The following is a 100615-nucleotide window of genomic DNA, read 5'->3' on the forward strand; positions in this document are numbered from 1 at the left end:
GCTGGTTGCCCTGCTCCTGGTGGTGTGGGGAGCGGCGTCCCTTCCTAGGCGGGGCGGCACTGCAGGGCGGACTGGGTAACGTAGGCGGCATGGATCTTGATGCCGGTCAGACGGACGAGTTACTGGGCGAACTGCGGCGCTCGCATCCCCGGCTTGCCATTGCCACCGTTCTCCGGGGAGAGGCCACCACTGCGGTCACCGGAGTCCCGCCTGAGGCGGACTTCGAAATTGGCTCCCTTTCCAAGGCGATCACCGGGCTCCTGTACACGGATGCTTGTGGCCGCGGCGAAGTTCTGCCATCCACCACCTTGGCGGAGTTGCTGCCCCTGGGCGACTGCCCGGCCGGGCAACTCACCCTCGCATCCATCAGTACGCATTCATCAGGATTGCCTCGGCTGCCCCGCTACGCCGATATGTGGAAGCGTTCGTACGCCCTCTGGCGGCACGGCCGTAACCCTTACGGCGAAGACTTGGCGGAGTTGCTGGCCCAGGCGCGCACGGTTCGGCTGAAATCGCTCCGCCCGCGGTACTCAAACCTCGGATTTGAACTGCTCGGCCACGCCCTGGCCGCCGGGGCAGGGCTGACCTTCAAGGAGTTGGTTGCCGAACGCCTGAGCACTCCGCTGGGACTCACTGCCACGTATGTGCCCGCGACGGAAAGCGAGCTGGGTCCCCAGGCCCTCACCGGTACCAACCGGAAGGGCCGCCGCCAGGATCCCTGGTTGGGCGAAGCGCTCGGCCCGGCCGGTGGCATCCGCTCCACCATCACCGACATGGCTGCCCTCGCGCGGGCCCTGCTGGATGGATCCGCACCTGGCCTCGCGGCCCTGGAACCTGTGGCCACCTTTGCAGGGCCGGCGGCACGCATTGGTGCTGCCTGGATGACACTGGAAGCCAAAGGCAGGACGGTGACGTGGCATAACGGCGGCACCGGCGGTTTCAGCTCCTGGATCGGCCTGGATCGCGAAGCCGGCTCCGCAGTTGTGCTGCTCTCGGCCACCACCGGCTCGCTGGACCGCCACGGCTTCAGAATCCTGGCGCAACTCACGCAGCCGTAAGATCTCAGGGGCTGTGTGGTGCCCGGCAGGTTCCTAGAATGGGTGGATGATCACAGTCAGCGGCACCGCGGAAACCCGAGGCACAGCCCCAGCATCCCGGAAGGCCGGATCATGTCCAACCGCAATCCAGAGGTAGACACCTGGCTGGCGAACTATGCCAGTCCCCAACGCGATCTGGTGGCCAGGGTGCGTGAGTTCATCATGGACCTGTCGCCTGAGCTAAGCGAAGCCGTGAAGTGGCAGGCTCCGACCTTTATGTACAAGGGCAACATTGCTTCGTTTTTCCCCAAGGCGAGGAAGAACGTCACGCTGATGTTCCACCAGGGCGCAACCATCAATGACCCGTTGGGGCTTCTGGAAGGTGACGGGGAAACCTCCCGCGTGGCCCGCTTCCTTGATGCGGCCGACTTCGAAGCCAAGAAGCCGGCGCTGGAAGCTGTCATCGAGGCCTGGATCCGGGACCATTCCTAGGTCCCGGACACAGGTTCACTGACCGGCTGACCCGCGGCGGTGGTTGTTGGCGCCTGCGGACCGCTGGTGAAAAGGCAGTGACGACGGCGGCGCGGGCACCCGCTTAGGCGGCTTGCCGGTTCTGGGCCTTCCGCGACCGTGGCTGGGCGCCGCGCTTTGCCGGCACGGCACGGGGCCTGCGCCGCTCCGCCGCGACATGGCCGCCGTCGGGAACCCTGCTGTCAGCGTGCAGGCTTGAGCCGTGTTCGATGACGGCACCGGCTCCGATGCGCGAGTGGCTGCCGATGTGAACACGGTTGCCGATGACCGTTCCGTGGCCCACATGCACGGCGTCCCCGATGACGGTACGTTCGCCCACCTGTGCCTGGCGGTCGATCCAGCTCCCGTGGCCCACCCGTGAGCCGGACCCGATCCGTGCTCCTGGCTCGACGTACGTCATGGACCCCAGGCGCGCACTCTCGGCGACGTACGCCCCTGGGCCAACAAAGCCCCCTCCGTTGGCGTGCCGACGGTACCGGATGACCCTCCCGGCGTCGTCCTCAACTGATTCAATCTGCCTGCTCATGCCGTCCTTCTCCAAGGCTCGGGGATATTCTCCCGTGCATAGAGTTAACGGTGGGGAAACCCCGTGGATTCCCGCCGACGTAGAACTCCAGCTGCCAGCGCTGGGTGGCCTCCGCCGTCCGGTTCGTGGGCGCCGACCCTGGCGGGTAGACGCGCATGGCCCGCTTTCCGCCCACGAAGTCCGTGGACACCACGCCGCGGGCGATCAGCGCGTCCAGGGGAAAGGCGAAATGCCCGCAACCGTCTTCGCCGCTGACGCCGACCACAAACAGGTCAACTCCGTCGGAGGCGTCGAAAGGCCGGATGGGACCGCCGCCGTCGGGTCCGGTCCGCTGCCACAGCGTGACAAACTGGCCTGCCTTCTTCGGGGTTGTCCTGGCAGCACGGAAAGCTGCCAGGAGTCCGTCGACGTGGAACGTGTGCGCCTCATAGTCGCGGCCTTCGATGTCAGCCTGTGGCTCCGAGACGGCAAATCCAAGGGTTCGATAGTGGGAAATGATGGCCAGCAGATGCGGAGACAGAGGCATCCACGGAGCATACCTTTAGTGCGTCGATGCAGGTGAAAGGCTTGTGGGGTCTGGCAGGACCATGCCGTCGGCTATTCCGCACTACAGGCGCCGGGAGTAAGCTTCAATGACCGGAGGCGGTAGCCGGCTTGCAGCGTTGAGGCCGGCTTGGCTTGCATTGTGTTCAGGGGGGACATTGGTAGCCGCAAAGGTCTCAAACAACGAAGTTTTCACTGATGTTGCTCTGCACCTCCAGGATCTGGTTCTGGGAGATCCGTGCGTGGAGCAGGTGCTGGGGGACTTGGCCGCGTATGCGGCCGGCCGGCTCAGCACTCGGGGCGAGGAAGTATCCTGCGGGATTTGGCTGGTGCGGAGCAGGAAATCCAGCTCTTCTGCCGGGAGCGATCCGCCCGCGCTCCGGATGGTGCGGGTGGAGGGCGGTTGCGGGCAGGGTCCGGGGGTCTCGGCCAGTGACCACAAGGAAGCACTGTACGTTCCGGACCTGCGGCTGGAGGAGCGCTGGCCCCAGTACACCCGGGCGGTGGCGGGGCATGGCATCCTGTCGGCCCTGTCCGTGCCCCTGATGCTGGAGAGTCCCAGCCGGGGTGTGCTGAATCTCTACAGCCGCGTGCCCAAGGCGTTCGACGGACCGTCTATCGACAGGGCTGAAGCCTTCGCAGAACAGGCGTCGAAGGGCCTGAGGCTGGTGCTGAGGCTTGCGCGGCTGCAGGACACCCGTGACGAGCTGAAGGCCGCGATGGAGTCCAGGACGGTCATCGATCTTGCCACTGGAGCCATCATGGCCAAGCATAAATGCAGCCAACACGCAGCGTTCAAGGTCCTCCTGCGAGCCTCGAACACCCGCAACATCAAGCTCCACGATGTGGCATCCCAGGTGGTAGCGAAGCTCTCAGGAAACCCCGGAGCCGTCACCCATTTCAACGAATAGCTGCGTTCCCTGCACCAGCCCAACGGGTGCGCGGGACCTCGGTGCCCGTCGGAGACGGTCCGGCGCAGTTGGCCCGCGGGCCTGGCGGCGACGCCGGGCTTGAGGTCACACGGAATGCCCCGTGCTATACAGCGTAGCCAGCAGGTCAATGACCAGCTGCCGTTCCCGCGGGGCGTCACCCACGGACCACGCCAGGTAAACAGGGACTGGCGGCGCATCGCGCACGGCCCGGTACACCACACCCCGACGCCGGTACTGGTGTGCCGTTGATGCCGCGGTGATGCCGCGGGCCCTGCCACTGCCGATGACCGTCAGCCAGTCATCGACGTCGCGGATGGGCACGAACTTTTCCGGCTGGCTGTCGGCAGGCCACAACTCCCGGGTGGTGCTTCCGGTCCGCGCGTCCACCGCGAGCGCCGATTGCGCCACCTGCGCCAGTGTCACCGAACGCCTGCTGGCGAGCGGGTCATCCGAACTCATGGCGCAGTACCGCTTTTCCTCGCCTACTTGCGCGACGCGGACGTCAGCCGCTGCCGGGGCGCGCCGCAGGATGGCGAGGTCAACTGTCCCTTCGGTGAGGCCCGCCGTCGGGGTGTTGTTGCGCACCAACTCAAGCTCCGTTTCCGGAAACGCGGCAGCCCAGCGCCGCTGGAATTCCGTGGTGTGCTCGCCCAGCGCGGACCAGGCATAGCCGATGCGCAGTGTCCCCGCCTGGGACCCTGCTTCACGGACCAGCTCGTCCAGGGCTGAGAGCGCCCGACGAACGTGGATCATGGCACGCTCCCCGGCCTCTGTCAGGGCGACGCTGCGAGTGGTCCGATGCACCAGCCGGACGTCCAGAGCGCGTTCCAGCGCCGCAATGTTCCGCGACACGGCGGCTTGCGAGATACCCAGGTCGATAGCGGCATCCGTGAAAGTCCCGGCCCCGACCAGCGCCGCGAGGCACTGGAGCTGGCGCAGTTCTAGATCCATGCGGCCAGTCTATTCATGCGCTAGGCGTATAAATAGCTCCCGCCATGCATTGGGCGGATTGACGCGACGGGCGGAGACTTCACACATGACGGATGGAAATTCACCCAGGACTGCGGGCAGGGGCGGCCCGGCAACACTCGTGGCCAGCGCCTTGTCCAACCAACTGGGCGCGGCCAGCGGCTCACTCGCCTTCCCGGTGATGGGACCCGTGGGCGTGGTTGCCGTTCGCCAGCTCGTTGCCGCGGCCGTGTTGCTTCCCATCGTCAGGCCGCGGCTGTGGACCCTCACGCGGCAGCAGTGGTGGCCGGTCCTGCTGCTGGCGGTGGTCTTCGGGGCCATGAACCTGTCCCTCTACTCGTCCATCCAGCGCGTGGGGCTGGGGCTGGCCGTCACGCTTGAGTTCCTTGGACCCCTGGCGATTGCGCTGGCTGGCAGCCGGCACAAGTCCAGTGCCGTCTGCGCGGTCCTCGCCGGTGCCGGCGTTGTGGCCATCACCCAGCCGAAGCCCTCTACTGACTACTTCGGAATCGCCCTGGGCCTCATCGCTGCGTGCAGCTGGGCGGCCTACATCCTGCTTAACCGCACAGTGGGCCGGAGGATCCCTGGAGTGCAGGGCACCGCGGCGGCCACAGGCGTCTCCGCGATGCTGTTCCTGCCGGTTGCTTCGGTGATCTTCGTGAGCCGCCCGCCGGATCCCTTCACCGTGCTGTGTGCCGTCGGCGCCGGAGTGCTGGCCTCGGTAGTGCCCTACCTTGCCGACCTCATTGCCCTGCGCCGGGTCCCGGCCAACGTCTTTGGCGTCCTGATGAGCATCAATCCCGTCTTTGCGGCCCTCATTGGTGCGCTCGCGCTCCATGAGCACCTGGGGGCAGCGCAGTGGTGCGGGATTGGGCTCATTGTCATAGCCAACGCCGGCGCACTCCTGTTCCGCGGCCGCAGGTCATCCAGCCGCTTCGACTAGTTCCAGCCGGTGAAAAACCCCGAGCAACAGATGGTCCCGCGTCTACTGTTTCCCGTATTTCCGGTGGACCGCCTGCTTGCTCACGCCCAGGCACAGCGCGATTGCTTCCCAGGACAGTCCTGCCTGCCGTGCCTTGCGGACCAGGGATGCCTCGGTCCTTCCCACTTCCTTCTGCAGTTCGGCGACCGCATACAGCGCTTCCGCAGGTCCCTTTCCGTCCATTGACGCAACGAGTGTCTTCATTCGCTCCACCTCCATTTCGTCAACTTTAGTTGACGAAATGGAGGCACGTCAACATATGTTGACGTGCCGGTTGGGGCTTATCGGCTCTGGGTTACGAGATTTTCAGGGCCGCCCGGCACTGGCGCGGCCAGCCCGGACTCCGGAAGGTCCGCGGCCAGCTCGGCGGCCGTGGGCGGATTCGCGCCCGGTCGGCGCACTGTGATGGCCGCCGCCTTCGACGCCGTCTCCCCGATGGCGGTCAGGACGTCCCGTCCCAGGCCCTCAGTCCGGCGGAAGAGGAGCCCGTAGATCAGCGCTGCCATGTACGAGTCACCGGCGCCGATGGTGTCAGCCACTTTGGACCGGATGGCGGGGATGAAGAGCTGGTTTGCAGGGGTCGCCAGCAGGGAACCTTCCCCGCCGCGGGTCACCACCGCCAGCCCGGCACCCAACGTGAGGATCCGTCCGGCGGCGGCCTCGAGGCTGACTCCCGGGTAAAGCCAGGCGGCGTCCTCGTCGCTGAGCTTGACCACGTCTGTCAGGGGAACCAGGTCTTCGAAGATGTTCCGGGCTTCTGCCTGGCTGCCGAGCAGGGCGGGGCGGATGTTTGGATCGTAGGTGACCAGGCACTCACGGTGTGACTGTTCCAGGAGTGCCCGCACGGCCGACGCGCCCGGTGCCAGGAACGTGGCGATGGATCCGGTGTGGAGCACTTTGGGCAGGTGTGCGGGGGCAATGCGCGGCAGGTCCCAGCTGATGTCGAAGTCGTACTCGGCTGAGCCGTCCGCGGCAATGGTTGCCGTGGCGGACCCCGTGCGGGTGGCGTTGTATGAGCCCCGGAGGAGTTCGACGCCGGCGCGCTGCAGGTGCGCCGCGATCGCCTCGCCGCGGGCATCCTGGCCCAGTGACGTCAGCAAGGCCGTGGAAACTCCGAGGCGCCCCAGGCCATAGGCCACGTTCATCGGCGAGCCGCCCGGATGTTCGATGGGGCCAGTGGGGGAGGCGACTACGTCAACGAGTGCTTCGCCGATAACAATGACGTCAGGGGCCGCCGCGGGGGGAGTTGCTGACGCGGGGCTGGGGGATGTGCTGTGCACGGGGAGCCTTTCATGGGGCCGTCCGCGGGCCTGGTGCAGGCCCGCGGACGGAGGTGGAGATCCATCGGTTGGGGATGGGATGGGGTGATGCAGGGATTAGTGCTGGGTCACGCGGTGGCCGCACCGGTCATGATGGCCACCGCATCAGTCATGGTGTGGGACTGCGGGGTGATGGTGGCCGCGCATTTGCCCAGCCGCTGGATGTGGATCCGGTCCGCCACGTCGAACACGTGCGGCATGTTGTGGCTGATCAGGATGACGGGCAGCCCCCGGTCCCGGAGGTCCCTGACCAGTTGCAGGACCTGGTTGGACTCCCGGACGCCGAGCGCCGCCGTCGGCTCGTCCAGCACAACCACCTTGGAACCGAACGCTGCGGCCCGTGCCACCGCCACGGCCTGGCGCTGGCCGCCGGAGAGGTTCTCCACGGGTACCGTGACGTCCTGCAGCGTGGAGATGCCCAGCCGGGTCAGCTCCTCCTTCGCCTTGCGGCGCATGCCCTTGGTGTCCAGGACGCGGAAGATGCTGCCGAGCGGACCAGCCACGCGTTCCTCCCGGCCCAGAAACAGGTTGGAGGCAACATCGAGCGCCGGTGAGACAGCGAGGTTCTGGTAGACGGTTTCGATCCCATGGGCGCGGGCGTCCTGCGGGCGCTTAAAGTGGACCGGCTGGCCGGACACCATCAGCTCTCCCGAATCGGGAATCTCGGCTCCGGTGAGGCATTTGATCAGGGTGGACTTGCCGGCGCCGTTATCGCCGATGATCGCCAGGACCTCCCCCGGGTAGAGGTCCAGGCTGACGCCGTCGAGGCCTACCACCCGGCCGAAGGTCTTGACGAGGTTCCTGGCCTGCAGGATGGGCTGGCGGACCTCGGTGCCGGCGGATTCCAGCTGGGACGCGGTCATGACTTCACCTTTCGGATCCACTGGTCGATGGACACAGCGAGGATGATAAGAACGCCCACGGCGAGGGTCTGGTACAGCACGTCCAGGCCCGCAAGGGAGAGTCCGTTGCGGAACACGCCGACGATCAGCGCGCCCAGGAGGGTTCCCCACACCGAACCGCGCCCGCCGAAGAGGCTGGTTCCACCGATCACGACGGCGGTGATGGAGTCGAGGTTCAGGTCGACGCCGGCGTTGGGGCTGGCTGCGTTGGTGCGGCCGATCTGGATCCAGGCGCCGATGGCCAGCACTGCGCCGGCGGCAAGGTAGACGCTCATGAGGACTTTGTTCACGGCGATGCCGGCCAGGCGGGCGGCTTCTTTGTCATCGCCGACGGCGTAGACGTGCCGGCCCCAGGCGGTTTTGCCCAGGATGAACGCGATGGCGATGTAGAGAAGCAACATCACGACGACGCCGGTGGAGATCCGCACAGGGCCCACCGGGAAGGTGCTTCCTGTCCAGGTCAGCAGGTCCGGCATTGCGGAGCCGCGAACTGTCGCTCCGTTGGAGTAGAGCAGCGTCAGCGCGATGAAGATGTTGAGCGTGCCCAGGGTGACGATGAACGGGGGGAGGCGGAACCTGGTGACCAGGAACCCGTTCAGGGCGCCGGCGGCGAGTCCGACGACCAGGCCTGTGAGCAGTGCAACGGGTGCCGGCAGTCCGTTGTTGACAGCGAGTTGGGCCACGACCATGGAAGAGAGGATCATGACGGCTCCGACGGACAGATCGATGCCGGCGGTGAGGATGATGAGCGTCTGGGCGATGGCGAGGGTGCCAACGACGGAGACCTGCTGGGTAATCAGGGACAGGTTCTCAACCCGCAGGAACCTGTCATTGAGCAGTCCGAACACAACGACGGCGATGAGCAGGACGAGGGCGGGGCTGACGGCGGGGTAGCGGTGCAGGATGTTTCGTATCCGGCTGAGCGGCGTCCTCCGGTCGAGGAATTCTTCTGCCAGGTCCGTCTGCTTCCCTGCGGCGGGCGGACCGGCGGTCTGTTGCTGGGTCACGGTTTCTCCTGAGATCGTTCTGCCCTCTTACTTGCCCCAGCAGATGTCGCTGGCCTCGGTCGTGGTGATGCTCTTGACGCCGTCAGCGGGCTTGTCCGTAACCAGCTCAACGCCGGTGTTGAAGAAGTCCAGGCCCTCGGAGTTGGCAGGCTTCTTGCCGGTCTTGGCCAGTTCGACGATGGCTTTGACGCCCATTTCGGCCATCTTGACCGGGTACTGCTGTGCGGTGGCGCCGATGACGCCGGACTTCACGTTGTCCACCCCGGCACAGCCGCCGTCTACGGAGACAATCAGGACGTCCTTCTCCTTGCCGGCTGACTTCAGGGCTTCATACGCGCCCGCTGCGGCAGGCTCATTGATGGTGTAGACAACGTTGATGTTGGGGTTCTTGGACAGGAGGGTCTCCATGCCGGTACGGCCGCCGTCTTCGGCACCTTGGGATGCCTGGCTGCCAACGATCTCGTACTCGCCGCCCTTGCCGCCGGTGTACTTGCCGGTCTTGGCCTCGTCACCGTTCTTCTTGGCGTCCGCGGTGTCGATGCCGAGTCCGGTCAGGAAGCCCTGGTCGCGGTTGTAGTCAACGGAAACTACCTTGTCGTCGAACAGGTCCAGCAGGGCGATGGTGGCTTTCTTGCCGGCAAGCTGGGTTGCGGTCCACTTGCCGATCAGCTCTCCGGCAGCAAAGTTGTCGGTGGCAAAGGTGATGTCCGCGGCGTCGGCGGGGTCCGGCGGGGTATCCAGGGCGATGACAAAGAGTCCGGCGTCCTTGGCCTTCTTCAGGGCGTCCACCACGGACGGGCCGTTGGGGGTGATCAGGATTCCCTTGTCGCCTTTGGAGATAGCGTTTTCGATGGCCTGGATCTGGGTGTCTTCGTCGCCGTCGGCCTTGCCGGCGGCGAGCTTCAGGTCAACGCCGTCTGCCTCCGCTGCCTTCTTCGCGCCTTCCTGCATGGAAACGAAGAACGGGTTGGAAGTGGTCTTGACGATCAGCGACACGCCCACCTTTTCGCCGGAGTCGGTGCCAGAGGTGGTTGGGGAATTTCCGCCGCAGGCGGTGAGGCTCAGGGTGCCGAGGGTCAGGACCGCTCCCGCGGCAACCAGGCGGCGGGCGATGGTGCGCGGTGTCTTGGAAGTCAACATTGAATCTCCTGGGTTCGTGGCACATCCCGTGCCTGACAACGATGTCAGGCATCATGTAATCAGCGTCACACGGTAGAGTCAAGGTAAATTCGATGATGAAGGACGAAATCATGACAACGATGTCGAATCGTTATTCGGCAGACCCAGCCAAGAACCGGCCCACGATGCGCCATGTGGCCGCGCTGGCCGGAGTGGGCATCAAGACCGTCTCGCGGGTGATGAACGATGAGCCGGGCGTCTCCGAGGCAACCCGGCAGCGGGTTCTGGGCGCTTCGCAACAGCTGAACTACCAGTTGGACTTGACGGCGGGCAGCCTGCGGCGCGCCGGACGCCAGACACTTTCCATCGGGCTGCTGCTGCCCAGCGTGGCCAACCCGTTCAGCAGCGAGATCCACCGCGCCATGGAAGACACGCTGGCGGCTCGTGGCATCGCCGTGTTCGCGGCCAGCCTGGACGATGACCCTGAGCGGGAGAAGTCGCTGGTGGCGGCCTTCCTCGGCCGGCGCGTCGATGGCCTTGTACTGACCCCCATTGCCCGCAGCCAGGCCTATGCCATCCCGGAACACTCCAGGGACCTGCCCTTGGTCTTCATTGACCGCGAGCCCGTAGGCATCGAGGCCGACGCCGTGGTGACGGACAACGCCGTCGGCGCGGCGCGGGCGGCTGCGCACCTTATGGCCCACGGCCACGCGAAGCTGGCCTACCTGGGCGACCGTCCGGACATTCAGACCGCCCGGGAACGCCGGCGTGGCTTCCTCGAGGAACTGGGCCGGGCGGGGCTGCCCACCGCCGCTATGCCAGTCCGGGAAGGACTCCACAACGAGGAAACAGCCAGGCAGGCGGCCTTGGAGATCCTCACCGCCGAGAACCCTCCCACGGCGATCTTCTCCAGCCAGAACCTCGTGACGTTCGGCGTCATGCGCGCCCTGAAGGAACTTGGCGCCAGCCGCCGCGTGGCATTGGTGGGCTTTGACGACTTCGCCCTGGCGGACATGATGGAGCCAGGCATCACCGTCATTGCGCAGCACCCGGAGCGGATCGGCAGGCTCGCCGCCCAGCGGTTGCTGGCACGCATCGACGGCGACGAGCAGCCGCCCCAGACCTATGTTGTACCGTCCGAACTCATCCAGCGCGGCTCCGGCGAACTCCCGCCGCCCGCCGGCTGAACCCACCAGGCCCAATCATCAGCAGATCCAGAGAATCCAGAAATCCAGAGGGGACAACCATGACAAAGACGCTCTACGCCGAATTCACCGTCAAGCCCGGCAGCGAAAACCGCGTGGCGGAGATGATGCGCCAGCTGACTGCGGAAGTACGGCGGGAACCGGGGAACCAGCTGTTCCTGCCGTATACCCGGGAAACAAATCCACGTGAGTACTTCGTGTTCGAGGTCTACGAGGACGATGCCGCCTTCCAGGAACACATCAGCGCAGATTACGGCGCTCGGTTCAACGGCGAGCTCGCGGACCTGATCGAAGAGGACGGCTCCGTGCTGACTTGGCTCCAGCCGGTCCACTGACCACCCGCGCCACTTAATTCCCGCGCTATAGACGCCAAAACCCGGGCTTGTCCGCAACTCCGAACCGTTATGGCAAGGAACTGCGAACAAGCCCGGGACTGGAGAGCCGGGACGGCGCAGGCTACTGCTGGCGGTCCTTAACCGGCTTCGCCACAGTGCTGAACATCGACTGCGCCAGCGGCGTCACGGTGACCGATTTCAATTGCGCCGTGCCGCCGTCGGCAAAGAGCGCCACTTGGTTGGCGCCAGCCGCAGGGAACACCTGGTCCGTGATGGTCCGCTGGCCGCCCTGGGTGAAGACCTCCACCGAAGACCTGTCGAGGTACACCCGGAGTGTCACGGTGCCGTCAGCGTCAAGGGTTACGGGCGCAGAGTCCACCGACGTGAACAGCGGGTGGAAGCCGGTGTCTCCCGAATTCTGCCGGTCCACGTACACCTCGCCGGTGGTCCGGTCGTAGCCGATCACCGTGGCGGCGTTGCCGTTCCCCAGCACGGTGATTCCGGCACGGGACGCTGTGCCCGGCGCGAGGGTAACGTCGATCCTCTGGACCTGTCCCCAGGCGGCCGCGGGAAGCGTAGTGGTGCCCGGCGTGATGTCCCGGGCCCGCTTCTCGGCGTAGCTTGGCTTGGTGGCAAGGTCATCCACCTGCTTGACGGCCTTCTGGGTGAGGCGTGGCCCGTCCGCAGTCTGGGTCAGCGCCACTTCCCTGGGCAGTGACATGGCGCTGCGCCATGGTGACGTAGGGATGGCCTGCGCGTAATCCCAGTTGTTCATCCAGCCCAGCATGATGCGCTTGTCCTGGGGCATGTTGGCGAAGGAAACCGACGCGTAGTAGTCCCGGCCGTAGTCCAGCCAGTCGTACGTCTGGATCCGAGGGGTGGCTGCCTGCTCCGACGCCACGAACTCATCTGCCAGGATGTGGCCCCAGCCAAACCGGTTGTTGTCCACCACCCTGATGCTGGCCTGCCGGCCCTTGAATTCGGCGACGTTCCACGAGGCCCAATCCAGGACCTCGCTGTTTGCGCCTGTGGCTGTCCGGACCACCTGGCCGTCCACCACCAGGTTTACGGTGGTCTCGTCGGACCGCGGCACTGCGGCCTGGTCCGTGAGCATCACGTGGTCCAACGTCAGGTGGCCCCAGCCGCCCGTGGCCTGGTCCACGACCCGTAGCTGGGCCTCCTGTCCGGCGAACTCCGCAACATCCCAGCCCTTCCAGTTCAGGGCGCCGGAATCATCCCCGGCCAGGCTGCGCACCACGTTGCCGCCCACCAGCAGCTGGACCTCCAGTTGCTGGCCGGAGCCTGCGGCCCGGTGCCCGCCGCCCACCAGCATGCTCATGAAGTTCCGGGAGAGCGTGAACGACGGCGACGTCATGGTTCCCTGCCTGTCGTCACCGGGTGCGCCGCCGGTCTCAAACGTGTTGATCCGCTTGGCGCCTATAAAGAAGTCGCCGCCGGACGTGGCGGGTTGGAAAATCGGTGCCAGGTCGCCCGTACCGGACCACCCGGCGTCGGCCATTGATGTTCCGTCCGGAACCTCGAAGCCGTTGAACAGCAGGTCGCCGGCCGGCGGGGTGTTGTCCAGCTTGTCCGAGACGCGGGGGTGCTGGCCGCCGCCCACGAGGAAATTCAGGTAATCGCTGGCGACGGTGAACTGGGGCGATTCGGCGGTGCCGAGGGGCCAGTCGCCGTCGTTGAAGGAGTTGATCAGCCCCGCCCCGGCAAAGCCGCTCACCATGTTTTGTCCCGGCAGCGAGCCGGCCGCGGGTGCATCTCCGAACGGGCCGTTCTTCCAGTTGCCGGGCTCATTGGCTACCGTCCAGCCGTCGTAGGTGCCGTTGTTGAACCCTGCCAGCGGAGTCCCGGCGGGCAGCGTGTCGCTGCCCTTGGTGGTCTCGGAAGTGAAGGTGGTGCCGTCGAAATCACCCACAAAGTACTGCCCGGCCGATCCGCCAGCCACGCCTCCGGGATTGATGTTGACCACCATGACCCATTTGATGTTGGAGGGATCGCCGTCCACGGCCAGGGGGAAGAGGTCCGGGCATTCCCAGAGCCCGCCCGTGGCGTTCGCTGGCCCGAACTCGCTCAGGAGCGTCCAGTCCTTGAGGTTGCCGGATTTGTACAGCACGACCTTGTGCTCCATGGCTTCGACGGCGGCCATCACCCAGTAGCCGCCGCCATCGGGCGTGCTGTACCAAAAGACCTTGGGATCGCGGAAGTTTGCCGAGTTGCGGTTCAGCACCGGGTTGGCGTCGTACTTGGTCCACGTCTGCCCGTCGTCAACGCTGTAGGCCAGCGACTGCGCCTGCAGGCCTGCATGGGGCGAGCCCGGCTTGTAGGCGCTGGTATAGACGGCCACCAGCGGCGGGTTCTCCGCGGTTCCGAACCCCGAGGTGTTGTCCTTATCCACCACGACGCTCCCGGAGAAGATGTCCTGCTGGTCATCGGTGGCGATGGCCAGCGGCTGTTCCTTCCAGTGCGTCAGGTCGGTGGAGGTGGCATGCCCCCAGGACATGTTGCCCCACGTATTTCCCGACGGGTTGTGCTGGTAGTACAGGTGGTAGACGCCCTTGTGGAAGACCATTCCGTTGGGATCGTTCATCCAGTTCTGTTGCGGTGTGTAGTGGTAAGCGGGCCTGTGCTGCTCGCTGCCGACGGGCGTTTCTGAGCCCCAGGCCGGAACGGATCCGGCGAGAGCTGCGGCGAGGCTGAGGCCTGCCAGGGTGAGTGTCGAACAGGTACGGACCGTCCGGGATTTATTGATCTGCATGGATAGGGGGTGCCCTTCATCGCGCGTGCCTATTTGATAGACAACGTTGTCAGTGTCAGGAACGCTAGGGGATGTCCACCAGACAAGTCAACGGTTCGAAGCGGCGTTGAAGCACTCGGCGGCAGCCCCTGCAATAATCGGAACCAACAGTTTTGCGCGGGGGCTGTTCGGCTCCCGTGTGGCAGGAATCAATGTAAGTTCGGGCCCATCACACCAGGCGAGGCGGACATCCATGAAGGCTCCAGACCAGCAGTACGCGCAATTCTCCGGAACGCCGGGTCCCCCCGGCGGCGGTGAGGCGGCTGGTCCCGGGCCGGTGGATCAGCACCTCCTGCAGCGGCTCGCGGACGCACACGGCGTAGGGACGTCGTTCCACGGCTGGGACGGACTGCCGCACAGCGTCGCGCCCGAGACCCTGATCAAGGTCCTGGCGGCGCTGGGGGTGCCGGCGCATTCAGACGAACTGATTGAGGCAGCCCTGGCCGAGGCGGAGCTGGCGCCATGGCGCCGGATGCTGCCGCCCGCCGTCGTGGTTCAGCAGGGTGAAGCCGCGCAGGTTGCCGTCCACGTCCGGGACGGAGCCACTGCCCGCCTGCACGTGGAGTTGGAGACTGGAACGGGCGAGCCAGTGGACGCCGTCCAACAGGACATCTGGGTGCCTCCGCGGGAGGTGGACGGTGTGCCTACGGGGCGCGCAACGTTCGCAGTCCCGGAAGGGCTGCCGCTGGGCTGGCACACGCTGCATGCAGAGTCCGACGGCGTTACGGCCCAGGGTGCGCTGGTGGTGGTTCCGGCGCGGCTCACCACAGCCGAGCCCTTGCTTGAGCGCCGTGGCTGGGGCCTGGCGACTCAGCTGTATTCAGTGCGCTCCAAACGATCTTGGGGGATCGGCGACTTCGCGGATTTGGCCGATCTGGCCACGCTCAGCGGTGCTCGCGGAGCGGACTATGTGCTGGTCAATCCGTTGCATGCCGCAGAGCCGGTCCCGCCGGTCCAGCCTTCGCCGTACTCTCCGTCCTCGCGCCGGTTCTTCAATCCGCTCTACATCCGGGTGGAGGATATCCCCGAGCTTGCCTACCTGAAACCGCGAAAGCGCGCCACGGTGGACCGGCTTCAGGAGCAGGTCCACGGCCTGAACAGGGACGCTGAGCGGCTTGATCGAAACGCCGTGTACGCTGCCAAGCTCCAAGCGCTGGAGCTGCTCTACCATGCCCGGCGCTCACCAGCGCGGCAGGCGGCGTTCGAGGAATTCTGCCGGATCTCCGGCCAGGGCCTGGACGACTTCGCGCTCTGGTCCGCCATCCGGGAGGACCTGGCACCGGACGACCCCCTCTGGACCGACCCGGACTGCGCGCTGGGATCCCCGGAAGCCGAGGCGCTGAGGGAAAAGCTGGCCGACCGAATCGGCTTCCATCGCTGGCTGCAATGGATCTGCGATGAACAGCTGGAGAACGCGCAACGGGCGGCTCGCCGGGCCGGGATGCGGCTGGGCGTGGTCCACGACCTCGCCGTCGGCGTCGACCTGAGCAGCGCAGACGCCTGGACGCTGCGCGGTGTCCTGGCGCCCGGTATCAGCGTGGGTGCGCCGCCGGACATGTACAACCAGCTGGGGCAGGACTGGAACCAGCCGCCGTGGCATCCCGGACGGCTGGCGGAGGCCGGCTACGCACCCTTCCGGGACATGCTTACTACGGTGCTTCGGCACGCGGGCGGCATCCGTGTGGACCACGTGCTGGGCCTTTTCCGGCTGTGGTGGGTCCCGGCCGGCAACTCGCCGCGTGACGGCGCCTACGTCACGTACGACCACAACGCACTGATCGGCATCCTCGCCCTGGAAGCCCAGCGCGCCGGGGCCGTGGTGATCGGCGAGGACCTCGGGACGTTTGAGCCGTGGGTGCGTGACTACCTTGCCGCCCGCGGCATCCTTGGCACGTCCATCCTGTGGTTTGAGAACGACGGCGACTCCCCCCTGCCGCCCGAAAGGTACCGCACGCAGGCCCTCGCCAGCGTCAACACCCACGACCTGCCGCCCACTGCCGGCTACCTGGCCGGCCACCATGTGGCGCTGCGGAGCAGGCTGGGCCTGCTCGAACGCTCCGAGGCTGAGGAACTGGCCGACCACACGGCCACGCTGGAAAAGATGATGGGCCTGCTGCGTGAACGCGGACTGCTGCCGGAAGGTACTGAAAGCGCAGGGGGCGGCGCCGGCGAAACGGGCAGCGGAGTGGGCGGCCACGGCTCCGAGGAGCGCACCATCGAGGCGCTGCACCGCCTGCTGGCCCAGTCGCCGTCGGTCCTGCTCGGCGTTGCCCTCGTGGACGCAGTAGGGGAGCGGCGGGTGCAGAACCAGCCCGGTACCACCGAAGCCCTGTACCCGAACTGGCAGGTCCCGCTGGGCGGTCCGGACGGAAAACCGGTGTTCATCGACGACCTTCCCGCCAACCCGCGGTTCAACGCCTTGCTGGCTGCTGTCTCGGAGGCCCTCTCATGACTGATGGACCAGTCCTTGTAGTGGGTGGTACCGGCATGCTGGGGAGCCAGGTTGTCTCGGAGCTGCTCAAACGAGGCAAGCCGGTGCGGGCGCTGGTGCGTCCCGGATCGGACGCCTCCCGGCTCGAAGCCGCCGGAGTGGAGATCGCCCGGGGCGACATGCTGGACGCGTGGTCGCTGCTGCGGGCGATGGAGGGCGCCCACGCTGTGATCACCTCGGCCGCGGGCTACACCCGGCACCGCAAGGGAGACACGCCCAAAACCGACACCGTGGGCAACACCAACCTGGTGGAGGCCGCCAGTCGCACGGGCGTCCGGCGCTTCGTGCTCACCAGCATCCTCACTTGCGACCAGACCCCGCAGGTTCCGCACTTCTGGCACAAGAAGCTGACGGAAGACCGGCTGGAGGCACTGGGTGTGCCGTTTGTGGCGCTCCGGCCCGGCGCGTTCCTGGACCAGGTCACGCGATTCGGCGGCGACCCTTTCAGCAAGGGCCGGCTGAGGTGGATGGGGTCTCCCCAGGTTCCGGTAACCTTTGTGCTCACGTCCGACCTCGCCGGCTATCTTGCGGAGGCGGTTGACCTTCCGGGCCTTGATGGCCGACGTATCGACATCGGCTGGGACAGGCCAGTGGGGATGCAGGACGTTGCCGACATCGCCGGGCGGCTCACCGGTAAAGCCCTCACAGTCCGCTCCGTCCCCGCGGGGGTAGTCCGGGCTGCGGGGACCCTGCTGGGGCCGGTCAGCCCCATGGTCAAGGACCTGTCGGCCATGATCTCGTGGTTCCAGACCGGCCGCTACGTCGCGGACACCACCCTTCAGCGGCAGTTCTTCGGCGAGCCGCCCACTGCCGAACTCGCCATCCGGCGGTTTGTCACGGGCCTGGGGCAAAAAGTACGCCCCTAGGCCCGTGACAAAGCCAGGCCCGTGACCCGCCTAGCTCGCCGTGAGCAGGTGGGTGAAGTGGTCGTACCGGAAGGTGACCGGGCCGCCGTCGTGCGTGTAGGAGATATTGCCGCCGTTGGGCACCCCGCCGGCCCCGTAATTCACGCCCCAATCACGGTCCAGCGCCGCCTTGAACTCATATGTACCGGCCGGCAGGGCCGGCACGGACAGCTTCCACACCAGCGTTGCCGGGTCCAGCGTCAACTGGGCCTGGTCGCAGGCAGGATCCCAGTCGGCGGCGCACCCGAGTTCGGTGTCCAGGCTGCCCGCGATGGCCACCGCGCCCGGCTGTTGTGCGGCGTAGACGGCGGTGAGGATGTGGGTGCTGTTGTCGTAGCGGAACGTTACCGGCCCACCGGGGTGGTCCAGCACAATGTTGGCCCCGTTGAGGACGCCGCCAGCTCCGTAGTTCACGTCCCAGTTACCATTGAGCGCGGCCTTGTACTCGTACTGGCCAGCTGGCAGGTCAACCGTCAGCCGCCAGATTTTGTCCGCCGGGTCCAAGGTCATCATGGCCTGCGGGCAGGCAGGATCCCACTCGCCGCAGCCCATCTGCAGGTTCAGGTTCCCGGCAACAGTCACCGAGTCAGGCTGCGGGGCGTCGCCGACCACCACGGAACGCGGTTCGCTGACCACACTGAAACCAGGCCCGGTCATGCTGGCGCGGTACTGCACCTGGGTGCCGTCTTCCAGCTTCGAAACATCGTCCGTCACTGAATAGACAGGTGATGAGTCGTCTGAGCCCACAGCTGTCCAGTCGCCGCCGGACACGCTGCGCTCGAAGGACACCACGTGGCTGGCCTTTTCCGGATCGGCTGTGGCGCTGAGTTCCACGGAACCCTCCACGCTGCTGCCTTCAACGGGCTTCTGCATAGCCAGGATCGGAGCAGGAACCGCGGCCGTGCGGGACTGGCTGGTGGCCGTGTGGCCGCCGTTGTCCAGCACGGTGGCACGGTACTCAAGCGGGGTCCCGGCATCCAGGGCAGCTACGTCATGGAACACCTGGTAGGGAGCCGTGTCATCCGTGCCGATCGGGGCCCAGTCGCCGCCCGCCGTTTTCACTTCGAAGGTGACCTCGTAGAACGAAGTACCGCCGACGTCGGCCGTTACCTTGATCCGGCCGTTGTCAGCGGGTGCTGCGGCAGGTTCCTGAAGTTCGACGGCGGGGGCTGCCTTGGAGTGCGGAATGCGACCCGAGGACTGGTAGACCACGGCGGAGAGTGGCGGGACAGTGACCGTCAGCTTCCCGTCCGCGGAGGTTTTCACCTCGGCGGTGCCGTCACCGTAGACCTTCGTGTAGTTGCGCTTGCCGATGTAGGTGGGGACGTCCGCCGTCTGCGGCTGCTCGCTGTTGTTCAGGGCCACCACGTATTCGCGCTGGTCTTCCGCATCCGTCCGGGAGAAGGCGTAGATTCCGGGCCCGTCCGAGGCCAACCGGTGCTGGTGGGCGCCGTCGCGCAGGGCAGGGTGTTCCTTGGTCAGGGCCGCGAGCTGGCCGATCTTGGAATAGAGCGGGTGGCCGGTGTTGAAGTTGTCGGTCGCATGGGTGGCGTTGGTCCCCAACAGGTCATCGTCGAGGTACTCCGGAACCTGGCTGGCAAAGAGCGTCTGCCGGGCGTCCTGGTCCCCGCCCGGGCCGGTGAAGCCCTGCTCGTCGCCGTAGTAGATGACCGGGTTGCCGCGGGAGAAGTACATCAGCTCGTGGGCCAGTTGGTCGCGTGCTACCTGCTCCGTGTCGGTTGCCCCGGGGTTGTCCGCGGCGATGAAGCTGCCAATGCGGCCCATGTCGTGGTTGCCCAGGAAGGTGGGCAGTTGGTAGACGTTGGAATCGGCGTCCGTGTACCAGTCATCGCCTGCGAAGAAGGTCTCGAGGGCGCGCGTGTCCTGGCTCTTGGACGCGAAGTTCCTGGCGGCGTCCTGGAAGGGGAAGTCCAGCACGGCCTGCATCTCGTTGCGGGTGGTGAACTGGGAGGTGAAGCTCTTGGTGGTGTCAAAGACTTCGCCGAACATAAAGAACTCATCCTTGCCTTGTGCCTTGGCGTAGTTGAGGACTTCCGGGCCGAATTCCTGCCAGAATTCGTTGTTGACGTGCTTCATGGTGTCGATCCGGAAGCCGTCCACCCCGAAGTCGCCGATCCAGGTCTTGTAGATCTCTTCCATGCCGTCCACCACAGCCGGGTGCTCGGTGAAGAGGTCGTCCAGGCCGAAGAAGTCGCCGTAGTAGGAGTCTTCGCCCACGAAGGTGGTGTCCCCGCGGTTGTGGTACAGCGTGGGATCGTTCAGCCAGTTGGGAACTTTCAGGTTTTCTTCCGCGGGGTCCAGCACGGGAACATAGGGAAAGGACGAGCCTGCACTGAGTTCCGGGAAGTCGTCCGAGCCCGCGAAGTCGCGGTCGTCGAATTCTGTGCCCGCCGCCGTCTTGTACGGTTCAGTGTCTTTGGAGACGTAGGGGCGCCGGGCGCCTTCCTCGTAGCCGATGACATCCGCCGTGTGGTTGGTGATGATGTCGAAGTACACTTTCATGCCTCGGGAGTGCGCCTCGTCGATCAGCGCCTGCAGTTCTTCATTGGTGCCCAGGTGGGGATCGATCTGGGTGAAGTCGGTGACCCAGTAGCCGTGATAGCCGGCCGATTTGTCCTCGGGCTGGACTGCTTTGTTCTTGAAGCTGGGGGTCAGCCAGATGGAAGTGGTGCCCAGGCCCTGGATGTAGTCGATCTTGTCCAGCAGGCCGGCCAGGTCCCCGCCGTTGTAGAAGCCCTTCTTGGTGGGGTCGAAACCGGAAACCATTGGGTCGGTGCCCAGGCCGCCGTCGTCATTGGCCGTATCCCCGTTACTGAAACGGTCGGCCATCACGAAGTAGAAGTTTTCGTCCGTCACCGGTGCGCGGAGTGAGTGACGGGCCGACGACGACTCCGGATTTTTGGGACCGGGCGCGGCGTTGGCAGGGAGCACCGCACTTGCGACGGCGACGGCCGCGGCCAGAAGGCCGGCTGCAGCACGGAAAGGTGTGGCGCGCGGGAGCGTTTTGCCGTGGGGAGTATTGCGGTTTCGGCTGGCTGGTTTGAGGCGCGGGGTGGAGCCTCTGGGGGTGCGGGAATTCACGTCAGGAGACCTTCCTGGTAGCGGCGTTGCTGTGCAGGGCCCTGCTCGCGCGGGGCGCAATAACAGGGTGGTGGTCCGACAACCAGGAGTCGGGCTGTGAACCAAGTCACAACTGTAAGCGCTTGCACTGAATAAATCCAGTGTTTAGCGAATGCCCTTTTTGGTCTAGTTTGAAGGCACCAACGCGGTGGGCGACGGGGTCTGCAGGTTGTGGATCAGGGGGCCGGGAAGCCCTGTGGCAGGGTCCAGGGCGAACGTGGCGATGTTGTCTGACCGCTCGTGGGCCACATGCAGCCAGCGTCCCCGGACCAGGTGGTGCCGAGGCCAGTTTCCGCCGCTGGCCACGTCCTTGACCGGCGACAGATCGGTGCCGTCCGCACCGACCCGCAGGACGCCGATCACGTTGGAGCCGCGCACGCCCACATAAGCGTGATTTCCGTCCTGGTCGAGGCAGATTTCTGCTGCCGAGTCCTCGGCGCGGCTCCCGCCGGCGGTTGCCGGACCGCGGTTGATCAGCTCAAACGTCCCGGCGTCTGCCTTGACCACAAAAACTTCGATGGAGTACTCAGACACCACAAAGACGCTTCCGCTGCGGTGCTGCACCAAGTGGCGGGGGCCGCTGCCGAAGGGGAGGGCCACCTCGTGGTCCGCGATCAGCCCGGCGCCGGGCTCGTACCGCCAGATGCGCAGGCTGTCATGTCCCAGGTCCGTGGTCATGACGCGTCCGTCGGCCAAGATCAGGCTGGCATGGGCGCGGCTCTGACGGGGTTGCCCCGGCGTGAGGCTGCCATGGGGATCGAGCGAAGGTGCAGCCGGAAACCGCCCGGTCATCCCGCCGTCGTGATCCAGCTCGTAGAGCAGCACTTGGCCGTCGCCCCAGCATGCTGCGATGAGGAAGCGGCCCAGCGGATCCACTGCTACGTGGCACGTGGACTCCCCGGCAGGCTGCGGATCACCGGCGGGTTCCAGGCCGAACTCTCCGCTACGGCGGAAGGCCTGCACCATCTGGCGCTGCTCGGCAACGGCGTAGACCACCGGCAACGTGGGGTGCACGGCAATGAACGACGGCGAATCGGTCTTGACCGCCGTCCCCTTCCATTCGAGCGTCCCGTCCTGGTGGGCAGCGAGGGCGCCGACGCCCTCTGCCCGGCCGCCACCGTCGGCGGTGTAGGTGCCGGTCCAGATCAGGGTCTGCTGCTTCGAGGAAGTCATGGGTTCCATCCTGCCAAGATTTTGGCTCGTGCAGCGGGATTGGGACGTCGGTTAGCATGGAATTTCCAGTCCAGACAGAAGGAGGTGAGTCCGATTCCCGCTTCATCAGTTTCGGGTACTCCCTCACCCTGCCGTCCGGACCGCCAGGTTTAGATGACGCGCGGAGTGCCCATCGGCTCACCGAAAGGCGTTCCCATGCCAGCTCCTGAACTACATTCTGACCTTCTGACCTTCGCCAATATTGTGCCCCGGCTGCGCGCCGCCGGCTGCGTTTTCGCTGAAGATGAGGCGCTTCTGCTCCTGTCCGAAGCGTCCGGGCCCGCTGAACTATCCGAGTGGGTGGATCGGCGCGTTACCGGATCGCCGTTGGAATACATCCTGGGCTGGGCCGAGTTTTGCGGACTTCGGATAGCCGTTGAGCCGGGCGTTTTTGTGCCACGCCGGCGCACTGAGCTGCTTGTTTCGGAGGCGGTGGCCATCCTGCGGGAAAGCCCCACGCCACCGGCAGCCTCTTGGCCCGGAGTTGTGGTGGATCTGTGCTGCGGGTCCGGGGCTGTCGGCGTCGCGATTGCCTCCCAGGTCCCCGGCGTGGAACTGCACGCTGCGGACATTGATCCGGTCGCCGTGCGGTGCGGCCGCGGGAACGTCGCGAGGGTAGGCGGGCTGATCCACCAGGGCGACCTGTACGCAGCGCTCCCTTCCACGCTCCACGGACGCGTGCAGCTCCTGGCCGTAAACGCTCCGTATGTTCCCACGGGCGCGCTCCGGACTATGCCACCCGAAGCCCGGGAGTACGAGCCGCGCGTCTCACTCAACGGCGGCGCCGACGGATTGGACCTCCACCGACGGGTGATATTGGAGGCTGCGCAGTGGCTGGCGCCGGAGGGCCGCCTCCTGATTGAAACGAGCGAGCCCCAGGCAGCGGGGACTGCCGGGATCATGGCTGCTGCGGGGTTTGCAGCGCGGACTGTCCATGCGGAGGAACTCGACGGCACGATAGTCATCGGCACCGCCCTCGCCGCTTGTGCCAGGCAGCCGCTCTAGGTATTGGGGGTGCTGAGCCGTTCCCTCCTCACGGATAAGGCGGGATGGCTCACAATTTTGTGGCGGCCCCACTCATCTTTGGCAAACGGGCCACCTAATGGTCCTATTCGCTCTTAGCGTCGTTGTGGGGAGTGCAGCCCCGGATGGCACGCCCGCAATATCAGCCCCCCTGAGATGCCGGGTGTGTGACTGCGTCGGGACCGGCCCGGCAAAGTCGGTGGCCGGCCAGGCCCCTTGGCCGGCCGCCGTATCCGTCAGCAGGGGCCCAAGGCTACCCGGCGAAAGGGTGGGCAGCCCCGTCAGAGCCACCCACCCCTTTTGAATAACCAGCCTGTTTGCCGCTAACTAATTTTCACTGCTGGTCCTGGCTCGTGTACAACCGTCCCGACGGACAAGGATGCCAGGAGAACCCCGACGTTCATCACCAGTGCAGCCAGGCTGACAAGGAGGGCTATTTGGTAGCCACGCTGACCGGTGCCGCGCAGACCAGCCAAGGCCCACACCAGCACAATGGCGGAGATCGCCGAGCCCAGAAGCGGGTGCACCACCGCCAAAACCCCGCCAACTGTCCCGGCAATCACGCACAGCCGGGACAAAAGGACCCCGCTGTCGGTGCTGCTCGCATTCATCGTCATTTTCGAACTCCTGCCCTAGTAGATTCCACATCCAGTGTCAACAGCAGAGGAGCCGCTGGGGTACCCAAGAACCCGAAGGCAGGGAAGTTGCTCCTGGACGTTCCAGCCCCCGGCCCCATAGACAAACTTGTGCTGCGTCCAAGACCGTCCCTGGTTCGAGACGGTCCCCGCCCCACCGCCAATGCGCCCATGATGACTCCATCCAATCCAGTACGTCTGCGCAAAGGAACTGTCTTCCCAGGCACGAGAGATGTAGCTTCCCGATGAGCAATATCCGCCGTTGAGCTGCAGGCTCCAGAGATTCGCGCCCCACGCATTGGTTCCATAGCGGTAGCCCGTCTTCACCCAGCAACCAATGGCTGAAACCTGGTACGTGCCGGTAGGCGTCAAACCCTTTGCGGCGGACTGCTTCGCTATGTCGTCAAGAGGAACAAACCCTGTCTTCGTCACCGTGCTGGCGACTATCGCATAGGCCTTGAAAATCGCGCGCTCATCATCCGACAGCGAGGCGAAATATCGCGCCGGATCAGCCGATGCAAGCAGGGCCTGAGAAATTCCCAGCGCTCTGTGCTCGTTAGTGGTTGACTGGGCGACCCGGCCGGTGTGGATGCTGACGAGTTGATCTTCCAGTTCCTGAACTGTCGAGTCCCTTTGAACCGCACCGGCATGTGCCGGAGCAGCCACAAGGAGGCCCGCCACAACACAGAGCGATGCCAAGGCTGGGGCAAAAATATGTGATCTTCGCAATTGAAGCTCCTATTCATATTGATGCCCCCCCCGAGCCACGACTCTCGCCGTGCCTCAGACCCTACGACTTTTTCACTCCCGTCGGAAGGGATTCAGGGAGAAAGTCCAGCGGATGGAGGAAAGTTCCGGAGATCGCTGTTCCGGTTTTGGGTCTAAGCGCTCGCTCGACGGCGGCGGCGACGGCTTTTCGTCCCTGCCAGGCCCTGTCCGATAGACCGGTTCTGGGTATTTCCAGGCCGGCGTACCAAGTATTGGTCGGTGGTGGTGAGAGAGGCTACCGGTTCCGCCGGGGGCCGGCGTCGACACTAGCAGGCGAATCCCCCCGTGCTCCGGGCCCAAAATCAGTTGGCCGCTAGGGGCCGCTCAACTCGGAATGGACTCAACCACCGCTGACATGAGGGCCGACATCTTGACGGTTGTCACCACAAAGCTGAGGCAGACGACGCCGATCAGCACCCAGATCGGCGCGAGGCCACGGCCCGGGGCGACCTTTGCCACGATCACCGAGCGGCCGATGACGTACACCGCGCCGCTGAGGAAGCTCCAGGCCCAATGGAAGGGCCTGACCACGCCGTCACGCTTGAGCCGTTCGCTGTCGAAATAGGCAAGCAGCACGGTAGCCGCGTAGGTCAGGAAGCCGGAGAAGACAAGGAGGAAATAGACGGGGGTGAAGATCGACGACGGGTCCACAGTGGGGGTCTGCTGGCTTCCGATGTAAATCACGCGGAAACTCGGATTCCAGAACAGCAGGGTGGCCATTGTCAGCAACGGGAGCAGGGTAATGATCCAGATCAGCGGGTTGTAGACCGACTTCCCCGCTGCCGATGAGCGGGCGCTGGGGCGCATATGGGGCATTCCCGGAGGGACCGGCGTAAGGCCCTCGATATGGGGGTGGCACCTGCGGGGTGCTGAATTGATCAGTCCACGCCGTACCGTCCCACCACCGGAACCGTCCCGTCCCGGCCGGATCCGCATACCAGCCTGGCGGTACAACAGGGTTGGCGCCGGAAGTGCTCATGACACCCATCACAGCACTCATTCTGGCCTTTGGCGAGACGTGAAGATGTGTCACCCGGGGGGCGTGGCCGGCGGCCGCGCGGCCGCTCCGTTGCACGGGGCTGCGGATGCGCGGACGATGAATGCATGAGCGGAAAAATTGAGCCTGGTAGGCCCGGGACCCGGGAGCCAATGAGCGGTACCCGGAGCCCATCCCGACGCCGCACGTGGACCATCGCAGCGGTCGTTGCCGCAGTAGGACTGGTGATTGGGCTTGTGGTGTTCAAGCCGTGGCTGCTCTTTGTGGATGTGAGGGTGGACGAACAGCTCCCGATCGTGGCCAGCGCTCCAGCCCAAGCTGAACCAACCCCGCCTACGCCGCTAACGTCCGCGCCAGGCACCGCTTCAACAGCCACCCCGACGCCGACACCCACTCCGGCAGGCCCCGTGCAGCTTGCCATGGGTACTCTGATCAGCCATGAGCACACGACCACGGGAACTGTCCGGATCATCCAGCAGGCGGATGGTGCACGGGTGCTGACGCTGGAAAACCTGGATACGTCCAACGGTCCGGATGTGCACGTCTGGCTTAGCGCAGCGCACGTGGTGGAGGGGACCGCAGGGTGGTTTACTGCCGGCTCGGCCGACTATTACGACCTCGGCCTTATTAAAGGAAACCAAGGCAATCAGGTGTACCAGATTCCCGCTGAAGTGGACCTGTCGAAGTACCCGGCAGTTGACCTGTGGTGTGTCCAGTTCAGCGTCTCATTCGGGGCTGCGGAGCTGGTCACCTGAACCCGATGGCGCCAGTCCGCTAAACGCCGCCGGCCGCCGCGTCCCCCAAGGATCGCGACGGCCAGCAAGGTCAATCAGTTTTAGCACAGGTCCTGCCTGCGCATGCTGCCAGGAGCAGGCGCGGGCGTAACCTTTCGTTCGGAAGCCCGGGATCAGTCCCGCTTGGGATCCACGTTGGTGGCCGCACCCGCGGGGGTTGCGCCGCCTTCGTCAGACCAGTCCTGGCCCGTGGAGTCGTTCAGGGCAGGGTCCGAATCAACATCGGACGTGCCCAGGTTCACGGTTTCCGGGTGCGTGCTGTGAGCCGGGACGTGGTCGGCGGCGCCTGAGGCAGCTGCGGAGGTGCCGGCGTCGGACGCCTTTTCCTTGCCGTTGCCGGACGCTGTGTCGTGATGCATGGCTGACCCGATGACCGTGCCCGCGCGGCGGGCGGCTTCACCCAGCTGGTCTGCCACTTCCGGAGCCTTTTCCTTGATGGCTTCCGTGGCGGCCGCGACCTTGTCCTGGACGGGCTTGCTGTCCCAAAGTGCCGCAGCGCGGGCCTTCAGCTTGTCATAGGCCGCCCGGCCGGACCGCGATCCCAGGACGTAGCCTGCCGCGATTCCAACACCCAAAAGAAGTTTGTTTTTCATGATGAACTCCTGCTCCGTGAGAAGGTTTTCAATCCGGTCCAGTGGCCGGGGGAAAGAAAACCGGCCCGGGGAGGTTCTCCCCAGGCCGGTTTCCTGGCTGGTGCCCGCAGTTAGCTACGGACGCTGCGCTTGGTGATCATGCCGTAGACGAGCAGCACGATGACCGCTCCGCCGATGGCCAGCAGCCAGGTCTGCAGCGAGAAGAACTCCTGCAGGCCGGTGCCGAAAATCATGCCGCCCAGCCAGCCGCCGAGGAATGCTCCTACGACGCCCAGGAGCAAGGTGATGAAAATGCCGCCACCCTGCTTGCCCGGGAGGATCGCCTTAGCGATCGCACCAGCAATAAGGCCGAGAATCAGAAATGCCAAAAAACCCATTTTGTCGTTCCTCTTCCTTCATAAAGGAGGTTCCCGGATCCCGGGGACGCTTAACCCTTCTGCCCCAATAGTAATCATGCTTACTATCGATTTGCCAACCCCGCTGCTTGGGAAAGGGCTGCTCAGGTGGCCTTTAGTGCCCCGATACGTCCGAATCATTTCCCGCGCCAGGACCCTCGTCCAAAATGCTCATTTCCGCTAGATCCTGCGGATCCAAGGCGAAATCGAACACGTCCAGGTTCTCCCTCATCCGCCCCGGATCGCCCGATTTTGGAATGACCACAAGTCCGTTCTGAATATGCCATCGCAACACCAGCTGCCCGGGTGTTTTGTCGTACTTTTCGCCCAGTTGGGAGAGTAACGGGGCGTCCAGGAGGCTAGCCCCGGAACCGCCCAGCGGGCTGTAGGATTCCGTGACAATGCCGTGCCTGGCGTGGAATTCCCGCTCGGCCACGCGGGTGATTGCCGGGCTGAGTTGGATCTGGTTCACCGCCGGCACAACGTCCGTCTCGGCGAACAGCCGTTCCAAGTGGGCGGGCTTGAAGTTCGAGACCCCGATGGACCGGGCTTTTCCCTCAGCCTGCAGCCGTTCGAAGGTCTTCCAGGTGGAAATGTACTCATCACGTGCTGGAAGTGGCCAGTGGATCAGCAGCAGATCCACGAAGTCCAGCTTCATCCGCCGCAGGGAGCCCTCCAGCCCTTCAACGGCCCTGTCCTGCCCTTGGAACTGGCCGTCCAGCTTGGTGGTGACGAAGATTTCGCTTCGATCCACCCCGCTGGCCCGGATACCGTTGCCCACGCCTTCCTCGTTGCCGTATTTCACGGCGGTGTCGATGTGCCGGTACCCGGCTTCCACGGCGCTGACGACGGCGGCAGCCACCTGGTCGTCGTCCAGCGGCCAGGTGCCGAGCCCCAGCTGCGGGATGCTGTAACCGTCATTGAGCTTGATGAGCGGTGAAAGTGTCATTTCAACAGTCTCTCGTGCTTTGGCCTTCCTAGCCCTTGAATGCCAGGAGAATATTTCCGGCGCCATAACGTGCCCAGTGACTTCTCCCCGCCCCGCGGTCTAATCCCCCACGCGATTCGAGGGGAAATGACCGCGCGGCGGGGAGAAGTTGCGCGCGACGTACCGACTCACGCTCACCCCGAGGCGCGGGCCCAGCCGGTTAGCCGGTCACTCAGGTCCATGAACTGCTGGTCCACTGCCTGCAGCTCAGGGTGCGCGTCATACCAGGCCACAATCTCCCGGGCTCCATCCGCGAACGGAATCGTGGCGGCGTAGTCCGGGACCAAGGACTTGATCTTCGTGTTGTCGAAGACCACGGAATGGGACCGGTCGCCCAGCAGGTTCGCCCCCAGCTCGGCGCTGTGGGCGGCGATGGTTTCCGAGGCCACGTGGACCAGCTCAGGCTCGGCCACACCGGCCGCCCGGGCGAACAACCCATAGATCTGGTTCCACGGCAGGTATTCGTCAGAAGTGATGGTGTAGCTCTCGCCCACAGCCTGGGGCCGGCCCAGCAGCCCCACGAAGGCCTTGGCGAAGTCGCGGCTGTGGGTGAGGGTCCACAGCGACGTACCGTCACCGTGCACCATCACCGGCAGCCCGGCGCGCATCCGGTGCACGTCCGTCCAGCCGCCTACCATGGCGATCTTGGTGCGGTCGTACGTGTGGGATGGCCGCACCACCGTCAGCGGGAAGTCCTCTGAGCGGTATGCCTCGTACAAGAGGTCCTCGCACGCTATCTTGTCGCGCGAATACTGCCAGAACGGGTTTTTCAGGGGAGTGGACTCCAGGATGGGCAGCCGGGTGGGCGGCTTCTGGTAAGCCGACGCGGAGCTGATGAACACGTACTGTCCGGTCCGGCCGCGGAACAGTTCCATGCTGGCCCGCGCCTGGTCCGGGGTGAAGGCAATAAAGTCCGCGACGGCGTCGAACTCCCGTCCGCCCAGCACGTCCCGAACGGCTGACGCGTCACGCACGTCCGCGTGCAGGACCTCGGCGCCGTCCGGCACCGGCCGGCCCGTCTGGCGGCCGCGGTTGAGGATGGTCAGCCGGTGCCCCAGCGCGACGGCGCGTTCTGCCGCCGCCGCGCTGATGACTCCTGTACCGCCAATGAAGAGGATGCTCCTCGGCGCCACAGTGTCGGCTTCCCGTACGAGTGGGGTCACCACGCGTAGTCTTCCGGAGCGGTGCGGTGCCCCGGGAAGATGTCATCGAGCCGTTTGAGGGCGTCGGAGTCGAGCGTGACCTCCAAAGCCCGGATGGCGGCGTCGAGCTGTTCCTGCGTGCGCGGCCCAACGATCGGGGCGGTGACGGCAGGCTGGTGCAGCAGCCAGGCAAGGGCAATGTCGCCGGGGGCGTGGCCCAGGTCATCGGCAAAGTCCTCGTACTGCTGGATCTGGTCCTGGTGCTTCTTCAGGGTTTCCAGTGCCCGGCCCTCGGCGCGGCGGACCCCCTGTTCCTGCTTCTTCAGGACACCGCCCAGGAGGCCACCCTGCAACGGTGACCATGGGATAAGGCCCAGGCCGTACTGCTGCGCGGCCGGAATGACCTCGAGCTCCACCTCGCGGCGGAAGAGGTTGTAGATGGACTGCTCGCTCACCAGGCCTGTGTAGTTTCGGCGGCGGGCAGCTTCCTGTGCCTGGGCGATGTGCCAGCCGGCGAAGTTGCTGCTGCCGGAGTAGAGGATCTTGCCCTGCTGGACGGCAACCTCGATGGCCTGCCAGATCTCGTCCCACGGCGTGTCCCGGTCGATGTGGTGGAACTGGTAAACGTCGATGTAGTCCGTCTGCAGGCGCTTCAGGCTCGCATCCAGCGCCCGCCGGATGTTCAGCGCCGAGAGCTTTGACTCGTTGGGGCGGTCCGTCATGGTGCCGTAGAGCTTGGTGGCCAGGACGGTCCGTTCGCGGCGCTCGCCGCCCTGCGCGAACCAGCGGCCGATGATCTCTTCGGTCCAGCCGCGGTGCCCTGTGCCGCCGTAGACATTGGCGGTGTCGAAGAAGTTGATGCCGGAGTCCAGCGCCGAGTCCATGATGGAGTGAGCGTCGGCTTCCTCGGTCTGGGGTCCGAAGTTCATGGTGCCCAGGCAGAGGCGGGAAACCTTCAGGCCGGAGCGGCCAAGGTGGGTGTACTGCATTGTGGGGTCCTTTGGGGTGTGGTGGGTTAGAGCTGGGTGAAGGCGGCGACGGCGGGATCGGAACCGATGCGCGCACCGGACTCCAGCGCCGTGATGGAGGCGAGTTCGTCGTCGCTGAGTTTGAGGGACGTGGCCGCGAAGTTTTCGCGGAGCCGCGTCGGATCAGCGGACTTGGGGATGACGATGGTGCCGGCGGCGAGGTGCCAGGCCAGGATCACTTGTGCGGGACTGGCGTTGTGGGCCTGCGCGACGGCGGTGACGGCGTTCCCGTTCAGGTCACCGCCTTGCCCCAGCGGGCTGTAGGCCTCCACCGCGATTCCCAGCGAGCGGCACTTGGCGGCCAGTTCGGCCTGCTGGTAGCTGGGGTGCACCTCGATCTGGTTGACGGCAGGAACGGTTTCCGCCGCTTCCAGCAGGGTGTCCAGATGCTCGGAGAGGAAGTTGGAAACCCCGATGGCGCGGATCTGCTTGTTCTCGTACAGCCGCTCCATCTCCTTCCACGCCTGGACGTAAAGCCCCTGCGACGGGACCGGCCAGTGGATGAGGTACAGGTCAACATAGTCCAGCCCCAGTTCCTTGCGGCTGAGCTGGAAGGCTTCCTGCGCGCGGCCCTGGTCTCCGTTGCGGAGCTTGGTGGTGATGAACAGTTCCTCGCGGGGGAGGCCGGAGGCCGCGATGGCCGCACCGACTCCAGCCTCGTTCCGGTAGGCCGCTGCTGTGTCGATGTGCCGGTAGCCTGCCGCCAGCGCGTCCTCGACGATCCCCTGGGTGTCTTCCGGGGGAACCTGGAAGACCCCGAAGCCCAGCTGGGGGATGGTGACGCCGTTGTTAAGTGTCAGCTCTGACATGGTGGTTCCTTTGCTGATGAACACGAACTGGAAATGAGAAAACGCTTTCGGAAAGGCTCTCCCCTGAGCCTATGCACTTTTCCCCTGATAGTCAGCCCTTGACCCTGTCCCTGTTTTTCCTAGGACTGGCAGTCCTACCTTCGTTGTAGAAAGTGCCTGCCGGGGCCGTGCAGAATAGGGTGCATGGGTCAGAGCGCCGAGTTCGGAAAATTCCTGAAAGCCATGCGGTCCCGGCTGAGCCCGGAAGAGGCAGGGGCAGAAGGTTCCACCGGCGCGCGCCGCGTTCCCGGCCTCCGCCGCGAGGAGGTGGCGAGGCTTGCCGGCGTCAGTACGGACTACTACATCCGCCTGGAACAGGGGAGGAACATCCACCCGTCACGGACCGTGCTTGATTCCGTGGCCCGCGCCCTCCGGCTGGACGCTGGCGAACACGCGCACATGATGGACCTCCTGGAAAACTGCGCCGCCAGCACGCGTTCCCCAGGACCGGCACAGGCAGTACGTCCGGCACTCCGCCAGCTCCTCGAGGCGGTGGGCGATGTCCCGGCGATGGTGCTGGGCCGCCGGACCGACGTCCTTGCCGGTAACCGGATGGCCTTCCTCCTCTTCACGGATTTCCCGGCCCTTCCGGCGCACGAGCGAAACCTCACGCGCTGGCTGATCCTCGATCCGGGTGCCCGGGAGCTCTTTCGTGACTGGAAATCGGTGGCGGCTGAAGCAGCCGGTGCGCTCCGCGTGGACGTGGGGCGGCACCCCAACGATGCCCAGGCCAACCAGCTGGTGGGCGAGCTTGCCGTCCACAGCGAGCATTTCCGCCAATGGTGGGCAGGGCACCGTGTCGCCACACGGTCTGCGGGCATCGTCCGGCTCCATCATCCCGGCGTCGGAGACCTGGAACTGAACTTTGAAAACCTGACCCTCCCGGACGATCCCGACCAGATGCTGCGGGTCTATTCCGCCAAGCCCGGGACGCCGTCGTCGGACGCCCTGGCGCTGCTGAGCCTGAGCGCGGATGCCGGTGCGGATTCACCCGCGGGCGCCGCCGCAGCGCCAGCGCCTCAGCGGACGGTTGCTGCCGAAGAGCCGCCCGCGGTCCACGACAACCGGGAGTAACAGGCAGTGCGGTGCCGCTGGCGGCTGTACTTTTGGCCAGCCCCGGCACTGGATTCTGGCCAGGAGCCCATTGGGAACAGATTGCCGCGTTCCTAGGCTGGAGTAGCAAGCTTTTTCTCCACCAAGGATGGTCTCAACGATGAAACGCATCGCACTGCTCAAGGAACGCCAGGCCACTGCCGCCAGCAACGGCCGGACAGCCAGCACAGGCTCACACTGCCCGGCTTCCGGACTCTGGAGCCCCGAAGCTGACCCGCACACGGTCCTCTCCTTCTTTGAAGGCCATGTATTCCCGGCGTTCGACGGCGTGCCCACCGTATGGCGGCGGCGCACCATGGGCGTGGTCTCGTCGAATTAGCTCCCGTTAAAGCCCAACTGACTCCCAGTTAACGTCTTCAAAGTGAATTCCAGCGACGTTAACTGGGAGCCAGTGTGGACCGAACCTAGTGTTCTTCCAGCCGGAAACCGAGCTTGATGGTGACCTGCCAGTCAGCGATCTTGCCCTCTTCGAGGTGACCGCGGATTTCCTTCACCTCGAACCAGTCGAGGTTGCGGAGGGTCTGGGACGCCTTGGCGATACCGTTCCGGACGGCGTCGTCCACGCCTTGGGTTGACGTGCCGACAATTTCAGAAATGCTGTACGTGTGGTTGGACAACTTCGCTCCTCGTGATCGCCTTCGACTCCCGGTTGCGGGCCGTTCTCGAAGCCTAGTAGGACTTCAAGAACGTTGACCAGACCCTAGCCGGATGTTCCGTTGAGAACAGTCACGTTGGCGAAGGTGACATTCCTTCCGGTCGCGTGGAGGACGTTGCCGTCCTGCGGGGTGTCGGAGGTGACGGTCAGGTCCCGTACTGTCGAACCATCCGCTGCCACCACCAGGGTGACACCTTCGCTGTGGGTCAGGACCACATCCGCGGCATTTCCCGTGGCCCCGGCCAGCGTGACGTTGCGCCGGTCGCCCCAGATCACCGAGGGCTCATGGTACGTGCCGGGCTGGAGCAGCACCGTGACGGGGCCCGGGTTGTTGGGTGGGATCGCCCCCACGGCAGCCCGGATGCTGGCAAAGTCTCCAGTGCCGTCGAGGGCCACCGTGATGACCTTCGTGGCTGCGGGTTCCGTCCCGCCCAAGGGTCCGCCAAAGGCGCGCACCAACGCGGGAACCGCCGTCGTGGGCGTGAGCTCGTAGGCGTATGCTGCAGCCGGATCGAACGCAACGCCGCGCTGGCTGCCAGTGTTACCGGTGCACCCATCAAAGATATTGTCCCGGGCCACCAGCTCACCGCCCGGGCCCTGGTGGTGAAGCGGATTCCGGACATCCCGGAAGTAATTGCCCTCCACCACCAGCAGGGCCGCGTTCCGTCCCAGCATTCCGTAGCTGGAGATGTCTTCCAGGTAGTTGTTGTACACGTGGGACGCCGCGGTGTTGTCCAGGCTGGCGTTGCGTTGGTGGGTGTTGCGGATCCAGTTGTGGTGCAGCGTCAGCCGGGTGACCACGTTCTGCGTCCAGCCTTCCCCCAAGGCCTTGTTGTGGTCCGCGAAGACGTTCCAGGACAGCGTGATGTTGTCGCAGTCCTTACGGATGTCCACCAGGCCGTCGCCCAGGCGGGCGAAATACATGTGGTCAACCCAGACGTGGGTACAGGTGTCCATTTGGATCCCGTCCCTGTCGTTGTCCGGGCGTTTCCCTGCAAAATCGCCCGGAATATAGGAGTCCCGGACAGTGAAGTTCCGGAACACCACATTGGAGACGCTGATGAGCTTGAAGCCGGCGTTCACCACCGCGGCTCCTTCACCGGCTCCAAGGAAAGACTTGTTGGCCGTGACCGTCAGCTTCTCGTATTGCGGGAACACCAGCTCGCCGTGCAGGATCACCACCAGCGGCTCAGTGCTCTTGGCGAAGGCCCGGAGCTGGTCCGGGGTGTTGGCGTGGACCAGCCTGCCACCCGCCCCGCCGGTGGTGGCGGCGCGGCCGTGCGCTGGGATTCCGGCGAAGCCCCGCGGTGCCTCAGACCAGGCCCCGCCGCCGAGCGCGTGGTTGACCGGCAGGCCGGCTTCGGCGAAACCATCAGGGCCGCCGTCGGGACCCACCCCGCCGGTGTCCGCCGCCGTCGCTGCCGGGCTGAGCAGTCCGGACGCCATCAGGGTGCCTGCCGTCAGTCCCGCCGCGAGGAGGGTACGCCGTCGGATATTCAGCTCTTGTGCTTCAGCCATCTCAGCCACGTCCAGCCGGGGTCCAGTCACCAAGGAAGGCTTCCTTGGTGAACTTGAGGGCATCCTTTGGCGTGAGCTGGGGATGGAACTCGTTGACGTAGGCGCCCGGTCCGCTGTTGTTGAATTCGGCGAACCGTCCCTCTGTCCAGGAATGGCCGCTCATGTCGGACCAGCCCTGGACGGCGATGTGGCTGCCGAGGACCGAATCGCGGATCACGGCCATCGGATGGGCGTTCGGATCGCTGCTGGCAAACCAGGGACGGCCCAGGCTGACGGTTCCGGGAGCAGCGTCGGAGGTGAGGGTGCTGTCCACGATCAGGATGCCGTAGGGGTTGGAATCCTTGGTGCTGGGGGCAACGATGTAGCCGTTATTGGTGGCGCTGCCGCGGTCAAGGGAGTGGATGGTGCAGCCGTCCAGGACGGCAGTGCCCCGCCCATAGATAAAGTCGACGTCGCCTTCGATGTAGCAGTTCTTCAGGTACGTACGGGCGGTGGCGTCGCGGCCGGTGGTGTCCGCGAGGTAGGTGTCCTGATTACCCAGGAAGCGGGTGCCGTCAAAGGTGACGCGGTCCGCCACACTGCGGACGGCAAGCGCCTGGCTTCCTCCGTTGGTGGCCTCGTCGTAGGCGTTCTCAACGGTGAGGTTCCGGACCGTTGTGCCCTCAGCGAGGACGTTGAGCGTGGCGCTGCCGCCGGCGCCCCACGTGCCACCGAAGAACTTCACACCGTTGGCCGGGAGATCGTAGGTGACGACGACGTCGGCCGGGTTGGCGGTGGCGCCCTGGATAGTGAGGTTCGGACGGTCTGCCCAGACGTTCACCGATTCCCGGTAAGTGCCGGGTTTCACTGTGATGGTGCGGGGCAGGGTGCTGCCGCTGGGGACGGACCCGATCGCCGCCTGCAGGCTGCCGAAGTCACCGGTTCCGTCCAGCGCAACCGTGATCTCCGTAGTGCTGTTCGGGGCGCTTTCCTCCAGCGGCCCTGCCCCGGCTTCAACAATCTCCGGGACGCGGGCGGCGTCGTCCTTCTGATAGGCGTAGAACTGGGTGGGATCAAAGGCTGCACCCACGTTGTCCTTGCGGCCGCGCGTGCCGTTGAAGACGTTGTCCCGGTTAACCACTTCGGTGGCGGGATCCTTGGCGACTACCGGATCCTGCACGGCCGTGAAGCTGTTGCCTTCGAGGACCACTTTGGCTGCGTTGCGGCCCATCATGCCGTACTGGCCGATGTCCTGGAGGAAGTTGTTGTAGACGTGGGCTGCCGCGGTGTTGTCCAGGCTGAAGTTGCGTTGGGTGGTGTTGCGGATCCAGTTGTGGTGGATGGTCATCCGGGTCACGGCGTTGGCGGTCCAGCCCACGCCCAGGGCCTTGTTGTTGTCCGCGAAGACATTCCAGGAGTATGTGATGAGGTCGGAGTCCTTGCGCGTGTCGATCAGGCCGTCGCCCATGCGCTCGAACTTCATGTGGTCAACCCAGACGTGGTGCGTGGTGTCCAATTGGATTCCGTCGCGGTCGTTCTCCGGGCTCTTGCCGTCCCAGTCGCCCGGAAGGTAGGCGTCCCGGACCGTGAAGTTCCGGAAGATCACGTTGGAGACGTTGATGAGCTTGAAGCCGGCGTTCACCACTTCGGCGCCGGCGCCCACCCCGATGAAGCTTTTGTTGGCGGCGACGGGAATCTTGAAGTAGTCCGTGGCCGTGAGGGTGCCGCGGATAAAGATCACCAGCGGTTCGCTGGCGGCCGCGTAGTCCTTGAGTTCCTGGACGGTGGAGGCGGTGACGATACGGCCGGACTGGCCACCGGTGGTTCCGGCCAGCCCATAGCCCGGGAGCGAAGCAAAGCCGTCAGGGGTCTGCTTCCACATCGCTTCCGGGGTCCCTTCGGCCGGAGAAATCGGGCTGGCCGTGGTTCCGGCCGGGGGTCCCGGCCGTGCCTCGGCCGGTCCGGCGTGGGCGGCCGGAAGTGCCGTGAGGCTCCCCAGCATAACGACGGCGGTGGCCGCGCCTAAGAGACGTCGCAAACTCATGCAAAACTCCTTTGTTTTGTTTCCGGGCAGCCTCCAGCCCGGACTTCGGTAAGGGTTGTTCAGTCAGTGATGCGCGCGGAGAAGCGTTGTGGGCCTTACTTCAGCCCGGTGGTGGCGATGCCGTTGATGAGGTACTTCTGGCCGGCGATGAAGAAGCCGATGATAGGGGCGATGGACACCACGGACATGGCGAACATGGGGCCCCACATGCTCTGGCCTTCCGAGTCCATGAAGGCCCTCAGCGCCAGCGGCACCGTGTAGAGGTCCTGGTTCTGGATGTAGAGCAGCGGCCCGAAGAACTCGTTCCAGGTGGAAATGAAGGTGAAGATCGCGGTGGTGGCCATGGCCGGCACGCACAGAGGCATGATGACCCGCAGGAAAGTGCGGAAGGGGCCGCAGCCGTCGATCTGGGCGGCGTCGTCGAGCTCTTTGGGCAGTGCCTTCATGAACTGGACCATCAGGAAGATGAAGAACGCGTTGGTGGCCATGAAGTTCGGCACGATCAGCGGCAAGTACGTATCCAACCAGCCGAGCTGGGAGAAGATGATGTACTGCGGCACCAGGAGGACGTGGCCGGGCAGCATCAGGGTTCCCAGCATCAGGGCAAAGAAGAGCTTGCGTCCGGTGAACTCCATCCGTGCGAAGGCGTAGGCAGCCAGGGCGCAGGAGAAGATATTTCCAATGATGGAGAACACCACCACGATCAGGGAGTTGACCAGGTAGACGTGGAAGGGCTGGTTCAGTGCCGTCCAGCCCTGTTCGTAGTTGCTGAAGTCCCAGTTTTCGGGCCACAGTCCGAGCTGGCGGAAGATGTCGTTGCTGGGCTTGAACGAACTGGAGATCAGCCACAGCAGCGGGTACAGCATCACCAGGCCTACGAGGCACAGGATCAGGTGGCGGGAGAAGCGGGTACCGGGGGTGCCGGTCAGGGCGTCTTCCGGGGCCGCTTCCTTCTTTTGCTTGTTTTTGGTGGGTAATTCGAGGAGAGCCATTGGCGTTGCCTTAATTGTCGTAGAAGACCCAGAACTTGGACGCGATGAAGTTGATGGCGGTGAAAATCGCAATGATCATCAACAGCAGCCACGCCATGGCGGAGGCATACCCCATCTCGAATTCGGTGAAGCCCTTTTGGTACAGGTACAGGTTGTAGAACAGCGTTGAATCCGCCGGACCTCCCGTCCCGCCACTCATCACGTAACCCTGGGTGAAGGTCTGGAAGGACCCGATGAGCTGCATGATGAGGTTGAAGAAGATGATGGGGCTTATCAGCGGCAGGGTAATGCTGCGGAATTGCCGCCACCGGGAGGCTCCGTCGATGGAGGCCGCCTCGTAATACATGGACGGGACCTGCCGCAGGCCGGCCAGGAAGATCACCATCGGTGAACCGAACGTCCACACGTTCAGCACGATCAGGGTGCTCAGGGCGAACTCAGGGTCGGTGACCCAGGCCGGCCCCTGGATCCCGAACAGTCCCAGGAAGCTGTTGACGATGCCGTCGTTGCCGAAGATGTAGCGCCACAGCATCACGATGGCCACGCTGCCGCCCAGCAGGGACGGCAGGTAATACACGGAACGGTAGATCGGCAGGGCGCTGAGTCCGCGGTTCAGCACCAGGGCGATCAGCAGGGCAACGGCAAGTGAGATCGGCACGGAAACGAAGGTGTAGATGAACGTCACCTTCAGCGATTGAAGGAGCCTCGGATCCTCGAACATGGCCTGGAAATTGGCCAACCCCACGAAGTTTGGCTCCGTGAACAGGTTGTAGTCCGTAAAAGCCAGATACAGCGAGGCGAAGAACGGGATGATCGTGAACAGCATGCCGATGAACCACGGCAGCAGGAAGAGGTAGCCCGAGCGCTGGTTGGTGCGCCGGGAGTGGCCGCGCTTTGTCTTGCCGCGCCCCGGTGCGGCGAGTGAAGCGGCCGCACCGGGGGCTTGCTTTGTCAGCACTGACATGGCGTCAGGTTCCTATCTGCTTAGCTGGGTATCTGAGCGTTGGACGGCTACTTGTTGATGGCGGCATTGCTCTTCTCAAGGAACGTCTTGGCTGCATCCGCCGGGGTGACGCGGCCGAACTCAACTTCGGTGGCGAGTTGCTTGAGGGTGTCGGCCACTACGCTCGCGCCCTTGGGGTAGACGTAGGCCGGTGCCAGTTCATCCTTCTGGATGTCGGCCACCATCTGCACGAACTTCGTGTCATCCGCACCGAGCTTGGGCATGATGGCTTCTGTTACCTCGGGGTTAATGGGCACCCCGCGCTGGGTCAGCGTCTCGGCGGCGCCGTCCACGTCATTGATCAGGAAGTTCAGCAGTTTGGCAGCTTCCTTCGGGTGCTTTGACTTTGCGGCCACAGACCAAAGCATGCTGGGATCGGCGGAGTAGCCGCGGCGCTTCTCAGTGGTTTCGCCGGGCATCCGCAGCAGGACAAGGTTCCCGCCCGAGGCTTCGTTGTATCCACGGAAGTTGTTGATGGGGATGATCTGCGAAGCCACCGTTCCCTTGGCCAGGTAGGACTGCGCCGGGGACCCGCCGATTTGTTCGAAGAATCCGGCAGGCGGGTAGCCGCCGGCCTTGCGCAGGTCCACGCTGTACTGGAACCACTCGCGGATGGTGTCTTCGCTGACGCCGAGCTTGTTGTCCTTGGTGTAGAAGTCCTCGCCGCGCTGACGGGCGAAGAGGATGGGGCCGGTCTCGGTGGCCACATCGTAACCGGCTCCGTAAATCTTCCCGCCGGTCTTCTGGGTGACCTCGGTAGCGAACTCGGCGTAGTCCTCCCAGCTCCAGGTTTTGTCATCAGGGATGGTCACGCCAGCCTGGTCGGTGATGGTCTTGTTGACCACCATGCCGATGAGGTTGACGCCGGTTGCCAACCCGTACAGTTTGCCGTCCACCTCACCCCTGCTTTGGATGGTCTGGGGAATCTTCTCGAGGTTGATCTCGGGCAGCGACTTCAGGTCTGCCAGGGTGCCGCGTTGCGCGTATTCGAGCAGGGTCCGGTTCGCCATGTTCAGGACGTCAGGCGGATTGCCGCCGGCGAAGCGGGTGGCCAGCTTGTCCGCGTAGGGGCCGCTGTCCTGGTATTCGCTCTTGACCGTGATGCCGGGGTTCTTCTCTTCGAAGATCTTGATTGCCGCGTCTGTCATCTTGGCCCGGTTGGAATCACCCCAGTACACGAAATTCAGCTCGACGTTGCCGCCACCGGCGGACGGGGAGGTTGCCCCTCCGCAGCCGCTGAGGGCCAGGCCGGCAGCAGTCAGTGCTGCACCCAGGATGATCCTGCGCGGGATAGGGGTGCTCGTGGTCTTCTTCATCGAATGACGCCTCTCTAGCGGGGTATGTCGGGCTTGTTCCGGCTACTGGCCAATATGCCGGTATCAGGGAAACTTTCTGGGGCAGATTTGCGCTCAAGGCGTCCATCTGCCGATGAATATCGGTGGAAACTCCCAAAAACTTTCGAGTAAACGATTTCTAGCAAGAAAACGCTGTGACTGTCAACACAATTTCGAAAGTCATTGGTTTCGTTTGAACAGAAACTTTCCGTAGTGCTTGCCGAATATTTCCGTCATAGCTATGCTGATCCACACATCCCGGACACGCCACCCAACCAGGAGGTCTGCTTGGCTATCCACATCACGCCGTCAGCTGCGGCCCCCGGTTTTTCTGACCAGGTCCCGCCGCTCATGACCCACTGCACCGGACTGCAGCTGCCCGCCACAAGTGCGCCCAGGCCCTACCTCCACCCGCTGCGGTCACTCGGCGGCGCCACCGTCACGGAAGCCGGACCGGCCGATCACCCACACCACCTGGGCCTGTCCGTCGCCTTCTCCGACCTCAACGGAACCAATTTCTGGGGCGGCTCCACCTTCTCGGCCGCCAGCGGGCCGGTACTCCTGGCCAACCACGGAACGCAGGTCCCGCACGACTGGCGCTCATCCACAGGAACGGACGAGGCAGGGGAGTCCGGCGCCGTGTTGTGGAAGTCCGAGTCAGGCGACGAGCTCGCCGCCGAGGAGCGGCACATCCAGCAGTTTGCCCATCCGGAGCCCGGGAGCTGGAGCTTGTCACTGTCCTCGGTGATCCGTCCGGCGGCGAGCGTCGAGCGGCTGGCGGTGTCGTCGTCGGCCGTCAAGGGCAGGGCAGGCGCCGGATATGGCGGCATCTTCTGGCGGTTTCCCCGCGGCAGCGATGACCCGGTTGTGCTTTCCGACGCCGGCACCGGCGCCGACGCCGCGCACGGCTCACGCTCACCCTGGCTGTCGGTCACCATGCGGCTCGAGGGCGGACCCGTCAGCGTTGTGCTCGGGCAAGACCCCGGTCACCGGCTTCCGTGGTTCATCCGGGCGGAGGGCTACCTGGGGGCGGGACCAGCCGCAGCTTGGTCTGAACCCGCATACGTGGACCCGGAAACTCCCCTCAGGCTTGGCCTGCACGCCGTCATCCACGACGGAGCGGTGACAACTCCCGCCCGCGCCTTGAAACTCCTCCACCAGCACCCCCGACTCAACCGCCCCGGCGCAACCGACAGGACATCATGACAACCCCGCGTCCCACCCCGCTCTACAGCAACCCCATCCTCAACGGCGACTGGCCTGACCCCGACGCCATTCAGGTGGACGGCGTCTACTACCTGATTGCGTCGAGCTTCAACAGGGTGCCGGGGCTCCCCGTGCTGAAGTCCCGGAACCTTGTGGACTGGGAGCATGCCGGCCATGCCCTCCCCGAACTGCCCCAGGGGAGCCACTACTCCCTGGTGCGCCACGGCAGCGGCGTGTGGGCCCCGGCCCTCCGGTACCACGATGGGCGCTTCTGGATCTTCTATCCGGACCCGGACCACGGCATTTTTGTCCTCAGCGCGGAAAAGGCAGAAGGGCCGTGGAGTGCCCCGCACCTGCTCTACGCCGGCCGCGGCATCATTGACCCCTGCCCGCTGTGGGACGAGGACGGTGAGGCCTACCTGGTCCACGGTTGGGCGCACAGCCGCGTCGGCGTGAAGAACCGGCTCACCGTCCACCGGATGGCCCCGGATGCGAGCCGCCTCCTGGACCATGGAACCCACGTGATCAATGGCGCCGACCTCCCCGGTTACACCACCCTGGAAGGACCGAAGTTCTACAAGCGCGGCGACTGGTACTGGATCTTCGCGCCGGCCGGCGGCGTAGCCACGGGCTGGCAATCGGTCTTCCGCTCACGGTCCCCGTTCGGCCCGTACGAGGAGCGCAAGGTACTGGAGCAGGGCGAGACGAACGTCAACGGTCCCCACCAGGGCGCCTGGGTCACCACCCCCGAGGGCCAGGACTGGTTCCTGCACTTCCAGGACCGTGGCCCCTACGGCCGGGTGGTCCACCTCCAGCCCATGGGGTGGGGCGCGGACGGCTGGCCCTGGATGGGAACTCCCGCGGACGACGGCGGACCGGGAACCCCTGTGGCCAGCCACCCCTATCCAGCGGGAACCTCGCAGGAAGACGTGGCACCTCCGGCCAGCGACGGCTTCGACTCGCCGTGGCTCGGGCCGCAGTGGCACTGGCAAGCGAACCCGCGCGAGTCGTGGTCGTTCCAAGGCGGGGGAGGACAGTTGGTCCTCCTCCCGCAGGCCAACGACCCCGTGAACCTGCGCGAACTGCCCAACGTACTCGGCCAAATCCTGCCGGGCACCCCGTCCACCTTCACCACCACGCTGGAACTGGACGGCGTCCCGGCCGGCACCCGGGCCGGCGTCGTGGTCCTGGGCCAGAAGTATGCCTGGCTGGGAATCATACGGACCGCGGACGGTTACGTGCTGGGTAGCGGCATCGGCGGGGAAGGGCCGCGTGAGGAGCGGCCAAGCCGGCAGATAGCGCTGGACGGCCCGCGGATCGAGCTCCAGATCCGCACTGATGCCACCCCTCGCTCCACTTTTGCCTGGCGGATCGGGCCGGGAAAGCCGTGGGAAGTCCAAGGCTGGAACTTCGACGTGGTGGAGGGCAAGTGGATCGGCGCCGAACTGGGCCTTTTCGCCGCGTCACCGCTGGGCTCGCAGGAAAGGGGCAGTGTTATCGTTGGACCCGTGCGGGTGGAGGCTGCGCCGGCACGCCGGAGAGTCGCCCCGCATTATGCCGCCGCCGCTTCCCGATGATCGCAAGGACCGCCCCGTTGACAGCCACTCCGCGCCCCAAGATCGCAGATGTGGCCGCAGCAGCAGGCGTTTCGGTGCCCACAGTGTCGAAAGTGCTCAACGGCCGGTCGCACGTTTCCGAGGCAACGCGGGCAAAGGTGCGCCAGGCCCTGGAGGACCTCGACTACACCAAACGCAACGTCCCCGCGGACCAGCCGGGGCTGCTGCAGTTGGTGGTTAACAACTTCGACTCGCCCTGGGTACTGGAAATCATGGAGGGCGCCGAGGCCGCTGCCGAGCGGCTCGGCTACTCCATTGTCTATACGCGGGCAGAGCACGCCACGGCCGAGAACTGGCGGAAGCTCCGGGAATCTTCGGCCAACCGGCTTGCCGGCGTGGTGCTGCTCGCTCCACGGCGAGGCTCGCGGCTGGTGACCACACTGCGGAGCCTGAACATTCCCGCGGTGGCGGTGGATCCCGAGGGCGCCGAGGGCCTCACCATACCCAGCGTCAGCCCGGCGTCGTTCTCCGGAGCGCTCGCAGCGGTGGGACACCTGCTGGAGCTGGGCCACCGCCGCATCGGGATCATCACCGGACGCGGGCACGGATCCGGACATAGCCGTGCACGGTATGCGGCGTACGCTGCCGCACTCCACGAGGCAGGGCTGCCCGTCCTGCCTGAGCTGGTTCGCGATGGCGACTTCAGTATTGAGTCCGGCGTCCGCCACGGCGGGGACCTCCTGGACCTGCCGGAGCCTCCCACGGCGATCTTCGCCACAAACGACCTCCAGGCGCTTGGGGTCATGAACGCCGCCGCTGGCCGCTCCCTGAAGATTCCAGGGGACATCAGCATTGTGGGCTTCGATGACATCGCTCAGGCCGCCCTGATGTCGCCGCCGCTGACTACCGTCCGCCAGCCGCTCGCCCAGCTGGCGTCAATGGCCGTGGGCATGGTGGCCGAACAGCTCGAGCAGCAGGGGCCGGCGGCCCCGGTTGCGCTGGAAGTTGCCACAGAACTGGTGGTTCGTGGCACCACGGCCGCGCCACGGGCGAAGTAGCCAAGCGTCAAAAACTCCCTGACCTCTAAGCCCTGGGCGCGCCGAGCACGAGGTTCTTGAGGTCATCGAGGGTCTGCTGCATGTGGTCGTCCATGGCTTGGCGGGCGCGGGAGGGGTCGCGGGACTCCAGGGCCTCTGCGATGTTCTGGTGGTGCGCGATGGCGTGGACCTGGATTTCCGGCACCGCAGAGGTTTCGGCCCGACGCTTCGCCAGGACCCGGTGCAACGGTTCGAAGAGCACTGCCACGAAAACGTTCTCGGACGCGTGCAGGATCAGGTCATGGAACGCCAGGTCCGCCTCGACAAACGCAGGGAGGTCGTTGGCCTGGTTGGCCGCCCGCATGGCGGCCACGCATTCGTAAAGCGCCTGGATATCGGCATCGCCGATCCTGCCTGCAGCGAGCTCGCAGGCCCCCGTCTCCAGCATCCTGCGGAGCTCGATGAGCTGGACCGACGCGTCGGCCTCGTTCTTGCCCTCCGACGCAGCCCGTAATACTGCCTCCAGGGAAGCCCATCGGTTCAGCGGGTTCACAAACGTCCCACGGCCCCGCTCAACGCTAAGGATCCGCTGGGCCTCGAGGGTCTTCATGGCCTCACGGACGGTCATCCGGCTGACTTCGTGCTTGGCGCTGAGTTCAAGTTCCCCGGGCACGCTGGATCCAGGTGGGAACTCGCCTGCAATGATGCGGTCCAGAAGCTCGTCGGCTACGACGTCCACCAGTGATTTCCGTGCCATGTTTTCCCCTGCTCGGCCGTGGCAAATATGTCTGACAAGTCTACTTGCGCGTCCCCGATGTGGTGTGTCACACTATTGCTAAATGTTAGATGTCAGACATCTTACAGATATCTATCTCACCACCGATTTCACCCACAATGGAGTGCAGCATGACGCTTGAAGCAGAAGTCCTGGCCGCCTTTCCGGCCGAAGTCCGGATCCCTGCAGCTCTGGTGGCCGACGCCGTCGCTGCGTCCAGCGCCGAATCTCCCCGCATGCTGGTGGTGCTCGACGACGACCCCACCGGGACCCAATCGGTTGCGGATCTGCCCGTCCTGACCCGCTGGGAGATCGAAGACTTCGTTTGGGCATTTGGACAGGCCAAGCCCGCGGTCTACGTCCTCACCAATACCCGCAGCCTGGACCCTGCCGAAGCGGCAGCCCGGAATGAGGAAGTGGTCCGCAACGCCCTCGCCGCCGCCGGGTCGGACGATTCCGGCCTCCGCCTAGGGTTCGTGAGCCGCAGCGACTCCACCCTCCGCGGCCACTACCCGTTGGAACCCGATGTCATCGCCGCCACCGTGGCCAAGGTCAACGGAGAAGCGACCGACGGCGTGGTGCTCGTCCCGGCCTTCCCCGACGCCGGACGCGTGACCATCGGCGGCGTGCACTACATGCGCGGCACCGGGGAGGACGCCGGCAAGCTCACGCCGGTAGCCGAAACGGAATTTGCCAGGGACGCCACTTTCGGCTTCGCCAACTCGGACATGTCCAAGTATGTGGAGGAGAAGTCGCAGGGACGCTTCGCGGCAGATTCCGTCATTGTCCTGGACCTGAACATCATCCGCGCCTCCACCGATCCGCGGGCCACTGCGAATGCCATCGCCGATGCCATTGAACCCGCCAGCAACTCCACTCCGATCGTGGCGGACATTGTTACTGAAAACGACCTCCGCGCACTGTCCCTGGGCCTGGACGAGGCCGAACGGCGGGGCAAGAAGCTGCTTTACCGGGTAGGCCCGCCGTTTGGCCGTGCCCGGATCGGCCAGGAAATCCGCGCCGAGCTCAGCGGCGCCGAAGCCTACGCCGGCAACACCCCGTCCCTCGCCGGCGGACTGATCGTTGTTGGCTCCCACGTGGGGGTCACCACCCGGCAGCTGAAGGCCCTCACCGAGCAGCACAGCGCCGCGCACATCGTCGAGATCGACGTCGAGAAACTGCTGGCCGCCGAAACCGAAACAGCCGCGGACGCTTACCTGGACCAGACGGTGGACACAGTCGTGGACGCACTCCGCAGCGGCGACGTCATCGTCCACACCAGCCGGCTGCTGATCAAAACGGACAGCCCGGCCGAAAGCCTCCGGATCGCACGCACGGTGTCTTCCGCCGTCGTCGCGGTGGTGAACCGGACCCTGAAGACCTTCCCGCCGCGGTTCGTCATCGCCAAGGGCGGCATCACGTCGTCCGACGTTGCCGCCCACGGCCTGGAAATCCGCCACGCCATTGTCCGCGGACCCATGCTGCCGGGCATCGTCTCCCTCTGGGAACCGGTGGACGGGCCCGCCAAGGGCATCCCGTACATCGTCTTCGCCGGCAACGTGGGCGATGACCAGTCCCTCGCCGACGTCACCCGCAAACTCAGCAACACCTTCTAGCCCCCGCTTACGCCCGCCGGCTCCACCGATACCGCACACATTCAACGGAGAACACCATGACCAGCAACTACACCGTCACCGTCCTGGGCCTCGGAGCCATGGGACTGCCCATGGCCACGCGCCTCGCGTCCCAGCTGACCGTCCACGGCTTCGACATCGCCGAACTCCGCCTGAAGCTCGCCGAAGAAGCAGGCATCGCTACATTCGCCACCGCCCGCGAAGCTGCCAAGGGCGCCGACGCCGTGCTCCTGGCCGTCCGCAACGGTGAACAACTCAATGACGTCCTCTTCGGCGAGAACGGCGTGGCCTCGGTGCTGGAGCCGGGCGCCGTCGTGATCCTGGGCAGCACTGTTGGTACCGAAGCCATCCCGGCCACCGTCGCGCAGCTGGCCGAATACGGTGTGGAACTGGTGGACGCACCGCTGTCCGGCGGCCCCAAGCGTGCCGGCGAAGGCGACCTGCTGATCGTTGTTGGTGCGTCCCCGGAAGCGCGCGAAAAGGCCGCGCCTGCCCTGGAACTCCTGGCCTCAACCCTGACCGTGGTGGGCGACAAGCCCGGCGATGGACAGGCCCTCAAGACCGTCAACCAGCTCCTCTGCGGCGTCCACATCGCCGCCGCCGCAGAGGCCATGGCCCTCGCCGATGCCCTCGGCCTGGACCAGGCCAAGACCCTCGCCGCCCTTGAAGCCGGCGCCGCAGGTTCCTTTATGCTCTCCAACCGCGGCCCCCGGATACTGGAGGCCTACACCGAGGAAGGCGCCGAGGTCCTGTCCCGCCTGGACATCTTCGTCAAGGACATGGGCATCGTGGGCAAGGCCACCCGCGCCGCCGGCCTGGCTGCGCCGGTCGCCGCCGCTGCCGAACAGCTCTACCTTCTCGGCCAGGCCCAGGGCCTCGCCGCCGCCGACGACTCCGCAGTCATCAAGGTTGTTGCGCCCACCAAGCGCACCGCCTAAGCCCAACTTCACAACCGCCAAAGTACCTCCCCCTCAAGCCCGACGACGGCGGTCCCCCCTCCGCCGTCGTCGAACCTCCCAGCGTTCCCCGACAGAAATAATTAGCGCCTGATCGCCCGTCTTCTGGAAGACTGGCTCGTCAAAGGAGACACCGTCATGAACCACCTGATGAACCCACTGATACTGCGGGCGGCTGACGCCCCAGCTATCAAACCGGCAGTAGAGCTTGGCACCCCGCTGCTCCTCACCATCGCCGCCGTTGGCATCGCCATCCTGCTGGTGATGATCATCCGCTTCAAAATCCAGGCCTTCGTGGCGCTGCTGACCGTGAGCATCCTGGTGGCCGTGGCCGCGCAGATCCCGCTCAAGGACGTCTTCACCGTTGTGGCCAATGGCGTGGGCGGCACCATGGGCAAGGTGGCCCTGCTGATCGCCCTCGGTGCGGTCCTGGGCCGGATGATCGAGGTCTCCGGCGGCGTCCAGTCCCTGGCTTCGCACTTCACCGAGAAGCTTGGTGCCAAGCGTGTGGCCGTGGCCCTCACCGCCGTCGGCTTCCTGGTGGCCATTCCCGTGTTCTTCGAGGTGGGCATCATCGTGCTGGTCCCCATCGTCTACGCCTTCGCCAAGATCGCCAACGTCCACCCCGTCAAGTTCGGCCTGCCGATGGCCGGCATCATGCTGGCCATCCATGTGGCCGTACCTCCGCACCCGGGCATCGTCGCCGGTGCCGGTGTGTTCGGGGCCGACATCGGGCTCATTACCCTCATCTCGCTGCTGATCTGCATCCCGCTCGGCTTCCTGTCCTACTGGGTTGCCAGCATCATGAACCGCAAGGACTACGAGCTGCTGCCTTCGGTCAAAGCCCAGGTGGACGAGTTCGGTTCCGATTCCCTCGTGAAGGTTGGCCACGATGGCCCCGGCGCCGCAGCCATCGCCCCGCCGCGCCCGGCCCTGATCATCTTCCTCATCGCCGCGCCGATCGTGCAGATCCTGATCGGCACCATGGGTACCCTCACCATCCCCAAGGACAACTCCTGGTACGGCCTCGCGGCCTTCATCGGCAACCCGTTCTTCGCCCTCCTGGTGGCTGTTGCGCTGTCCTTCTTCCTGCTGGCTGTCCGCCGCAACTGGTCGCTGAAGGAGACCGGCGAAATCTTCGAAGGCGCGCTGCCTCCCATCGCCTCCATCCTGATGGTTGTCGCCGCCGGCGGCGTCTTCGGCGAAGTCCTCCGCACTTCCGGAATCGGCGCCGCGCTGTCCCAGACCCTTGACCACCTGGGCCTGCCGGTCATCGTGCTCGGCTTTGTCATCTCCCTCGCCCTGCGCGCAGCCCAGGGTTCGGCGACCGTCGCCATCGTCACCACCACCGGCCTGCTGACCTCCGCCGTGATGGAAGGCGGCTACTCCCCGGCGCAGATCGCCGTCATCGTGATCGCTATCGGCTTCGGCTCGCTCGGTCTGTCCCATGTGACCGACGCCGGCTTTTGGACCGTGGTGCGTTACTACGGACTCACCGTTTCCGACGGACTGCGCACCTGGACCGTGCTCACCACCATCCTGGGCCTGGCAGGCTTCCTCCTGACCTTCGTGGCCTGGATCCTGGTGGGAGGCCTGGGCGTCTAATGCGCACCCGACTCGACCATCTGGTCACCTCCGCCCTGCAGCGGCGATCGGCTGTTCCTGCGTTCACCTGCTACGACTTCACCACCGCCCTGGCTGTTGTGGGCGCGGCCGAGGACGCGGGCCACGGGGTCATCCTGCTGGTAGCCCCCAAGACCGCAGGCACGTCCAACGGCCTGCGCCTGATCACCGCGCTCCGCGGCCTGGCCGATGGTGCGTCCGTTCCGGTGGCGGTCCAGCTGGACCACGCCTCGGACCTGTCGGTGATGGCCGATGCCGTCGCCGCGGGGGCGGATTCGGTCCTCGCGGACGGCTCCTCCCTTCCGTACGAGGACAACATTGCGCTGGTCCGGGCGGCACGCGCATTGGTGGGTGCCGACGTCGTGCTCGAAGCCGAACTCGGCGGCCTGGCCGGTGACGAGGACCGGGCCTTCGGCGCGGACGAAGCGGGCGTGGCTGTGGCTGGCCTGACCGACTCCGCCCAGGTGGAGGACTTTGTGGCGCGGACCGGCGCGCAGCTGCTGGCCGTCGCCGTGGGCAACGTCCATGGCAAGTACAAGGGCGAGCCGCAGCTGCGCTGGGACGTCCTCCAGGACATCGCCGTGCGGACACACATCCCGCTGGTGCTCCACGGCGCTTCCGGTATTCCGGCGGGGGAGCTTGTGAAGGCCGCCGCCATGAACGTGGGCAAGGTGAACTTCAACACCGAGCTCCGGACCGGCGTGCTGGCCACCCTGCAGGAGCAGTTGCCGGTGCACCGGGCCGACGGCGAGAACCTGCAGGGCCTGCTGGGCCACTGGAACTCCTCCGCCAGGGAGTTCGCGACGTCGGCGCTGGGCATGCTCAGCCGCTGAGAGTTCCTGCGGGGCGCTCCAGCCGTCTTTTGAGGGAACGGGAGGCTAGGATCATGCCATGATCCTGGCCTCCCTCCTTTTTGCGTTCATCGCCGCAGCCCTGCACGTCTACATCTTCACCATGGAATCCTTCACTTGGACCAAACCGGCCACCTGGAAGCGCTTCGGGCTTGCGTCCCAGGCGGACGCCGAGACCACCAGGCCGCTCGCGTACAACCAGGGTTTTTATAACCTGTTCCTGGCCATCGGGGCCTTCATCGGCGTCGGGTGTGTGGCCTTCGCAGCCGAGGCGTCCGCGCAGTCCGTCGTGGGGTGGACCCTGGTCTTCAGCTGCTGCGGATCCATGCTGCTGGCCGCTGTGGTGCTCGCCTTGAGCGGGAAAAAGTACCTCCGTGCCGCCGCCATCCAGGGCGCCACTCCGCTGCTCGCCGTCGTACTGGGACTGCTGGCCGTGGTTTCCTGACGCGCCGCCGGGCGCCGATCAGCCGCCACGCCACTCATACAGGCGCAGAATGTAGGTAATAGCAACTTCGGGAGTTTCAGGACCGGACGTGAGTGGTGTGAAGGAGCAGGGGGCATCCCCGCAACACGAGCCCGCGAACACGCGCGACCTCGTCATCGACCTCGTCCGTTTCTTCTGCCTTGCCCTGGTGGTGGTGAGCCACTGCATGATGGTCAGTCCGGTCCTGCACCGTGACGGCACCGTCACTACCGAGAACACCCTCGGGGAGCAGGCTTGGTTCGTGCCCGTCATCTGGATCTTCATGGTGATGCCGCTGTTCTTCGTCACGGGCGGGACCACCGGCCTGCAGTCCTGGCGGCGGCTCAAGGCCCGGGGCGGCACCGGCTTCGAGTTCGCCCAGTCCCGCCTGCTCCGCCTGGTCCGGCCGGCGACCGCGTTGTTGGCCTGCATGTTCCTGGGGCTTTGGGCGGCCCTGCTCCTGGGTGTGGACCCCCAGGTGATCCAGTTGATGACCGCCGGCGCGGGCATGCCGCTGTGGTTCCTGGCCGCCTACCTCGCTGCACAGCTGAACATTCCCCTGCTGGCCCGCTTCCACGACCGGGCGCCGTGGCTGACGCTGGTTGGCCTGGCAGCCCTGGTGGTGGCGGTTGATTGCTTCCGCGGCGTCCTGCCTTCGCTGGCATATGCCAACTTGGTGTTCCTGTGGTGTGCCGTGCAGCAGTTGGGCTTCCTGATGGCGGACGGCCACTTCGCCACGCTGTCCCGCTCCTCCCTGGTGGGCCTGATCGTTGCGGCCAACCTGGTGCTGGGGGTCCTCACTGGGCTGGGCCTTTATTCCGGAAACATGCTGGTGAACCTCAATCCACCCAACCTTTGCCTGCTCCTGCTGGGCGTAGCCCAGGCTGCCTTCCTTGAGATGGTCCGTCCCGGGCTCCACTGGGTTGCAGGCGTTCGCTGGGTACGTGCCCTGGTGTCTGTTGCCGGGCGCCGGTCCATGACCGTCTACCTCTGGCACCTGCCCCTTCTCGTGGGCATGTCGGGTCTGCTCCTGCTTACCGACTTCCCCAAGCCGGCTGCGGGGACCGCTGCGTGGTGGTGGGCGCGGCCGCTGGTACTCCTGGGCGTCGTTACCCTGTTGCTTCCGGTCATGGGCGCCTTCGGCCGCCTTGAGGAACGTCCGACGGCGTCTGTCCACACGCGCGGCCGGCCCGCCGCAGCGGTGGTGACGGCCGCCGTCGTGGTCTTCATTCCGGTGGCCGACGCCGCGTTCAACGGCCTCACGCTGGGCCTCCTCGGCGGGGGAGCGGCGTGCTTCGCGCTCGCCGTGCTGCTGCTCGGCAGAATGCCGGAACGGGTGCCCGCCGGTGCGGCGGAGCGCGGCGGATCGGTCGAAGGATTAACCGGCGGATTGACCAGTGGGTCGTCCGATGGGTCGTCCGGAGGGTTGTCCGGCGGGCAGGCGGGCGGGCCATTGCCAGCAGGGCCAAGTAGTGCCAGTGTCGAACCATGACGGAGAACATGATTTCCACCGAGGACGAATTCAGCCCCGACGTTTCGCTTGCACGGAACGACGCCCACCACTGCTATGAGCTGCGGGTCGGCGGGAAGGTAGCTGTGCAGTCCTTTTTCCGGGACCGGCCAGGGCACATTGACTTCACGCACACGGAGACCGCAGAGGAGTTCAAGGGCCAGGGGCTTGGCAAAGTGCTGGCGCATTTCGCACTGGATGACGTGGTGGCCTCCGGTAAACGGATCATTCCGCATTGCCCGTTCATCGCCGGCTATCTCCGCCAGCATGAGGGGTACGAACAATACATCGACTGGCCCGAGGACGCTTAGCCACGGGACGTCAGGTGGCACAGCGCGTACTTGATTGCGCGCGCCCGATCGATCCTGCGCTTAGTGGAAATGCGTGACCGGAGCCTCATGGGCGACTGCCGCCACCAGCTGCTCGGCTATGGTGCGGAGCTTCTGGTTGCGGCTGCTGGAAGCCCTGACCAGAATGGCCATCGCCTCCTCCTGGGAACAGCGGTTCTGTCCCATGATGATGCCGGCCGCCAGGTCGATCGCCGTCCGGGACTCCATGGCCGCCCTGAGATCCGCCGCCAGCTGTTGGCCGGCGGCAACGCGGACAGCCAGCCGGAGCGAACTTTGGGCATGGGCAGCGAAGAGCTCGGCATCTTCGATGGCGACTGAGCCGAACGCGTTCACGTCCGGGGCGAAAATATTCAGGGCAGCCTTGGAGTCACCGTCCAGAGTCAATGGAACGGCAAGCACACTGAGCTGGCCAAGCTGCGCGATGGCCTGGCCATACTCCGGCCAGCGCTTGTCATGCCGGGTGTCAGGGACAAGGACAGTGATGCCGGCGTTCATGGCATGGAGGCATGGTCCGGCGCCATGGTTGTGCTGGATTTCGTCCATCACCTTGGCCCGAGGGTCGCTCCAGGCAGCCGTGGTGGTCCGGTGCCGCCTGCTCAGCGTCACAGCGCAGACCACCGGAAGCTCCATGGACTCCGAAATGGCGCGGGCCGCGTAGTCGCACAGTTCATGCAGGAATTCGTTCACGTCCCTGCTGTCGATGACGATGTTCTGGAGCTGTTCCACCACGGCGTCGTCGCCGTGACGGAGCGCCTTCAGCGCTGATGGGTCCATAGTCCAGTTTAGGCCCCGTCCGGCACTAAAGAACCGACACTATTGGGGCGTTGGCTACGGCTTGTCCACCCGACGCACCGTAATGGAGAGGCGCAATATTGTGACCTGCGCGACATCTTTGTAGAGTCGATGGTGGGCCATGCAGCCGGCCCCCGGCACCTATGCGGAGACCGCCATGAGCCACAAACTGTCCCATCACAAGCTTCGAATTGTTGTCCACGTTGATGTGGACCCGGGAAACATCAGCGTAGATGTTGGCGGCTGCCTGACACAGAGTAATTTTCCGGCACTGCTTCACCTGCTCCTCCGGGCGCAGCGCCTGGCTTCCGCCCCTGAGATAGCCCTGGACCTGCGGCATGCCATCCACCTGGATGCCGGTGTCCTGGCGCACCTTCGGCACATCGCCAGTCCGGGCTCGCATAAGTCAGGGCAGCATGCGGCCATTCATCACGCGATGGGGCTCGCCGCGGCAGCGGCGCTTGAGGAGGCCGATGACTTCCGCCTGACACTCCTGGAGCCGGTCTACCTGCCGGTGTGCCCCATCCACTCCGCAGCCGACAGTGCTGCGGCCCGGCGTGACGCCGCCAAGGCGGCCATGGTGGAGCATCCCAACCAGCCCACGGACCCCGTCCATCCGGTGCGCCCCTCCCGCGCCGCCTCGGCCAAGCGTTCCACGCGCGAACGTGCAGGCAAGGCCCTTCACGTCCACCTCTGAGCAAGATGCCCGCCAGTTCGAGCGGGAGTATTTTGCCCCTGTCGTCCAAGGTCCGCCAGTCAATGACGCACTCCGGTCCCTGAAAGTCCTTGGATTGGCGCGGTTTCGATAAATAGGTCACAAAAGTTTGACGAAAAGGCATGCCTAAGTAAGGCTTACCTTGCTAAAGACCCCCCAACGTCGACTTAAGGATGACCCCCGTGCCGCTGCTGCCCCGTGTTGATGAGATGTACGTGGATGAGAACCAGGTGAGCCACGCCCTGCCCGGACAGGATTTCGGCTCCCGCGTGGAGCTTGCCCTCGCCGCCACCAACCATCTGTTCAACAAGCGGAACTCCACACGTTATGTGGCGCAGGTGCTGCAGGGTGTCAATGCCGTGGCCACCAAACTGGACCGCACCACAGGGCCGTTCACCGGCGTCGGACCTGCCGAAATGGAAGCGCGCATCGGCGCCGTCGACCTGGACCGGCCGCTCCCGGACACTGCCGCCGCCCTGGAGGAGCTGGAGTCCGTTTACCTCCGGGACGCCATCTACTTCCACGATGCGAAGTACGCTGCCCACCTGAACTGTCCCGTGGTGATCCCGGCGCTGGTTGGCGAAGCCATCCTGTCCGCGGTGAACTCCTCGATGGACACCTGGGACCAGAGCGCTGGCGCCACGATGATCGAGCGCAGGCTCATCGACTGGACGGCCGAACGGCTGCAGTTGGGGGCTGCTGCCGACGGCGTGTTCACCTCCGGCGGCAGCCAGTCCAACCTGCAGGCCCTGCTGATCGCCCGCAACCACGCCGTTGCCAGCCTGCGCCAGGAGCCGGCCAACACCGGGCTCCGGCTGCCCGCGCTACTGGAAAAGCTGCGTATTTTCACGTCTGCCGACAGCCATTTCAGCATCCAAAAGTCAGCGTCGATGCTGGGCCTGGGGTTCGACGCCGTCACTTCCGTCCCATGCGCCGCGGACCACAAGATGGACCCCGCTGCCCTCGCCGAGGCCATGGCGGAAGCGCACGACGCCGGGCTGGTGCCGATGGCGGTGGTGGCCACCGCCGGGACCACTGATTTCGGTGCAGTGGATCCGCTCGCAGAACTCGCCGCCCTGGCCCGCGCCTACGGGGCCTGGTTCCACGTGGATGCTGCCTATGGCGGTGGGCTGATGGTCTCGAACCGCTACCGCCACCTGCTGGACGGGACCCGCCTGGCCGACTCCGTCACCGTGGACTTCCACAAGACGTTCTTCCAGCCGGTCAGCTCCAGCGCCCTGCTGGTCCGGGACCGCACCATGCTGCAGCACGTCACCTTCTACGCGGACTACCTGAACCCGGAAAGCGCGGCCCTGGCCGAGATCCCCAACCAGGTGGACAAGAGCATCCAGACCACGCGCCGCTTTGACGCGCTCAAGCTCTGGCTGACCCTGCGCATCATGGGCGCGGACGCGATCGGCGCCCTGTTTGACGAAGCGATCGACCTCGCCACCCGGGTTGGCTCCGTCTTGGCGGCCGACGACGACTTTGAGCTCGCCGCCAACCCGCAGCTCAGCACGCTGGTCTTCCGGTACCGGCCGCTGGTGCCGGCCGCTGGCGCTGGTGCTGGTGCTGGTGCCATCGGAGGGGAGCGGCTCTCCGAGGATGCCGCTGATGCCCTCAACCCGGCCATTCGCGCGGCAGTCTTCGCCTCAGGGCAGGCCGTAGTGGCCGGCACCAAGGTGGGCGGCAGGCACTACCTGAAGTTCACGCTCCTCAACGCCGAGGCCACCCTGGAGGACATCTGCGAGATCGTCGAACTGCTTCGCGGCACGGGCGCGCAGCTGTTGGCCAACGCTGCCATTAACACCAACGCTGCGGGAGCTTCCGCATGAGCGCCCTTGACAGCCCGCGTACTGACGCGCGCATCTACGACTTTGCCGGCATCGGCGTCGGACCTTTCAACCTTGGCCTCGCCGCCCTCAGCGAACCGGTGGACGGGCTGGATGGTGTCTTCCTGGAACAGCGCGAGTCCTTCGACTGGCACCCGGGGATGATGCTGGAGCCGGCCCACCTGCAGGTGCCGTTCATGGCGGACCTGGTAACGCTGGCCGATCCCACGTCGCCGTATTCTTTCCTGAACTTCCTCAAGCAGACCGGGCGGCTGTACCGGTTCTACATTCGCGAGAACTTCTATCCTCTGCGCGCCGAGTACAACCAGTACTGTCAGTGGGTGGCCGGCCAGCTGCGGTCCGTGCGTTTTAGCACGACTGTGCTGGATATAACGTACGACGGCGGCGTGTACAGGCTTTCGGTGCAAGGTCCGGACGGGCCTGAGGTGCTGCTGGCGCGGCGGCTGGTGCTCGGCACGGGCACCTCGCCGTACGTTCCGGCGTCGTGTGACGGGATGGTTTCAGCCGCGGCCAGGGAAGGCGGGGGACTTGTCCTCCACAACGCCGACTACCTGTTGAGGAAGAGTGAACTGCAGGCCAGGCGCAGCATCACCATCGTGGGCAGTGGCCAGAGCGCCGCGGAAATCTACTACGAGCTCCTGCAGGAGATCGATGTCCACGGCTACCAGCTGAACTGGGTCACCCGGTCCGGGCGGTTTTTCCCGCTGGAGTACACCAAGCTCACGCTGGAGATGACTTCGCCGGAATATGTGGATTACTTCCACGGGTTGCCGCAGGGCCAGCGCGACGGCCTCATCAAGAGCCAGAAGAACCTGTACAAGGGCATCAACTCCGAGCTGATCGACGCTATCTACGACCTCCTCTACACCAAGAGCCTTTCCGGCATGGTGGACACGCAACTACTGACCCACTCATCGTTGACGGGTGCGGCCTGGGATCCGGCTGCCGGCTCCCACACGTTGCACCTCAGGCACGAGGAACAGGGCGCCGAGTACGTGCTGGACAGCGAGGCCGTGGTCCTGGCCACCGGCTACACCTACAGGGAGCCGGGCTTCCTTGCCGGCATCCAGGACCGGATCGCCCGTGACTCCGCCGGCCGGTTCGCCGTGGCACGCAACTACAGCACCGGCGTCGAACCCGGCGAAATCTTTGTCCAGAATGCCGAGCTGCACACGCACGGCTTCGTCACCCCGGACCTGGGCATGGCCGCCTACCGGAACTCGTGCATCCTGCGTGAAATGACGGGCCGCGAGGTCTACCCGGTGGAGCGCAGCATCGCATTCCAGCAGTTCGGCGCACCGGCTGGCCTGCCCGAACCTGCCGAAGTGTCCGCAACAGGCAAAACAGGGGTGTCCGCATGAGATTCACGTTCCGCTGCGTTGACGCCGTCGCCGATGCGCCCCTCCTGCACAGCTGGGTCACCCAGCCCTACGCGTCGTTCTGGGGGATGCTGTCCTCCACAGTCGAGGGCGTTGTGGAGGAGTACTCGAAGATTCAGTCCAGCGGGCACCACCATGCCTTGCTGGGGCTCGACGGCGGTGTTCCAGCCTTCCTGATGGAGGAGTATGGTCCGTCCTCATCGCCCCTGGCCGCCGCCTATGCCGTCCAGGAGGGCGACATCGGCATGCATCTGCTGGTGGCTCCGCCGTCGGGAGGTCCCACACCGGGGTATACCGCCTCCGTGATGGACGCCGTCCTGGACCGGCTGTTCCGGAAGCCCGGAGTGGAGCGCGTGGTGGTGGAGCCCGATGCCCGGAACACCAAAATCCACGTTCTCAATGAGCGGCTGGGCTTCCAACCGGCTGGCGTGGTGACGCTGCCGGACAAGGAAGCGCTCCTGAGCTTCTGCACCCGCCAGGACTACTTCGCCGCCCGCGCAGCGCTCCACAACCCCTACGACCTTTCCGCCCCGATCCACCAGGGAGCCACACTGTGACCACCATCGAGCTGGACAACGCCGTTGCCAGCGGCCCAACCGCTGATATCGGCCTCGCCGCACGAGAAGCCGCCTTTGCGCCCGAGGCAGTGAACACTGCCAACACCGTGCCGCACCTCGCTCCGCAGCGCTGGGCTGTGGCCAACCGACATCTTGTCCGCAAGGCACTCGCCGAATTCCTGCACGAACGCATCCTGGAGCCGCAGCGGCTGGGCGCCGGTTCCGGCGCCCAGCCTGCAGACCCGGCTGAGCCCGCGGCCTACGTGGTCCGCAGCGACGACGGTTCAACCTCCTACTCTTTTACCGCACGCGTGCTGGAGCTGGAGCACTGGTCGGTGGACGCCGCCTCTATTCGCTGCACGCGCAGTGGCGCGGACGCTGCCCCGGATGCGCTGCGCTTCATCACCGAGTTCAAGGACACCCTGGGGATCCGCGAGGAGATGCTCCCGGTCTATCTGGAGGAGATCAGCAGCACCCTCGCCGGCCACTCGTACAAGCAGTGGCTGGGACAGCCCTCGGCGCAGGAGCTGGTTGCCGGAGTCACTGGCGGAACCGATCCAGCAGCCGATTTCCAGGCTATCGAGCGCAGCATGACCGAGGGCCATCCGTGCTTCGTGGCCAACAATGGCCGGCTGGGCTTTGGCATCAGCGACTACCGGGCCTTTGCCCCTGAGACAGGGGCGCCCGTCCGGCTGGAATGGATCGGGGTCCACCGCAGCCAGGCGGTCTTCACGTCCAGCGCCGGGCTGGACTACCGCGTGCACCTCGAGGCCGAACTTGGCACAGGCGCCTTGCAGTCCTTCGACGCCGAATGCCGTGCCCAGGGCGTTGACCCCGCCGAGTATCTCCTGATGCCAGTGCATCCGTGGCAGTGGGAGAACAAGCTCACCGTCACGTTCGCTGCCGAGATCGCCCTGCAGCACATCATCCACCTGGGGACGGGAACTGACAGCTACCAGGCCCAGCAGTCCATCCGCACGTTCTTCAACACGAGCGCCCCGGAAAAGAGTTACGTCAAGACCGCGATGTCCGTCCTGAATATGGGCTTCATGCGGGGGCTCTCACCGCAGTACATGAAGGCCACCCCCGCCATCAATGACTGGCTGCAGGACCTGATCCGTTCAGACGAGGCCCTGCAAAAGCGGGGCCTGGCCATGATCAGCGAGATCGCCGCCATTGGTTACCACAACAGCTACTACGAGGCCGCGTCCGCCAAGGGCTCGCCGTACCGGAAGATGCTGTCCGCGCTGTGGCGGGAGAGTCCCCTCCCGCTGCTCGACGACGGCCAGCAGCTCGCCACCATGGCCTCGCTCCTGCACGTCGACTCCGGCGGCCGGCCCATGGTGTCTGCCCTGATCGAACGCTCCGGCCTCGAACCCGTCGAATGGCTGCGCCGTTACTTCGAGGCCTACCTCGTCCCGCTGGTCCACTGCCTCTATCAGTACGAACTCGCCTTTATGCCGCATGGCGAGAATGTGATCCTGGTGCTTGAGGACGGTGTGCCCATCCGGGCAATCATGAAGGACATCGCCGAGGAAATCGTGGTGATGGGCGACCGTCTGGACCTCCCCGAGGAAGTGTCGCGGATCCGCGCGGACATCCCCGACGGAGAAAAAGTCCTGGCCATCTTCACCGACGTCTTCGACTGCATCTTCCGGTTCCTCAGTGCACTGCTGGTGGAGGACGGGAAGCTCAACGAAGAGGAGTTCTGGGGCACGGCCGCCCGCGTCATTCAGGACTACCAGGCTGAACACCCCGAACTCGCGGACCAATTCGCCCGCCACGACCTGTTCGCCGCCGACTTTGAACTGTCCTGCCTGAACCGGCTGCAGCTGCGGAACAACCAGCAGATGCTTGACCTGGCCGACCCGTCCGGCGGGCTCCAGATGGCAGGCCGGCTCGCCAACCCGCTGGCTCGGTTCGCATAGCGTCGGATTCTGCACCATCATTCGAGGGCTTCGGCCGGCCCGCCCAGCATTTCCGGGCGGTGTCCCGGGGCCTGGCGGGAATGATGGTGCAAAATCCGTCGGGTTAGTCTCAAAGGATGGCGACGAAAACCACCACGGCCCTGATCACCGGAGCCAGCGCAGGCCTGGGCGCCGAATTCGCCCGGCAGTTGGCGGCCCAAGGCCACAACCTCGTGCTGGTGGCCCGGGATAGGGCCCGGCTCCAGGAAACAGCGGCAGACCTGGAACGGCGGTACGGGATCAGGGCTGAGGTGTTGCCCGCGGACCTGACGGACGACGCCGGTGTGGCCGCCGTCGTCGGACGCCTCACAGCCGTGGAAAGCCCGGTGGGCGTCCTGGTTAACAACGCGGGAACCGGCCTGCTGCACAACTTCGAGGACAACCACATCTCGGCGGAGAAGCAGCATCTGAAGCTGCACGTGGAGTCCGCCATGGAACTGACCCACGCCGCGCTTCAGGGCATGCTCGAACGCGGTTCCGGCCGGATCATCAACGTATCCAGTATTGCCGCATTCCTCCCGCGCGGAACCTACGCGGCGGCGAAGGCGTGGCTGCTCAGCTTCAGCCGCTCGGCAAACGTGGCCTACGGACCGCGCGGTGTGAAGGTCACGGCGGTGTGCCCGGGCTTCACGCACACCGAGTTCCACGACCGGATGGGGGCGGACAAATCGGTGACGCCGGCCTGGACCTGGCTGACAGCCGAGCGGGTAGTGCGTGAAGGATTGGCGGACAACCTCCGCGGCAAGGCCGTGTCCATCCCGTCGAAACGCTATAAGGCTGTGGCTGTGGCGGCGCGGGTGCTGCCGGACAGGCTACTCACGGGCCCGGCGCGCAAGGCTAAATAGCGGAGCAACTCCAGCATGCCGGGTCCTCACCGCCACCACCACCAGAATGCCTACGAGCGCGCCCACGAACGTTTCCACTCCGCGCTCCAGGATGAGCAGCGCGGGGTCGATCGGCGCTGCCAGCTGCGTCATCAGGAGGATCACCGGCGTGAAGGAGACCATGGCCAGGCCGTAGTGCCGCGCCATAAAAAGCTCAGTACTGAACTGGAAGACGATCACCAGGATGGCCAGGACAGCCACTTGGTGGGCAACGAAGTGCGGTGCGAAGGACCAGGGCGCGGGAACAAGGACGACGGCGGTGACCGCCAGCCCGAGGAATGTCCCCACAATACGGTGGATGCCGCGCCGGACCCTGCTGGGAAGGTCGGCGCCGGCCAATGGGACGGCAGCAGCCGCCATGGCCCAATGCGGGTGCCCGCTGCCACTCATCACCCCGAGGGTCCCGGCCAGCCCCACTGCCAGCGTGTACCTGGCCGCATGAACGGCAGCCGCACGGCCGGCAGCACCGCGCAGGGCGACGACGTCCCGTGCGGCGCCCGCCTGCCAGGCCCGGCCGCGGACCCACCCGGCGAAGCCCACCATCATGGAGAAAGCTGCTGCTCCTGCCGCAATCAGCAGGGCGGCATACCAGGGGACCGCCAGGGGGACCGACGCGCAGGCGCCCAGGGCCAGGATGCCAAAGAATGGGCCGTTGGGTTTGAGCTTCACGCGGTCCGAATACACTGATCCGACTCCCGCGAGCACCGCCTCGACAGCCACCAACCACCAGGACTGGAGCTGGTTGACGGACAGGAAAACGCCTACGGCTACGCCGCTGAGGAGTACCAGGGCCGCTTGGGACTGGTGCCGAAGGCGCAGTTGGTGCGATTCGGACCGTCCATACATTCCCGTCAAGGCGCCGAAAACCGCGTAGATGATCAGGTCCGCACGGCCCAGGGCCAGGAGGAGGAGGGACGGGACGGCGACGCTCAGGGCAACGCGGAGCGCGGCCAGGTGGTCGTTGTTCGCCGGTTCCAGCCGGTGGAGGGCACGAACCTGCCGGACTACGGACTTCACGGCACCCTCCTCGTTGTTTGCCCTTGACGGGCGGCATCTCAGAATTATCTCCCGGGGCACGGCTAAGGCCCGCCCCGCGTGCTTCCCCCAAGGAAAGCGCGCAGGACGGGCCTTTGAGCGGGCTGCAAAGACGGCGGCTACAAGACGGCCAGGAAAGGCCGGTTAGTGTTGCTGTGCTGAAACTGTTGCCTAGACTCCGGCCGCAACCTTGTCCGCCGAGGCATCGGTGATGTCCTGGGTTTCGAACGGCATGTCGTCCAGGTCGATCAGCGGGTTATCGTCCTGGGTGGCCACCAGTTCCCTGGCCTCAGCCTGGGTGTCCACGCTGGGCATGGAGCCGGGCAGGGGACGCTGGGCTGATTCCTTCAGGAAGTAGATCGCGACGGCGCCAATCAGGGAGGTGCCCATCAGGTAGTAGGCGGGCATCATGTCGTCCCCGGTCGCGGTGATCAGCGCTGCCACGATGAACGGGGTGGTGCCCCCGAAGATGGCCACGGCGAAGTTGTAGGCAATGCCCATGGCGCCGTACCTGTTTGCTGTCGGGAACTGCGCCGGCAGCGCCGAGGCAAGGTTCGCAACATAGAACGTCACCGGGAAGGCGATCAGGGAAAGGCCGGCCAGTGTGGACCAGACCTCGCCGATGCCGATCAGCAGAAACGCCGGAGTTGCCAGCACCACGGTGCTGATGGCACCGATCCACAGCACAGGGCGGCGGCCGATCCGGTCAGACAGCTTTCCCGTCAGGGGAATGCAGAGGCTCATGATGACCAGCACGGGGATGGTCAGCAGCGTTCCGTGGACGGGGTCGTAGCCCTTGGATTCAGTGAGGTACGTCGGCATGTAGGACGTCAGGGCGTAGCCGGCGGTGTTGGCGGCGGCCACAAGGATCATGGCCACGATAAGCGAACGCCAGTAGGCCTTCACGATCCCAACAGGACCCTTAGCAGCGTCGACGTCAGCTGCGGCCGCATGCTGGCCGAGGGATTCCTGGGCGTCCAGGGTTGCCTGGAACTGAGGGGATTCCTCGATCTTGTTCCGGAAGTAGATAGCGATCAGGCCCAGCGGACCAGCGATCAGGAACGGAATGCGCCAGCCCCATTCCTCCATGGCGGTCTGGCCAAGGGTCAGCTGCAGGACAGACACCAGCGCGGCACCCAGGGCGAACCCAAGGTAGCTGCCCATGTCCAGGAAGCTTGCAAAGAACCCGCGGCGCTTATCCGGGGCGTATTCGCTCACAAACGTGGTGGCACCGGCGTATTCACCGCCGGTGGAGAAGCCCTGCACGAGCTTGAGGATCACCAGCAGCGCAGCGGCCCAGATGCCGATCTGCGCATAGCCGGGAAGCAGTCCGACGGCGAAGGTGCTCGCCGCCATGAGCATCAGTGTTGCGGCGAGTACTTTTTGCCGCCCCACCTTGTCGCCGAGCCAGCCGAAGACCACACCGCCGAGTGGACGGGCGATGAAGGTGGCGGCGAACGTTCCCAGCAGGAACAGCGTCTGGACGGACTTGTCGGCCTCGGGGAGGAAGACTGGCCCCATGGTGGTGATCAGGTAGCCAAATACGCCGACGTCGAACCATTCCATGGTGTTACCCACGATGGTTCCGCCGAGCGCCTTTTTCAGCATCGGCTGGTCTACGACGTTCACATCGGACTCTTTGAGCCGTCGACGTGTCAGAATCCTTGGTTTCCGCCCACTGGGTGGTGCGGGTGGCATTACATTGTTGGTTCCGCTGGCGCTGGTAGCGCCTGCTGAAGAGTCGGTCACGCTTCGGTCTATGGGCATTTGGGCGACTCCTATGGAGGTCATTTGCTTGCGACTTGTAGCTGCCCCGCTCTGGGCAGGCCTTCAATTTTACGCGAATTCTGTGGCAATTCAGAGTTCGATGCCGTAAGATCACCTGTTTCAGGGCATTTTCAGGCTTTGTCATCTGATTTCTTTTCGCCGCTCTCGCCGCGCCATCACTGGGAATCCGGCGGGTGTGTGCCATCGTTATGCAATCTTTTTCTTCAGCGCGGGTTTTTGGCTGCTTTTGATGGCCGATCCGCCACTAAAAGTGACGCCCGCCACGGCAATTCCGGAAGGTCCGGGCAAGTTTGGAATCCAGGGAGACCCGGCAATCCGGGGGTTCACAAGCCGGGCGCATGCTGCCTATTGTTGTGGCATGGGAATACTGATTTTTGAGTAGGCGGACGCCTGCGGCCCGGATCTCTGGCCCCGTCCACGCTGAACTCGCCAGACAAGCAAATCCTCCTCAGAAAGGTTCCACCCATGACTGAACAAAACACTCCCGGCAACGACGCGTCCTCCGCGGCCCACGCCGAGGGAGCAGCGGAGAACGCCGACGCCAAAGGCATCCGTGCAGGTCTCACCGAAGCGCAACGGGCCATGCTGGCCAGTAAGTCCCGTGGCGGCGACGCCGGACTGCAAAGCGTCGGCAAGAGCCACAAACCGACCCATGCCAGTGGTAAGCAAGGGCCGGCCCAGAAGAAAGTCCGCTGGTAGCCCCGGCCCGGCAAGGCACGTCAGACCCACTGTCGGTAACACTTCATTTCACTGCGGAAAGGAAGAAAATGGCTGAAAAACATGCTGGAACCAAGATCGAACCGGAGGTCGCGGACCATATCGCCGCGGCCATGGACACGCCAGCCATGCCAGGTCCGGCCACCATCGCCGTGACCACTGCCATGGTTGGGGAGAAGCGCTGGCCTGACGGAAACGGCAAGCGCCGGCATCCCAAGGAACACGGTTCGGCACCAGGGCGGATGGGCCACGAGGCCGCCATCACGGCTGTGCACCGGACCAGCCGCCCGCAGATGCCGCACTCCTCCTAGGGACGCGCATCTGACCTGACGACATGGAAAAGACCTGGGGACGCCCGAATTCGGGGGTCCCCAGGTCTTTACTGTGTCCCAGGGTAAATTGACGCCTCGCCAGCAGCAGCGCCGTCGCTAAACTTCCGTCACCACCTCGTCCACGTTTTTGTCCAGCCGCCAGCCGCGCCACACCGGATGCCTGAGCTTCCCAGCGCCCGTCCAGTCACCAAACGTCACCTCACCGACCAGCCGTGGACTCACCCACCGGGCGTCCGAGGCGTCCTCGCGGGGCACGTCGTTGAACGGTGACGTCTTCCGGGCAAGATCGTCCATTTTCCGGCGGAGTTCCTCAAGTTCACGCAGGCTGAATCCGCTGCCAACCCGGCCCACGTATCGCAGTTTGTTGCCTTCCGGGATGCCGACGAGGAGCGAACCGACCGAACTCCGGCGCCCGCCCTTGCCCGGTCGCCAGCCGCCCACCACCACTTCCTGGGTCTGCTCCAGCTTGATCTTGATCCAGGTCCTGGTCCGCTGGCCGCTGACATACCGGCTGTCCGTCCGCTTAGCCATGACGCCCTCGAGCCCCAACTCCTGTGCGCTTTCGAGGATGTGCTCGATCCGGTCGTCCAGGACTGGGGACAGCTCCACGGGGCAGGCCGATGGCTCGTGAAACTCCTCCAGCCGCTGCCGCCTTTTGTCGAACGGAAGGCGGCGGAGGTCCTTCCCGCCGTCGAACAGGAGGTCGAAAAGCATCAAGCGGACCGGGATTGCGATACGTGCCCTGGCGACGTCGGCGGGCCGGGTCAGTTTCATGCGCCCCTGGAGCACGCCAAAGTCGGGTTTGCCGGAAGGCCCGACGGCGATGATCTCACCATCGGCGACGAATGGCCGGTCCGGCCAACAGGTCCGGTCGGTGAGCTCGGGATAGGTTGCGGAGACGTCGTTGCCATTGCGGCTGAAAATGCGGATCTTCTTTTCGTCCGCGACGATCACGGCGCGGACGCCGTCCCATTTGAGCTCAAACTCCCAGTCGCTGCCTTGAAGATCTGCGGCGGCACCGGCAGTGGCCATCATGGGAGTGAAATCTTCAGCGCGGATCGCTGGTGCATGCTCCCCGTCTTCCTTCGCCTCGGACTCCTCGGACTCCTCGGGCCCCTCGGGCTCCTCCTCTTCCGCCGGTGCCTTCCGCGGATGGAAAGTGTGGTGGTCCTTGTCCATCAGGTGGATCAGCCACTGCCCTTCGGAATCCTTGCCCTGCCCACGGCCGGTATGGATTAACGCGAACTTCTTGGTTCCACCCAGGCCCCCGCCTTCGGAACCGGTCAGGGTGGCGATGACCTCCCGGCCGTTGATCCATTTCTCGAGTTCGTAGGTTCCGTGGTCCCAGATGGTGACTTCCCCGGCGCCGTACTGCCCCTTCGGAATGGTGCCCTCAAACGTGGCGTAGTCCAGGGGATGATCCTCGGTCTGGACCGCCAGGTGGTTTTTGCCGCCGGTCTCCGGAACGCCCTTGGGCAGGGCCCAGGACACCAGCACACCGTCGTACTCCAGTCGGAAGTCGAAGTGCAGCCTACTGGCGTGGTGCTCTTGGATCACAAAGGTGTTTCCGGTTCCCTCAGCGCCTGTGAAAGGTTCCGGCGTCGCGCTTGGATCGCGCATCGAACGGTACCGTTCCAAGCGGGGATGAGCGCCGCCGTCGTGCTGGTCTTCTACCGCGCTTCCCGGGTGCCCGGCCCCGGTTCCGGTGCCGAGGGCGGCGAAGGGGTCTTTGCCCGCCTTCACCCGCCGCATCACGGCTTTGTAATCCAGATGTTGGAGGTTGGGGGAGCTGAGCTCCCGCCAGGTCCGCGGAGCAGCCACCGTGGGGGTGTGCCGGCCGCGGAGGGAGTACGGGACGATGGTGGTCTTGGCCGCGCTGTTCTGGCTCCAGTCCACCAGGACCTTGCCCTTGCGCAGCGTCTTCTTCATGTCGCTGACGGCGAGATCGGAATGGTCGGCCTCAAGGGCCCTGGCCAGTTCGTGGGCAAAGTCAGAAATCTGCTCCGATGTCTGGGTTCCGTCCAGGCCGGCGTAGAGGTGGATGCCCTTGCTGCCACTCGTCACAGGGATGGGGTCCAGTCCGACGTCCTGCAGGATGGCCCGCGCCAGGAAGGCCACCTCCACGCATTCCTCCAGGCCGGCACCTTCGCCGGGATCCAGGTCCAACACCAGGCGGTCCGGATTCAGCTGCTTGCCGTGGGAATCGACCTTCCACTGCGGCACGTGGATTTCCAACGAGTTGATCTGGCCGAACCACGTGAGGGTGGCGGGATCGTTGACCATGGGGTAGTAGATGGTCCGGTCCTTGTGCGTGATGGCGGCCCGGGGGAGCCAGCCTGGCGCCGAGTCCTCCAGGTTTTTCTGGAAGAACACTTCGCCGGGTTCCGCCGCGGTGCCCACGCCATTGACCCACCGCTTGCGGGTTGCCGGGCGGCTGGCCGCGGCCGGGATCAGGACGTGTGCCACGGCTGCGTAGTAGGCCAGGACATCGGCCTTGGTGGTGCCGGTCTCCGGATAGATGATTTTGTCCAGGTTGGTCAGGGTCAGTTCCCGCCCCGCCACCCTGACACGTTCCTTAGCACCGGCCAAGGGTCTTCACCTCCGGCCCCGTGTGCGGTTCACTTGAGGCATGAGAGCCATCTGGAAAGGTGCCATCGCGTTTGGCCTGGTCAACGTGCCCGTGAAGGTCTACAGCGCCACCGAGGACCACGACATCAGCCTCCACCAGGTCCACAACGCCGACGGCGGCAGGATCCGGTACCAGCGGCGCTGCGAGGTCTGCAGCAAGATCATTGATTATTCGGACATTGAGAAGGCGTTTGAGGAGGGTGGCCGGACCGTTGTCCTGTCCAAGGACGAGCTCAAGTCCATTCCGGCGGAGAACAGCCACGAGATCGAGGTGGTCCAGTTTGTCCCGTCGGAGCAGCTGGAACCCATGATGTTCGAGAAGAGCTACTACTTGGAGCCGGACTCGAAATCGCCCAAGGCGTACGTCCTGTTGCGCCGGGCCCTTGAGGACACGGACCGGGTGGCCATTGTCCAGTTCGCCCTGCGCGAGAAAACCAGGCTGGGGGCACTGCGTATCAAGGATGATGTGCTGGTGCTGCAGTCCCTCCTGTGGCCCGACGAGGTCCGCGAAGCAAACTTCCCGGCCCTGGATGAATCCGTCCGCATCTCGGCCCAAGAACGCGAAATGTCCGCGGCGCTGGTGGAGTCCATGGCCGCCGATTTCGATCCGGACCATTTCACCGACGATTACCAGATCCAGCTCCGGACGCTGATCGAAGCCAAGTTGGAAAAGGGCGACTCCCTGGATACTGACGAGACCTTCGGCGTGGAAGCCGGCGAAGGCGGCAAGGGCGAGGTCATCGACCTGATGGAAGCCCTCAAGCGCAGCCTGGACCGGAAGCGAGGGGGCGCTGCGGCGCCCGCCGCCAGCGCCGGCGAGGACGAAGAGGCCGAGGAAGAGGCGGACACCGGAACCAAGGGTGCTGCCGCCAAGTCCACCGCCGCTAAATCGAGGGCCGCAAAGTCGGGTACATCCAGTACTGCGAAATCCAGCACGGCCAAATCCAGCACGGCCAAGTCCACTGCCGCCAAAGCTGCCGGGACTAAGTCCACTGCAGCTAAATCGACCACGGCTAAAACCAGCGCCACCAAGTCCACCTCTAAGACTGCCAGTGCCAAGCCTGCGGCAAAGGCCACTACGACGCGGGCGCGTAAGGGTGCTTGATCCTTTATCGCGTAGGCGCGGCGGTGCAAGCGGCCCTGACGCTCCGGGCAGTCGAACGGCTGGTGCGGAGATGGCGGCCGCCTAGGAGTTCCGGAGCGCGGAGATAAGCTCGCTCTTCTTCTTGGCGGAGTAGCCCTTGAGGCCTATTTCTTTGGCCTTCGCTTTGAGCTGCGGAACGGTCCAGTCCTCGTAGTCGCCTGACTGTCCGCCTTTGCGGCCCACAGAAGAGCGGCCTTTCTTGGCTGCCGCGTTCGAAATGCGGGCTGCCTTCTGCTTGGACGCACCGTCCTCCCGCAGTTCCTCATACAGCTCGGGGTCCTTCAGGCTCGGGTTTTTCTTCCCTGGCATGTCATCCTCCTTCAAGCAGTGTGGGTAAGGCGTGCCCAGCAGTTGGTGGTCTCTCATCCTGGGATCGGACGTCGCAACCACTGTCTTCGCTGGTCAGGCTTCCACGCTATGTCCGGGCCTGTGGAAAAACAAGGAAACACTAAGGCTGCTTGCTTTATGGATCCGCACGCAGCTCCCGGCGCTTTACACCCCGGCCGGCTGCGGCCACAATGGGTCGCATCACAGCCTCCACTGTTTGCACAGCGTGCTGTCACTCAGAACCTGTCACAGGAGAGGGACACCGACATGAATGACACAACGGACGTCAAAGAGGCCGACCGTGCATTGAAGCAGAAGCACCGGGCCATGTGGGCTTCGGGGGACTACCCCGCACTGGCAAGCGAACTGATCCTGGACCTCGGCGCCATCCTGGTTGAGGCGTGTGGAGTCAAAGCCAGGCAGCGGGTCCTGGATGTTGCTGCCGGGGCAGGCAACGCTGCCATTCCTGCGGCCATGATGGGCGCCCATGTGGTTGCCGGTGACCTGACACCGGAAATGTTCGACGCCGGCCGCCACCAGGCAGCCGACCGTGGCGCAGAGCTTGAATGGGTGGAAGCCGACGCTGAGGCCCTGCCGTTCGGGGACAACGAGTTTGATGTGGTGATGTCATGCCTGGGCGTCATGTTCGCGCCCCGACACCAGGCCGGTGCGGATGAAATCGTGCGCGTATGCAAGCCCGGCGGCACCATCGGCCTGCTGAACTGGACTCCCGAGGGGTTCATCGGAAAGATGTTCGCCGTCATGAAGCCGTTCGCACCCCCGCCGCCACCCGGGGCATCACCGCCGCCGCTCTGGGGAACAGAGGACCACGTGCGGGAGCTGTTCGGGGACAGGATCACTGACATCAAGGCGGAGAAGCGCACGCTGGTCATCCACAGCTTCCACCAGCCCGAGGATTTCCTGCGGTATTTCAAGTCCCACTACGGCCCCACCATTTCGGTGTACAAGTTCATCGCCGAGGACGAAGAAAAGGTCAAGGCCCTGGACCAGGCCCTCACGGAACTTGCCGACTCCTTCGGCGATGCCCATGGCGACGCCGCGTGGCAAATGGAATGGGAATACCTGCTGCTCACGGCAAGGAAGTCCAAATAATGCCAGGAAACCACGTGGCGACCTCCACAGTCACCATCGATGCGCCCGCGAGCCGCGTCTGGCACGTCATCACAGATCCGGCCGCCGTGAAGGAATTTATGTTCGGCGCCGACCTGGTCACGGACTGGACAGTCGGTGGGCCCATCCTGTGGCGCGGAGAGTGGGAGGGCAAGCCTTACGAAGATAAGGGCTACATCCTCGAAATCGAACCTGGCCAGAAACTGGTCCACACGCATTTCAGCCCGCTCGGCGGTGAGCAGGACGCGCCTGAAAATTACCACACCCTGACGTGGACGCTGGAGGAGACGGACGGCAGGACGCAGCTCACGCTCTCGCAGGACAACAACGCCACCGAAGAGGCGGCCGAGCACTCCCAAGGCATGTGGGACATGCTCGTGGCGGACGTCAAGAAAATCACCGAACGCGGCTAACCCCGCCCAACTAGGTAGCAGCAGATGTCGTTATGGGCGCTCATAACGACATCAGCTGCTACTTAGTTGGGAAGTGGGACGCTTAAAAGCCAGCGGCCGCCGTCGTGCCCGTTCCCACAGGGGGAGGGGCACGACGGCGGCCGTCGGCACTCTGCCAGTCGAACGACTCTGCTAGTCGAACAACACGGCTACTTACGCGTCGTGATCCGTTTCCAGGATCTTCACGAGGCTCTCCAGGGCGTCGTCCGCGCCGGTGCCCTCGGCGCGGAGCACCACAACATCGCCGTGGGAGGCACCCAGGCTCATCAGGGACAGGATGCTGGCGGCGTCCATGGCTTCGTCGGCCGGCTCGCCTTCACGGGCGATGGTGATGTCGAGGTCGTACTCGCCGGCGGCCTCTGCGAAGATGGCGGCGGGGCGGGCGTGCAGGCCTACTCGGCTGGCGACGGTTGCGGTGCGTTCTGGCATTTTTGCTCCTTTTGTCTTTCGGCGCACTGTTGGTTTGGCGCCGTTGTTACGTTGTGGTTGAAGCCGGGTCAGACCGTTACGGGAACGGACTCCACGGTAGCAGCGGGTTCGCGGACGGCCCAGCGCTTGAGTGCAATCACTGACAGGGCCGTCACGACGGTACCTGCCACGATTGCGACCACGAACATCAGGAAGTTGTCGATGGCGAAGAACACGAAGATGCCGCCGTGGGGGGCCTTGGATCCAACAGCTGCCGCCATGGAGATGGCGCCCGTGACGGCTCCACCCAGCATGCTGGCGGGGATAACGCGGAGCGGGTCGGCAGCGGCGAACGGGATGGCCCCTTCGGAGATGAAGGAAGCTCCCAGCAGCCAGGCGGCCTTACCGTTTTCGCGCTCAGCCAGGCTGAAGCGCTTCTTGTCCAGGACCGTCGATGCCAGGGCCATAGCCAGCGGCGGCACCATACCTGCAGCCATGACTGCTGCCATGATCTGCCACGGAGCCTGGTTGTCTACCGTGGCGGCACCCAGGCCGGCGACGGCGAACGCATACGCGACCTTGTTGACCGGGCCGCCGAGGTCGAAGCACATCATGAGGCCCAGGATGACTCCCAAGACGATGGCGCTTGCGCCGGTAAGGCCGGACAGCCACGCGTTCAGTCCATCGGTGAGGGACTTGATGGGCCCACCGAGGAAGAGGAACATCGCGCCTGATGCAACGATCGAGGCCAGCAACGGAATGATGACAACAGGCATCAGGCCGCGGAGCCAACGGGGCACGGCCCAGCTTCCAATCACGTGGGCGATGTAACCGGCGAGCAGGCCGCCAACGATGCCGCCGAGGAAGCCTGCACCCATGAATCCGGCTACGGCACCGGCGACGAAGCCGGGTGCAATACCTGGCCGGTCGGCGATGGCGTAAGCGATGTAGCCGGCCAGCGCAGGGACCAGGAAGCCCATGGACAGGGCGCCGATCTTGAAGAGCACGGCACCGAGGTAGGCGCCGAGCGGGCCCCAAGCGTTATCAGGGAATTCGGTGGGCAGGTTGAAGAGGTTGTTGTCCACCACGATCGCGTCGGCGAAATCGGTGATCAGGTAGCCGCCCATCAGGAAGCCAAGGGCGATCAGCAGGCCGCCACCGGCGACGAACGGGATCATGTAGCTGACGCCCGTCAGCAGGGCTTTCTTCAGCTTCTGGCCGATGTGCTCACCCTTTTCGGTGGCCTCGTTCTCGGCCTGTTCCTCCGCCCCGAAGTGGGGGACGCGGCGCGCATTCGGATTATCGGCTGCAGCGAGTGCTTCCTGGACCATCTTGGCGGGCTCGTCGATGCCGCGCTTGACGGGTGCGTTGATAACGGGCTTGCCTGCGAAGCGCTCTTTGCCACGGACGTCCACGTCCACCGCGAAGATCACGGCGTCGGCGGCGGCGATGACCGCGGGGTCCAGCGGCTTGGCGCCGGAGGAGCCCTGGGTCTCAACCTGCAGGTCAACACCCATTTCCTGGGCAGCGGCGACCAGCGAGTCGGCGGCCATGTAGGTGTGGGCGATGCCCGTGGGGCACGCGGTTACAGCGACGATGCGCTTGGGGCCTGCGGCTGCGGTGCCAGCAGTGCTGGTTGAGCCTGCCGTAACAGCTGCCGGCGCAGCATCGGCAGGAACAGCACCTGCGTGGGCTGCCGGCTTGTCCGCCAGTGCGCCGTCCACGAGTTCAACGATTTCCTCACGGGAAGATGCATTGCGCAGGGCTGCCGTGAAGTCCTTCTTGATCAGCGAACGGGCAAGCTTGGACAGCAGCTTGAGGTGTTCCTGGTCTGCGCCGCCGGGGGCGGCGATGAAGAAAATCAGGTCCGCCGGGCCATCCTTGGCGCCGAAGTCCACTTTGGGGTTGAGGCGGGCCATGGCAAGGGTGGGAACGGTGACCGCCTCGGAGCGGCAGTGCGGGATGGCGATGCCGCCCGGGATCCCGGTGGCGGTCTTTTGTTCGCGGGCAAAGGCATCGGCAAAGAGGCCTTCGACTTCGGTGGCGCGGCCAGCGGCAGCTACTTTGCTGGCCAGGTGCCGGATCACGTCCTCGGGCGAGTTGCCCAGGTTCTGGTCGAGCTCGACCAGTTCGGTGGTGATGAGCTGAGTCACTGTCAATCCTTTCGAAGGGCCGTGATGGTTACGGCATCCGGGGTGGTTTGGTGGACTGCCGGGACAGTGGAACCCGGCAGGGAGGCGGCGGCGGCACCGTGTGCCACAGCCTGGCGGAGGCAATCGGCCGGGGCGGCGCCCTGGCCGTGGGCGAGCAGGTAGCCGGCCAGCGACGAATCGCCTGCGCCGACCGTACTGACCGCGGCGACCGGCGGATGCGTGGCCAGCCACGCGCCGTCGGCCGTAACCAGGACAGCTCCCTTGGATCCGAGAGTTGCCAGCACAGCACCCACACCGGAACGCACGACGGCGGCGGCGGCCGCTGCGGCGGCCTGCGGATCCGCTTCGAGTTCGTCTGCGGTTGACGCCGTGGCGAAACCGGCTGCTGCAGCCAGTTCCGCCAGTTCCTCGGCGTTGGGCTTAAGGAGGTCCGGCTTCCCGGACACACCGTCCTGCATCACACCATCCGGCGAGGTGCCGGTAACGGCGGCCACGAGCGGCCCGCCAGAGGAGTCGACGGCGATGAGCGGCACACCGCCGTCGACACCGGAACCTTCACCAGCACCGGCGATACCACGCAGCCGCCGAGCGACGGTGGCGTAGAAGTCGGCCGGGAAGCCCGGCGGCAGGGAACCTGCCAGGACTACCCAGCTGGCGCCGCGGGCGCGCTCCAGTAGCAGCATGATCAGGGCTTCCTGCTCTTCTGCGCTCAGGACCGGCCCGGGCTCGTTGATCTTGGTGGTGACGCCGCCCGGTTCGGTGAGGGCCACGTTGGTGCGCAGTGGCTCGTCAATGGGCAGGGCGGCGAACGGGACGCCGTCGTGGTGCAGTCCGGCCAAGACGGGATCGCCGTCGCCGCCCGGGAGTACTGCGATGGTCTGCAGGCCCGAGGCGACCAGGGCCCGGGAAACATTGACGCCTTTGCCGCCGGATTCCTGGCTGACCGAAACGGCGCGCTGGACCTCACCGCGTTCAAGCGGGCCGGGCAGGGCCACCGTGCGGTCCAGGCTGGGGTTGGCTGTGAAAGTGACGATCATGCGATCACCACGTCAACGCCGGCCTCTGTCAGGGCTGCTGCCAGTTCCGGGCTGGGCTCGCTGTCTGTAATCAAGGTGTCCAGATCTTTCAGGGAGGCGAACTGGACCAGTGTTTCTGCGTCCAGCTTGGAGGAATCGGCCAGCACCACGATGCGGCGGGCCGAATGGACGAAGGCTGCCTTGACGGCGGCTTCTTCAGGATCGGGAGTGCTGAGGCCAAAACTGGGGTGGATGCCGTTCGTGCCGATGAAGGCGACGTCCGGACGCAGCCGGTGGGCGGCATCCACTGTTGCCTGCCCTACAGCGGCCTGGGTGAGGCCGCGGACCCGGCCGCCCAGGATCTGGAGGGCGATTCCGGGTGTACTGGAGAGCTTGGCGGCGATGGGCACGGCGTGAGTGATCACTACGAGCTCGGCTTCAGCTCCGGCCTCGGAAGGTTCGACGGCGGTGCGCCGGGAGAGCAGTTCAGCCAGGACTTCGGTGGTGGAGCCGGCGTCGATCAGGATGCTCCCGGAGGAGGTTTGCGGAACCAAAGCCATGGCTGCTTCGGCGATGCGCCGCTTTTGGTCGGGGCGCTGGACGGAGCGTTCGTTGATGCTTTCTTCGGTGGTGCTGAACCGGTCTGCCGCGACGGCACCGCCGTGGACGCGGCGAACTGTCCCGGCATTTTCCAGGGTTGCGAGGTCCCGGCGGACGGTTTCGGTGGTGATGCGGAAGCGCTCAGCCAGCAGGGTAACGCTGACCCGGCCGCTGCCGGCAACGAGCTCGGCAATCTTCTGCTGGCGCTCCTCGGCGAACACATACCCTCCGTTGCGTAAAGTCCTGCTGGATTCTTGAGTGACTGGCATCACACGATGTGGAATTACTTGACTTTATCTTTGTTTGTGTTGGTTTGTCAATGGAAACCCACATGAAACAAAGTACGCGGGAGCTTTTGTCCACTTCCAAGGAGTTAGCCGGGCTGGAAGTCGCCGCACCTGGACAAAATTTTTTGGGGTAGCGGGGCAGTGAAAAGCCGGGCCGGACCGTTGTGGTCCGACCCGGCTCGTGGGGTTCATGGTGTGGCGCTTTCCGTCCGGAGGCTACAGGTTTCCGTCGCGGCTTTCGTTGCGCGTGATGCGTTCTCCCGTGTTGGGGTCCACTACCGAGCGGGTTTCGCTCACCCTCCGACTGCGTCCCGGGGAGGCCAGGATCAGCGAGGCGATGAGCCCGATAACGCCTACCGCCATCAGGATGTACCCGATCAGTACCTGATCTACGAAGGGAATGAGCCCCGGTGCGATGGCCCAGGCCAGGATGGCGCCGATGGCGATGAGGAAGATTGAAGAACCGATTCTCATGACTTGCTCCTTATTGTCCGCGGATTGTGGGCGGTACTTCTGGAACTGCAGGACGTGCTCGTTTGTTTGCCAAGCAGGGCCAAGTTTTTTTTTTGCTAAGCATGCTGTCTGTCTAGCGTCAGGCTACAGCGCGGTGTGCGCTGATTCAATGACCGGGCAGGGGTGCGGCGTCGGTGCATCCGTGCGCCATTGCGCCGCAGGGCGGGCCTGCTGGTTAGGCTGATCCGATGGAAACAGTTGTGTGGTCCAAGCCGGAGGAAGAGCGGGCCGGCACGCCCCTGCTCGTGATGATGCACGGCTACGGCACCGACGAATCCCGGATGGCGCGGCTGGTTGACTACCTGCCCTCGGCGTTCACTTGCGCGGCACTGCGGGCACCCATGATCATCGGCGACCACTATGGCTGGTTCCTGCTGGACTACTTCCTCGCTAACGACTTCGCCGATGTCATCAGCACCACCAACAAGGTCCACGACTGGATCAATGCCGTAAGGGGCCAGCACAGCAGCGTGAGCCTGATGGGGTACTCGCAGGGTATGGCGATGGCCAGTACCCTGCTCCGCCTGCACCCCAAGAGCTATGAAACCGTGGTGGGGTTGTCCGGCTTCGTACTGGACAACGACCTTTTGGCAATGACTGACTCCTTTGACACCCCGCCGCCCTTCTTCTGGGGAAGGGACAAGGCGGACCTGGTGATCAATGACGATGCCATCGCCCATACCGAGGAGTGGCTGAACGCCAACACCCTGCTTACAGCCAGGACCTATCCCGGCATGGGGCATGCGATGAGCAAGGCGGAGATGGTGGATGTCAGCGCCTTCCTGCGCCATTACGTCCTCAAATAGGCCCTGCCCAGCCATCACATGGGCGTTGAATACGTCCTCGCACGAGTGTGGCTGGGGTCCGAGAGTTTCGTCACACTCCGTGGCCGGGAAAAAACAGTTGCGCGCTAAATTTGTAAGCGCTTACACTCGACTTCGGCCGTAATTCAACGGCCCTGGAACTGGGCGGAAGGAGATCTGCGGCGTGCACCTGTTCAACGTGCCCGTTTGCGCTGCTAAGCTGCCCGCCAGTTGCTGGCCTGCCCGTCAGGTTGCCCCTCGGTTTGTCACGGGACCTCACGGCGTCCATGATGGAAGAAGGTATTCATCAGCGCCCCTCCGGCCAGCCGTGGCATTCAGGCCCACGCCCCCGCGCCGCGCTTGCTGATCAGCGGACATCGTCGCCGCCCGCATCCAAAGCACTGCCATTCCATGCACCGCCATTCCATGCACTGCCTACGCCAGGCACCGCGCCCCGAGCCTGCCAGCCGTCTGAAAGGACACCGCACCGCGCATGACTGATCTTCTGACACAGCCCACCAGTTGGACCGGCGCCTCCGCCATTCTCTTCGACCTGGACGGAGTGCTGACCCCTACGGCCACTGTCCACGAGCAGGCCTGGCAGGAACTCTTTGAAGGCTACCTGGCGTCCCAACCGGAGGTGGCCGGCTACCGCGAGAGCGACTACTTCGACCACATCGACGGCAAACCGCGGTTCGACGGCGTCCGGGACTTCCTGTCATCCCGGGGCATTGTGCTTCCCGAGGGACCCACTGACGACGATCCCACGCACGCCACGGTGCAGGGACTCGGCAACCGCAAGAACCGAATCTTCAACGACATTGTGAGCTCCGGCGTGGAACCGTTCGAGGGCTCAGTGCGTTTCATCGAAGCCGCGCTGGCGCAGGGACTCAAGGTCGCCGTCGTCTCCTCTTCCCGGAACGCCCCGGCGGTCCTTAAGGCGGCTGGCTTGAGTGACCGCTTCCGCGTAGTAGTGGATGGTGTGGTGGCAGCTGCCGAAGGCTTGCCCGGCAAGCCCAGCCCCGCCACGTACGACTACGCGGCCCGGCTGCTGGATCTTCCCAGTGAGGAATGCGTAGTGGTGGAGGATGCCGTGTCAGGTGTGCAGGCCGGCCACGCAGGATCTTTCCATTCCGTGATCGGGGTGGACCGCGGCGCCGGCAGGCAGACGTTGCTGGATGCCGGAGCCACCATGGTGGTCAGCGACCTCGAGGAACTCCTCTAGCCCACTGAACCCAGCCAGCCGGTGAGCCCCGGCTGTTCCCCGACAGCCAGCTCCGCCGGTCCTCGCGCGGCACCCTGGCTCCCAAGCCGGCCCGCACAACCAAACCCTCAGTGCATGCCCGCAGCGGGCATGCACAAAGCACCCCCAAGCCGGATGAGACCCGGCTGCACAGCACAACGCCAAAAGGACCCCAACACCATGGCTCTTATCACCGCGGACCGCGAACGGTTCCCCAACACCCCCTGGCAGCTTGTGGAAACGCGCCACGAGCCGGGCAACGCGGGTACCCTGGAGACCCTTTTCGCGCTGGGCAACGGGCACCTTGGCATTCGCGGCGCCCATTGGGCAGCTGCCGACGCCGACCTGCCGGGCAGCTTCATCAACGGCCTGCACGAAATCTGGGACATCAAGCATGCCGAGAACGCCTTCGGCTTCGCCCGGACCGGGCAGCGGATCATCTACATCCCCGATGCGAACAACTTCACGGTGATCATCGACGGCGAGACACTCAGCCTGGCCGAGTCGGCAGTGCTGGACTACCGCCGCTCGGTGGACTTCGCCACCGGTATCTATGAATGCCGCATCACGTGGCTGTGCCGCTCCGGGGCCACGGTCACCACCACCGAGCGCCGGGCAGTGGGCTTCGCCTCCCGCGGCAGCCTGGGCATCTCCCTGGAGGTCTCGGCAGACCGGGACGTGTCCGCGGACGTCACGTCCTCGGTCATCAACCGCCAGGACCAGCCGGTGGAGGACCACTCCGAGCACGACCCGCGCCGCGCCGGCCGCCACGCAGGCCGTGTCCTGCTGCCGTTGCGGCTCGAGGGCGGCGACGGCTCGCTCCGCCTCTCCTGGGAAGCGGCGGAATCCAAGCAGCGCGTGGGGATCGCCGTGGACCACTGGACCTCCGCCGGCCACCAGCCGTTCGACACCCTGGTTGACCAGGACGACAGCAGCGTCCGGTACGTCCTGGCCGTCGGCGCCGATGAGCCTTTCCGGCTTGAGAAAATCGTCAGCTACGCCGCCGGCCGTGGCGTCCAGGACTCCGGACGGGACGCGGCGGAAGTAGCCGAAGAGGGCCTGCGCTCAGTGGAGGACATCTTTGCTGAAAGCCGCGAGCACTACAGCGACTACTGGGCAACCTCCGACATCGTGGTGGGTGGCCAGTCCGAACTGCAGCAGGCCATCCGCTGGAACCTGTTCCAGCTGGCCCAGGCCACAGCCCGCGCCGACGTCGCGGGCATCCCCGCGAAGGGAGTCAGCGGCTCCGGCTACGAGGGCCACTACTTCTGGGACCAGGAGGTCTACCTCCTGCCCTACCTGACCTACACCAACCCCGAGGGAGCCCGCCAGGTCCTCGAATTCCGTCACGAGATGCTCCCCACGGCCAGGATCCGCGCCAAGGAGCTCAGCGTCGACGGCGCGCTGTTCCCGTGGCGCACCATCAACGGGCTCGAAGCCAGCGCCTACTACGCGGCAGGCACCGCGCAGTTCCACATTGCGGCGGCCATAGCGTTCGCCACCAACCGGTACGTCTGGGCCAGCGGCGATGCGTCCTTCCGCGATGGAATGGGTGCCGAACTGCTGATCGAGACAGCCCGCATGTGGATCTCCTTGGGCTTCTTCGGCAAGGACGGACTCTTCCACATCCATGGCGTCACCGGTCCGGACGAGTACACGGCCGTGGTCAACGACAACCTCTACACCAACGTCATGGCGCGCTTTAACCTGCGCGCCGCCGCGGCCCTGGACCACACCGAGATCAGCGACGACGAACGCCAGCTCTGGGCAGCCGCGGCTGACCGCATGCAGCTTCCGTTCGACGAGCGGATGGAAGTCCACTCCCAGGACAACGACTTCATGACCCTGGAGCCCTGGGACTGGACCACGCCCCGGTCCAAATACCCGCTGCTGCTGCACTTCCACCCGCTGGTGATCTACCGCCACCAGGTCCTCAAACAGGCCGACACCGTCCTGGCCATGTTCCTGCAATGGCAGGACTTCACGGCCGAGGAAAAGCGCCGGGCGTTCGATTTCTATGACCCCATCACTACCGGCGACTCCACCCTCTCTGCCTGTGTCCAGGGGATCATGGCCGCAGAGGTGGGCTACCCCAAGGCGGCGCTGGAGCACTTCACCAATGCTGTGTTCATCGACCTGGACGACACCCACGGCAACACGATCGACGGCGTGCACATCGCGTCCACCGGCGGCGTATGGAGCTCGCTGGTCTGCGGCTTTGCAGGCCTCCGCGACCAGGGCCCTGTGCCGTACTTTGATCCGCGCCTGCCCGCTGAATGGGAAAGCCTCGCTTTCCACCTCAAGCTCCAGGGCCGCCTCCTGCAGGTGCAGCTCGACGCCGGCTCCCTCACCATCACAGTGTCCGAGGGCCAACCGCTCGACGTCGACGTCCGCGGCGAACTGTTCAGCGTAGGCGCGGAACCTGTCCGCGTGGCGCTCGCACCCGTCCAGGTTCCCGAACCCACGGTCTTCCCCAGCGGACCGCCGACGGCGAGCGTTCCCGTGGTGCGCGCCCGCGCGTAGCTGTCAATACACCTTGCCGGCGCTCCCGCCCAAGCCGCGGCATTGAGTATCTAGGCGACCGCCTATTTAGGTGCCTAGGACCAGGAGCCAAGAGGCGGCAGGAGACTGACACTGTGCACGTCAGTCTCCTGCCGCCGTCGTGCGTTCCACTTCGGGGACCCGGTCCAGCGGGTGGTCCAGCTCATCCTGGGGCATCTTCGCGACGATGGACGCGACCACCGCCACGATGGGGCAGACGCCGCCCGCCACCAGGAAGATCAGCCAGATGGGGAGGACTTCCGCGGCGGGCCCGGCCAGTGCCATCGACACCGGCATCAGGGCGAGCGACACAAAGAAGTCCAGGCTGGATACCCTGCCGAGCAAGTGGGGCGGGACGCGCCGCTGCAGTAGCGTGCCCCAAATGACCATGCCCACGCTGCCGGTGGCACCAAAGACGAACAGTGCCGCGGCCAGGGCCCAGAAGTTGTCCATGATTCCGACGGCGGCCAGAGGCAGCGAGCCCACGCCCCAGGACGCCATCATCACCGTGAGATACCGCCGGGGCAGCCGCAGAGACGCAGTCACCAGCGATGCCGCCGCACCGCCGACGCCCATGATGGCGAGCAGGAAACCGAACATGCTGGAGTCGCCGCCCAGCTGGTCGCGGACCACAAATGGCAGCAGCACTTCGATGGGGCCGATGAGGAAAAGCACTGAGATACAGGCCCAGAGAAGGGTCCAGAGCAGCCAGGGGGTCCGCAGGGTGTAGGTGATGCCTTCTCGGAGGTCGTGGAAGAAGGATGACTTGGCCCGCTGTTTCCCGGTCATTCCGCTGATGCGTGGGCCGGCTTCGGATCCGTTAGCGGGTGCGTCCAAAGCATGCTGGCCCAGGAAATTCAGGATGATGAAGGCCATCAGGTGGCAGGCTGCGACACCCGCGACCGCATGCGTGGGCGACAGTGCGGCCACCAGGACGCCGGCGAGGGCGGGCCCGGCCGCCTGCTGGAGGGTGGGACGCATGGTCCCCTCCATTCCATTTGCCGCGAGCAGGTCCTCGGGCGGCAGGATCCGGGGCAGGATAGCCGAGTAGGCGGGGAAGAAGAATGCCGCGCCGACACCCAGGACAAAGGCGCCCACTGCAAGGTGCCAGATCTCCAGCCAGCCGGCGATGGATAGGGCGGAGATACCAGCGATAACGGCCAGGTTGGCGCCCTCCACGGCGATAATCAGGAGCCTCTGGGGGAAACGGTCAGCCGCGATGCCTCCCGCGAGCACAAACGCGACCAGGCCCACGCTTCCGCCAGTGGCAACGAGAGAGAGCTCCAGAGGGCCGCCGCCGAGGTGGATCACCTGGTAAACCATCGCGACAGCCCACATCCCGGATCCGAAGATGGAGATGGCAAGGGCTGCGATCAGGACCCGGTACTCACGGTGCGCAAAGGGCCGCAGGGCTTTGGGGGTGGGCATAGGGTAAGTCTAGGCTTTGGCGGGATATCGGGGGGTACTGGAATGCAGCCTGGAGGGTTAGATCAACAGCCGGCGCATCGGGGCGGGCCGCAGCACGGGCAGAGGCAGCGGCTCGCGGTGGTCACCGGCGCCGGCCGGGGTTTCGGTGCGGCGCTCGCCCGGGAGCTTTCGGCAGCGGGATGGCTTGTGCTGGCCGTGGTGCGGCAGGCCTCCGGGCCGCCGGCGTTGGACGGGCTGCCGGGGGTTCAGGTGGTGATCCACGATGTCAGGTCTGATGACCTGTCCGCCGTGGTGGACGCGGTGCGCGGGCGGCCGGTGGACGTCCTCATTAATAACGCGGCCCAGGGGGCGGCACACCAGCGGCTCGGTAGCGTGGATGCGGCAGGTGTCCTGAACGCCGTCGACGTGAATGCGGCCGGACCCCTGCGCATGGTGCAGGCGCTCCTGCCGCAACTGCTCTCCTCTGCTGACCCGGTCATTGTGAACATCACGTCCCGCCTGGGGTCCGTGTCGGCCCAGGCGCGCGGGGACTTCGCACGCCTTTCCACAAGCTACGCGTACCGGGTGTCCAAGGCAGCCCAGAACATGGTGACGGTGTCGCTGGCGCAGGATCTTCAGGGGCGGGTCCGGTGCTGGGCTGTCCATCCCGGCAAGCTCGCCACCGGGATGGGCCAGGCCGACGCCGTCAAGCCCCCGCGTGTTGCGGCGCGGGAGTTGCTGGAACTGCTTGAGTCAAACGAACGCCGATCGCCGAGATTCGTCTCGCTCGGTGCTCCCGATCTGGACTGGTGAACGTTGGAAAGCACTCCTGCCGGGTCGTGGCGGCGCAGCCTGGCATTCGTAGGCGCCAACCATGGCCTTGCCCTGCATCCGGTGAATGCCAATGGCGAACAGGTTCCGGGCGAAGCAGCCAGCTGTTTTGCCTCCTTCTGGATGGCGGAATGGTCGCGCTGGGGAACCGGTAATGCGCTGATCATTGCGACTCTGCAGGGATGGCGCAGTTACGGAAGCAACGAATACTTCGCCGCCACGCTCGCCACTGAACTGACCCGGTACTTCCCAGAGGCAGCCAGGTTCCCGCTGAGCGGGATCTCGCACACCCAGGACGAGTTCGACGTCGATCTGGACCTTGAGCACGGATTCCGCGCCACCGGCCGCAAGGCTGAGCTGGAGCTCGCAGGGGTCCTGGACCGCAGGCACTTTTCCCAGCCCGATTTCCAGCTCGGGTCCAACTCCGGGGCCCTCAGCAATGTTTATCTGCCATGCAGCAGCGGCCGGCTGGCCGAATTCGGGGTGGAGTGGCCCGGCGCGCCGAGCGTCTACCCTGGACCGCGGGGGCCGTCGTCGTCCGGGTATATGGCCGTGGCCGAATCCTGGGTGATGTAGGGGACCAACAGGGGTTGGCCTAGTGTTAAGCAACCTTAGTATTTAGGTACGGCAGCGAAGGCTGCCGCGGACGAAAGCAGAGGTGACCATGGCCAAGCGCAGCAATCCCGCCGTGCGGATCGCACAGGAAACCGCCCACAACGCGGTGTTCGACGCCGAAGGAAAGCCGAAACCAGGGGTGCACAACGTGCTTCTGAGGGCGGTGGAGATCCAGCGGCCACTGGTGTTGGCCTACATCCGCCGAGTGCAGCGCAAACAGCCCCACGCGTCCGCGGCACAGCTGGCCGTCCGGATTGAACGCGACTACCTCGCGGCGGTCACCGGCGGCGGCGCGATCGTGGGCGCGACGGCCGTTGTGCCCGGAGTCGGAACTGTCGCTTCGCTTGGACTTTCTGCTGCCGCTACTGTCGGTTTCCTCGAGGCCACAGCCCTCTATGCGACGTCGCTGGCGGAACTTCACGGCATCCGCCTGACCAACCCGGAAAAGGCCAGCACCATGGTCATGGCCATCATGCTGGGCGAGGAGGGGACGGCACTGCTCGGCACGCTAAGCGGCCAGGCGATGGGCAGGGGTGCGAGTCCCACCAAGGCGTGGGGGAACGTGCTCTCGAAGTCCATCCCGGGCTCCGGTTTCGGCGCCGTCCGAAGCAGGATCCAGAAGGCGTTCCTGAAGAGCCTGCTGAAGCGCCAAGGCACGGCCTTGTTCGGCCGGGCGTTGCCATTCGGCATCGGTGCCGTGGTAGGCGGAGCAGGAAACCTGATGATGGGGCGGGCCGTGGTGGCGAATGCCAAGGAGGCTTTCGGGCCGATGCCGGATACGATTCCAGGGGAGCTCAAAGCCACCGGCGCGGGCCCGGACAACCTCACTCTGGAAGGCAACAACCTTGGACCTCAACGCTGATCTTGGCGAATCATTCGGCTCCTGGAACATGGGGGACGACGCCGCGATGTTCCGCCTGGTCACCAGCGCCAACGTTGCCTGCGGCTTCCACGCCGGAGACCCTGTCACCATGCTGGACAGCTGCCGCGCCGCCTTCGAACTGGACGTCACCGTGGGGGCCCATGTTGGCTACCGGGATCTGGCAGGCTTTGGCCGACGCTCCCTGGACATGTCCTTTGACGAGCTTTTCGGTGACGTCCTCTACCAACTGGGCGCCTTGGACGGGGTTGCGCACGCCGTCGGGGCGTCGGTGGATTACGTGAAGCCGCACGGCGCCCTCTACAATCGCCTCGTACACGATGAAGAGCAGGCATCGGCCGTGGTTGCTGCCATTCAGGCCTATGACCCCGGGCTGCCCATTCTGGGCCTGCCGGGCTCGCAACTGCTGATCCAGGCCAAGGACGCTGGCCACCCCGTTTTTGTGGAAGCCTTCGTGGACCGCGCGTACCAGGCCGACGGCACGTTGGTGCCGCGCTCGCAGGCTGGTGCCGTGCTGCACGACGTCGACTCGATCGTTGAGCGCGCGGTGCGCCTTGCCGTGAAAGGCGAGGTGGTGGCCGTGGACGGGACAGTGGTTCAGGTCCGGCCCGACTCGCTCTGCATCCATGGCGACACTCCAGGTGCAGTCGAAATGGCCGCGGGCGTCCGCTCAGGCCTCGAAGCCGCTGGTGTGCAGTTGGAGTCGTTCGCGTAATTTGGGGAGCTTCAGACAGAGTTACTTGCCGGAGCACTTCCTCGGGCATTAGCCCTCAGGCAAGAGATGTTCGGGCGGGACGTCCCGGCGCAGGGCATCATCGGGCCCGGGCGCCTATGGGCAGGACGTCTCAACGCAGGACATCCCAGCGCAGGCCCTCTCCGGGCAGGGCTTCATCGGGCCCGGGCGCCTACGGCAGGACATCTCGACGCAGGACGTCTCAACGCAGGACATCTCAGCGCAGGCATTTTCGGGGAGGGGCTTTAGCGGGGTTGGGCGCCTACGGCAGGACATCTCGACGCAGGACGTCTCAACGCAGGACATCCCAGCGCAGGCCCTCTCCGGGCAGGGCTTCATCGGGCCCGGGCGCCTACGGCAGGACATCTCGACGCAGGACGTCTCAACGCAGGGCATCTCCGGGTAGGACACCCGCAGGCACGGCGGGGTTGTGTTCTTGGTCCGGGATCGGGCAGAGGATCTGGGGTGGCCATTGGGGTGGTTCCCAGTCTTGGTGTTCGCTTTGGTAGTGGCGGCCGGTGGGTGAGGTCCAGCCTGGTGGTTTGTCGATGCTGGCTTCGGTGGGTGTCCAGGCGGTGGTGTGTTTTAGCCGGTGGTGTTTGGGGCAGGGCTGGCCGAGGTTGCTGATGCCGGTGGTGCCGCCGTCGGCCCAGGCGAGGAGGTGGTCGGCTGCGTCGTCCAGGGACTGGTTCGAACAGCCGGGGAACGGACATTTGCCGTCCCGCATTCTCAGCCATTGGCGCATCGCGGCGGGGATCCGGTAGCTTTGGCGGCCGATCTCCAGCGGCGCCCCGTTCCGGGGGTCGGTCAGCACGCGGTGGAACGAGCCGGCGCCGTTGGCGACCAGGTTGCGGGCCATCGATGCCGGGATCGGCCCGTAACCGTCGAGGGTGGCTGGTTCGTCGGTGAGGCCCATCAGCGCGAACACCGGCACGGTCACCAGGACCTGCGCCGCCGGTGACGGGACCCGGCCCGCCATCAAGTCGTTGCCCGGCAGGACGTCGGCGGGGCCGCCGTCAGCCGTTGATACATCGACTGACGTATCGTCTGCGGCGCCCGAGCTGAGGAGCAGTTTGGCTGCGATGTCGGCGCGGAGCTGGGTCATGGTGCGGGTCTCGGCCGGGCCCTGGAGTGCCCGGGCGGTGGCGGTGATGCCGTTCCAGATCCCGGCTGCCCGGTCTGCGGGCAGGTAGGCCGAAAGCCAGGCCATGCCGTCCCGGTCCGGGACGTACTCCAGCCGACGGTCCAGCACGCTCCTGGCGTGGCGCTTTTCAATACTCACCGGGTGGTGCCGTTCCCGCCAGGTCCTGGCCTTGGCCCGGAACCGGGACGGGACCAGCTCACCGGCCGGGCACTCCCGGGCCCGGTCCGGCACGTCCGGGCCGAGGAAACGGGCCTCCAACGCCGCCGCACCGGCCGCATCCAGGCCGGTCGTTTCGTCGACCATGACCCGCGCGTGCTGCCACGACAGATCCCCGGACTGCAGCGCGGCCAGCGTCAGCGGCAGGACAGTGGTCAGCTCATGCGCCTGCGCCAACAGCGCAGAAGCCGAGCGTTCACTCACCGTCAGGGCACACGCGACCTCGGACACCACACCCATCTCCTGGGCCGTGTGTTCCCCCGGGCTCCTGACCGGGCCGTCCAGGGCCGCAGCCTTCCCCGCATACGCGGCGGCCAGGCGAACCCTGAACGCCGCAACCATCGCGTCCACCCGGACCGAACCGCCCAGCCCGTCCAGGCACGCATCGGCCTGCCCCCGCAAAGGATCACCATCCCCGGAACCCGTCCCGGAACCCGTCCCGGAACCGGGGCCACCCAGCCCCCGGCGCACACAGGCAGCAAACTCGGCAGCAGCAGCCTCGAAGGCCTCCACCGCCTCGTCAACACCCGGGATCCCCATACCCCCATCATCCAGCGACCCGCCAACAAAAACAGCCCAGCCGATCGCCTATGTGGATAACCCCGACCCCGCTACCCGAACCTCGGGACGTTCCGGCTGCGCCAGAGGGGCGGGTCAGCCGAAGACCAGATGCGCCGCGCTGAAGATGGCGAGCCCGGCCAGGGATCCCACCACGGTCCCGTTGATCCGGATGAACTGCAGGTCCTTGCCCACCTGGAGCTCGATCTTCTGCGACGTTTCTTCGGCATCCCAGCGTGCCACGGTATCGGTGATCACGCCCGCAATGTCCGAACGGTACGTCCGGACCAGATAGCCCGCCGCATCGCCGATCCAGGCATTGACCTTCCCGGCCAGTTCGGCGTCGTTGACCAAGCGCGAGCCGAAGTCACGGACGGCTGCCTTGAACTTCACCGTCAGTTCGCTGTCGGGATCGTCCACGGCCGTGAGCAGTGCGTTCTTCACTGTGCCCCAGGTCCGGGAGGCCAGTTCGCGGACCTCCGGATCTCCGAGGACCTGCGCTTTAATGTCCTCCGCCCGCGCGATCATTGCGGGATCATGCTGGAGGTCCTGCGCGAGGTCGTTGAGGTACTTGTCGATCGACTGGCGCACCTGGTGGTTGGGATCGGACTGAACGGCACGGGTGAATTTGAGGATCTCCACATAAACCTTGTCTCCCACGAGCCCGTCCACAAACTGCGGAACCCAGGTGGGCGAACGGTCCGAGACGAGCCGGGTGACGGTTTCGTGGTTGTCGTCCACCCAGTCGGCGGCACGGTCCACCAGCAGGTCCACCAGTTTGTGGTGGTGGCCGTCGGCGAAGATCCGCTCCGCCATCCGTCCCACGGGAGGTCCCCACGGCGGTGCCAGCAAATGCTTGCGCACCATTCCCTCGATAACCGCCTGGACGTCGTCGTCGTTCAACACCTTGAAGGCGCCGCGGATGACAGCGGCACCCTCCTTGGCCACACGCTCCGGGCCGCCGGGAGAGGCGAGCCATTCGCCGGCCCTCCGGGCAATGTTCACGCTCGCAAGCTTTTCCTGCACCACCTGCTCGGAGAGGAAATTGGTCTCCACGAACTCACCCAACGACGCCCCGATCTGGTCCTTGCGCCGCGGAATAATGGCCGTATGCGGGATCTTGATCCCCATCGGGTATTTGAACAGCGCCGTAACGGCGAACCAGTCGGCCAGCGCACCCACCATGCCGCCTTCGGCAGCAGCCCGGACGTACTGCAGCCACGGATACTCCTTCTGCAAAGCGAAGGCGAACACGAAAATAACCGCCATGGCGATGAGCAGGCCCAGTGCCAGAAGCTTCATTTTCCGCAGCGCTGCCGCCTTTTCGGCGTCACCGGCGCTGAGTTGATGGCCGACGACGGCGGCGCCCCCTTGGGCGGGCACGTCGGGCCGGGTGGGGTTCTGCCGGGTAATTGGCTCAGAGTTCACCTGCATGTGCCAAGCCTAGTCCCGCATACGATCCCAGGGTCGGCTACCGTGTCAGCATGGCCACCGACGAGTCTGTACCCCACCGGCCCCTGGTCTTTGCCCACCGGGGCGCCAGTGCCGCCTTTGCCGAACACACCCGCGCTGCGTACCTCCAGGCACTGGCCGACGGCGCCGACGGCGTTGAGTGCGACGTCCACCTCACGCGGGACCAACACGTGGTCCTGCTCCACGATGCGAATCTGGACCGCACCTCCGACGGCACCGGGCCGGTTGCGGACCGCACGCTCCAGGAGCTGAGGCTCCTGGATTTCTCGTCGTGGAAGGGCGTGCGGATTCCCGAGAAATACGGAGCCCGGTCAGAACAGTTCCTCACCTTGGCTGAGCTACTGGGTATCCTCCGCGCCGCTGGGCGGCCCGTGGGCCTGGCAATAGAGTTGAAGCACCCGAGCCCTTACCAGCTCAAGCTGGAAGACCGCGTCCTGAGCGTTCTTCGGAGTGAAGGCTGGGACCCTGGGACCTCATCGGTGGACAACGTGCGGGTGACGTTCATGAGCTTCAGCCCGGATTCGGTGAAGCACCTGCTCCGCATGGTTCCCGCGGAATTCATCTGCCAGTTGGTGGACGAAATTGATGTTGATGAAATCCGTGAGGAGTTAGGCCTGGGTGTACTGACCGGCAGCGCCATCGCCAATGTCATGAAGGCCGCGCAGCTGGAAGGCGAACGCATCCTGGACGACTGCGAAGTGAGGCTGGCCGGGCCGGGCATCGACTATGTCCGCCATCATGCCCGCACCGTGCAGCGCTGGCTGGAATCCGGCCGACGCTTCCGCGTATGGACGGTGGATTCCGAACGGGACGTGGCGCTTTGCCAGGGACTGGGCATCCACGAGATCACCACGAACATGCCTGCGCGGGTGTTGGCCCAGCTTTAGGCGGGCGGGTGATGGCCAGCTGAAGCTGCCAACCGGTTCGGCGGCCGATCTGGTCAGTCGCCGGCCCACGGGTCCCAAGCCGCGGTTCATAGGCCGGACGGGGCTGTGGTTGAGTGGAACCATGCCTTTTCACTGGCCCGGCGCCGTTCATCGGTCCAGCACCGCCACCCATGCACTCGCTGCGCCAGCCCTGAGCGCGCTGCTCATGGCTAGCGCCATGAAACACTTCCGCGATCCCGGCTTCTTTCGCCAGGTGGTTCCGGATTATCTCTGCCGCGACGACGGCGACACCCCGGCTGCCGGCGCACCGCCCGCCGCACGGCCCCTCGCCGTGATGACGCGGGAGGAGTGGATCGCGCTCAGCGGCCTCGTGGAGGCGGGCGCCGCCGTCGGCCTTCTCATCCCCGCAACGCGACGCACCACGGCCACCGGCGTCGCGGCTCTCTTCGGCGTGTTCGTGGCAGGCCACGTGGACGCCGTCCGGCGCGCCTGCCGCCCGGAGGGTTCATCAACCCAGCGCGCAGTGCACATGGCCCGTTTGCCACTGCAGATGCCGCTGATTCTGTGGGCCTGGAGCCTGCGGAACGCCGGACGGCGGCCCAGTTGAGGAAACTCCTGGCATCCCCGGCAGTCCGGGTGGGGCTGTCCATCAGCATCGCTACGGGACTCTACGGAGTTTCCTTTGGCGCCCTGTCTGTCACCTCGGGCCTGAACTTCTGGCAGACCATGGCGCTGAGCCTCCTGCTGTTCAGCGGAGGTTCCCAGTTCGCGTTCATAGGAGTAGTGGCGGGCGGCGGATCCGGCGTTGCCGCTATGAGCGCAGCCACCCTGCTGGGGATGCGCAACGGCATTTACGGTATGCAGCTCAACGCGCTCCTCCACCCGACGGGCTGGCGCAAGTATGTGGCAGCGCAGCTCACCATCGACGAGTCGACAGCCACCAGCACCGGCCAGACCGATCCTGCTGAGCAGTTACGAGGCTTCTGGGCGGCAGGGATCGGCATCTATGTCCTGTGGAATCTGTTTACAGCCGTGGGCGCCCTTGCCGGGGCGGGGCTCGGCGATCCAAAGCAATGGGGGTTGGATGGAGCGGCCGTCGCAGCTTTCCTGGCCCTCCTGTGGCCGCGGCTGAAAGGCCGGGAGCCGGTAGCCATCGCGGTCGTCTGTGCCCTGGCGACCGTCCTCGCGGTGCCGTTCGTGCCGGCCGGGGTGCCCATCCTGGTCGCTGCCGTGGTTGCGGCCGTGATCGGCTGGTTCAGTCACGGCCGCAGCGACGAGGGCCTGGAACCCGACATAGATCCGTACGCGGAACATCATCACAGCCACCACGGCGGTCACCACTCCCTGGGCCCTACTGGCCCGACTGGCCCGGCTGGCCCGACTGGCCCGGCTGGCCCGACGAAGGCGGACGCGTGAACCTTTGGACTTGGCTGCTGCTGGCGTGTGCCCTTGCCTATGCGTGGAAGCTGGTGGGCTACTTTGTACCTGCGAGGCTCCTGAAAGATCCCCGCATGTCGCGCGTGGCAGGCACCATGACGATCGGCCTGCTCGCTTCACTGACGGTGGTCAATGCAGTAGCGTCCGGGCAAAACCTGGCGGCCGATGCGAGGTTGGGTGCGCTCGTGGCGGCAGCGGTTGCCCTGGCCTTCCGGGCACCGTTCCTGGTGGTGGTGCTGGTGGGTGCCGGGGCTGCCGCCGGCCTTCGGCTCATTGGCTGGAACTGACTCGAGCCTCCCCGTTGCGCCTGCCTATGGTGACGCGGAACACAGCGGCGGTACTATGGGCTTGGCTATGCAGTTGGCCATGGACCTTTCTTGTTTAAGCGGTGACCATGGAAAACCCACTGTATATAGCCGGCAACAGATCCGGGACGCCACCCAAAGTGGCGTCCAAACGACGTGCGGGCTTGCCCGCGAAGAGGTTCTTTTCCCGCTTCAGGTCGTTATCAGATGTTCCTGCCTCGGACCTGAAAATGCTCTCTGAGCGCATCACCATGGCGTTGGATTTGGGGCATGAGCCCGATGTCTCGGCCCTGCGTGCAGCCCTGCGCCACGAACTGCGCAACCGCGAGTCAGCGCTTAACGATTGACCCTTTCGGGATGGATGTATGGTCCACTGAAGAGGGGCCGCCATCCAGCCAGGCGGCCCGAAGGAGGAACATCATGAACGATCAGCCGCAAGCTACGGCCCAGGATGATGGTGCCGAAGCCGCGACCACCGGTAACCATCCCAAGGTGCGACCGGCCTACATTGACTCCAGCGGTTCCGAGGCCACCCGGGAACTTCGCGACAAAGCGCGCCGCCGGCGGGAAGCCGAGGAAAAGCTCCAGCAGCACCTGCGTGAAGCTAAGGAACATACTCCCCATTCCGACACACACCCTCAGACTTCGCCCGAAGACGAAAGCAAGAAGGACGAAAGCAAGAAGGACGATAGCTAGAGGAATCGGGGATTAGCGCCGTGCCCGCGGTGTCCGCGCTGACCCGCGGGCCGGCAGTGTGTGCACTCCTGTGCAGTCAGGCTACGCCGTGGGCCGCGCCATCGACCGAGCCGGCCCGGCGGCCGCATTCTTCAACGGCGAGTTCGTACCAGACCTGGGCGCCGAATTCCGGGGTGGCCGTGTCGAGGTTCTGGAACAGTGCGTCCAGGAGGTTTGCCAGTTCCTCGGCGGAAAGGTGCGGAAGTACATCTTCCGGTCCGCGGGGGTCATTGATGAAATGGGACAGCTGTGAACTGTTCATCGTGGCGTGATTTCGTCGGATCGGGTACGCAGGAAACTGTTCATGGGTCGCTCCATCTGGGAATTCAGAGGCTGGCTGCGTAACCCCACTTGAGTCTATTCCAACGACTGGAAGCCCACAATGGGCCGCCTACGGCGCTCTTGACCGACGGTGCGCGCTTAACGGCCCGCTGCCCGCCTAGCTGAACCGGCGTCCCGGGACGTATTCGCCGGACAGTCGGTCGCCGGTCAGTTGGGCTGCGGGCAAGGGAACGTGTGCAGGAAGAGGCCGATGCGGCCGTTCGGAGCGGATTGCGTCCTCGACGAGGGCCACGGGGCGGCGCCAGGCATCGGAACCAGGCTCCATCGTGTCCACGACGCCGATCAGCATGGCGAGCAGCCGGAAGATGTCCGTCATGGAGATGTCAGGGCGCAGCGTGCCCTGTCCCTGCCCGCGTCCGAGCAGGATGCCGATGGAATCGATAAGGGAGCCGGTGATGCCCGTCAGGAGCTGTCGCCGCCCGGCTACGGCGCCGAGCAGGTTCGCATCGGTGCTGGCTGCGGCCATGATCGCCTCGATGACCCGGAACAGTCCGGCGGCTGCATCAATGTCCGCCAGGGCGTCGTCGATCACGGGATCCACTGTCAGCCTGAGCTGGCGGTTAAGGGCGGCCAGTACCAGTTCTTCCTTGTCCGCGAAGTTGCGGAAGAGGGTTGCCGGTCCGACGCCGGCCGTGGTGGCGATGGTCTGCAGCGGCACTTCCGGACCGAATTCCTGGAAGCATTGCCGGGCCGCCGTAATGATCTTGTCCACGTTGCGCGCTGCGTCTGCGCGGAGTGGTTTTCGGGCGACTGCGATGCTCATGCGATCAGGTTAGCAACGGAGCCCGGGGCGATCACCGTTACTGGAGGGTAGGCGGTTATGTGACGTGGACGGGGCAGCGGGAGCCTCCTCGCCGTCCCGCTGCCGTGGCAGACTGGCTGTATGTTGCTTGCATTCTCTGTTGCTCCGTCCGGCACGCCGGTTGGCGGTTCCCGCCCCACCGACGCCTCAGTGCACGACGCCGTTGCCGCCGCGGTGAAAATCGTCCGGGAGTCGGGGCTTCCCAACCAGACGGATTCCATGTTCACCACCATCGAGGGTGAATGGGATGAAGTCTTTGACGTGGTGAAAAGGGCCACCGAGGCCGTTGGGCAGTTCGGCAGCAGGGTCTCCCTGGTCATCAAGGCGGACATCCGGCCCGGCTATTCAGGGGAACTCACCGCCAAGGTGAACCGGCTGGAAGGCGCGCTCGCAAAGGACGCGTGAGCCCTTGGCTCCCCACCAGGCTGTCAGTTAGTGGCCATCCAGTTCGTGGACGGCGTGGTCCAAGAGGTCGCGTTGAACGGGCCGGAGCATGTAGGACCTGTTCAAGTAGGCGTCGATTTCCAGCTCACCTGCGTCGCCGCCGATGCTGAAGTAATGCAACCACAGTGACTCAAGGGTCAGGCCGGCCTGGCGGTATGCCTCAGCCGTCCGTTCCCGCTGCTCCTCGGCAGTCTCGTCAACGTTCATGGCCGTTCGTGGTCAGGTTCTGCGGGGCGGTCAAGCACGTTGAGTGCGACTGCGAAGAGCGGAGCTCCTTCCTGGCGTGACTGGTCAGTCAGGGCACGCAGCGCGGCGCGCTCGTCCAGGTTCAGCCGCTCCATCAGCACCCCCTTCGCCATGTCGATCACGCTCCGGCTGTGCAGGGATTTTTTGAGGTCAGCGCTGAGTCGCTCGGCGCTGTCATGCGCCTGGATGTTGGCAAGCAAAACGGCCGCGGGGGTGGCGAGGAGTTCGAGGAGGTGCTCGCTGCCGGCGTCGAAGGCGTTGGGGTGGCTGCCGTAGACCTTCAGGGCGCCGATGGCTTGGGCCGGTCCCGTTCCGTTGCCTCCGGGGAGGAGGAGGGGGACGCTTAGGCAGGACACCAGGCCACGCTGAGCGCTCGCTTCGCTCCATCTGGGCCAGCGCGTTTCCGTGGCGGCGTTATCCACCCGGATGGTTAGGGTTCCTGCCCACGCCGCGAGGCATGGGCCCTGGCCGAGTTCGTACTGCAACTGGTCGGCTTCTTCCACGAGTGTGCTGGTGGAAGCCCGGCTGGTGGGACGGCCCTGGGCATCAATGAGGGTGGCCCCGGCCCCGACGCTGCCGGGGATGCTTTCAAGCGCGGCCTGGGCAATCTTTGCGATCGCTGGCCCTGCAACGTGTTCGGTGAGCAACAGGCCGGAAACGCGCGCGAAGACCGCCTGAAGTTCGCCGGTCACGGACTCTCTGCGCATTACGGGTGGCCTCCTGCTTGCCGTTGGTCCGGCAGGAGGAATACGAGCGCTGCCGCTGGTTCCAGCATAGACCGCATGGCTTGGCCTACTGTGAGGCGGCCGGGATGGCCGCGCCCCTGACGATGTCCAGGGCCAGCGCCGGAAGCCTCACCTTCCTGGTCCTGGCGGCTTCCTCCAGGAGGGTAATGGCGGCTTCACGGCTTGAGCGCGTGTGCGCCATGACCAGGGCGAGGGCCGCGTCCATGGTGGCGCGGGAACGAAGGGCGGCCCGTAATTCTTCCGGGTAGGTCGGCTGTTGAAGCGGAGGATGAACCAGCAGGGCGAGGCGAAGCGGACGGGAGAGGGACTGGGCGTACCACTCGATGGCGGCTTGTGTGTCGGGCCCGAACGCAGCGTCCCGGTGTGCGTAGCAGTTCAGCGCGGCCGAAGCTTCCCCGCCGGCGTCGATGGGCACTGCTAACACTGACCTGACGCCCGTACTCCTGGTCGCTTCAAAGTAGCGGTTCCATCGTTGGTCCGTGCGGAGATCGTCCACCTGCACCGTATGCCCGGTGCGCAAGGCACTGAGGCAAGGACCGTCGTCGAGCTCGTACTGCCGCTCATCCAAAAGGCGGGCCTGCGCATCACTGCTGGCCACAGTGAAGGCCTTCCCATTGCGCTGAACCGAGATGGCGCACAGGATAGGTGCGTCCGTGCCCAGCAATGTGGCTGAGTAAAGCGTGAGGTCCAGGAGGAACGATTCGAAGTCCTGGCTTTCCAGCAGCAGGTCCTGAAGATCTTCCACCGATGATGCGGATGTATGTTCTGAGGCCATGCCGAGCCTCGATTCTGGGTGGTCCCGGACCCTGAGGTGCCGGGAGTGGCTGCGGTGGGCCACAGCCTAGGGCGCTCCCGAACTGGCGTTCTGGAGCCGAAGCCCCGTTTTCGACGGGATGCTTGCGCACGAATCCTTGGATTGCGCTCTCATTTTGAGCCTACGCTCAATGGTCTGCACAAGATACAGCCCCGTCCCGGACGTTGGGAGGCATGTCTGGACCCGCGCCCGCCCCCATGCCAGACTGTGGCCATGTTCGAGCACAAGCCCCAGCCAGGCTGGATTGCAGTCGAAAAATTCCTGACCGACTCGGTGGTCCATCCCAACGGATCCTTGCAGCGGGCGGTGCAATCCGCCGTCGACGCCGGGATGCCCCCGATTGAGGTGACCCCCAACGCCGGGAAGCTGCTTAAGCTCTTGGTCCAGGTGTCCGGCGCGCGCCGCGTTTTGGAGATCGGCACGCTGGCAGGTTTCAGCACTATCTGGATGGCCCAGGGGCTTCCCGACGACGGCCGGCTGGTCACGTGCGAATACCTCACCAAACATGCGGAGGTGGCCAGAGCGAACCTGGATGCCGCCGGCGTGGGCCACAAGGTGGAAATCCGCATCGGCCCCGCGCTGGATTCCTTGGCCGCATTGGAAGCTGAAGGCCAGGAGCCATTCGATTTTGTCTTTATTGACGCGGACAAGGAGAACGACTCCAACTACCTTGAGTGGGCGGTCCGGCTGGGCCGTCCGGGCACCACGGTAGTCCTGGACAACGCCGTGTGGGAAGGGGCCGTGCTGGAGACGTCCCTGGACCCAGTGAACGCGCCAGGGATCGTAGGCGCGCTGGAACTGATGGGCAACCACCCGCGGCTTGATGCCACCGTGATCCAGACCGTCGGCTCCAAGGGATGGGACGGCTTCGCGCTCGCAGTGGTTCGCTGACAGCCGTGCTGCGAAGCGGGTTGTCCGGCAGAAAGCGCTGTCCGAAGAATTGCTAAGTATGCTTAGAATAAATTTCGGTCCGGATCCCCGGCCGGTACGTAAACATTGCAGCGGAGGAAATGATGAAAGCGTCACCCACTCTGGCCAGTAACCTTCAGTTGGTTCTCACGGACCTGATCGAACTGCATATGCAGGGCAAGCAGGCGCACTGGAACATCGTGGGAACGAACTTCCGGGACCTCCACCTGCAGCTGGACGAAATCATCGCCGCAGCCCGCCAGTTCGCGGATGAGGCAGCAGAAAGGATGCGTGCCCTGCACGCCCTTCCGGACGGGCGGAGCCAAACAGTCTCAGCTGACACGCGGTTGGATGAGTTCCCCGCCGGGCTGACGTCCACCAAAGACGCCGTGAAACTGGTTACGGCCAGGTTGGAAAGGACTGTCAAGACTGCGCGGGATGTACATGACGAAGTGGATGAGGAAGACCCCACCAGCGCGGACCTGCTCCACGCCATCATTGAACGCCTGGAGCAGCTTGCCTGGATGGTGAACGCCGAGACGATGACGCCCTCAGCAGCAGTCACCGAGGCAGCCGACAAATAGGCTTCGGCAGGCTCGCGCCCATGAAGGAATCCAGCACGCGGACCGACCCCGCGGAGGTCCGCCGTCCGTGGGCCGTCACGTTCCCACCGGGTCCCCGCGAACCAGGACGGGGCGGATCCCGTGCGGAAGCGCAGGGGCCGGTTCCGCCAACTGCAGTCCCGCACCCGGGCCTGGACCGGTTGCTCGATGCCGTGGCCTCTGCGGTGGGGGACGTGCCGGCACTTCTGTCGCTCGCCCGGGACGCAGGACGGACATGGCCCCAGCCTGGACAGGGCAACACCGCGGCGCTTTGGGAACTGCTGGCCTCCGTCGCCGCAGTGGACGTTGCTGCCGGCCGGATCTTCGAGCCACACCTCGACGCGCTGGCCATCCTTGCCCAGTCAGGCAGGGATCTGCGCCCGGTGGAAGGCGCCTGGGGTGTGTTTGCCGCCGAGGGCCCAGGCGCCAGGTTGGAGGCCAAAGCACGAGGCGCTGGCGTCCTCCTGGACGGTTCAAAACCGTGGTGCTCCCTGGCGCCGCTGCTGGACCACGCAGTGATTACCGCGCACACGGACGCGGGTGGCAGGGCCGCCTTTGCCGTGAACCTGCACCATCCCGGAGTGACGTGTGACGAGCCGGCGTGGATAGCCCGCGGACTTCAGGAGATCCCCAGCGGGACAGTGCACTTCAACCAGGTGCCGGCGGAGCAGTTGGGCGGCGATGGCTGGTACTTCAGCCGTCCGGGCTTTGCCTGGGGCGGCATGGGCGTGGCCGCGTGCTGGCTGGGCGGGGCAGTAGCCGTGGCCAGGGATTACCGGGACTCCCTGCGCGCCGCCGCGGGTAGAGGACGCGAACCGGACCAGATTGCCTTCGCCAGCCTGGGCGAGGTTGACCGCATCCTGACGTCCGCCCTCCAGTACCTGGCGCGGACAGCAGCATTGATTGACGACGGCGGACTCGCGGGCGGCGATCAACCCGAGGGCGGGGAACGGAGCCCGTGGAGCGAAGCCCTGCGCGTCCGCGGTACCGTGGCGGCCGCCGTCGAACGCGTCCTGGCCCTTGTCAGCCGTGACCGCGGACCGGCACCACTTGCTTTCGACGAACCCTACGCCAAACGGATGGCCGATCTGGCCCTCTACGTTCGCCAGCACCACGCCCTGCGGGACGACGCGCAGCTCGGGGCGCTGACCTTGAAAGGGGAGCCGCCTTGGTGAGCTTTTCGCACACCGACAAGGGCACGGACGAGGCCGCCTGGGCTGCCAGCGGATTGGCTGACCTCGCCGGGCTGCCGCTGGGGCAGGATGAACTGGCAGGCCTGAGGTTCGTGGTCCTGGCGGCCCATCCCGATGACGAGACACTGGGGGCCGGGGGCCTGCTGGCGCAGCTGCACAGCCTCGGGGCCGACGTCGAAATTTTGTTGTTCACCGCGGGGGAGGGCTCGCATCCCGAGTCCGAAACGGTTTCCCCGGGCCAGTTGGGAACTACCCGCGTCAACGAGTTTGCCGCGGCCCTGGCGGCGTTGGGCCACGCCGGAAACTGGCGCTTCCTGGGGCTTCCGGACAGCGGTTTGGAGCGGCATCGGGATGCGATGACGGCGGGGATCCGGGACGCAACGCGTGACCACCCCGGCCCGGCGGACCAGCTGGTGATTGTGGCCCCCTATCGCGGCGACGGCCACGCAGACCACGATGCCCTGGGAACGGCCGCGGCAGAGGTGGCGCGCGACGGCGGCCACGGACTGCTGGAATACCCCATCTGGTACTGGTTGTGGGCGGCGCCGTCGCACCCCGCGTGGGAGTCCTGGTTCCGCCTGCCGCTGGACCCGGCAACACACGCGGCCAAGGCTGCGGCGATGCACGCCCACGCAAGCCAGGTCCTCCCGCTGTCGCCCCTCCCGGGGGACGAAGCGTTACTGAGCGCAGAATTCCTCCGGCACTTTGACCGCCCCTTTGAAGCCTTCGCCTGGACGCCGGCGGCAGCAAATATCCGCGAAACCCGTGGTGCCACAACCCGTGCGGCCACTCCCCACAGCAGTGCCGATGCCGAACGGATCTTCGATGAGGTCCATTCGGCTTCCGAGGATCCGTGGCAGTACACCACCAGCTGGTACGAACGCCGGAAGCGCGCGTTGACCCTGGCTGCCCTGCCCCAGGAACACTACCGGTCCGGGCTGGAGGTGGGCTGCTCGATCGGCACGCTCACCGTTGACCTCGCGGACCGCTGTGCCAGCCTCCTGGCCGTTGATGCCAGCAGCACCGCCTTGGAGCGTGCCGCCGCGCGGCTGGCTGCATATCCCGGCGTGAGGACCCGGCAGCTCACTCTTCCCCGGGAGTGGCCGGAGGGCACCTATGACCTGATAGTGGTTTCGGAGGTGGGATACTATCTGTCTCCGGCCGAGTTCGGGCTGCTCCTGGAACGTATCGAGGCCTCCATGGCGCCGGGTGGCACCCTCGTGATGTGCCACTGGAGGCACACCGTCTCCGGCTGGGAGCTCGATGGCGATACCGTCCACACGCTGGCCCGGAACCGATTGGCGTGGCCCGCCGCCGGCCTGTACCGGGAGCCCGACTTTGTGCTGGAAATCCTGGTGGCTCCCGAATCCCCGGCGTCGCCTGACCGTCCCGCTGCTTTGCCCGGGGAGCAGTGAGATGGAGCGTATCGGGCAGGTTGCGGTGGTGGTGCCGGTCCACAACGAGGAGTACTTCCTGGCCCGGGCTCTCAGCGGGGTCCGCGCGGCAGCCAACGCGCTGAAGCCGGACAGGCCGCACGTTGGCGTCGAGATCATAGTGGTCCTGGACAGCTGCACCGATGGCTCCCGCGGGGTCGCCCTGCGGTTCGCGGCAGCCGATTCGAGGTTCAGGGTGCTGGAGGTGGACTTCCGGAGCGTTGGGAAAAGCCGTCGGGCAGGCATTGAGGCTCTGCTGGCTACCCGTCCGTCACCCGGAAGTCTATGGTTGGCCAACACGGACGCCGATTCCATCGTTCCGGTGAACTGGCTGCAGCGCCAGGTGGAGCTGGCGGACGCCGGTACGGATGCCGTACTCGGCTCGGTGGAGCCGGACCCGGACGGCATGGACCCTGAGATCCTGCGGCGCTGGCACGCCCGGCATCCCGTTGAGGAGCACCATGCCCACGTCTACGGGGCAAGTTTCGGCGTGCGGGCCTCGGCCTACGAACTGGCGGGAGGGTTCCCGCGCCAGCGATCACACGAGGACCGCGGGCTGGTGCAGAAGCTGCGCCGCCACGGGTTCAGGGTAAGGGCAACCGACAGCATCCGGGTGCTGACATCGGGCCGCCTCCATGCCCGGGCGCCGCACGGTTTTGGCGCCTATCTGTTGGCGCTGGGCCTGGAACCGGCAGTAGCCGCGGAAGGATAGCCGGGCCATAAAACAGCCGGGCCGGGCCAGCAGGCTCTCGCCTGCCGCCCCGGCCCGTGGGTCAGGTGTTGAAAGAGTCAGTCCTTCTTGAAGGCGTCCTTGACCTTCTCGCCGGCCTGCTTCAGGTCCGCCTTGGACTGGTCCATCTGTCCTTCGGCCTCGAGGCGCTCGTCGTCTGTCGCCTTGCCTGCGGTCTCTTTGGCCTTTCCGCCCATCTTCTCGGCGGTGTTCTCGATCTTGTCATCCAAACCCATGGTGATTCTCCCTACGGCTTGTTGCGGCGGCGGAATGTCGCCGGTGATTCTTCAATGGTAGCCAGCGATGGCATTGGTCAACAGGGCCAGCGACGGCGCGAAGTCGGGAAGCAATCCCAACGGAAAGGATCAAGGGGGCCGACGGCGACTGGGGGGACTGGCCTCGGTCTCAGAAGAGGCCAACTCACCGCCGACCCCGCCTTATACCCGGGCCAGGGATGGCCTGGGAAACCTGGACAGGATCTGCTTCTTCGATTTTCCTCCAAGATGGGGGCCCTGCCTAGCCCTGCCGATTAGCGTCCCCGTCGCGGGCGTCACCACTGTGACGCTCGCGGAGTTCGCGGCCGTGCTGGATGTCTTCCTCCTCCTGCTTCTGCAGTTTTTCGCTCTTTTTCGTGTCACGCGGAGGCAGCTGGATGGTCTCCTCGGCCTCGATGCCGGCCTGGAGCTGGCGACCGCGTTCCATCTCGGCGTCGAACTCCGCACCGAACAGCAGCGACATGTTCAGAATCCACAGCCACAGGAGCATCACGATCACGCCGCCCAGCGCCCCGTATGTCTTGTTGTAGTTGCCGAAATTGGCCACATAGAACGCGAAGCCCAAGGAGGCAAGAATAAAAATCACCAGCGCGATCAGCGACCCGATGCTCATCCACCGGAATTTGGGCTGCTTCACGTTCGGGGTGGCGTAGTACAGGACGGCGATGATCACGATGACAAGCGCGACGATTACCGGCCACTTCGCAATGTTCCACACCGCGAGGAAGGCCCCGCTCAGCCCGATGGCACCTCCAACGGCTTCCGAGACCGGTCCGCTGAGGACCAACATGCCGGCCAGCAGGGCGACGATGACTACCGCAAGCAGGGTGACTGCCAGCATTGTTCCGCGCAGCTTGAGGAAGGCCCGGCCCTCGTCCACCTCGTAGACGCGGTTCATGGCCCGGCCGAACGCACCTACATATCCGGAAGCCGACCATAAAGCGGTTGCCAGGCCGAGGACTAGTGTGAGGCCTGCCGCCGGAGAAGCTGCAAGTTCCTCAACAGGGCCGCTCACCGTGTTGACAGTGTCCTCGGGGGCGATGCCCCGGACGATCTCCAACAGCACCGCCGTCGTCTTTTCCGGATCGCCGAAGATACCCACCAGGGAGACGAGTGCCAGGAGCGCAGGAAACAGGGACAACACGGCGTAATAGGTGAGGGCAGCGGCAAGGTCGGGGCATAGATCCTTCGAGAACTCCCGCAAGGTCTTTTTGGCGATGTACTTCCAGGATGGCTTGTTGACGTCCGTGGGACTGTCCGGCTTACGGGGATCGTCCGGTGCCGGGGCCTTGGACGCTTTGGCGGTGCTGGTTTCGGGGGCATCATGGGTTGCCATGGGAGTCCTCTCTCGCGGTGAAAACTCGAGGTGAAAAGCAGACAGGCCGGCGCCGCCGGGGGAGGCGGGTTGCCGGCCTGTCTGCTGGGTCGGGGTTAGGGGTTTTGGACGTGGTCCTTGGCCTCTGTTGCTTTGTCTTTGACGTCGGCGGCGGCGTATTGGCCTTCGGTTTTGACGTGTTCGGCGGCGTCGGCGGCGGTGGCCTTGACGTTTTCCATGGCTTCCTGGGCGGGTTCCTTCAGGCCCTGGGCCATGTCTTTGGCGGCGTCGGTGAGCTCGGTGGTGAGTGGTTCAGCGGCGGTTTTGAGGGCGTCGGCTGCTTCGCGTTCCTTCTCACTGGCCGGGATCAGGGAGGAGAGCAGCATGCCGGCGCCGAACGCGATCAGGCCGGCGGCCAGGGGGTTGCCCTGGGTTTTGGTTTTGACCTGGGCCGGGGCGTCGCTGATTGCCTGGCCGGCGTCTCCGAGGGTGGAGCCGACGGT

99 protein-coding genes and 2 pseudogenes (1 of these 101 running past the window's edge) are annotated in these 100615 nt (G+C 65.3%); 52 read left to right on the top strand and 49 right to left on the bottom strand.

Going from position 1 to position 100615, the window contains the following annotated elements; genetic code table 11:
• The 3 genes from ACLKOZ_RS05285 to ACLKOZ_RS05295 all read left to right on the top strand — a co-directional run.
• On the top strand, positions 1-79 hold the 3' portion of the coding sequence (locus ACLKOZ_RS05285; RefSeq protein ID WP_436473348.1) for a HoxN/HupN/NixA family nickel/cobalt transporter. 974 nt of this gene lie to the left of the window's left edge; the window shows 79 of its 1053 coding nt (coding positions 975-1053); its start codon lies beyond the left edge, outside the window; it ends in the stop codon at positions 77-79.
• Between the two features lie 10 nt (positions 80-89).
• The gene (locus ACLKOZ_RS05290) at positions 90-1058 is read left to right on the top strand and encodes a serine hydrolase domain-containing protein (RefSeq protein ID WP_436473350.1); all 969 of its coding nucleotides are present in this window, start codon (positions 90-92) and stop codon (positions 1056-1058) included.
• Positions 1059-1169: 111 nt separating this feature from the next.
• Complete coding sequence (locus ACLKOZ_RS05295; RefSeq protein ID WP_436473352.1) at positions 1170-1529, top strand: DUF1801 domain-containing protein; 360 nt, start codon at positions 1170-1172, stop codon at positions 1527-1529.
• Between the two features lie 103 nt (positions 1530-1632).
• Here the strand turns inward: ACLKOZ_RS05295 and ACLKOZ_RS05300 are convergent, their stop codons facing one another.
• Positions 1633-2094, bottom strand: a complete 462-nt coding sequence (locus tag ACLKOZ_RS05300; RefSeq protein WP_436473354.1) for a transferase — start codon at positions 2092-2094, stop codon at positions 1633-1635.
• A complete protein-coding gene (locus tag ACLKOZ_RS05305) occupies positions 2078-2620 on the bottom strand; it encodes a MepB family protein (RefSeq protein WP_436473356.1) in 543 nt (180 codons plus the stop codon). Before ACLKOZ_RS05305 ends, ACLKOZ_RS05300 begins: the two co-directional genes overlap by 17 nt.
• A 175-nt stretch (positions 2621-2795) precedes the next feature.
• On the opposite strand from ACLKOZ_RS05305, the gene ACLKOZ_RS05310 reads away from it, so the two are divergent.
• Positions 2796-3548, top strand: coding sequence for a GAF and ANTAR domain-containing protein (locus ACLKOZ_RS05310; protein WP_436473358.1), 753 nt, complete (start codon positions 2796-2798; stop codon positions 3546-3548).
• 105 nt (positions 3549-3653) lie between these two features.
• Here the strand turns inward: ACLKOZ_RS05310 and ACLKOZ_RS05315 are convergent, their stop codons facing one another.
• A complete protein-coding gene (locus ACLKOZ_RS05315; RefSeq protein ID WP_436473360.1) occupies positions 3654-4520 on the bottom strand; it encodes a LysR family transcriptional regulator in 867 nt (288 codons plus the stop codon).
• Between the two features lie 85 nt (positions 4521-4605).
• Here ACLKOZ_RS05315 and ACLKOZ_RS05320 point away from each other — a divergent pair, with 85 nt between their 5' ends.
• The gene (locus tag ACLKOZ_RS05320; RefSeq protein ID WP_436473362.1) at positions 4606-5481 is read left to right on the top strand and encodes an EamA family transporter; all 876 of its coding nucleotides are present in this window, start codon (positions 4606-4608) and stop codon (positions 5479-5481) included.
• Positions 5482-5523: 42 nt separating this feature from the next.
• On the opposite strand, the gene ACLKOZ_RS05325 is transcribed toward ACLKOZ_RS05320, so the two are convergent.
• The 5 genes from ACLKOZ_RS05325 to ACLKOZ_RS05345 all read right to left on the bottom strand — a co-directional run bounded on the left by ACLKOZ_RS05325 (position 5524) and on the right by ACLKOZ_RS05345 (position 9888).
• Complete coding sequence (locus ACLKOZ_RS05325; RefSeq protein ID WP_104174334.1) at positions 5524-5739, bottom strand: transcriptional regulator; 216 nt, start codon at positions 5737-5739, stop codon at positions 5524-5526.
• Positions 5740-5801: 62 nt separating this feature from the next.
• A complete protein-coding gene (locus tag ACLKOZ_RS05330) occupies positions 5802-6800 on the bottom strand; it encodes a carbohydrate kinase family protein (protein WP_436473364.1) in 999 nt (332 codons plus the stop codon).
• A 107-nt stretch (positions 6801-6907) separates the two neighbouring features.
• Positions 6908-7702 carry an ATP-binding cassette domain-containing protein gene (locus ACLKOZ_RS05335; protein WP_337345527.1) on the bottom strand — a complete coding sequence of 265 codons (795 nt, stop codon included), beginning with the start codon at positions 7700-7702 and terminating at the stop codon, positions 6908-6910.
• Positions 7699-8748: an ABC transporter permease gene (locus tag ACLKOZ_RS05340; RefSeq protein ID WP_337345528.1), complete on the bottom strand. Its 1050-nt coding sequence runs from the start codon at positions 8746-8748 to the stop codon at positions 7699-7701. Before ACLKOZ_RS05340 ends, ACLKOZ_RS05335 begins: the two co-directional genes overlap by 4 nt.
• 27 nt (positions 8749-8775) lie before the next feature.
• Positions 8776-9888, bottom strand: coding sequence for a substrate-binding domain-containing protein (locus tag ACLKOZ_RS05345; protein ID WP_436473367.1), 1113 nt, complete (start codon positions 9886-9888; stop codon positions 8776-8778).
• A gap of 164 nt (positions 9889-10052) precedes the next feature.
• Between ACLKOZ_RS05345 and ACLKOZ_RS05350 the strand changes: the two genes are divergently transcribed.
• Together ACLKOZ_RS05350 and ACLKOZ_RS05355 are read left to right on the top strand one after the other, a co-directional pair.
• Complete coding sequence (locus ACLKOZ_RS05350; protein ID WP_436473522.1) at positions 10053-11054, top strand: LacI family DNA-binding transcriptional regulator; 1002 nt, start codon at positions 10053-10055, stop codon at positions 11052-11054.
• 59 nt (positions 11055-11113) lie between these two features.
• A complete protein-coding gene (locus ACLKOZ_RS05355; protein ID WP_436473369.1) occupies positions 11114-11407 on the top strand; it encodes a putative quinol monooxygenase in 294 nt (97 codons plus the stop codon).
• Positions 11408-11528: 121 nt separating this feature from the next.
• Here ACLKOZ_RS05355 and ACLKOZ_RS05360 read toward each other — a convergent pair whose 3' ends face one another.
• The gene (locus ACLKOZ_RS05360) at positions 11529-14177 is read right to left on the bottom strand and encodes a GH32 C-terminal domain-containing protein (RefSeq protein ID WP_436473371.1); all 2649 of its coding nucleotides are present in this window, start codon (positions 14175-14177) and stop codon (positions 11529-11531) included.
• 232 nt (positions 14178-14409) lie between these two features.
• On the opposite strand from ACLKOZ_RS05360, the gene malQ reads away from it, so the two are divergent.
• Both malQ and ACLKOZ_RS05370 read left to right on the top strand, forming a co-directional pair.
• A complete protein-coding gene (malQ, locus tag ACLKOZ_RS05365) occupies positions 14410-16668 on the top strand; it encodes a 4-alpha-glucanotransferase (RefSeq protein ID WP_436473373.1) in 2259 nt (752 codons plus the stop codon).
• On the top strand, positions 16665-17573 hold the full coding sequence (locus tag ACLKOZ_RS05370; protein WP_436473375.1) for an SDR family oxidoreductase: 909 nt from the start codon (positions 16665-16667) through the stop codon (positions 17571-17573). Before malQ ends, ACLKOZ_RS05370 begins: the two co-directional genes overlap by 4 nt.
• Positions 17574-17603: 30 nt before the next feature.
• On the opposite strand, the gene ACLKOZ_RS05375 is transcribed toward ACLKOZ_RS05370, so the two are convergent.
• Positions 17604-20714 carry an alpha-amylase family glycosyl hydrolase gene (locus ACLKOZ_RS05375; RefSeq protein ID WP_436473377.1) on the bottom strand — a complete coding sequence of 1037 codons (3111 nt, stop codon included), beginning with the start codon at positions 20712-20714 and terminating at the stop codon, positions 17604-17606.
• Between the two features lie 165 nt (positions 20715-20879).
• Positions 20880-21926, bottom strand: coding sequence for a lactonase family protein (locus ACLKOZ_RS05380; protein ID WP_436473379.1), 1047 nt, complete (start codon positions 21924-21926; stop codon positions 20880-20882).
• A gap of 195 nt (positions 21927-22121) precedes the next feature.
• Between ACLKOZ_RS05380 and ACLKOZ_RS05385 the strand changes: the two genes are divergently transcribed.
• Positions 22122-22970 carry a putative protein N(5)-glutamine methyltransferase gene (locus ACLKOZ_RS05385; protein WP_436473381.1) on the top strand — a complete coding sequence of 283 codons (849 nt, stop codon included), beginning with the start codon at positions 22122-22124 and terminating at the stop codon, positions 22968-22970.
• A gap of 341 nt (positions 22971-23311) precedes the next feature.
• On the opposite strand, the gene ACLKOZ_RS05390 is transcribed toward ACLKOZ_RS05385, so the two are convergent.
• From ACLKOZ_RS05390 to ACLKOZ_RS05405, 4 genes and pseudogenes are all read right to left on the bottom strand, one after another.
• On the bottom strand, positions 23312-23605 hold the full coding sequence (locus tag ACLKOZ_RS05390) for a hypothetical protein (RefSeq protein WP_436473383.1): 294 nt from the start codon (positions 23603-23605) through the stop codon (positions 23312-23314).
• A gap of 15 nt (positions 23606-23620) precedes the next feature.
• Positions 23621-24289, bottom strand: coding sequence for a hypothetical protein (locus tag ACLKOZ_RS05395; protein WP_436473385.1), 669 nt, complete (start codon positions 24287-24289; stop codon positions 23621-23623).
• 426 nt (positions 24290-24715) lie between these two features.
• Complete coding sequence (locus ACLKOZ_RS05400) at positions 24716-25198, bottom strand: DUF2510 domain-containing protein (RefSeq protein ID WP_436473531.1); 483 nt, start codon at positions 25196-25198, stop codon at positions 24716-24718.
• An 85-nt stretch (positions 25199-25283) separates the two neighbouring features.
• Positions 25284-25562 (bottom strand): annotated as a pseudogene (locus ACLKOZ_RS05405) (hypothetical protein); the annotation flags it as partial.
• On the opposite strand from ACLKOZ_RS05405, the gene ACLKOZ_RS05410 reads away from it, so the two are divergent.
• Positions 25496-26143: a DM13 domain-containing protein gene (locus ACLKOZ_RS05410; RefSeq protein WP_436473387.1), complete on the top strand. Its 648-nt coding sequence runs from the start codon at positions 25496-25498 to the stop codon at positions 26141-26143. The pseudogene ACLKOZ_RS05405 and the gene ACLKOZ_RS05410 overlap by 67 nt on opposite strands.
• A 152-nt stretch (positions 26144-26295) precedes the next feature.
• On the opposite strand, the gene ACLKOZ_RS05415 is transcribed toward ACLKOZ_RS05410, so the two are convergent.
• The 6 genes from ACLKOZ_RS05415 to ACLKOZ_RS05440 all read right to left on the bottom strand — a co-directional run bounded on the left by ACLKOZ_RS05415 (position 26296) and on the right by ACLKOZ_RS05440 (position 31137).
• On the bottom strand, positions 26296-26775 hold the full coding sequence (locus tag ACLKOZ_RS05415) for a hypothetical protein (RefSeq protein WP_436473389.1): 480 nt from the start codon (positions 26773-26775) through the stop codon (positions 26296-26298).
• A 110-nt stretch (positions 26776-26885) separates the two neighbouring features.
• Positions 26886-27152, bottom strand: a complete 267-nt coding sequence (locus ACLKOZ_RS05420) for a GlsB/YeaQ/YmgE family stress response membrane protein (RefSeq protein ID WP_337345538.1) — start codon at positions 27150-27152, stop codon at positions 26886-26888.
• Between the two features lie 133 nt (positions 27153-27285).
• A complete protein-coding gene (locus tag ACLKOZ_RS05425; protein ID WP_436473391.1) occupies positions 27286-28119 on the bottom strand; it encodes an aldo/keto reductase in 834 nt (277 codons plus the stop codon).
• A 173-nt stretch (positions 28120-28292) separates the two neighbouring features.
• Positions 28293-29324 carry an NAD-dependent epimerase/dehydratase family protein gene (locus ACLKOZ_RS05430; protein ID WP_337345540.1) on the bottom strand — a complete coding sequence of 344 codons (1032 nt, stop codon included), beginning with the start codon at positions 29322-29324 and terminating at the stop codon, positions 28293-28295.
• Positions 29318-30289, bottom strand: a complete 972-nt coding sequence (locus ACLKOZ_RS05435; RefSeq protein WP_436473394.1) for an aldo/keto reductase — start codon at positions 30287-30289, stop codon at positions 29318-29320. The genes ACLKOZ_RS05430 and ACLKOZ_RS05435 overlap by 7 nt, the downstream gene beginning before the upstream one ends.
• Before the next feature lie 26 nt (positions 30290-30315).
• Entirely contained in the window at positions 30316-31137 is an 822-nt protein-coding gene (locus ACLKOZ_RS05440) for an aldo/keto reductase (RefSeq protein WP_436473396.1), read from the bottom strand.
• 183 nt (positions 31138-31320) lie between these two features.
• Here ACLKOZ_RS05440 and ACLKOZ_RS05445 point away from each other — a divergent pair, with 183 nt between their 5' ends.
• Both ACLKOZ_RS05445 and ACLKOZ_RS05450 read left to right on the top strand, forming a co-directional pair.
• Positions 31321-32250 (top strand): helix-turn-helix domain-containing protein, encoded by a 930-nt coding sequence (locus tag ACLKOZ_RS05445; RefSeq protein WP_436473398.1) that lies wholly within the window; start codon positions 31321-31323, stop codon positions 32248-32250.
• Between the two features lie 139 nt (positions 32251-32389).
• Positions 32390-32608, top strand: coding sequence for a hypothetical protein (locus tag ACLKOZ_RS05450; RefSeq protein WP_436473400.1), 219 nt, complete (start codon positions 32390-32392; stop codon positions 32606-32608).
• A gap of 85 nt (positions 32609-32693) precedes the next feature.
• Here ACLKOZ_RS05450 and ACLKOZ_RS05455 read toward each other — a convergent pair whose 3' ends face one another.
• The 6 genes from ACLKOZ_RS05455 to ACLKOZ_RS05480 form a co-directional block, all read right to left on the bottom strand.
• Complete coding sequence (locus ACLKOZ_RS05455; protein WP_066287620.1) at positions 32694-32906, bottom strand: dodecin; 213 nt, start codon at positions 32904-32906, stop codon at positions 32694-32696.
• Positions 32907-32989: 83 nt separating this feature from the next.
• On the bottom strand, positions 32990-34492 hold the full coding sequence (locus ACLKOZ_RS05460; protein ID WP_436473524.1) for a pectinesterase family protein: 1503 nt from the start codon (positions 34490-34492) through the stop codon (positions 32990-32992).
• The gene (locus ACLKOZ_RS05465) at positions 34464-36485 is read right to left on the bottom strand and encodes a pectinesterase family protein (protein ID WP_436473402.1); all 2022 of its coding nucleotides are present in this window, start codon (positions 36483-36485) and stop codon (positions 34464-34466) included. The genes ACLKOZ_RS05460 and ACLKOZ_RS05465 overlap by 29 nt, the downstream gene beginning before the upstream one ends.
• Positions 36486-36580: 95 nt before the next feature.
• Positions 36581-37477 (bottom strand): carbohydrate ABC transporter permease, encoded by an 897-nt coding sequence (locus ACLKOZ_RS05470; RefSeq protein WP_436473404.1) that lies wholly within the window; start codon positions 37475-37477, stop codon positions 36581-36583.
• A gap of 10 nt (positions 37478-37487) precedes the next feature.
• A complete protein-coding gene (locus tag ACLKOZ_RS05475; protein ID WP_436473406.1) occupies positions 37488-38441 on the bottom strand; it encodes a carbohydrate ABC transporter permease in 954 nt (317 codons plus the stop codon).
• 47 nt (positions 38442-38488) lie between these two features.
• On the bottom strand, positions 38489-39796 hold the full coding sequence (locus ACLKOZ_RS05480) for an ABC transporter substrate-binding protein (RefSeq protein ID WP_337345549.1): 1308 nt from the start codon (positions 39794-39796) through the stop codon (positions 38489-38491).
• Between the two features lie 306 nt (positions 39797-40102).
• On the opposite strand from ACLKOZ_RS05480, the gene ACLKOZ_RS05485 reads away from it, so the two are divergent.
• Genes ACLKOZ_RS05485 through ACLKOZ_RS05495 form a run of 3 tightly spaced genes read left to right on the top strand, consistent with a single transcriptional unit; the run spans position 40103 to position 43634 of the window.
• The gene (locus tag ACLKOZ_RS05485; RefSeq protein WP_436473409.1) at positions 40103-41020 is read left to right on the top strand and encodes a PmoA family protein; all 918 of its coding nucleotides are present in this window, start codon (positions 40103-40105) and stop codon (positions 41018-41020) included.
• Positions 41017-42597: a family 43 glycosylhydrolase gene (locus tag ACLKOZ_RS05490; RefSeq protein ID WP_436473411.1), complete on the top strand. Its 1581-nt coding sequence runs from the start codon at positions 41017-41019 to the stop codon at positions 42595-42597. The genes ACLKOZ_RS05485 and ACLKOZ_RS05490 overlap by 4 nt, the downstream gene beginning before the upstream one ends.
• A gap of 17 nt (positions 42598-42614) precedes the next feature.
• Positions 42615-43634 carry a LacI family DNA-binding transcriptional regulator gene (locus tag ACLKOZ_RS05495; RefSeq protein ID WP_436473413.1) on the top strand — a complete coding sequence of 340 codons (1020 nt, stop codon included), beginning with the start codon at positions 42615-42617 and terminating at the stop codon, positions 43632-43634.
• A gap of 25 nt (positions 43635-43659) precedes the next feature.
• Here the strand turns inward: ACLKOZ_RS05495 and ACLKOZ_RS05500 are convergent, their stop codons facing one another.
• A complete protein-coding gene (locus ACLKOZ_RS05500) occupies positions 43660-44370 on the bottom strand; it encodes a FadR/GntR family transcriptional regulator (protein ID WP_436473415.1) in 711 nt (236 codons plus the stop codon).
• A gap of 149 nt (positions 44371-44519) precedes the next feature.
• On the opposite strand from ACLKOZ_RS05500, the gene ACLKOZ_RS05505 reads away from it, so the two are divergent.
• From ACLKOZ_RS05505 to ACLKOZ_RS05535, 7 genes are all read left to right on the top strand, one after another.
• A complete protein-coding gene (locus ACLKOZ_RS05505) occupies positions 44520-46004 on the top strand; it encodes a four-carbon acid sugar kinase family protein (RefSeq protein WP_436473417.1) in 1485 nt (494 codons plus the stop codon).
• A 56-nt stretch (positions 46005-46060) separates the two neighbouring features.
• Positions 46061-46960, top strand: coding sequence for an NAD(P)-dependent oxidoreductase (locus ACLKOZ_RS05510; protein ID WP_436473418.1), 900 nt, complete (start codon positions 46061-46063; stop codon positions 46958-46960).
• A gap of 156 nt (positions 46961-47116) precedes the next feature.
• Positions 47117-48583 carry a GntP family transporter gene (locus ACLKOZ_RS05515; RefSeq protein WP_337345556.1) on the top strand — a complete coding sequence of 489 codons (1467 nt, stop codon included), beginning with the start codon at positions 47117-47119 and terminating at the stop codon, positions 48581-48583.
• Positions 48583-49434 carry a class II fructose-bisphosphate aldolase gene (locus ACLKOZ_RS05520; protein ID WP_376044396.1) on the top strand — a complete coding sequence of 284 codons (852 nt, stop codon included), beginning with the start codon at positions 48583-48585 and terminating at the stop codon, positions 49432-49434. Before ACLKOZ_RS05515 ends, ACLKOZ_RS05520 begins: the two co-directional genes overlap by 1 nt.
• Positions 49435-49492: 58 nt before the next feature.
• Complete coding sequence (locus tag ACLKOZ_RS05525) at positions 49493-49897, top strand: DUF1304 domain-containing protein (RefSeq protein ID WP_436473421.1); 405 nt, start codon at positions 49493-49495, stop codon at positions 49895-49897.
• 88 nt (positions 49898-49985) lie between these two features.
• Positions 49986-51407 carry an acyltransferase family protein gene (locus ACLKOZ_RS05530; protein WP_436473423.1) on the top strand — a complete coding sequence of 474 codons (1422 nt, stop codon included), beginning with the start codon at positions 49986-49988 and terminating at the stop codon, positions 51405-51407.
• Positions 51404-51736, top strand: a complete 333-nt coding sequence (locus tag ACLKOZ_RS05535; RefSeq protein ID WP_337350736.1) for a GNAT family N-acetyltransferase — start codon at positions 51404-51406, stop codon at positions 51734-51736. The genes ACLKOZ_RS05530 and ACLKOZ_RS05535 overlap by 4 nt, the downstream gene beginning before the upstream one ends.
• A 60-nt stretch (positions 51737-51796) precedes the next feature.
• Here the strand turns inward: ACLKOZ_RS05535 and ACLKOZ_RS05540 are convergent, their stop codons facing one another.
• Positions 51797-52549 (bottom strand): GAF and ANTAR domain-containing protein, encoded by a 753-nt coding sequence (locus ACLKOZ_RS05540; RefSeq protein ID WP_436473426.1) that lies wholly within the window; start codon positions 52547-52549, stop codon positions 51797-51799.
• A gap of 175 nt (positions 52550-52724) precedes the next feature.
• Here ACLKOZ_RS05540 and ACLKOZ_RS05545 point away from each other — a divergent pair, with 175 nt between their 5' ends.
• The 6 genes from ACLKOZ_RS05545 (at position 52725) to ACLKOZ_RS05570 (ending at position 59883) form a co-directional block, all read left to right on the top strand.
• Complete coding sequence (locus tag ACLKOZ_RS05545) at positions 52725-53264, top strand: hypothetical protein (protein WP_436473428.1); 540 nt, start codon at positions 52725-52727, stop codon at positions 53262-53264.
• A gap of 227 nt (positions 53265-53491) precedes the next feature.
• Complete coding sequence (locus tag ACLKOZ_RS05550) at positions 53492-55117, top strand: pyridoxal phosphate-dependent decarboxylase family protein (RefSeq protein ID WP_436473526.1); 1626 nt, start codon at positions 53492-53494, stop codon at positions 55115-55117.
• Complete coding sequence (locus ACLKOZ_RS05555) at positions 55114-56496, top strand: lysine N(6)-hydroxylase/L-ornithine N(5)-oxygenase family protein (protein WP_436473430.1); 1383 nt, start codon at positions 55114-55116, stop codon at positions 56494-56496. The genes ACLKOZ_RS05550 and ACLKOZ_RS05555 overlap by 4 nt, the downstream gene beginning before the upstream one ends.
• Positions 56493-57071, top strand: a complete 579-nt coding sequence (locus ACLKOZ_RS05560; protein ID WP_436473432.1) for a GNAT family N-acetyltransferase — start codon at positions 56493-56495, stop codon at positions 57069-57071. The genes ACLKOZ_RS05555 and ACLKOZ_RS05560 overlap by 4 nt, the downstream gene beginning before the upstream one ends.
• Positions 57072-57160: 89 nt before the next feature.
• Complete coding sequence (locus ACLKOZ_RS05565; RefSeq protein WP_436473528.1) at positions 57161-58999, top strand: IucA/IucC family protein; 1839 nt, start codon at positions 57161-57163, stop codon at positions 58997-58999.
• Between the two features lie 116 nt (positions 59000-59115).
• On the top strand, positions 59116-59883 hold the full coding sequence (locus ACLKOZ_RS05570) for an SDR family NAD(P)-dependent oxidoreductase (protein WP_436473434.1): 768 nt from the start codon (positions 59116-59118) through the stop codon (positions 59881-59883).
• Here the strand turns inward: ACLKOZ_RS05570 and ACLKOZ_RS05575 are convergent.
• Complete coding sequence (locus ACLKOZ_RS05575) at positions 59851-60939, bottom strand: FUSC family protein (RefSeq protein WP_436473436.1); 1089 nt, start codon at positions 60937-60939, stop codon at positions 59851-59853. The two genes, ACLKOZ_RS05570 and ACLKOZ_RS05575, sit on opposite strands and share 33 nt — an antisense overlap.
• Before the next feature lie 189 nt (positions 60940-61128).
• Positions 61129-62724: an MFS transporter gene (locus tag ACLKOZ_RS05580; RefSeq protein ID WP_436473438.1), complete on the bottom strand. Its 1596-nt coding sequence runs from the start codon at positions 62722-62724 to the stop codon at positions 61129-61131.
• Between the two features lie 486 nt (positions 62725-63210).
• On the opposite strand from ACLKOZ_RS05580, the gene ACLKOZ_RS05585 reads away from it, so the two are divergent.
• Both ACLKOZ_RS05585 and ACLKOZ_RS05590 read left to right on the top strand, forming a co-directional pair.
• Positions 63211-63444: a hypothetical protein gene (locus ACLKOZ_RS05585; protein ID WP_436473440.1), complete on the top strand. Its 234-nt coding sequence runs from the start codon at positions 63211-63213 to the stop codon at positions 63442-63444.
• Positions 63445-63512: 68 nt separating this feature from the next.
• A complete protein-coding gene (locus tag ACLKOZ_RS05590) occupies positions 63513-63773 on the top strand; it encodes a hypothetical protein (RefSeq protein WP_436473442.1) in 261 nt (86 codons plus the stop codon).
• A 117-nt stretch (positions 63774-63890) separates the two neighbouring features.
• On the opposite strand, the gene ACLKOZ_RS05595 is transcribed toward ACLKOZ_RS05590, so the two are convergent.
• Positions 63891-66383 (bottom strand): ATP-dependent DNA ligase, encoded by a 2493-nt coding sequence (locus ACLKOZ_RS05595; protein ID WP_436473444.1) that lies wholly within the window; start codon positions 66381-66383, stop codon positions 63891-63893.
• A 40-nt stretch (positions 66384-66423) separates the two neighbouring features.
• Here ACLKOZ_RS05595 and ACLKOZ_RS05600 point away from each other — a divergent pair, with 40 nt between their 5' ends.
• Positions 66424-67527, top strand: coding sequence for a Ku protein (locus ACLKOZ_RS05600; protein WP_436473446.1), 1104 nt, complete (start codon positions 66424-66426; stop codon positions 67525-67527).
• 81 nt (positions 67528-67608) lie between these two features.
• Here the strand turns inward: ACLKOZ_RS05600 and ACLKOZ_RS05605 are convergent, their stop codons facing one another.
• Entirely contained in the window at positions 67609-67875 is a 267-nt protein-coding gene (locus ACLKOZ_RS05605; RefSeq protein ID WP_436473448.1) for a DUF7218 family protein, read from the bottom strand.
• Positions 67876-68160: 285 nt separating this feature from the next.
• On the opposite strand from ACLKOZ_RS05605, the gene ACLKOZ_RS05610 reads away from it, so the two are divergent.
• Together ACLKOZ_RS05610 and ACLKOZ_RS05615 are read left to right on the top strand one after the other, a co-directional pair.
• On the top strand, positions 68161-69006 hold the full coding sequence (locus ACLKOZ_RS05610) for a class I SAM-dependent methyltransferase (RefSeq protein ID WP_436473450.1): 846 nt from the start codon (positions 68161-68163) through the stop codon (positions 69004-69006).
• Complete coding sequence (locus tag ACLKOZ_RS05615; protein WP_436473452.1) at positions 69006-69437, top strand: SRPBCC family protein; 432 nt, start codon at positions 69006-69008, stop codon at positions 69435-69437. The genes ACLKOZ_RS05610 and ACLKOZ_RS05615 overlap by 1 nt, the downstream gene beginning before the upstream one ends.
• A gap of 192 nt (positions 69438-69629) precedes the next feature.
• Here ACLKOZ_RS05615 and ACLKOZ_RS05620 read toward each other — a convergent pair whose 3' ends face one another.
• From ACLKOZ_RS05620 to ACLKOZ_RS05640, 5 genes are all read right to left on the bottom strand, one after another.
• Positions 69630-69905: an HPr family phosphocarrier protein gene (locus tag ACLKOZ_RS05620; RefSeq protein WP_131133329.1), complete on the bottom strand. Its 276-nt coding sequence runs from the start codon at positions 69903-69905 to the stop codon at positions 69630-69632.
• A 68-nt stretch (positions 69906-69973) separates the two neighbouring features.
• Positions 69974-72037, bottom strand: coding sequence for a PTS fructose transporter subunit IIABC (locus ACLKOZ_RS05625; protein ID WP_436473454.1), 2064 nt, complete (start codon positions 72035-72037; stop codon positions 69974-69976).
• A gap of 2 nt (positions 72038-72039) precedes the next feature.
• A complete protein-coding gene (locus tag ACLKOZ_RS05630; RefSeq protein WP_436473456.1) occupies positions 72040-73074 on the bottom strand; it encodes a 1-phosphofructokinase family hexose kinase in 1035 nt (344 codons plus the stop codon).
• Entirely contained in the window at positions 73071-73874 is an 804-nt protein-coding gene (locus tag ACLKOZ_RS05635; RefSeq protein ID WP_436473530.1) for a DeoR/GlpR family DNA-binding transcription regulator, read from the bottom strand. The genes ACLKOZ_RS05630 and ACLKOZ_RS05635 overlap by 4 nt, the downstream gene beginning before the upstream one ends.
• A 282-nt stretch (positions 73875-74156) precedes the next feature.
• On the bottom strand, positions 74157-74414 hold the full coding sequence (locus tag ACLKOZ_RS05640; protein WP_337345576.1) for a DUF6458 family protein: 258 nt from the start codon (positions 74412-74414) through the stop codon (positions 74157-74159).
• Positions 74415-74641: 227 nt separating this feature from the next.
• Between ACLKOZ_RS05640 and ACLKOZ_RS05645 the strand changes: the two genes are divergently transcribed.
• The 3 genes from ACLKOZ_RS05645 (at position 74642) to ACLKOZ_RS05655 (ending at position 79022) form a co-directional block, all read left to right on the top strand.
• Complete coding sequence (locus ACLKOZ_RS05645) at positions 74642-75259, top strand: alpha/beta hydrolase (RefSeq protein WP_436473458.1); 618 nt, start codon at positions 74642-74644, stop codon at positions 75257-75259.
• A gap of 490 nt (positions 75260-75749) precedes the next feature.
• Positions 75750-76481, top strand: coding sequence for an HAD family hydrolase (locus ACLKOZ_RS05650; RefSeq protein ID WP_436473460.1), 732 nt, complete (start codon positions 75750-75752; stop codon positions 76479-76481).
• A 198-nt stretch (positions 76482-76679) separates the two neighbouring features.
• A complete protein-coding gene (locus ACLKOZ_RS05655; protein ID WP_436473463.1) occupies positions 76680-79022 on the top strand; it encodes a glycoside hydrolase family 65 protein in 2343 nt (780 codons plus the stop codon).
• Positions 79023-79142: 120 nt separating this feature from the next.
• Here ACLKOZ_RS05655 and ACLKOZ_RS05660 read toward each other — a convergent pair whose 3' ends face one another.
• A complete protein-coding gene (locus tag ACLKOZ_RS05660) occupies positions 79143-80468 on the bottom strand; it encodes an MFS transporter (protein WP_436473465.1) in 1326 nt (441 codons plus the stop codon).
• A 117-nt stretch (positions 80469-80585) separates the two neighbouring features.
• Here ACLKOZ_RS05660 and ACLKOZ_RS05665 point away from each other — a divergent pair, with 117 nt between their 5' ends.
• From ACLKOZ_RS05665 to ACLKOZ_RS05680, 4 genes are all read left to right on the top strand, one after another.
• Entirely contained in the window at positions 80586-81260 is a 675-nt protein-coding gene (locus ACLKOZ_RS05665) for an SDR family NAD(P)-dependent oxidoreductase (RefSeq protein WP_436473467.1), read from the top strand.
• Between the two features lie 3 nt (positions 81261-81263).
• Entirely contained in the window at positions 81264-81854 is a 591-nt protein-coding gene (locus ACLKOZ_RS05670) for a hypothetical protein (RefSeq protein WP_436473469.1), read from the top strand.
• A gap of 88 nt (positions 81855-81942) precedes the next feature.
• Entirely contained in the window at positions 81943-82755 is an 813-nt protein-coding gene (locus ACLKOZ_RS05675) for a hypothetical protein (RefSeq protein WP_337345583.1), read from the top strand.
• Complete coding sequence (locus ACLKOZ_RS05680) at positions 82739-83488, top strand: LamB/YcsF family protein (RefSeq protein WP_337350753.1); 750 nt, start codon at positions 82739-82741, stop codon at positions 83486-83488. Before ACLKOZ_RS05675 ends, ACLKOZ_RS05680 begins: the two co-directional genes overlap by 17 nt.
• A 400-nt stretch (positions 83489-83888) precedes the next feature.
• Here the strand turns inward: ACLKOZ_RS05680 and ACLKOZ_RS05685 are convergent, their stop codons facing one another.
• Together ACLKOZ_RS05685 and ACLKOZ_RS05690 are read right to left on the bottom strand one after the other, a co-directional pair.
• Positions 83889-85406, bottom strand: a complete 1518-nt coding sequence (locus ACLKOZ_RS05685; RefSeq protein ID WP_436473471.1) for a DUF222 domain-containing protein — start codon at positions 85404-85406, stop codon at positions 83889-83891.
• Between the two features lie 114 nt (positions 85407-85520).
• Positions 85521-86858 (bottom strand): DUF445 domain-containing protein, encoded by a 1338-nt coding sequence (locus ACLKOZ_RS05690; RefSeq protein WP_337345586.1) that lies wholly within the window; start codon positions 86856-86858, stop codon positions 85521-85523.
• Between the two features lie 50 nt (positions 86859-86908).
• On the opposite strand from ACLKOZ_RS05690, the gene ACLKOZ_RS05695 reads away from it, so the two are divergent.
• The 5 genes from ACLKOZ_RS05695 to ACLKOZ_RS05715 all read left to right on the top strand — a co-directional run bounded on the left by ACLKOZ_RS05695 (position 86909) and on the right by ACLKOZ_RS05715 (position 90222).
• Positions 86909-87784 (top strand): glycerophosphodiester phosphodiesterase family protein, encoded by an 876-nt coding sequence (locus ACLKOZ_RS05695; RefSeq protein ID WP_436473473.1) that lies wholly within the window; start codon positions 86909-86911, stop codon positions 87782-87784.
• Positions 87785-87905: 121 nt separating this feature from the next.
• Positions 87906-88391, top strand: a complete 486-nt coding sequence (locus tag ACLKOZ_RS05700) for a DoxX family protein (RefSeq protein WP_436473475.1) — start codon at positions 87906-87908, stop codon at positions 88389-88391.
• Entirely contained in the window at positions 88349-89200 is an 852-nt protein-coding gene (locus ACLKOZ_RS05705; protein WP_436473477.1) for an AzlC family ABC transporter permease, read from the top strand. Before ACLKOZ_RS05700 ends, ACLKOZ_RS05705 begins: the two co-directional genes overlap by 43 nt.
• On the top strand, positions 89197-89508 hold the full coding sequence (locus ACLKOZ_RS05710) for an AzlD domain-containing protein (protein ID WP_436473479.1): 312 nt from the start codon (positions 89197-89199) through the stop codon (positions 89506-89508). The genes ACLKOZ_RS05705 and ACLKOZ_RS05710 overlap by 4 nt, the downstream gene beginning before the upstream one ends.
• A 438-nt stretch (positions 89509-89946) precedes the next feature.
• Positions 89947-90222: a hypothetical protein gene (locus ACLKOZ_RS05715; RefSeq protein WP_337345591.1), complete on the top strand. Its 276-nt coding sequence runs from the start codon at positions 89947-89949 to the stop codon at positions 90220-90222.
• Positions 90223-90298: 76 nt separating this feature from the next.
• Here the strand turns inward: ACLKOZ_RS05715 and ACLKOZ_RS05720 are convergent, their stop codons facing one another.
• Both ACLKOZ_RS05720 and ACLKOZ_RS05725 read right to left on the bottom strand, forming a co-directional pair.
• Positions 90299-90523, bottom strand: a complete 225-nt coding sequence (locus ACLKOZ_RS05720) for a hypothetical protein (protein ID WP_337345592.1) — start codon at positions 90521-90523, stop codon at positions 90299-90301.
• Positions 90524-90700: 177 nt separating this feature from the next.
• A complete protein-coding gene (locus ACLKOZ_RS05725) occupies positions 90701-91366 on the bottom strand; it encodes a TetR/AcrR family transcriptional regulator (protein ID WP_436473482.1) in 666 nt (221 codons plus the stop codon).
• A gap of 120 nt (positions 91367-91486) precedes the next feature.
• Here ACLKOZ_RS05725 and ACLKOZ_RS05730 point away from each other — a divergent pair, with 120 nt between their 5' ends.
• Positions 91487-91810, top strand: a complete 324-nt coding sequence (locus tag ACLKOZ_RS05730) for a thiamine-binding protein (protein WP_337345594.1) — start codon at positions 91487-91489, stop codon at positions 91808-91810.
• Between the two features lie 27 nt (positions 91811-91837).
• Here ACLKOZ_RS05730 and ACLKOZ_RS05735 read toward each other — a convergent pair whose 3' ends face one another.
• The 3 genes from ACLKOZ_RS05735 to ACLKOZ_RS05745 form a co-directional block, all read right to left on the bottom strand.
• Complete coding sequence (locus ACLKOZ_RS05735) at positions 91838-92056, bottom strand: hypothetical protein (RefSeq protein ID WP_376044370.1); 219 nt, start codon at positions 92054-92056, stop codon at positions 91838-91840.
• Positions 92053-92802, bottom strand: a complete 750-nt coding sequence (locus ACLKOZ_RS05740) for an ANTAR domain-containing protein (RefSeq protein ID WP_436473485.1) — start codon at positions 92800-92802, stop codon at positions 92053-92055. The genes ACLKOZ_RS05735 and ACLKOZ_RS05740 overlap by 4 nt, the downstream gene beginning before the upstream one ends.
• An 85-nt stretch (positions 92803-92887) precedes the next feature.
• Entirely contained in the window at positions 92888-93616 is a 729-nt protein-coding gene (locus tag ACLKOZ_RS05745; protein ID WP_436473487.1) for a GAF and ANTAR domain-containing protein, read from the bottom strand.
• Between the two features lie 252 nt (positions 93617-93868).
• Between ACLKOZ_RS05745 and ACLKOZ_RS05750 the strand changes: the two genes are divergently transcribed.
• From ACLKOZ_RS05750 to ACLKOZ_RS05770, 5 genes are all read left to right on the top strand, one after another.
• On the top strand, positions 93869-94546 hold the full coding sequence (locus ACLKOZ_RS05750; protein ID WP_436473489.1) for an O-methyltransferase: 678 nt from the start codon (positions 93869-93871) through the stop codon (positions 94544-94546).
• Positions 94547-94668: 122 nt separating this feature from the next.
• Positions 94669-95148 carry a Dps family protein gene (locus ACLKOZ_RS05755; RefSeq protein WP_337350780.1) on the top strand — a complete coding sequence of 160 codons (480 nt, stop codon included), beginning with the start codon at positions 94669-94671 and terminating at the stop codon, positions 95146-95148.
• Between the two features lie 20 nt (positions 95149-95168).
• On the top strand, positions 95169-96341 hold the full coding sequence (locus ACLKOZ_RS05760) for a hypothetical protein (protein ID WP_436473491.1): 1173 nt from the start codon (positions 95169-95171) through the stop codon (positions 96339-96341).
• Positions 96335-97774: a PIG-L family deacetylase gene (locus ACLKOZ_RS05765; protein WP_436473493.1), complete on the top strand. Its 1440-nt coding sequence runs from the start codon at positions 96335-96337 to the stop codon at positions 97772-97774. The genes ACLKOZ_RS05760 and ACLKOZ_RS05765 overlap by 7 nt, the downstream gene beginning before the upstream one ends.
• A gap of 1 nt (position 97775) precedes the next feature.
• Complete coding sequence (locus ACLKOZ_RS05770) at positions 97776-98504, top strand: glycosyltransferase (RefSeq protein ID WP_436473495.1); 729 nt, start codon at positions 97776-97778, stop codon at positions 98502-98504.
• A gap of 77 nt (positions 98505-98581) precedes the next feature.
• Here ACLKOZ_RS05770 and ACLKOZ_RS05775 read toward each other — a convergent pair whose 3' ends face one another.
• The 3 genes and pseudogenes from ACLKOZ_RS05775 to ACLKOZ_RS05785 all read right to left on the bottom strand — a co-directional run.
• A complete protein-coding gene (locus ACLKOZ_RS05775) occupies positions 98582-98758 on the bottom strand; it encodes a CsbD family protein (RefSeq protein ID WP_436473497.1) in 177 nt (58 codons plus the stop codon).
• Positions 98759-99038: 280 nt separating this feature from the next.
• Positions 99039-100133 carry a YihY/virulence factor BrkB family protein gene (locus ACLKOZ_RS05780; protein WP_436473499.1) on the bottom strand — a complete coding sequence of 365 codons (1095 nt, stop codon included), beginning with the start codon at positions 100131-100133 and terminating at the stop codon, positions 99039-99041.
• A 95-nt stretch (positions 100134-100228) separates the two neighbouring features.
• A pseudogene (locus ACLKOZ_RS05785) lies at positions 100229-100615 on the bottom strand (DUF3618 domain-containing protein); the annotation flags it as partial.

This window comes from Arthrobacter sp. R4 (assembly GCF_051365025.1).
GTDB lineage: Bacteria > Actinomycetota > Actinomycetes > Actinomycetales > Micrococcaceae > Arthrobacter.

Bases quoted from the DNA above. Each gene is read 5' to 3' on its own strand.
- ACLKOZ_RS05560 (WP_436473432.1), top strand. From the start codon at position 56,493: ATGAGATTCACGTTCCGCTGCGTTGACGCCGTCGCCGATGCGCCCCTC.
- ACLKOZ_RS05745 (WP_436473487.1), bottom strand. From the start codon at position 93,616: ATGGCCTCAGAACATACATCCGCATCATCGGTGGAAGATCTTCAGGAC.
- ACLKOZ_RS05360 (WP_436473371.1), bottom strand. From the start codon at position 14,177: ATGCAGATCAATAAATCCCGGACGGTCCGTACCTGTTCGACACTCACC.
- ACLKOZ_RS05370 (WP_436473375.1), top strand. From the start codon at position 16,665: ATGACTGATGGACCAGTCCTTGTAGTGGGTGGTACCGGCATGCTGGGG.
- ACLKOZ_RS05735 (WP_376044370.1), bottom strand. From the start codon at position 92,056: ATGAACGTTGACGAGACTGCCGAGGAGCAGCGGGAACGGACGGCTGAG.
- ACLKOZ_RS05355 (WP_436473369.1), top strand. From the start codon at position 11,114: ATGACAAAGACGCTCTACGCCGAATTCACCGTCAAGCCCGGCAGCGAA.
- ACLKOZ_RS05315 (WP_436473360.1), bottom strand. From the start codon at position 4,520: ATGGATCTAGAACTGCGCCAGCTCCAGTGCCTCGCGGCGCTGGTCGGG.
- ACLKOZ_RS05475 (WP_436473406.1), bottom strand. From the start codon at position 38,441: ATGTCAGTGCTGACAAAGCAAGCCCCCGGTGCGGCCGCTTCACTCGCC.
- ACLKOZ_RS05295 (WP_436473352.1), top strand. From the start codon at position 1,170: ATGTCCAACCGCAATCCAGAGGTAGACACCTGGCTGGCGAACTATGCC.
- ACLKOZ_RS05570 (WP_436473434.1), top strand. From the start codon at position 59,116: ATGGCGACGAAAACCACCACGGCCCTGATCACCGGAGCCAGCGCAGGC.
- ACLKOZ_RS05740 (WP_436473485.1), bottom strand. From the start codon at position 92,802: ATGCGCAGAGAGTCCGTGACCGGCGAACTTCAGGCGGTCTTCGCGCGC.
- ACLKOZ_RS05300 (WP_436473354.1), bottom strand. From the start codon at position 2,094: ATGAGCAGGCAGATTGAATCAGTTGAGGACGACGCCGGGAGGGTCATC.
- ACLKOZ_RS05600 (WP_436473446.1), top strand. From the start codon at position 66,424: ATGAGAGCCATCTGGAAAGGTGCCATCGCGTTTGGCCTGGTCAACGTG.
- ACLKOZ_RS05590 (WP_436473442.1), top strand. From the start codon at position 63,513: ATGGCTGAAAAACATGCTGGAACCAAGATCGAACCGGAGGTCGCGGAC.
- ACLKOZ_RS05620 (WP_131133329.1), bottom strand. From the start codon at position 69,905: ATGCCAGAACGCACCGCAACCGTCGCCAGCCGAGTAGGCCTGCACGCC.
- malQ (WP_436473373.1), top strand. From the start codon at position 14,410: ATGAAGGCTCCAGACCAGCAGTACGCGCAATTCTCCGGAACGCCGGGT.
- ACLKOZ_RS05305 (WP_436473356.1), bottom strand. From the start codon at position 2,620: ATGCCTCTGTCTCCGCATCTGCTGGCCATCATTTCCCACTATCGAACC.
- ACLKOZ_RS05750 (WP_436473489.1), top strand. From the start codon at position 93,869: ATGTTCGAGCACAAGCCCCAGCCAGGCTGGATTGCAGTCGAAAAATTC.
- ACLKOZ_RS05775 (WP_436473497.1), bottom strand. From the start codon at position 98,758: ATGGGTTTGGATGACAAGATCGAGAACACCGCCGAGAAGATGGGCGGA.
- ACLKOZ_RS05510 (WP_436473418.1), top strand. From the start codon at position 46,061: ATGACCAGCAACTACACCGTCACCGTCCTGGGCCTCGGAGCCATGGGA.
- ACLKOZ_RS05720 (WP_337345592.1), bottom strand. From the start codon at position 90,523: ATGAACAGTTCACAGCTGTCCCATTTCATCAATGACCCCCGCGGACCG.
- ACLKOZ_RS05290 (WP_436473350.1), top strand. From the start codon at position 90: ATGGATCTTGATGCCGGTCAGACGGACGAGTTACTGGGCGAACTGCGG.
- ACLKOZ_RS05325 (WP_104174334.1), bottom strand. From the start codon at position 5,739: ATGGAGGTGGAGCGAATGAAGACACTCGTTGCGTCAATGGACGGAAAG.
- ACLKOZ_RS05435 (WP_436473394.1), bottom strand. From the start codon at position 30,289: ATGCAGTACACCCACCTTGGCCGCTCCGGCCTGAAGGTTTCCCGCCTC.
- ACLKOZ_RS05640 (WP_337345576.1), bottom strand. From the start codon at position 74,414: ATGAGAATCGGTTCTTCAATCTTCCTCATCGCCATCGGCGCCATCCTG.
- ACLKOZ_RS05415 (WP_436473389.1), bottom strand. From the start codon at position 26,775: ATGAAAAACAAACTTCTTTTGGGTGTTGGAATCGCGGCAGGCTACGTC.
- ACLKOZ_RS05425 (WP_436473391.1), bottom strand. From the start codon at position 28,119: ATGACACTTTCACCGCTCATCAAGCTCAATGACGGTTACAGCATCCCG.
- ACLKOZ_RS05630 (WP_436473456.1), bottom strand. From the start codon at position 73,074: ATGATCGTCACTTTCACAGCCAACCCCAGCCTGGACCGCACGGTGGCC.
- ACLKOZ_RS05755 (WP_337350780.1), top strand. From the start codon at position 94,669: ATGAAAGCGTCACCCACTCTGGCCAGTAACCTTCAGTTGGTTCTCACG.
- ACLKOZ_RS05695 (WP_436473473.1), top strand. From the start codon at position 86,909: ATGGCCACCGACGAGTCTGTACCCCACCGGCCCCTGGTCTTTGCCCAC.
- ACLKOZ_RS05655 (WP_436473463.1), top strand. From the start codon at position 76,680: ATGGCTCTTATCACCGCGGACCGCGAACGGTTCCCCAACACCCCCTGG.
- ACLKOZ_RS05585 (WP_436473440.1), top strand. From the start codon at position 63,211: ATGACTGAACAAAACACTCCCGGCAACGACGCGTCCTCCGCGGCCCAC.
- ACLKOZ_RS05490 (WP_436473411.1), top strand. From the start codon at position 41,017: ATGACAACCCCGCGTCCCACCCCGCTCTACAGCAACCCCATCCTCAAC.
- ACLKOZ_RS05440 (WP_436473396.1), bottom strand. From the start codon at position 31,137: ATGTCAGAGCTGACACTTAACAACGGCGTCACCATCCCCCAGCTGGGC.
- ACLKOZ_RS05555 (WP_436473430.1), top strand. From the start codon at position 55,114: ATGAGCGCCCTTGACAGCCCGCGTACTGACGCGCGCATCTACGACTTT.
- ACLKOZ_RS05505 (WP_436473417.1), top strand. From the start codon at position 44,520: ATGACGCTTGAAGCAGAAGTCCTGGCCGCCTTTCCGGCCGAAGTCCGG.
- ACLKOZ_RS05605 (WP_436473448.1), bottom strand. From the start codon at position 67,875: ATGCCAGGGAAGAAAAACCCGAGCCTGAAGGACCCCGAGCTGTATGAG.
- ACLKOZ_RS05660 (WP_436473465.1), bottom strand. From the start codon at position 80,468: ATGCCCACCCCCAAAGCCCTGCGGCCCTTTGCGCACCGTGAGTACCGG.
- ACLKOZ_RS05480 (WP_337345549.1), bottom strand. From the start codon at position 39,796: ATGAAGAAGACCACGAGCACCCCTATCCCGCGCAGGATCATCCTGGGT.
- ACLKOZ_RS05675 (WP_337345583.1), top strand. From the start codon at position 81,943: ATGGCCAAGCGCAGCAATCCCGCCGTGCGGATCGCACAGGAAACCGCC.
- ACLKOZ_RS05515 (WP_337345556.1), top strand. From the start codon at position 47,117: ATGAACCACCTGATGAACCCACTGATACTGCGGGCGGCTGACGCCCCA.
- ACLKOZ_RS05520 (WP_376044396.1), top strand. From the start codon at position 48,583: ATGCGCACCCGACTCGACCATCTGGTCACCTCCGCCCTGCAGCGGCGA.
- ACLKOZ_RS05400 (WP_436473531.1), bottom strand. From the start codon at position 25,198: ATGCGCCCCAGCGCCCGCTCATCGGCAGCGGGGAAGTCGGTCTACAAC.
- ACLKOZ_RS05335 (WP_337345527.1), bottom strand. From the start codon at position 7,702: ATGACCGCGTCCCAGCTGGAATCCGCCGGCACCGAGGTCCGCCAGCCC.
- ACLKOZ_RS05650 (WP_436473460.1), top strand. From the start codon at position 75,750: ATGACTGATCTTCTGACACAGCCCACCAGTTGGACCGGCGCCTCCGCC.
- ACLKOZ_RS05700 (WP_436473475.1), top strand. From the start codon at position 87,906: ATGCCTTTTCACTGGCCCGGCGCCGTTCATCGGTCCAGCACCGCCACC.
- ACLKOZ_RS05690 (WP_337345586.1), bottom strand. From the start codon at position 86,858: ATGCAGGTGAACTCTGAGCCAATTACCCGGCAGAACCCCACCCGGCCC.
- ACLKOZ_RS05770 (WP_436473495.1), top strand. From the start codon at position 97,776: ATGGAGCGTATCGGGCAGGTTGCGGTGGTGGTGCCGGTCCACAACGAG.
- ACLKOZ_RS05715 (WP_337345591.1), top strand. From the start codon at position 89,947: ATGAACGATCAGCCGCAAGCTACGGCCCAGGATGATGGTGCCGAAGCC.
- ACLKOZ_RS05390 (WP_436473383.1), bottom strand. From the start codon at position 23,605: ATGACGATGAATGCGAGCAGCACCGACAGCGGGGTCCTTTTGTCCCGG.
- ACLKOZ_RS05725 (WP_436473482.1), bottom strand. From the start codon at position 91,366: ATGAGCATCGCAGTCGCCCGAAAACCACTCCGCGCAGACGCAGCGCGC.
- ACLKOZ_RS05580 (WP_436473438.1), bottom strand. From the start codon at position 62,724: ATGCCCATAGACCGAAGCGTGACCGACTCTTCAGCAGGCGCTACCAGC.
- ACLKOZ_RS05500 (WP_436473415.1), bottom strand. From the start codon at position 44,370: ATGGCACGGAAATCACTGGTGGACGTCGTAGCCGACGAGCTTCTGGAC.
- ACLKOZ_RS05760 (WP_436473491.1), top strand. From the start codon at position 95,169: ATGAAGGAATCCAGCACGCGGACCGACCCCGCGGAGGTCCGCCGTCCG.
- ACLKOZ_RS05540 (WP_436473426.1), bottom strand. From the start codon at position 52,549: ATGGACCCATCAGCGCTGAAGGCGCTCCGTCACGGCGACGACGCCGTG.
- ACLKOZ_RS05610 (WP_436473450.1), top strand. From the start codon at position 68,161: ATGAATGACACAACGGACGTCAAAGAGGCCGACCGTGCATTGAAGCAG.
- ACLKOZ_RS05470 (WP_436473404.1), bottom strand. From the start codon at position 37,477: ATGGCTCTCCTCGAATTACCCACCAAAAACAAGCAAAAGAAGGAAGCG.
- ACLKOZ_RS05615 (WP_436473452.1), top strand. From the start codon at position 69,006: ATGCCAGGAAACCACGTGGCGACCTCCACAGTCACCATCGATGCGCCC.
- ACLKOZ_RS05320 (WP_436473362.1), top strand. From the start codon at position 4,606: ATGACGGATGGAAATTCACCCAGGACTGCGGGCAGGGGCGGCCCGGCA.
- ACLKOZ_RS05545 (WP_436473428.1), top strand. From the start codon at position 52,725: ATGAGCCACAAACTGTCCCATCACAAGCTTCGAATTGTTGTCCACGTT.
- ACLKOZ_RS05450 (WP_436473400.1), top strand. From the start codon at position 32,390: ATGAAACGCATCGCACTGCTCAAGGAACGCCAGGCCACTGCCGCCAGC.
- ACLKOZ_RS05780 (WP_436473499.1), bottom strand. From the start codon at position 100,133: ATGGCAACCCATGATGCCCCCGAAACCAGCACCGCCAAAGCGTCCAAG.
- ACLKOZ_RS05535 (WP_337350736.1), top strand. From the start codon at position 51,404: ATGACGGAGAACATGATTTCCACCGAGGACGAATTCAGCCCCGACGTT.
- ACLKOZ_RS05465 (WP_436473402.1), bottom strand. From the start codon at position 36,485: ATGAGTTTGCGACGTCTCTTAGGCGCGGCCACCGCCGTCGTTATGCTG.
- ACLKOZ_RS05350 (WP_436473522.1), top strand. From the start codon at position 10,053: ATGCGCCATGTGGCCGCGCTGGCCGGAGTGGGCATCAAGACCGTCTCG.
- ACLKOZ_RS05445 (WP_436473398.1), top strand. From the start codon at position 31,321: ATGGGTCAGAGCGCCGAGTTCGGAAAATTCCTGAAAGCCATGCGGTCC.
- ACLKOZ_RS05420 (WP_337345538.1), bottom strand. From the start codon at position 27,152: ATGGGTTTTTTGGCATTTCTGATTCTCGGCCTTATTGCTGGTGCGATC.
- ACLKOZ_RS05550 (WP_436473526.1), top strand. From the start codon at position 53,492: ATGTACGTGGATGAGAACCAGGTGAGCCACGCCCTGCCCGGACAGGAT.
- ACLKOZ_RS05385 (WP_436473381.1), top strand. From the start codon at position 22,122: ATGCCAGCTCCTGAACTACATTCTGACCTTCTGACCTTCGCCAATATT.
- ACLKOZ_RS05410 (WP_436473387.1), top strand. From the start codon at position 25,496: ATGAGCGGAAAAATTGAGCCTGGTAGGCCCGGGACCCGGGAGCCAATG.
- ACLKOZ_RS05685 (WP_436473471.1), bottom strand. From the start codon at position 85,406: ATGGGGATCCCGGGTGTTGACGAGGCGGTGGAGGCCTTCGAGGCTGCT.
- ACLKOZ_RS05730 (WP_337345594.1), top strand. From the start codon at position 91,487: ATGTTGCTTGCATTCTCTGTTGCTCCGTCCGGCACGCCGGTTGGCGGT.
- ACLKOZ_RS05525 (WP_436473421.1), top strand. From the start codon at position 49,493: ATGATCCTGGCCTCCCTCCTTTTTGCGTTCATCGCCGCAGCCCTGCAC.
- ACLKOZ_RS05345 (WP_436473367.1), bottom strand. From the start codon at position 9,888: ATGTTGACTTCCAAGACACCGCGCACCATCGCCCGCCGCCTGGTTGCC.
- ACLKOZ_RS05645 (WP_436473458.1), top strand. From the start codon at position 74,642: ATGGAAACAGTTGTGTGGTCCAAGCCGGAGGAAGAGCGGGCCGGCACG.
- ACLKOZ_RS05380 (WP_436473379.1), bottom strand. From the start codon at position 21,926: ATGACTTCCTCGAAGCAGCAGACCCTGATCTGGACCGGCACCTACACC.